Here is a 115,343-nt window from a genome sequence, read left to right as displayed (position 1 = left end):
CCAACTGCAAGACCTGGGCAACAGCCAACACGATCTGGTATTGGAAAAAACCGCGCGCCTGGAGCAGGAAATCCAGGACCTGCAAACCCTGATCAACCAGAAACGCCTGGCCCAGTCCCAGGAAACCGTGACCCAGCAGTCCATCGAAGCCCAAAAGGCCGGTGGCAGCAGCCTGCTCGCCACGGAAAGCGCCGCCAACCTGAAACTGTCCGACTACCTGCTCAAAAGCACCGACCGGCTCAACGAACTGACTCAGAAAAACCTGCAAACCAAGCAGCAACTGGACAGCGTGACCCAAAGCGACTCGGCGCTGGACGAACAGATCAACGTACTCAAGGGCAGCCTGCTGCTGTCCAAGATCCTCTACAAACAGAAGCAGGCCCTCCCGCGCCTGACCGTAGACCGCGATCTGGCAGATGACATCGCCAACATTCGCCTGTACCAGTTCGAGGTCAATCAACAACGCGAACTGATCAGCACCCCGAGCACCTACGTCGACAACCTGCTGGCCAATCAACCGGCCGACCAGATCACACCCCAACTGCGCCGCACCCTGCTGGAACTGGCGATCACCCGCAGCGACCTGTTGGAACGCCTCAGCCGGGAGCTGAGCGCACTGCTCAACGAATCCATCACCCTGCAACTGAATCAGAAACAACTGCTGAGCACCGCCAGCACGTTGCGGGCGACCCTCGACGAGCAGATGTTCTGGATTCCCAGCAACAAGCCGCTGGACACCGAATGGCTGGAAACCGTACCGGCGCATCTGAGCAAACAGGTCACCACGTTGCCGTGGGCGTCCAGTGTCAGCGAGCTGTATGACGGCCTGACCCAGCGCCCGCTGCTGTTCCTGCCGCTGCTGTTGTTGATCGGCGCGCTGCTGTGGCGTCGCAGCTACCTGTATGCCCGGCTGAAAAAAATCCATATGGACATCGGCCACTTCAAGCGCGACAGCCAGTGGCACACGCCGGTGGCGATCCTGGTGAATATCGCCTTGGCGATGCCGGTAGCCCTGGGCCTGGCGCTGTGCGGCTATGCGTTGCAGATCGATGCCCGCGGGCAAAACGCCAACCTCGGGGCGGCCCTGCTGCAGATCGCCCAGGCGTGGCTGGTGTTCTACACCGCCTATCGGATCCTCGCGCCAGGCGGCGTGGCAGAGCTGCATTTCCGCTGGGAAAAACCCCAGGTCGAATTCCTCCAGGGCTGGGTGCGCAAACTCGGGCTGGTGGTGCTGGCGTTGGTGGCCGTGGTGGCCATCGCCGAGCATCAACCAGCGGCGCTGGCGGACGACGTGCTGGGCATCGGCGTGGTGCTGACCTGCTACGCACTGATGGCCTGGCTGCTCGGGCGCCTGCTGCTCCATAGCCCGACTCACGAAAAAGCCTCGCTGTTTCGCAAAGCCATGGGCCTGATGTTTACCGCACTGCCGGTCGCGCTGTTTATTGCCGTGTGTTTTGGCTACTACTACACCGCCCTGAAACTCAGCGACCGGCTGATCAACACCCTGTACCTGCTGATGTTCTGGCTGGTGATCGAAGCCACCTTCGTCCGTGGCCTGGGGGTTGCCGCACGGCGCCTGGCCTATGCGCGAGCCTTGGCCAAACGCCAGGCCGCCAAGGAAGCGGGTGATGGCGAAGCCGTGATCGAAGAGCCGACCCTGGACATCGAACAGGTCAACGAACAGTCGATGCGACTGATTCGCCTGGCCCTGCTCGGTGGCTTTATCGCCGCCCTGTATTGGGTGTGGTCTGACTTGATCTCGGTGTTTTCCTACCTGGACAACGTGACCCTCTACGAATACACCAGCGGCACCGGCGCCAATATCAGCATGGTGCCCATCAGCATCGGCGACTTGCTGGGGGCACTGATTATCATCGGCATCACCTTTGCCCTGGCGCGCAACCTGCCCGGGTTATTGGAAGTGTTGGTGTTGTCGAAACTGGACCTGGCCCAGGGCAGCGCCTACGCCACCACCACCTTGCTGTCCTACGTGATTGCCGGCGTCGGCTTTGTTTCCACCCTGTCGACCCTCGGCGTGAGCTGGGACAAGTTGCAATGGCTGGTGGCCGCGCTGTCGGTGGGCTTGGGCTTCGGGATGCAGGAGATCTTCGCCAACTTCATCTCCGGCATCATGATCCTGTTCGAGCGCCCGGTACGGATCGGCGACACCATCACCATCGGCAACCTGTCGGGCACGGTGAGCAAGATCCGCATCCGCGCCACCACCATTACCGACTTCGACCGCAAGGACATCATTGTCCCGAACAAGACGTTCATCACCGGGCAACTGATCAACTGGTCGCTGACCGACACCATCACCCGGGTCACCCTGAAACTGGGCGTGGACTACGGCTCGGACCTGGATCGGGTGAAGGAATTGCTGCTCAAGGCCGCCCGGGAAAACCCCCGCGTGCTGAAAGACCCGGAACCCCATGTGTACTTCCTCAACTTCGGCGAAAGCACCCTGGACCACGAACTGCGCATGCACGTACGCGACCTGGGCGACCGCAACCCGGTGATCGATGAGGTCAACCGCTTCATCAATCGCGAGTTCAAGAAAGAGCACATCAACATCTCGTTCCGGCAGATGGAGGTGTACTTGAAGAACCTGCATGGCCAGGAATACAAACTGGTTCCGGTAGAAGAAGAAAACAAAACCGCCCTGCCGCCCGCCAAGGACCAGGACATACAAGAACCGCCTCCCGCCAAACTCGACTAAACGCACTATCCCCAGCAGAATGGTCGGACATTCTGCTGGGAGATGGCCGTTGAAAGCCCTCGACGAACTGACCTTCGACAACCGTTTCGCCCGCCTGGGCGACGGCTTCTCAACCCATGTGCTGCCCGAACCCATCGACGAACCGCGTTTAGTGGTAGCGAGTGAAGCGGCCATGGCGCTGCTGGATATCGACCCTGCCGTGGCCGAAACACCGGTATTTGCCGAGCTGTTCGGCGGGCACAAGCTGTGGGCCGAGGCCGAGCCGCGGGCGATGATCTATTCCGGGCATCAGTTTGGCTCGTACAACCCGCAGTTGGGTGACGGGCGCGGATTGCTGCTGGGCGAGGTTTACAACGAAGCGGGCGAGCATTGGGACCTTCACCTCAAGGGCGCCGGGCAAACCCCGTACTCGCGCATGGGCGATGGGCGCGCGGTGCTGCGGTCGTCGATCCGGGAGTTTCTGGCGTCGGAGGCGTTGCCTGCGCTGGGCATTCCCAGCAGTCGGGCACTCTGTGTAATCGGCTCCACCACACCGGTATGGCGCGAGAAACAGGAGCGCGCCGCCATGGTGCTGCGCCTGGCCCATAGCCATGTGCGCTTTGGGCATTTCGAATATTTCTACTACACCAAGAAGCCTGAATTACAGAAGCAATTGGCGGAGCACGTGCTGTCCCTGCACTTCCCGGAATGCATGGAACAGCCGGAGCCGTATTTGGCGATGTTCCGTGAAATTGTCGAGCGTAATGCCGAGTTGATCGCCAAATGGCAGGCCTATGGGTTCTGCCACGGAGTGATGAACACCGACAACATGTCGATCCTCGGCATCACCTTCGACTTCGGGCCGTTTGCGTTCCTCGATGATTTTGACGCGCAGTTCATCTGCAACCACTCGGATCATGAAGGGCGCTATTCCTTCAGCAACCAGGTGCCGATCGGGCAGTGGAACCTGAGCGCGCTGGCCCAGGCGTTGACGCCGTTTATCACCGTCGAGGCGCTGCGGGAAACGCTGGGGCTGTATCTGCCGTTGTTCCAGGCCCACTACCTGGACCTGATGCGCCGCCGACTGGGCCTCACCACCGCCGAAGATGACGACCAGAAGCTGGTGGAGCGCCTGCTGCAACTGATGCAGAACAGCGGCGTCGACTACACCCTGTTCTTCCGCCGGCTGGGGGATGAATCTGCGGCGCTGGCTGTGGCGCGGTTGCGCGACGACTTTGTCGACCTCAAGGGGTTTGATGAGTGGGCGGACCTGTACAAAGCCCGTGTGGAGCGCGACGCCAGCGGCACAGAAGAACAGCGACGTGAGCGGATGCATGGGGTGAATCCGCTTTATATCCTGCGCAACTATTTGGCGCAGAACGCCATCCAGGCGGCAGAGCTGGGGGATTACAGCGAAGTGCGCCGGCTGCATGAGGTGCTGACCAAACCGTTTGAAGAGCAGCCGGGGATGGAGCAATACGCCCAGCGACCGCCGGATTGGGGGAAGCATTTGGAGATTAGTTGTTCGTCGTAGAAGTTAAGCCCGAGCGACATATCAAGAAATAAATGCCGGACGCGCCTGACATCATTAAACATCTCTTCGGCCTAGGGTTGGCCTGTTGCAATCACGCAACAAACCTAAGCAGATATGAAATGGAGGTGCGTCATGGGCGTCGATGTTCCAAACTTGGAATCGGTGTGCGATCACGCTACACCCGAGAAATATTCCGCTGTCCGTCTACACATGGACTTGTCCTTCCCTCACCACGACCTTTCCCAGGTCAATGCCTGGCTGGAAAAGCGGGCATGGAAGCCACTTGAGCTGTTTTTGGTTGAGCGATATCCACAGCACAAGGAAGTAATAGCGCTGTGGCTCAAAGGGAGCCAAGCCAGGGCCGAGGCGAATGAGCCTGTCGCCACTCTGCGCGCAGTGAATACGTAAGCAGTGGTACAGAGGAGCTGGAGCATCAGGCCGTGACCCCAGGCCTTAGGGTCGTGGCGGCCAGGACGCTGATCAGTGCGGTTGTTTTCGATGCTCTTGTTCCTCTTTCTCCGTTAATCGCACAGGACTTGAGTGTTTCTCCGGCATTCTTTCAAGGCATGCTCGGCTTGTGCCTGATGGCTTTCGCATTCAGCCAGTTGTTTTCAACGCCGCTGGTCAACCGACTGGGAACCAGCGTCAGCCTGGCCGGTGCATCGGTGCTGATCGCGCTGCTATGTGTCGCAGTGGCGTTATCAACAAACGCTCTCACGCTATCGATCATCTTTACTTTCATGTTCATCGCCAACGCGGTGGCAGCAACCTCTTCACGCCTTTGGCTACGTCAACGACTCGGGCAAACAACCTTCCAAAGCGCAACAGCTTATCTCTTGAGTGCGATTACCGTCCTTACGGTACTAAGCCCGCCGACTCTGCTGGCGGCAGCCTCGTTTTGGGGGTGGAGATGGGTTTTTGGCGTACTCGGTTGCCTGCTTTTTATAATCGGCCTGGGACTTCTGGCCACTCATCACGGCAAGGCAACCGACCAAGGCCAACAGGCTGCAACGGAAACCCAATCTTTACTGTGGAAACAGCCGAAGTTCATCTGTGGTTTACTGCTTGCACTCCTGATACAGAGCGCCTTCACACAGTTGAACCTCAGCAAGGCGTTTGCCCTGCAGGGAGTTTTTCATCTCTCATCACAAGCAACAGGCATGATCCTTTCAGGTTGGGCGGCGCTGGTAGCGGCAGGATTTTTCTTTTCAGGGAAAGCCGTCACACGATTCAGTGACGCCCAACGCCTAAATGCTGGATCGGTCTCTCAGTGCCTCGCCGCGCTCTTGATGGTAGCGGCATGGCTACATGTCGATATCTACCTTTACCTGGCAGCTGCAGCAGCAACCAGTATTGCCTTCTGCATTTTGTTGCCCCTTGCGACCGGCTGGGCCCTGGATATCGACGCTACTCACCAAGCCAAGGCTTCTGCAGTTTTCGGATGCATCACTGTGGCCGGGGCAGGATTATTAACCTGGCTAGGGTCTCAATGGGATGCACCACTGCTTTTCACTCTGATGCTGGTGATTGGGGGTTGTGCTGTGGGCAACGTGTTTGCCTGCCAGCTGGCACGAAAGAAGATTGCACGCTGATGGCTTGTGTTGTTCCTTGATAAACCCCGACGGCGGCTCCAAATAGAACCCATTGGCCACTTTCACGGAGCCCAGCATGTCCGACTCTCTCGTAATCCCCTGCCCCCACTGCAACGGTCTCAATCGCATCCCCAACGAACGCCTGGGCGATGCGCCTAAATGCGGGCGCTGCAAGCAGCCGGTGCTGCTGAGCAAACCCTTTGAGCTGAAACAGGGCGATTACGCCAGCCAGATCAAAGGCGATTTACCCCTGTTGGTGGATGTGTGGGCAGAATGGTGCGGGCCGTGCAAGTCGTTTGCGCCGGTGTTTGAGCAGGCCGCCGGGCAGTTGGCCGGGAAGTGCCGATTGGCCAAGCTCGATAGCGAGGCCAATCAGCAGTTATCCGCTCAGTTGGGGATTCGCTCGATTCCCAGCCTGATCCTGTTCAAGAATGGCCGGGAAGTGGCGCGTCAGAGCGGTGCGTTTCCGTTACCGCAGTTGATGAGCTGGCTGCGCAGTCAGGGCGTTTGAGGTAACGGGACACCCCGGTCCATCACTTGCCCCATCAGCAGTACGCCCAATTCGCTCAATTGATGAATGGCCAACGCGACATCGCGCTGCTTGCCGGTGAGGTCATCGGAAAGGTCGAGCAAGAGGGTGGTGACTGAGGAGAAGGTTTCGTAGGTGTTGAGGATAAGGGTTTCGGTGGCTTGGCCGGGGCTGACTGTAAAAAGGTACGACGGGGGATTTGGAGTAGCTTTAAACATGGTCGACATTCCTGATTGGAGCCGCCATCTGATCGCTACTAAACGAATTAGGGTGGCAGCTGTACGCAGGTTAGTAGACCGGGAAATGTCGAAGCCGGCGCGCCCGAAGACGCCCTACGCACAGCTACCATCAAGCACAGACTCAACGCCTGAAAGATGAAGCTTATGCACTTAACGACAAACACTCGGGCTACTAAACCCGATCACTGAGAATTCAGCGACCGGGCAACCTTAGAGACGCCCATCCAAACGCACAAGCCGGCGGATTCTGGCGTAACTGTAGGCAACGACGCAAGACGACGATTTCCCTGTAGGAACAGAGACTAAATGTGGGAGCTGGCTTGCCTGCGATAGCATCACCTCGGTGTAACTGACAAACCGAGTTGACTGCATCGCGGGCAAGCCCGGCTCCCACAAAAGCAGGGTTCCACATTGTTTTGTGTTGCCTGCTAAATCACGCGTTTTCCAGCAGGTTATGCAACTCCACAAATTGCTGTGTCAGCTTATGCCGTGGGTCCAGGTGGATCAGCGGCATGTTCGCCTGGTGCGATTCACGCATGCGCACCGAGCTGCCCAGGTACACCGGCAGCACCGGCAAGCCTTCGGCAATCAGTTCATCCAGCATCTGCTGCGGCAGGCTCGCCCGGGCCTGGAACTGGTTGACCACGATCCCTTCCACTTCCAGCCCTTCGTTGTGGTCTTCCTTCAATTCTTCAATCTCTGCCAGCAGGCCATACAGTGCCTGGCGGGAGAAACTGTCACAATCGAAGGGGATCAGTACGCGATCAGCGGCAATCAGCGCAGAAACGGCATAGAAGTTCAACGCCGGCGGGGTATCCAGGTAGATCCGGTCGTAGTCCTCGCTCAATTCATCCAGCAGCTTTCGCAGCTTGTTGATCTTGTGCTTGGCTTCGAGTTTGGGCTGCAAGTCCGCCAGTTCCGCAGTAGCGGTGATGACGTGCAGGTTGTCGAACGGGGTTTCGTAGATATCCACCTGGTTTTTCTTCGAAAACGGCCCGGAAGACAGGGTTTGCTTGAAGAAGTCGGCGATTCCCATGGGGATATCGTCGCCGGTCAGCCCGGTGAGGTACTGGGTCGAGTTGGCCTGGGCATCAAGGTCCACCAACAAGGTTCGATAGCCTTCGCTGGCGCTGACCGCCGCCAGGTTGCAGGCAATGCTGGACTTGCCAACACCGCCTTTTTGGTTGAACACCACGCGCCGCATGGAAAAACCTCCGTGTATCAATGAATAACCGAGTGTAGAGGGCAAAAGCGCCGGTTAGCTACCTCGTTCGCTTCTGTACTACAGCATCAGAGGCTCTATCTCGCACAACAATTTCCCATCAACCGGACAAAGCAGGAAATACCTGACACCCGGTGCCCCACCCCCACGAAGGACAATCGCTAATTCTTTTCAACGATTTTGTAATCAGTCGTGAACAATTCTTTACCAAAGTTTGCTAGAACCCCGCAGCACCGGGATAATGCGCGCCATTCGGCGATTGCACCCTGTCCCGGTATTCGGGGCCAATGGCCGCACAAGGAAGCCCGCAGGGGCGGGATAACTTCTCAGTGATCAATTTCAATATCGCCCAATGGCGTGCCTGGGCTCCCGGGCTCGAAAGCGCGGACGACTGGCGTGCATGGTGCCAGCAGCCAACAGTGCTCGCCCGCAGCGATGCGGCTCCCGACGTATCGTTCCTGCCGGCCATGCAGCGCCGGCGCCTGAGCCGCCTGGCGCGCATGGCCTTCAGCGTGGGCTGGCCACTGGCCGAAGGTCTGCAACAACTGCCATTAGTGTTTGTCTCCCGTCACGGCGAAACCCCGCGCACCCTCGATATTCTCAGCGACCTGGCCAACGACGAGCCCCTGTCGCCGACCCAGTTCAGCCTGTCGGTGCATAACGCGGTGATTGGCCTGTGGTCGATCCTGCGCAATGAAACCAGTGAAATGACCGCCCTCGCCGCCGCCGGCGACGGCCTGGAGCACGGCATGCTCGAAGCCGCCGCCCTGCTGAATGAAGGCGCACCGGCTGTGTTGCTGATCGTTACCGAGGAACAGCCGCCAGAGACCTATGCGCGCTGGATCGACGACGTGCCCTTCCCCTACGCCCTCGGCCTGCTGCTGACACCGGGCGACGAGTGGCAGATGGAACTGAATACGGCCGCTGTCCAACCCACCACCAAAGCCCAGTGGCCCCACGCCCTGAACCTGCTGCGCACCCTGCTGAACGAACAGGGCGCCTGCCAACATGCCTGGAAGAACCGAGTATGGAACTGGCAACGCAAGCCCTGACCGAAAAGCCTCGCAAGGCCTACTACTGGCGCCTGTTCGCCACTGCCACCGCCTTCGCCCTGTTTGGCCTGGGCGGCCTGTGCCTGCGCGTGCTGGTGTTCCCGCTGCTCAATTGCCTGCCGGGTGACGCCAAACAGCACCAACGGCGTGCCCGCCACACCATCAGCTGCCTGTTCTGGCTATTTATTCGCATGATGTATCGCCTGGGCATCCTGACCTACAGTGTCGAAGGCGCGGAAAAGCTCGGCCGCCCGGGCCAAATGATCATCGCCAACCACCCGTCGCTGGTGGACGTGGTGTTCCTGATCGCCCAGATGCGCCAGACCAACTGCGTGGTCAAGCAAAGCCTGTGGCAGAACCCGTTCACCCGCGGGCCGGTGCGCGATGCCGGCTACATCAGCAACGACGGCAGCGCCGACATGCTCGACGCCGCCGCCGATGCCCTGCGGGACGGCCAGACCCTGATCATTTTCCCGGAAGGCACCCGCACCTCACCGGGCCAGGCGCCGACCTTTCATCGCGGCGCCGCCGCCATTGCCCTGCGTGGTGCGAGCATCATCACGCCGGTGGTGATCAAGGTCAGCCCCACCACCCTGACCAAGGCCGAACCCTGGTATCGCATCCCGAATCGCCGCTTTCACTTCAGTTTGCGCGTGGGTGCCGATATAGAACCACAGGCGTTTGCCGCACAAGGGCCCGCGCCCCAGGCTTCACGCAAGCTCAACGATTACCTGCACCAGTATTTTATTAAGGAGCTCGCCGAAGATGAGCAACCCACACAGCCTTGAGCACGACATAAAAACGCTGATCATCGAGGCCCTGGGCCTGGAAGACATCAGCGAGAGCGACATCGGCAACGAGCAAACCCTGTTCGGCGAAGGCCTTGGCCTGGACTCAGTCGACGCCCTGGAATTGGGCCTGGCGATCCAGAAAAAGTACGGCATCAAGATCGATGCCGACGCCAAGGACACCCGTAATCACTTCACCAACGTGGCCAGCCTCGCGGCGTTCGTCACGGCCCGACAGGCAGCTTGAGACCGTACCATGCAAACTCGTGACGATATTTTCAACACCTTGCGCGACGCCTTGGTGGAACTGTTTGAACTGGAACCTGAACGCGTCACGCTCGACGCCAACCTGTACCAGGACCTGGAAATCGACAGCATTGATGCGGTGGACCTGATCGACCACATCAAACGCCAGACCGGCAAGAAAATCGCTGCCGAAGAGTTCAAGGCCGTGCGCACCGTGAACGACGTGGTCGAGGCGGTCTACCGTCTGGTTCAACCGGCCGCATGAGCCGGCTGATCGGCCTTGGCCTGTTGCTGGCGGGGCTGCTGTACCCTTTTGCGGTGTATTACGGCACCGAGCATTTTGCCCCCTGGCAATTTGGCCTGCTGCTGGGCAGCCTGTGGCTGTTACGCGCCCTGACCGGCGCCAGGCGCCCGGGCAGCCGCTGGATGGCGGCGGCGATCATCGTCTTTTGCCTGTTGCTCGCCTGGTTCGACAACCCGCAGATGCTGCGCTGGTACCCGAGCCTGGTCAGCGCGTTCATGCTGGCCCTGTTCGGCCTGAGCCTGAAATACGGGCCGCCGATGGTCGAGCGCCTGGCCCGCATGACCGAGCCGCAACTGCCCGAAAAAGCGATTGTGTACACGCGCCAGGTCACCGTGGTGTGGAGTGTGTTTTTTCTGTGTAACGGCCTGCTCGCCACCGCCCTCACCCTGTGGGCGCCGTTAAGCTGGTGGACGTTGTACAACGGCATGATCGCCTACGGGCTGATGGGGCTGTTGTTTGCCGTGGAATGGCTGGTACGACAAAGGGTTCGAGGCCGCGTATGAATTGGTTGAATCTTGAGCACTTGCTGCTTGAGCCTGTAGAGCAGCGTTGGGTCACCACCGAACCTGCCCTGGATCACCCACAGCTGTGGGAAAAGTCCCTGAGCCTGGCCGCCGGGTTGCAAGCCCGGGGCATCCAACGCCTGGCGGTGCACCTTGAGGACGCCGGCGTGCTGGCGATCGCCCTGCTGGGTGCGTGGCGTGCAGGCGTCAACGTGTTGCTGCCCGCCGACCTGCAACCACAAACACGCCAACGCTGGGACGATGCCGTCGACGCCTGGCTGACCGAGGCTGGCGACCTGGACGCGCTGTATCAAGCGCCCTTAAGCGCCGCGGCCCTGGACCTGGACGCCAGCTGCCTGAGCCTGTGCACCTCCGGCTCCAGCGGCGAGCCCAAGCGCATCGACAAAACCCTGCGCCAGATGGCCAACGAGGTCCAGGCGCTGGAAACCCTGTGGGGCGCCGACCTGGGCGACGCGAGCATCATCGGCAGCGTTGCCACCCAGCATATCTATGGCTTGCTGTTCCGGGTGCTGTGGCCGTTGTGTGCCGGGCGCACTTTTGTGCGCCAGCAGCTGGCATTCCCCGAAGACTTGCAGCGCGCCAGCCGTGAGCATGCGCAATTCGCCTGGGTCGCCAGCCCGGCGCTGCTCAAGCGCATGGGCGACAACCTCGACTGGCCAGCGCTCACGCCGGTCAAACGGGTGTTCTCCTCCGGCGGCGCCTTGCCCCTTGAAGCCGCCGACAGCCTGCATCAGCGCCTGCAACAGTGGCCGACGGAAATCCTCGGCAGTTCGGAAACCGGCGGCATCGCCTGGCGCCAGGGCGAACAACCGTGGCAGCCGTTTGCCGACGTGCACCTGAGCCAGGACGCCGACGGAGCGCTGCGCATCGCCTCGCCGTACCTGCCCGACGGCCATGTTGAACAAACCGCCGACGCCGCCAACATCCACGCCGACGGCCGCTTCGAATTGCTGGGCCGCCTGGACCGCATCGTCAAGCTGGAAGAAAAACGCATCTCCCTGCCGATGCTCGAACAAGCGCTGATGGACCACGCCTGGGTCGCCGAAACGCGCCTGGGCGTGGTGCAGGAAAACCGCGCCTCCCTCGGCGCCCTCGTGGTACTCAGCGCTGAAGGTTTGCACGCCCTGCGTAACCAGGGCCGGCGCACCGTCACCCAAACCCTGCGCCAGCACTTGAGCCAACACTGCGAAGCCCTGGCCCTGCCCCGCCGCTGGCGCCTGCTGCGCCAATTGCCGCTGAACACCCAAGGCAAGCTGCCCCAGGCCGACGTCGAAGCCCTGCTGCTGGCGCCGCGCCCGAAAGCCCCGGAAGTGCTGGAACAAGTCGAGACCAACGGTGAGTGGACCCTGCACCTGGCGATCCCGCCGGACCTCGCCTACTTCAGCGGCCACTTCCCGCAAACCCCGGTGCTGCCGGGCGTGGTGCAAGTGGATTGGGCCCTGAACCTGGGCCAGCAACTGCTCAACCTGCCGGGGCAGTTCGCCGGGATGGAGGTGCTCAAGTTCCAGCAACTGGTGCGCCCGGATGACCGGATCGAACTGCACCTGCGGTTCGACCAGGAGCGCGGCAAGTTGTACTTCGCCTACCGCAATGAGGCGGCCGCCTGCTCCAGTGGGCGCATTCTTTTGGAGCTGGCGAGTGAATAAGCTTCTGTTGTGGCGAGGGAGCTTGCTCCCGCTGGAGTGCGCAGCACTCCCAACCCAGGCACTGTGGTTTATCAGGCAAATCGGTGTCGCCTGTATTGGGGCCGCTTCGCAGCCCAGCGGGAGCAAGCTCCCTCGCCACACGAAGTGCTTGTGCCAATGGGGTACCTGTTATGCATAACCCCTGCGCCTTGATCCCGGTCTATAACCACGAAGCCGCTGTGCCCGCCGTGGTCCGTACCGTGCTGGACAGCGGCCTGCCGTGCCTGCTGGTGGACGACGGCAGCAGCGCCGCCTGCGCCGCCGTACTGGCGCAACTGGCAACCCTCGACAACGTATCCCTGCTGACCCTGCCCACCAACCAGGGCAAGGGCGCCGCGGTGATGGCCGGCTTTCGCGAAGCCGCGCGCCTGGGCTTCACTCATGCCCTGCAAGTGGACGCCGATGGCCAGCACGACCTGCGGGAAGTCGGCACCTTCCTCGACGCCTCCCGCGCCCACCCGAATGCGGTGATCTGCGGCTACCCGGAATACGACGACAGCGTGCCCAAGGGTCGCCTTTACGCGCGCTACCTGACCCACGTGTGGGTGTGGATCAATACCTTGTCGCTGCAAATCCGTGACTCCATGTGCGGCTTTCGCGTGTACCCGCTGCCACCGACCCTGGCCTTGATGGACTCGGCCAACATCGGCAAACGCATGGATTTCGACTCGGACATCCTGGTGCGCCTGGCCTGGCGCAACCAGCCGATGCGCTGGCTGCCGACCAAGGTGCATTACCCCGCCGACGGCCTGTCGCACTTTCGCCTGTTCCACGACAACGCGCTGATTTCCTCGATGCACACCCGGCTGTTCTTCGGCATGCTGGTGCGCGCGCCGATGATCCTCTGGCGTCGGTGGCAGGCATGACCCAGGACACCAGGCACTGGGCCGACCGCGAAGAACGCGGCAGCTTCTGGCTGATGAAATTCACCGCCTTCGCCGCCAAGGTCCTCGGGCGCCGGCTGCTGAGCCCGCTGCTCTACGGCATCGTTTTCTACTTCTTTCTGTTCGGCCGCACGGCCCGCCAAAGCGCCTGGCAGTACCAGCAGCGCCTGGCCGACTGGAGCCAGCGCGACGACCTGCGCCCTACCCACCGAAGAGTCTTCGGCCAGTTCATGGCGTTCGCCGACGCCCTGCTGGACAAGCTCGACGTATGGAACGGCAAGTTGCGCCTGGAGCAGATCGAAATCGTCGACTCGGCCCAACTGCGTAGCCAGCTGCGCAGCGAACGCGGGCAGATGCTGGTGGGCGCGCACCTGGGCAACCTTGAAGTGTGCCGCGCCCTCGCCGAGCTGGGCGAAAAGGTCACGATGAACGTGCTGGTGCACACCAAGCACGCCGAACGCTTCAACCGCATATTGGGCGAAGCCGGGGCCACCCATTTGCGCCTGATCCAGGTCAGCGAACTCGACCCGGCGGTGATGATGATGCTCAGCCAGCGCCTCGACGACGGCGAGTGGCTGGCGATTGCCGGCGACCGGGTGCCGCTGCATGGCGGGCGCACGGTACGCGTGGATTTTCTCGGCCATGACGCTGCCTTCCCCCAAGGCCCGTGGCTGCTGGCCGGCCTGCTGAAATGCCCGGTCAACCTGCTGATGTGCTTGAAGCATCAAGGCCGCTACCGCCTGATCATCGAGCCGTTCGCCCAGTTGATCGAATGGAAACGCAGCGATCGCCAGCAGGTGATCGCCCAATGGACCGCCCGCTACGCCGAGCGCCTGGGCCAGTTCTGCCTGGAAGCGCCCCAACAATGGTTCAACTTTTACCCTTTCTGGAAGACCGATGACGACGCCTCTTGAGCCGGTAACCTTCGGCGAACTCCCTTTGCGCATCGAAGACGTGCTGGCCCTGGCCAACCGTCAGGCGCCGACTCAACTGCAAGCCGATGCCAAGTACCGCCAGCGTATCGCCAAGGGCGCGCAGTTCCTCGATTCATTGCTGGACAAGGAAGGCGTGATCTACGGCGTGACCACCGGCTACGGCGACTCGTGCGTGGTGGCGGTGCCGCTGGAGCATGTCGAAGCGCTGCCTCGCCACCTCTACACCTTCCACGGCTGCGGCCTGGGCAAGTTGCTGGACGCACAAGCCACCCGCGCGGTGCTGGCGGCGCGGTTGCAGTCACTGTGCCACGGCGTTTCTGGCGTGCGCGTGGAGTTGCTGGAGCGCCTGCACGCGTTCCTGGAATTCGACGTGCTGCCGCTGATTCCGGAAGAAGGCTCAGTGGGCGCCAGCGGTGATTTGACGCCGCTGTCCTACGTGGCCGCGACCTTGTCCGGCGAGCGCGAAGTGCTGTTCCGTGGCGAACGTCGCCAGGCCGCCGACGTGCACCGCGAGCTGGGTTGGGACCCGCTGGTATTGCGCCCGAAAGAAGCCCTGGCCCTGATGAACGGCACCGCCGTGATGACCGGCCTCGCCTGCCTGGCCTTCGCCCGCGCCGACTACCTGCTGCAACTGGCCACGCGCATCACCGCGCTGAACGTGGTGGCGCTGCAGGGCAACCCGGAGCATTTCGACGAGCGCCTGTTTGCCGCCAAGCCGCACCCGGGGCAGATGCAAGTCGCCGCCTGGCTGCGCAAGGATCTGGCGATTGACGCACCGACCGCACCGCTGCATCGCCTGCAAGACCGTTACTCGCTGCGCTGCGCGCCCCACGTCTTGGGCGTGTTGGCCGACAGCCTGAACTGGCTGCGTTCGTTCATCGAGATCGAACTCAACAGCGCCAACGACAACCCGATCATCGACGCTGAAGAGGAGCGCGTGCTGCACGGCGGCCACTTCTACGGCGGCCACATCGCGTTCGCCATGGACAGCCTCAAGACCCTGGTGGCCAACGTCGCCGACCTGCTGGACCGCCAACTCGCCCTCCTGGTGGACGTGCGTTACAACCACGGGCTGCCGAGCAATTTGTCGGGCGCGCCCGCCGAGCGGGCGATGATCAACCACGGCTTCAAGGCCGTGCAGATCGGCACCAGCGCCTGGACCGCCGAAGCCCTGAAAAACACCATGCCGGCCAGCGTGTTCTCGCGCTCCACCGAGTGCCACAACCAGGACAAGGTGAGCATGGGCACCATCGCTGCCCGCGATGCGATTCGCGTGCTGGAACTGACCGAACAAGTCGCCGCCGCCACCTTGCTCGCCGCCAACCAGGGCGTTTGGCTGCGGGCCCAGGCTGAAGACGCGCGCCCGCTGCCCCCGGCACTGGCCGCCATGCACATCGAGCTGGCCAAGGACTTCCCGCCGGTCATCGAAGACCGCGCCCTGGAAGGCGAACTGCGCCTGTGCCTCAAGCGTATTGCCGAGCAACACTGGAGGCTGCATGCGTAGCCCCGGCGTGTTGCACTGCGACACTGAAATCCTCGTGCCGTTTTTCGATATCGACACCATGAACGTGGTGTGGCACGGGCACTACGTGAAGTACCTGGAAGTCGCCCGCTGCGCCTTGTTGGACAAGCTCGGCCACAACTACACGGCGATGCTGGAAGCGGGCTACGCCTGGCCGGTGATCGACATGCAGCTGCGCTATGTGCGCGGCGCAACCTTCGGCCAGACCCTCAACGTGCGCGCCAGCCTGGTGGAGTGGGAGAACCGTTTGAAGGTCAATTACCTGATCAGCGACAAGGCCACGGGCGAACGCCTGACCCGCGCCAGCACCGTGCAAGTGGCGGTGGAAATTGCCAGTCGCGAAATGCAGTTAGCCTCGCCGAAAGTATTTGTCGACGCAGTCGAGAGGGCGCTGTCATGACACACAACCCTGTGGGAGCGGGCTTGCCCGCGATGGTCGTCAACGATAACGCGAGACGCCTGACACTTCTCGGCGCCCTCAGGTTCTTCGCGAGCAAGCTCGCTCCCACAAGGACCGCGCTGATCCTGTTGTTATGCATTCCAGGCCTGGCCCATGCTTTCGACCTGCACCAACTCAGCGATCAGCTTGCAAAGCCAACGGTGATCCACGGCAACTTCATCCAGGAAAAACACCTGCGCGCCCTGCCGCAGCCGCTGACCAGCAAGGGCACCTTCGTCCTGGCCAAGGACCACGGCTTGCTCTGGCGGCTGAAAACCCCGCTGCAACAGGACTACCGCATCAGCGCCACCGGCATCGCCCGGCGTGACGCCAACGGCTGGCAATTGCTGCCGAACAAGAGCGCCGGCGCCGAGCAGAACCGGTTGTTCCTCGCCGTGTTGCAGGGCGACAGCAGCGGCTTGCAGCGTGACTTCGAGTTGCAACTGCAAGGCGAAGCCCAGCAGTGGAAACTCACGCTGATCCCGCGCTCGCTGCTGCTCAAGCAGGTGTTCACCCAAATCAATATCGACGGCGGCGAACTGGTGCAGAAGATCGAGCTGCTGGAAACCCAGGGCGACAGCACCGTGCTGCGCATGCAGGACAGCACCAGCAGCCAACCCTTGAGCGACGCGGAGCAACACGACTTTGCCGAGTGAACGCTGGTTGCCGCGCCTGTTCCTGATCCTGCTGGTGGCCGTGTTGGCCCTGGCGGGCTGGCAATGGCGCCATGGCGCACCGCTGTCGGCGAACCTGATGGAGCTGGTGCCTGGCACCGCGCCGGATGCGCTGGAGCTGCGTGCCGAACAACGCATGCAGGAACCTCTGAACCGCGAAATACTGGTGCTGGTGGGGCATGCCGATCGGCAAAAAGCCGTGGCCATGGCGACGCAATTGGGCGAACGCTGGCAAGCCAGCGGGCTGTTTGAAAAGGTCCAGTGGAACCTGCAAGCCGACCTGCCGGCCCTGCGTCAGCAGTTGCTGCAAGGCCGCCTCGCGATGCTCTCGGCCAAAGACCGCGAGCAACTGATCGACGAGCCCCAGGCGTTTATTCAGCAGCGGGTGCAGGCGCTGTTCGACCCGTTCACCGGCTTCAGCCTGGTGCCGAGCCAGGACGATTGGCTGGGCCTCACCGGGCGCATCCAGAACAGCCAGCCGCAGCACGGTTCGGTGCAGCTGGATATCGGCAGCGGCGCGTTGATCGCCGACGCCGACGGCAAAAGCTGGGTGCTGCTGCGGGCGCGCACCACAGGTAATGCCTTCGACATGAAACTGCCGCTGCAAGTGGCTGAGCTACTCCAGGCCAGCCGCGAGCAGGCCGACCCGCAAGGCGCGCAATTGCTCGCCGCCAGCGGCCTGTTGTACGCGGCCAACGGCCAGCAGCAGGCGACGCGGGAAATCACCTGGGTCGGCGGCGGCGCGACCGTCGGCATCTTGCTATTGCTGCTGTTGGCGTTTCGCCGCTGGCGGGTGTTGCTGGCGTTTGTGCCGGTGCTGGTGGGCATGTTGTTCGGTGCGGTGGCCTGTGTGGCGCTGTTCGGGCATATGCATGTGATCACGCTGGTATTGGGTTCGAGCCTGATCGGCGTGGCGGTGGATTACCCGCTGCATTACCTGTCCAAGAGCTGGAGCATGAGCCCTTGGCGCAGTTGGCCGGCCTTGCGCCTGACCTTGCCGGGCTTGAGCCTGAGCCTGGCCACCAGTTGCATCGGTTACCTGGCCCTGGCGTGGACGCCGTTCCCGGCGCTGACGCAAATCGCGGTGTTCTCGGCGGCGGGCCTGGTGGGCGCCTATCTGTCCGCCGTATGCCTGCTGCCGGCCTTGCTCAAGGGCGTAGAACTGCGTCCGGCCCAATGGCCGCTGCGCATTGCCGAGTTTCTGCTGAGCGTGCGCGAGTCGCTGCTCAAGCGCCTGCCCAGTCCGGTGTTATTGGTACTGGTATTGGTGTTTTGCGCAGGCGGCCTATGGCACCTGAACAGCAAAAACGATATCCGCCAATGGATCGGTGCCCCGCCGCAGTTGCTGCAGGAAGCCCAGGCCGTTGCGCGGATTACCGGGTTCCAGCCCACCAGCCAGTTCTTCCTGGTGCGGGCGGACAACCAGCCGCAATTGCTGGAACGCCAGGCCGCGCTGAGTCAGCGCCTGGATCAGTTAGTGAACATGGACAAGCTCCAGGGTTACCTGGCGCTCAACCAGTTGGTCAGCGCGCCGGCCGAGCAACAGCAACTGCGTGAAGCCCTGAACCAACTGCCGCAGTACTGGCAGCCATTGCTGGACCTCGGCGTACCGGCCGCCGCGCTGCAAGCCGAGTTGGCCCAGTTGCAGTCACTGCCCACCGAAGACATCGACGCAGCGCTGGTCGGCCCACTGGCGGAGCCGTGGCGCACACTGTGGCTGGGGAATGTCGACGGTGGCGTGGCAGCGATGGTGAGCCTGCAAGGGTTGAACAATCCGGCCTTGCTGCGGGTACAGGCCCTGGATCTGCCCGGCGTGCAGTTGGTGGACCGCCTGGGCGACTTGAACCAGGTGTTTGCCGCGACGCAAATCAGCGCCGCCGAATTGAAGTTGATGTCGTGCGTGTTGATCGTACTGTTGCTGATCCTGCCGTTTGGCTTCGGCGGCGCCTTGCGCATTGTTGCCCTGCCGTTGCTGGCCGCGTTGTGCAGCCTGGCCAGCCTGGGTTGGCTGGGGCAGCCGCTGACGTTGTTCAGCCTGTTCGGCCTGCTGTTGGTAACCGCCATCAGCGTCGACTACGCGATTCTGATGCGTGAACAAATTGGCGGCACCGCCGTGAGCCTGTTGGGCACACTGTTGGCAGCCGTGACGACTTGGCTATCGTTCGGCCTGCTGGCCATTTCCAGCACGCCGGCGGTGAGTAATTTTGGGCTATCGGTGAGCCTGGGGCTGGCATTCAGCTTCATGCTGGCACCGTGGGCCGCCCCGTCCGGGACAAGGAAGAAACGATGAGCAGCCAATACCTCAGCAAGAACTACGTCGAAGAAACCAAATTCGGCTTCTGGTTCCTGCGCAGCCACACCTGGCAGCACCATGTGCTGCGCGTGGCAATCAACGACCTGCGCAGCCTGTTCAGCGACCCGCTGCCGGTAGCCCCGGTGCTGCTGGACGCCGGCTGCGGCCAGGGCAAGTCGTTCCAGTACTTGCAGCAGGTGTTCGCCCCCGAGCGCCTGATCGGCCTCGACGCCGACCCACACAGCCTCGACCTGAGCCGCGCCGAAGCCGCGCGCCAGGGCATCGCCATCGAGTTGATCGGCAGCGACTGCGCAACCCTCAACGTGGCCGACGCCAGTGTCGACGTGCTGTTCTGTCACCAGACTTTCCATCACCTGGTCGAACAACATCGTGCCCTGAAAGAGTTCTATCGCGTACTCAAGCCGGGCGGCTATCTGCTGTTTGCCGAATCCACCGAGGCCTATATCGACACCTGGGTAATCCGCTGGCTGTTCCGTCACCCGATGCATGTGCAGAAAAGCGCCGAGGAGTACCTTGAGATGATTCGCGAGCAGGGCTTTGAGTTCGGCCCGCAGAATGTTTCGTACCCGTACCTGTGGTGGAGCCGCGCCACCGATTTCGGCCTGCTGGAGCGCTGGGGCCTGCGCCAGCCAAAACCGCCCGGCCAGCGCGAAGAAACCCTGGTCAACGTGGTTGCCCGTAAACCGCTGACGAGCGCTGAAACATGATCAGAATGCTGTTGATCGGCTGCCTGTTACTGCTGAGCGCTTGCGCCAGCCAGCCGCCGTTGCCGTCGAAAACCCCGGTGCTGAGCCTGCCGTTGCAACTGCATGTGCAGCGCGAACAGGATGGCCAACGCCAGGACTGGCTGCTGGTGATGCAACGCGAAGCCGGCGGGATTCGCTGGTCGATGATGGACCCGCTGGGCATTCCCCTGGCCCGGCAGAGGTTGATCAACGGCGCCTGGCAGGCTGATGGTCTGCTGCCACCCAATCCCCAGGCGCGTGAATTGTTTGCCGCGCTGTTGTTCGCCCTCACCTCGGCGGATGAAGTCTCCAGGCTGTACCCCGGCACCCAGGAAATGGACTTGATCCGCACCCTGCCGTCCCGCTGGAAGATCACCTATCACTCCTCCCTGGTGTTTCGCGTGGACGTGATTGGGCAGCCGTTGACCTACCGCATCTCGCCGCTTGAGGCCACCCGATGACCGCCTACCTCAATGCCCTCGGCGTGATCTGCGCCCTGGGCCGCGACAAGCGCGAAGTCAGCCGCAACCTGTTCGCCGGCGACTGCTCCGGCATGCGCGCGGAAAGCGGCTGGGTTGCGCAACGTGTAGTGCCGGTGGCTGGCGTACACGGTGAACTCGCGGCGATCCCGCCCGGGCTGGAATCCCATCACAGCCGTAATAATCAGCTGCTGCTGGAAGCGGCGTTGCAGATTGACGACCAGATCCGGCAAGCGATCCAGACGTTCGGCGCGTCCCGTATCGGCATCGTGCTCGGCACCAGCACCTCGGGCATTGATGAAGCCAGTCGTGGCATCGCCCACTACCTGAGGGAAAACCAGTTCCCCGGCGACTATGACTACCAGCAGCAGGAGCTGGGCGCCCCGGCCAATTTCCTCGCCGACTGGCTGCAACTGAGCGGCCCGGCCTATGTGATTTCCACCGCCTGCACCTCCAGCGCACGGGCGCTGATGAGTGCCCAGCGCCTGTTGGACCTGGGCGTGTGCGATGCGGTGATTTGCGGTGGCGTCGACACGTTGTGCAAGCTGACCCTCAATGGCTTTTCGTCTCTGGAAGCGGTGTCGGCACAGCGCTGCAATCCGTTTTCGGCGAACCGCAACGGCATCAATATCGGCGAAGCTGCCGTACTGTTCCTGATGAGCAAAACCCCGGCGCCGGTCGCACTGCTGGGCAGTGGCGCCAGTTGCGATGCCCACCACATCTCCGCCCCCGAGCCCACCGGCAAGGGTGCGTTGCAAGCGATGCGCAAGGCCCTGACCAGCGCAAAACTGACACCCGGGCAGATCGGTTACCTGAACCTGCACGGCACCGCCACGCCGCACAATGACGCCATGGAAAGCCTGGCGGTCGCGGCCCTGTTCCCGGACGGCGTAACCTGCTCGTCGACCAAACCCATGACCGGCCACACCCTGGGCGCTGCCGGCGCGCTGGAAGCGGCGTTCTGCTGGCTGAGCCTGGCGGAAGGCGTAGTGCCGCCCCATGTCTGGGATGGCCAGGCCGACCCCGACCTGCCCGTATTGAAGTGGGCGTTGCCCGGCGACACCCTGGAAAAACGCTGCCTGATGAGCAACTCGTTTGCCTTCGGCGGCAACAACGTCAGCCTGATTATCGGAGACGCCCCATGACCCATTGGCCGCTCGCCGAACTGCTGCCCCACGCCGGTGACATGATCCTGATCGATCAGGTCCTGAGCTTTGATGAAGAACAGATTCAGACTCGCCTGACGGTCAAGCCCGGCGGTCTTTTCAACCGCGCCGACGGCAGCCTGCCCGCGTGGGTCGGCGTTGAGTTGATGGCCCAAAGCGTCGCGGCCTACGCCGGTTGCCGCGCGCGCCAGAAAGGTGAAGCCGTGGCGTTGGGCTTCCTGCTGGGCACGCGCAAATTCGAGTGCAACGTCGAGCACTTTCCCGCCGGCACCGAGCTGACCATCCACGGCCTGCGCTCCCTGGAAGACGACAACGGCATGGGTGTGTTCGAATGCCACCTCACCGGCGACGGTATCCAGGCCAGCGCGCGCTTGAACGTATTTCGACCGCCCCAGGCGGCCAACTATTTAGATGAATCGAAGGACACCACGCCATGACTGAATCCGTATTGGTGACCGGCTCCAGCCGTGGCATCGGCCGCGCTATTGCGTTGCGCCTGGCCCAGGCCGGGCACGACATCGTACTGCATTGCCGCAGCGGGCGTGCCGAGGCGGAGGCGGTGCAGGTCGAAGTCGAAGCCCTGGGGCGCAAGGCCCGGGTGTTGCAATTCGATGTGGCGGATCGCGCCCGTTGCAAAGAAATCCTTGAAGCCGACGTGGAAGCTCATGGCGCGTATTACGGCGTGGTGCTCAATGCCGGGCTGACCCGCGACGGTGCGTTCCCGGCGCTCTCGGAGGACGATTGGGACGTGGTGATGCGTACCAACCTCGACGGGTTCTACAACGTATTGCACCCGGTGATGATGCCGATGATTCGTCGTCGCGCCGCCGGGCGGATCGTGTGCATTACCTCGGTATCCGGGCTGATCGGCAACCGTGGCCAGGTCAACTACAGCGCGTCCAAAGCCGGTTTGATCGGCGCCGCCAAGGCACTGGCCATCGAGCTGGGCAAGCGCAAGATCACCGTCAACTGCGTGGCCCCCGGGCTGATCGACACCGCGATGCTGGATGAAAACGTACCGGTGGAAGAACTGATGAAAATGATCCCCGCCCAGCGTATGGGCACCCCGGAAGAAGTGGCCGGGGCGGTGAATTTCCTGATGTCGGCAGAAGCCGGCTACATCACCCGCCAAGTGCTGGCCGTGAATGGAGGCCTGTGCTGATGAAACGCGTGGTGGTCACCGGCATGGCCGGCGTTACGTCCCTGGGCAGCGATTGGGCAACCATTGCCGCCAACTTTCGCGCCAACCGCAGCGGCATTCGGCGCATGGACGAGTGGGAGCGCTTCACCGAGCTGAACACGCGGCTGGCCGGGCCGATCGATGATTTCGTGGTGCCCGCCCACTGGACCCGCAAGCAATTGCGCAGCATGGGCCGAGTGTCCCGGCTGGCGGTATGGGCGGCGGAACAGGCGCTGAAAGATGCCGGCCTGCTGGGCGACGAGTCGATCAAGGACGGGCGCATGGGCGTGGCCTGTGGTTCTTCCACCGGCAGCACCGACGAGATCAAGGCCTTCGGCAACATGCTGCTGAACTCCGTGGCCGAGGGGCTGAACGCCAACTCCTACGTGCGGATGATGCCCCACACCACGGCAGCGAACATCAGCATCTTCTTTGGCCTCACCGGCCGGCTGATCCCCACGTCCAGCGCGTGCACCAGCGGCAGCCAGGGCATCGGCTACGCCTATGAGGCCATCAAGTTCGGCCGCCTGCCGCTGATGTTGGCGGGTGGCGCGGAAGAGCTGTGCCCCACTGAAGCGATGGTCTTCGATGCCTTGTACGCCACCAGCCTGAAAAACGATGCACCGCAAACCAGCCCGCGCCCCTACGACAGTGGCCGCGATGGCCTGGTGATCGGTGAAGGCGGTGGCATGCTGGTGCTCGAAGAGCTGGAACATGCACTGGCCCGCGGCGCACACATCCACGCGGAGATCGTCGGTTTCGGCAGCAACGCCGACGGCCAGCACACCACTCGCCCGGAACAGGCCACCATGCGCCGCGCCATGGAGTTGGCCCTGGAAGATGCGGGGCTTGCGCCCGACGCCATCGGCTATGTGAACGGCCACGGCACCGCCACCGACCAGGGCGACATTGCCGAAACCCTGGCCACCAGCAGCCTGTTCGGCAGCCGCATGCCCATCAGTTCGCAGAAGAGTTTCCTCGGGCATACCCTGGGCGCATGCGGCGCGTTGGAGTCGTGGTTCAGCATCGAAATGATGAACCGCGACCAATACGTGCACACCTTCAACCTCGACGCGGTCGACCCGCGCTGCGGTGAGCTGGACTACCTGCAAGGTGGGTTCCGCGAGCTGCACAACGACTACGTGATGAACAACAATTTTGCCTTTGGCGGCGTCAATACTTCGCTGATTTTCCGCCGCTGGGTGTAAGTTTTTTTACTGACTGGAGAAATGGAATGTCTTCCCTGCTACGCGCAACACTGGTCGCTTTGGCCCTGCTCACCACCGCTGGCTGCACCAACAAACCGGTGCTCAACCCCCAGCACGACTTGCCGGCGAACCCGCAGGTCAACGAAGAAAAAATGAAGCAGACCATCGTTGCAGCCCTGAACAAACGCGAATGGGTCGTGCAGCGCCTGAGCCCGCAACTGGTGCAGGCCGAGATCAACGTGCGCAACAAATTCCACGCTGAAATCGACATCCGCTACACGGCCACCCGCTACGCCATCACCTACCGCGACAGCCGCGACCTGGGCTACAAGGACGGCAAGATCCACCGCAACTACAACCGTTGGGTGAGCATGCTGGACCGAGATATTCTGGCGGCGTTGCGCACCAATGGTGTGAGTGACACCGGGTCGGCGGCGCAGTTGTTCCAGCAGACCGGGACGTCGAAGCAGGACTGAAACACCCGCTTCCCTGTGGCGAGGGAGCTTGCTCCCGTTGGGGCGCAAAGCGCCCCTAAAACCTGCGATTGAGGGTTGTCTGGTAAAACTCGGTCGTCGGGTTTTGGGGCTGCTGCGCAGCCCAGCGGGAGCAAGCTCCCTCGCCACAGGTCATACCAATGCCTTACGGGTCAGCAGCTCGACAAACGCCTTGGCCATCGGCGTCTGCTGGCCCTTGCGCTGCACCAGCCACACTGCCGTCACCGCTTCCTGATCCAGCAACGTGCGATACACCACGCCATCAATGCGGATCCGCTGATACGACGCCGGCAACACCGAGACACCCAACCCCGCTGCAACCAGGCCAATAATGGTCATCGCCTCCCCGGCCTCCTGGGCAAAATGCGGGCTGAAGCCGGCATCACGCGCAAGATTCAGCAGTTGGGCGTACAAGCCGCTGCCATAAGTCCGCGGGAAAAACACAAACGGTTCTTCAGCCAATTGCGCCAGGTGCAAACCACGCTCACTGCCCTCCACCAACGGATGCCCGGCGTTCAGCACGGCCACCAAGGGCTCGCGCATCAGTTCCACGACGCTCAGCGAATCGGGCAACGGCAACGGCCGCATCAACCCCACCTGGATCGACTCATCCACCAGCGACTCGGCCACTTCCGTGCTGCTCATCTCCTGCAAATTCAGATGCACCGCCGGGAATGCCTGGCGAAAGGCGAAGATTGCCTGTGGGATGCTGGAGTTGAACGGCGCAGAAGAGGTGAAGCCAATCTTCAACTCCCCCAGTTCACCCAACTGCGCCCGACGCGCCACGTCCGCCGCTTTGTCCACCTGCGCCAGCACCAGACGTGCCTCTTGCAGGAACAATCGGCCCGCCTCGCTCAGCTCGACCCGACGATTGGTACGCTCGAACAACCGCGCCCCAATCTCCTGCTCCAGCGCCTGGATCTGCTGGCTCAGCGGCGGCTGGGAGATGCCCAGCACCTGCGCGGCGCGGCCAAAGTGCAGCTCTTCAGCAACGGCGATGAAGTAACGCAGGTGGCGCAATTCCATGAAAACCTCATTAGGTCGTAGAAGCTCTTAAACAGGTCGAACAATATATTGGAAAGAATCATTAGCGAGCTATATTCTTTTTTGCATTGTCAGCCCTGGCAGTCTTTCCTCCCCGAGGTCCCGCGTGAAATCTGCTGTCGCTCCGCTTGCTCAAGAAGTACCGCCCACTGCCCTCGATGAAGTGGTGGCACAGCTCAACGAGCAGTACATCGAAAAAGGCACCCCGATGTTCATGCGCACGGTGCTGGCGCTGTTTTCCGGCGGTTTCGCCACCTTTGCCCTGCTCTACTGCGTACAGCCGATGATGCCGGCGCTGTCCCACGAATTTTCCATCAATGCCGCACAAAGCAGCCTGATCCTCTCGGTAGCCACCGGCATGCTCGCCATTGGCCTGCTGATCACCGGGCCGATTTCCGACACCTTTGGGCGCAAGCCGGTGATGGTTGCCGCGCTGTTCTGCGCCGCGCTGGCCACCATCGCCAGCGGCCTGATGCCGACCTGGGAAGGCATCCTGCTGATGCGCGCACTGGTGGGCCTGTCCCTCAGCGGCCTGGCGGCGGTGGCCATGACCTACCTGAGCGAAGAGATCCACCCACAACACATCGGCCTCGCCATGGGCCTGTATATCGGCGGTAACGCCATCGGTGGCATGAGCGGGCGCTTGATCATCGGCGTGCTGATCGACTTCGTCAGCTGGCACACGGCGATGCTGATCATCGGCGCCCTGGCACTGATCGCGGCCACGGTGTTCTGGAAGATCCTGCCGCCGTCGCGCAATTTTCGCTCAAGCCGCTTGAACCCGCGCAGCTTGCTTGATGGCTTCACGATGCACTTCAAGGACGCCGGCCTGCCGTGGCTGTTCCTCGAAGCCTTCGTGCTGATGGGCGCCTTTGTGACGATGTTCAACTACATCGGCTACCGCTTGCTGGCTGACCCGTACGATTTGAGCCAGGCCGTGGTAGGCCTGCTGTCTCTGGTGTACCTCTCAGGCATCTACAGCTCGGCGAAAATCGGCTCCCTGGCCGACCGCCTGGGCCGCCGTCGCGTACTGTGGGCAACCATCGTGCTGATGCTCGGCGGCATCGCCCTGACCCTGTTTACCCCGCTGTGGCTGGTAGTGCCCGGCATGCTGATCTTCACCTTCGGCTTCTTCGGCGCCCACTCGGTGGCCAGCAGCTGGATCGGCCGCCGCGCACTGAAAGCCAAGGGCCAGGCGTCGTCGCTGTACCTGTTCAGTTATTACGTCGGGTCGAGTATTGCGGGGACGGCGGGTGGTTTCTTCTGGCACTACGCCGGGTGGAACGGAATTGGCGGGTTTATCGTCGCGCTGTTGATCGTCGCGTTGCTGGTGGCGTTAAAGCTGGCGAAGCTGCCACCGTTGCAGGAAGCCAAGGCTTAACCACCGCTCACAAAAAAGCCCGGCATCTGCCGGGCTTTTTCATTGCCGCGCGATCACTCGTGATACTGCGCCGACAATTCGTGCACCGCCCGCAGGAACGCGCCTGCGTGCTCCGGATCAACCTCCGGGGTGATGCCGTGGCCGAGGTTGAACACGTGACCGCTGCCTTTGCCATAGCTGGTGAGGATGCGGCCCACTTCAGTGCGGATGGCTTCCGGCTTGGCGTACAGCACGGTCGGGTCCATGTTGCCTTGCAGCGCAACCTTGCTGCCCACGCGGCGGCGGGCTTCGCCGATGTCGCAGGTCCAGTCCAGGCCCAGCGCGTCGGCGCCGGCGTCGGCGATGCTTTCCAGCCACAGGCCGCCGCCCTTGGTGAACAGGATGACCGGAACCTTGCGGCCTTCGTGTTCGCGGATCAGGCCGCTGACGATTTTGCGCATGTAGGCCAGGGAGAATTCCTGGTACGCCGCCGCCGACAGGTTGCCGCCCCAGGTGTCGAAAATCTGCACCGCTTGGGCGCCGGCCATGATCTGGCCGTTGAGGTAGGAGGTGACCGACTGCGCCAGCTTGTCCAGCAACAGGTGCATGGCTTGCGGGTTGTCGTAGAGCATGGCCTTGGTCTTGCGGAAGTCTTTCGACGAGCCGCCTTCGACCATGTAGGTGGCCAGGGTCCACGGGCTGCCGGAGAAGCCGATCAGCGGCACGCGGCCGTTCAACTCGCGGCGGATGGTGCTGACGGCATCCATGACGTAGCCCAGGTCCTTGTGGGGATCGGGGATCGGCAGGGCTTCGATATCGGCCAGGGTGCTGATGACTTTCTTGAAACGCGGGCCTTCGCCGGTTTCGAAGTACAGTCCTTGGCCCATGGCGTCAGGGATGGTCAGGATATCGGAGAACAGGATGGCCGCGTCCAGCTGTGGATAGCGGTCCAGGGGTTGCATGGTGACTTCGCAGGCGAACTCCGGGTTCATGCACAGGCTCATGAAGTCGCCGGCGTGGGCGCGACTGGCGCGGTATTCCGGCAGGTAGCGACCGGCCTGGCGCATCATCCACACAGGGGTGACGTCCACGGGTTGCTTGAGCAGGGCACGAAGAAAACGGTCGTTCTTGAGGGCAGTCATGTCGGCATCCGCAAAAAAAGTGCGGGCATTTTCTCAGAGCGCGACGCAAAAGGCACGGCAAGAGCCGTGCCTTTTGTCTATCGGGTCAATTTGTCGCAATGACTGGCATCACAAACCCCACTATGGAATGCAATGCTGTTCACTTAAGGAAGTTTGGAGGCCTGAGAAGTATCTGTGGCGAGGGAGCTTGCTCCCGCTGGACTGCGTAGCAGGCCCAATTCAGGGCCGCTTCGCGCCCTAGCGGGAGCAAGCTCCCTCGCCACAACTGCGGTTGAGCCTGAAACATCGGCTTAAGTGAACAGCATTGCACTCAACGAGTGGCGCTTTTTCTATTCCCTGTTCGACGTCAAGACCCAGGCGCTGCTTGAGGCTCTACCCCACCCAGCTGATGGCGGTCTTTGGAATCACTTCGGACTCATCGAGCTTGGAAGCGAACATGCTCACCGCCTCGACCGCGTCGCTGGTGCCGTTGCGAATCTGCAAAATCACCGAACCGGCTTGATCGGCCAACGTGACGCCGCGCTGCGCCCCTTCCTGGGTGGCATTCATGCTGACCACCGCGTCCCGTGTCTCGGCGAGAATCTTGCTGATCATCTCGGCGATTTCCGCCGTTGAGCGGCTGGTGCGCCCCGCCAATTGCCTCACCTCGTCGGCGACCACGGCAAATCCCCGCCCTTGATCCCCGGCGCGGGCGGCCTCGATGGCGGCATTGAGCGCCAACAGGTTGGTCTGGTCAGCAATCCCGCGAATGGTATTGACGATGGCGGTGATCTGCTCGGAGCGATCGCCCAGTTGTCCCACCAGTCGCGCAGACGCCCCGATGTTTTCGGCAATGCGGCGCATCTCGCTGGCGGTCTCTTGAATGACCTGGGTGCCCTGCTCGGCAAATTTCTCAGTCTCGGCAGAAATATGGTAAGCCCGGGAAGCGCCACGGGAGTCGGCTTCGAATTTCTCGACCCGCTCGGTGATGTCGCTGGCGAATTTGACGATCTTGGTCAACTTGCCGTCGGCGTCATAGACCGGGTTATAGCTTGCCTCCAGCCACACGACGCGGCCGTGCTTGCCCAGGCGTTTAAATTGCCCGCTGAAAAACTCGCCCCCATTCAGCCGACGCCAGAAGTCGGTGTACTCATCGCTGTTCACCAGGCCGGGTTCGCAAAACATCCGGTGATGCTTGCCCTTGAGTTCCGCCAGCCCATAACCCATGACATTCAGAAAGTTTTCGTTGGCGACCAGCACATTGCCGCTCAGGTCGAACTCGATCACCGCCATGGCCCGGTCCAGCGCCACGAGCTTGCTGCGGGTGGCGGCCTCCTGGGCCACTTTGTCGGTGACGACAAGCGCGTACTTGACGATCTTCAACACCTGGCCACGTTCGTCCAGCACCGGGTTATAACTGGCCTCCAGCCAGACCGTCTGCCCGTCTTTATTGACCCTCTGAAAGGTGCCGGAAACGAATTTGCCGGCCCGAAGCGCGGCCCAGAATTCGCCGTACGCCGCACTGTTCGTCAATGCAGGCAAGCAAAAGTCCCGATGTGACTTTGCACTCAATTCATCCGGGCGATATCCCAACGCCTGCAAGAAGTTATCGTTGGCGCGAAGCACCTTGCCGTTCAAGTCGAACTCGACCACGGCCATCGAGCGCTCAAGCGCAGCCATCAATCCTTTGTACCCTGCAACGTCGGCCGTCCTGGCTGCCAGTTCTGTTTTCAACGTTTTATTGAACATGACGTACCCCTTCAGAGCAATGGACTCTTAAAGGCGCTATCGGCTGTGAGTTGCGGAACTAAACACAGCCCGGCAGGCTTTTTATTTGACGTCAATTTAGTGCTCTTTTCCTTACACCCCGGGGCCTGCGGGACGCTCACGCCGCCAATGTTAAAATATGTTATTTGAAAAAATAACTTCACATAATCCGATCACTGGTGGATTATCAGCCCAACACGTCTCACCCCCTGACCACAAAACAGGAACCCCCATGAATAATAAGAACGTCGGTGTTATTGGACTTGGCGCGATGGGCCTGGGCATTGCCCGCTCGTTGCTGCGCAACGGTTTCAATGTGCATGCCTGTGATGTGCGTGAAACCGTCACACAACAGTTTGCCAGCGAAGGCGGCGTAGCCTGCAGTTCACCGGCACAGATGGCGGGTGAATGCGATGTGATCATCACCGTGGTGGTGAATGCCGAACAGACGGAGACCGTCCTGTTTGGTGAACGCTCGGCGGCCGCCGCATTGCGCCCGGGAAGCCTGGTGATTGGCTGTGCCACGGTGGCGCCGACCTATGCCGTGGAGCTGGGCAAGCGCCTGGCAGACGCCGGGTTGCTGTACCTGGATGCACCGATCTCCGGCGGTGCCGCCAAGGCGGCGGCCGGCGAAATGACCATGATGACTTCCGGCCCGGCCGACGCCTATGCCAAGGCGGATGCGGTGCTCGCGGGCATGGCCGGCAAGGTTTATCGACTGGGCGACGTGCACGGCCTGGGCTCCAAGGTCAAGATCATCAACCAGCTGCTGGCGGGCGTGCACATCGCCGCCTCCGCCGAAGCGATGGCGCTGGGGCTGCGCGAAGGGGTCGACGCCGATGCCTTGTACGAGGTGATCACCCACAGCGCCGGCAATTCCTGGATGTTCGAGAACCGCGTGCCGCACATTCTCAAGGCCGATTACACGCCGTTGTCCGCCGTGGATATTTTCGTCAAAGACCTGGGCCTGGTGCTGGATACCGCACGGGCCAGCAAGTTTCCGCTGCCGCTGTCGGCCACCGCGCACCAGATGTTCATGCAGGCCTCCAGCGCCGGTTTCGGGCGTGAGGACGATTCGGCGGTGATCAAGATTTTCCCGGGCATCGAACTGCCGACCGCCAAGCCTGACTCCGTATAAGGACCGCGCCATGAACCGACCTGCCGCACGCCCATTGCTGGGCTGCATCGCCGACGATTTCACCGGGGCCACCGACCTCGCCAATATGCTGGTGCGCGGCGGAATGCGTACGGTGCAGAGCATTGGCATTCCGAGCGACGAAGTCGCGGCCGGGCTGGACGCAGACGCAATCGTCATTGCCCTGAAATCCCGCACCCTGCCCGTTGCCGACGCCATCGCCGACTCCCTGGCCGCCCTGGAATGGCTGCGCACACAGGGTTGCGAGCAGATTTTCTTCAAGTACTGCTCCACGTTCGACTCGACGCCCGCCGGCAATATCGGCCAGGTCAGCGAAGCGTTGCTCAAGGCGCTGGGCAGTGACTTCACCCTCGCCTGCCCGGCGTTTCCGGAAAACGGCCGGACGATCTTCCGTGGCCATTTGTTCGTGCAAGACCAGTTACTCAACGAGTCGGGCATGCAGCACCATCCGCTGACCCCCATGACCGATGCCAACCTGGTCCGTGTGCTGCAGTCGCAGACCTCATACAAGGTTGGCCTGCTGCGCTACGACAGCATCGCCCAGGGCGCGGCCCAGGTGCGCGAGAAGATCGCCGAACTGCGCGCCCAAGGTTTGGGCATGGCGGTTGCCGATGCGCTGTCCGACCAGGACCTTTATACCCTCGGCGCCGCCTGCGCCGACTTGCCGCTGTTGACGGGTGGCTCGGGCCTGGCCCTGGGACTTCCGGAAAACTTCCGCCGTGCCGGCAAGCTGCGCGACTTCGATCCAGCCTCGCTGCCGACGGTGGAAGGCGGCGAAGTGGTGTTGGCCGGCAGCGCGTCGATCGCCACCAACGGCCAGGTTGCCGCCTGGATCGAGGCCGGGCGGCCTGCGCTGCGCATCGACCCGCTGGCCCTGGCGGCCGGTGAACCGGTGGTGGCAAACGCTTTGGCTTTTGCACGCAACCAGCCGCACACCGTGTTGATCTACGCCACCAGCACCCCGGACGACGTCAAGGCGGTCCAGCAGCAACTGGGGGTCGAGCATGCGGGCGAACTGGTGGAGAACGCCTTGGGCGCCATCGCCCAGGCCCTTCGCGACAGTGGCGTGCGGCGCTTCGTTGTCGCCGGCGGTGAAACCTCCGGTGCGGTGGTCAAGGCTCTCGGCGTCCAGCTGTTGCAGATTGGCGCGCAGATCGACCCCGGGGTGCCGGCCACCGTGAGCAACACCGCCGAGCCGCTGGCGCTGGCCCTCAAGTCCGGCAACTTCGGCGGCCGGGACTTTTTCGCCAAGGCCCTGAAGCAATTGGCCGGAGGTGCGCAATGAGTCGCGAAAACGCACTGCGGGAGGAAATATGCACGGTTGGGCACAGCCTCTACCAGCGCGGGTTTACCGTGGGCAGCGCCGGCAACATCAGCGCCCGGCTCGATGATGGCTGGCTGATCACCCCCACCGACGCCTGCCTTGGGCGCCTGGACCCTGCGGCCATTGCCAAGGTCGACCTGGCGGGCAAATGGGTGTCGGGCGACAAGCCATCGAAAACCCTGGCCCTGCATCGCCAGGTCTACGATCGCAACCCTGGCGTGGGTGGCGTGGTGCATACCCATTCCACCCACCTGGTGGCCCTGACCCTGGCCGGGGTGTGGAGCCAGGACGACATCCTGCCGCCACTGACGCCGTATCAGGTGATGAAGGTGGGCCATATCCCATTGATCAACTATCAACGCCCTGGCGCACCCAATGTCGCCGAACAAGTGGCGCAACTGGCCAACCGCGTACGCGGTGTGATGCTCGAACGCCTGGGGCCGGTGGTCTGGGAAAGCTCCGTGTCCAAGGCCAGTTATGCCCTGGAAGAACTCGAAGAAACCGCACGGCTTTGGCTGATGAGCACCCCGCGACCGGCGCCACTGGACCAGGCCGCACTGGACGAACTGCGGGAGACGTTCGGCGCCCAGTGGTAAGCCTCCGGCTTTACCCGCAACCCCCTTGATGCACGCCTTCGCGACCCGAGGCAGCCACGCTGTCGCGAGCACGTGCCTGAACAATAAAAACAACAGGACATTCCAGCATGATCAAGCCCTACTGCAGTGTTGACCCTTACAGTGGCACTTACCTTTCGCACGTTCAATGCGCAGGGTGGATGCTATGAGCCCGCTTATTCTGATGGCAACCGCCGGCCTTGGGATCGCACTCCTGCTGTTCCTGGTGCTCAAGTACAAATTCCAGCCGTTTGTGGCGCTGATGCTGGTGAGCATCCTGGTGGCGTTGGTCGCCGGGGTAAAACCGGCCGACCTGGTCGCCACCATCGAAGGCGGGATGGGCAAGACTCTCGGCCATATCGCAATCATCATCGCCCTGGGCGCCATGATCGGCCGCATCATCGAATTGTCCGGCGGCGCCGAGGCGCTGGCGAAAACCCTGATCGAACGCTTCGGTAACCGGCGCACGCCGCTGGCGTTGACGGTGGCCGGCTTCATCATCGGTGTGCCGGTGTTCTTCGAAGTGGGGGTGATCATCCTGATGCCGCTGGCCTATGGCGTTGCCCGCCGTGCGCGCAAACCGCTGCTGATGTTTGCCTTGCCGATGTGCGCGGCGCTGCTCACGGTGCACGCCTTCCTGCCTCCGCATCCTGGTGCCGTGGCGGCCGCCAGCCAACTGGGCGCCGACCTGGGCCGAGTGCTGATGTTCGGGCTGCCGCTCACGGCCTTCCTGTGCTACGTCGGCTACCGCGTGGCCGGACGCATGACCCAGCGTTTTTACCCGATGTCCGATGATATCCGTGCCGAAGTCTACGGCCCCCACGTGACCAACGATGACCTGCGCGCCTGGCATAACGGCAACGCCGAGAACGTCGAACAGGGCGCTGGCGCCGTCGCGCACATGGGCCTCGAAGAGTCCACCAGCAGTATCGTTGCCAAGCTGCCGCCCGCGCCGGCACCGGGTTTCGGGTTGATCGTCAGCCTGATCCTGTTGCCCATCATCCTGATTCTGCTGGGCACCCTGGCGACGTCGCTGCTGCCCATCGAGTCGACGTTGCGGGCGATCATGACCGTCCTCGGAGCCCCGTTGGTGGCACTGCTGCTCGACACCTTGCTGTGTGCCTGGCTGCTGGGCTCCCGTCGCGGCTGGAGCCGTACCCAGGTGTCCGATGTGATCGGCTCGGCATTGCCCGGCGTGGCCATGGTGATCCTGATCGCCGGTGCCGGCGGCGTGTTCGGCAAGGTGCTGGTGGACACCGGCATCGGTGCGGTGGTCTCCGACTTGCTGCGCACCACCGGGCTGCCAGTGCTGGCGCTGGGCTTTTTGCTGACCATGCTGTTGCGCGCAGTACAGGGTTCGACCACCGTGGCGCTGGTGACGACAGCGGGTATCATCAGCCCGTTGATTGCCACGCTCAACCTGACGCCCAACCATATGGCCCTGCTGTGCCTGGCCATGGGCGGTGGCGGGCTGGCGATGTCGCACATCAACGATGCCGGCTACTGGATTTTCACTAAACTGGCCGGGCTCAACGTGGCTGACGGCCTGCGCACCTGGACGGTGATCACCACCCTGCTGGGTACCCTGGGTTTCCTTGTCACCCTGTTGATCTGGCCTTTTGTCTGAAGGAGTTCCCATGCCTCGCTTTGCTGCCAACCTGAGCATGCTCTACCCCGAACGCCCGTTCCTGGAACGCTTCGCCGCGGCCGCCGCCGACGGATTCGAAGCGGTGGAGTACCTCTTTCCCTATGAGTACAGCCCACAGGAACTCCAGCAACGCCTGACCGACAACGGCCTGGTGCAAGCCCTGTTCAACGCGCCACCGGGTGATTGGGCCGCGGGCGAGCGTGGCATCGCGACCTTGCCGGGTCGCGAGGACGAGTTTCGCACCGGTTTCGACCGGGCGCTGGAGTACGCCGCCGTGCTGGGCAATACCCGCATCCATGTGATGGCCGGCTTGCTGGCGTCGGAAAGCGACCGCGCGCGGCACCATGGGGTGTACCTGGAAAACCTCGCCTACGCGGCCGCCCAGGCGCAGCAGGCCGGCGTCACGGTGTTGCTGGAGCCGATCAACACCCGAGACATGCCAGGGTTTTTCCTCAACCGCCAGGACCAGGCGCAGGCCATCTGCAAGGAGGTCGGCGCCCGCAACCTGAAGGTCCAGTTCGACTGTTATCACTGCCAGATCGTCGAGGGCGACCTGGCCGTGAAACTGCGCCGGGACATGGGCGGCATTGGCCATATCCAGATTGCCGGCGTGCCCGATCGGCATGAACCGGACCTCGGGGAGCTGAATTACCCTTACCTGTTCGAGCTGATCGATGAACTGGGGTATGACGGCTGGATAGGCTGTGAATACCGACCGCGGGGTGACACCTCGGCCGGCCTGCAATGGTTGCGGGACTGGAAGGCACGCTAAACAACGCTACCGCCCCCGCTCGCCGCTCGCAGCAGACCGAAAAGGCCCGTCAGGCCGGCGTGAGGTCGGACGGCAACATCAGTTCGACCCCTTGCTTGCGTATGCCGTCTGCTGCGGCGGGCGCCAGCGCGGCGTCACTGATGACGATATCGAACTGCTCCAGCCCGGCGATCTTGTACATGCTGAAGGTGCCGTACTTGGAACTGCTGGCCACCAGCACCACTTGCGACGCCGACTGCATGGCCACCTGCTTGACCTCCACCTTCAACGCCGAAGGCGTGGTTATCCCGCGTCGCAGGTCCCAGGAACTGGTGGAGATAAAGGCGATATCGGTGACCACCTGGCGCAGGGTGGCCACCGCAAGCCCGCCCACACACGAATGGTTGGAGTGATCCAGCTGCCCGCCCGTGTGAATCACCGTCACTTGCGGGGCGTCCATCAGCGCCTGCACCACGCCGAAGTCGTTGGTCACCACCGTCATGCCGGCAAGTGCCTTGATGTAGGGCACGATCTCCAGCGTGCTGGTGCCTGCGTCCAGGTAGACCGTCATGTCCGCACGCAGCAAGCGCGCGGCGAGCTTGGCCATGGCCTGCTTCTGCGGCAACTCCACCACGGCCTTGAGCTGATGGCTCGGCTCGCTGTGAAGCTGGCTGGCAATGCGCACCCCACCGGTGACCGAATACGCCCGGCCTTCCTGCTCCAGCAATGCAATGTCGCGCCGCACGGTCATGTGGGAGCAGTCGAACATCTCCATCAACTGATGGACACTCAGCACTTGATGCTTGCGCAACTGACGCAGTATCAGCTCACGGCGCTGATCAGGAATCATCGGTGCGCCGCTCTCGGCGGTGATGTCCTTCTGGCTTGGCATGCAAGGCTCCAACAGTTACGGCGGGTGGGTTCGGGTGCACCCCATAGTAGCGAATCCACCACAGCCCGCGCGAGCCTGGCAAAAAAATGCAGCCGGCACACACACCTACTTCAACCGCCCGGCCTCACCCAGCCAAGCGGGTGCGCCTTTGTGCAGCCAGTCAGTGGCCGCAGGATTGTGTTTGACCCGGCTGTCCAGAAACGCCACGCCAATGGCCTGGATCGCCGCGACTTGCTTGGGATCCGGCGCCGGTTCGCCCGCCATCGGGCTACCGCCGCCAGGTTTGGCGCCGTGCTTGTGCCCTCGACCTTTGGGCGCATCGCCGGACGAATCACTGCCTTTATCGGCCTTTTTCGCCGGCCGGTTGAATAACTCACTGCCCGCCAACGTCTTGTGCGTCGCACTGTTCAGGTCCAACCGGACACTACCGGCCACCCTCACCGAGTCACCCAATACTTCCCGCTGGCGGTAGGAACTGACCCAGTTGAATGGGTCTTCATCCTGCTGACCGGTCATCGACAGCACGGGCGCCGATATCCGGGCATACCGGTCTGGCCCGGCATCGGCGTCCACATAAGGGCTGAGCAGCAGCACTGCCTTGGGCTGAACCGCAACGCCCGACGCAGCGCCAGGCTCCAGCGCCCCGGCGAGCGCCTCGGCGGTTTGCGCGCCAAAATCAAAGCCCGCCACCACCACCTGGTTCCAGTCTATGGCTGCCAGTTGCGTATCGCCCTTGGCGGCCCGTGCCCGAACCTCAGTCAGGACTTTCTGCAAGGTGGACAGCCTGTCGCGCAGTGCGGCGGCGGAGTAATGACCGCTCGCCATCCCGCGAAAATCGCCATATTGCGCCTGCTGCGAGGCGAAGATCGACTGATCATGGGCGTGCTCCTGAACCGACAGCACCGCATAACCGGCCTGTGCCCAAGCCTTGCGCCACGCCACGCCGCCCGAGGCCGACTCTCCCAGCCCCGGCAAGTAGATAATCAGCGGCACGCGCTCCTGGGTCACCGGGGCCAACCACGCCACATTCACCGATTGCTGATCGACTTGCCAGGTTGCGTCCCAGCCGGCCGTTTGGTAGTGGGACGGTTGATAAGCGGTACTCAGCTCCTTATCGACCCGCTCGCTGAAAGCGGCTCGCGGGTTTGGCGGATCGCCCGCACACCCTGCGATCAATCCCAGGCTGCCCACCAGGGCGCCCACCGCCAGCCAGTACCGCGGTTGAAAGCTCATTCGATGCATACCGTCATTCAGTTCAAGATGAATGGCAGCGTAACCGACCCGCTGGCGAACGCCGCACGCGTACAGGTAAAGAATGGGTAAAGCGTGACGGCACGATGGCCGTCTTCGCGGGTCTTTGTTTTATGAGAACCGGAAAAACTTCATGGAGACGCCTGTGAGCATCAGAGACAACGCCGAGGACTACCAGGATCTCAAGCGGGCCGTCGGCTTGCTTGAGTCACCCTCCCTGACCGCCCGGCTGTCGGGCATGATCGGCTCCCCCATTGAAAGTGCGGTGAAGGCCTTGCCGGGGGTGGTTTCAAAAAGGATCAATGGCGCCGTGGCGGCGGCGCTGCACTCCTCTGCTGGCGCGGCGCTGAAGAGCCTGGAGAACAGCCCGAAAAAGCCAGCCTCGACCCGGCTGCACAAGGCCTTCGCGGCGACCTCTGGCGCTATCGGCGGAGCCTTCGGTTTTGCGGCGCTGTTTGTTGAACTGCCGATCTCCACCACCATCATGATGCGCGCGGTCGCCGATGTGGCGCGCAGCGAAGGTTTTGACCTGGGTGATCTCGCCACCAAGCAGGCCTGCATCGAAGTGTTTGCCATGGGCGGTAACAGCCAGGTCGACGATGCAACGGAAACGGGTTACTACATGACCCGCAGCTTTACCACCCAGGCCATGCAGCAACTGTCGAAAGAACTGGCGGGAATCGCCGCCAAGCAGGGCTCCAAGGCCATCAGCAGCCTGTCCCCGGGGCAAGCGGGCAAATGGCTGGCGATCCTGATCGACAAGGTCGCGACCCAGTTTGGCTTTACCATTTCCAGCAAATTCGCGGCGCAGGCCGTTCCCGTGATGGGCGCCTTTACCGGGGCGACCATCAATACGCTGTTCACCCACTTCTATCAGGACATGGCGCGGGGGCACTTCATCGTCAAACGGCTTGAAGATCAATATGGGTTTGAGGCGATCAAGGATGAGTACATGGCCATCAAGGCTGCCGACCGGATGCATACGCTTGAGCTATCTGGTAAATAGAAAAAACAACATCATAATGATGGCACTGTCTGATATTTTGTTAAACGAACACAGCCACTCCGAGGATTGTCATGGGCGAAGGCGCTCCTATTCCGCCGAATGAAGTTGAACGGCTAAAAGAGGTCGCGAAATTTTGTCCACCCGACAGCGACTACGATGACGTCTTTGAAAAAATCGTCGAGATGGCGTCTGCCTACTTCAACGCCCCCATCGCATTGATTTCAATTGTCGATAAACACCGGCAATGGTTCAAGGCACGCGTGGGGCTTACAGAAACGCAGACATCGCGAGAAGTCTCTTTTTGCGCCTACTCCACGCTGGACAATTCCCTGTTGGAGGTGTTGGACGCCACGCTGGATGCCCGTTTCAAACACAACCCGCTGGTAACAGGGCCGCCGCATATTCGTTATTACGCGGGCGCGCCGTTGACCACGGAGGATGGTTTTACACTGGGAAGTCTCTGCATCATTGACACCGTCTCCCGCCCCCCCATGACCGAGCGTGACAATGCCATGCTCAACGGCTTCGCGGAACTGGTGATGATGCGCATCCAAGGCATGCGGTCTCGCAACTTTATAGACCAACCCACGGGGCTGTTTAATCGACTCAGGCTTGAGGAAGATATCCGTCAAGCGTTGAAGGTCAAGAACCGGTGCAAGGTGTATGCCGTTGACATTATCTCGCCAAAGTTCCTCAACGACATCGTAAAGGCCCTGGGGTATAGCTTTGCGGGAGACCTGGTGTTGGCGATCAAATCTCGCCTGCAAAAACGCTTACCCGCCCGGTGCCTGCTTTACAAAATAAGCCCGACCCGGTTTGGCTTTCTCCTTGAGGAGGAACAAACCACCGAGCACATCTGCGCAAGTATTCTGACGGACTTCAAAAAACCGGTTGAATGCCACGGCATCCCCATACTCATGCAAGTGGGAATTGGCGTCCTGCCCATTCATGGCGCAGGGCAGCAAGACTGGCTGCGCCTGCTGGTCAGCGCGGCAGATGAGGCGCGTGACCGCAAGCTGGGATGGTCTCTCTATAAACCCCATTTTGATGCCGCTCAACAACGCGCGTTCATGTTGTTGAGTTCGTTGCCGGAGGCGGTCAGCTCCGACCAACAGTTCAGCCTGGTGTATCAGCCCAAAATCAAACTGCCCTCAGGAAAGTGTCATTCGGTAGAGGCATTGTTGCGATGGACCCATCCGTTGCTTGGCCCCATCAGCCCTGCTGAATTCATCCCCTTGGCTGAAAAAACCGCGCTGATACCCTCCGTTGGATTATGGGTGCTCAACGCAATCATCCGGCAAGCCGTTGTTTGGAAAGCACAAGGTGTGCGCCTGCGGATAGCGATGAATATCACTGTCAGCGATCTGGAAAGTGCCGAGTTCGTAGACGCGATGATTCATGAAATTCAAACCCACGGCCTGGACCCGGCCAGCTTTGAACTTGAATTTACCGAAAGCATGCTGATGACCAATCCTGAAGAAGTCATCCGTCAATTGGAGCGCGTTCGTCAGATTGGCATAGAGGTCGCGGTTGATGATTTCGGCACTGGCTACAGCAACTGGGCGTATTTGAAAGAGCTTCCGGCCACGACCGTCAAGCTTGATCAATCACTGATCAGCGGACTGGGTACCAATCAAAATGACAAGCAACTGGTTAAAACCCTGATAGGCCTGGCGAAGGGGCTTGGCTACCGCGTCGTTGCCGAAGGCGTAGAAAACCAAGGTATTCTCGACCTGTTGATACAGTGGGGGTGTTCCGAAGCGCAGGGCTACTTGATCGCAAAACCTATGAGCGCGACGGACCTTGAAACCTGGACAGGACAAGGGGGCTACGGCGCATCGGCAGCGCCGTTTCCCATCAGAACCTAATGCTTGTCTGGCGTTGCAGTGGCGGGAGCTTGCAGAAAGCCTCGCGCCAACTGCTGGTATAACTCAGGTCCCATCCGGGCGCTGACCGCTTTGGCAATCAGCGCGACAGCCAGGAGACTGATCACCATCCCATGGCTGTCGATCATCTCCATGACGATGATCGCCGACGTGATAGGCGACTGTGTTACCGCCGCCAGGAAGCCCACCATGCAGAGCGCAATCATCGGTTGAGCGGCCACATTGAAAAAATCGGCGGCATTGGCTCCCACCGCAGCACCTACTGCCAGGGACGGCGCAAAGATACCGCCGGGGATACCGGAAAAATAGGTCACTACGGTGGCCAGAAAGCGCGTGATGGGTGCGTGCCATGGCAGGCCAATATCGGACACGATGAGCTGCGAGGTGATGCCGTAACCACTGCCGAATGACGTACCGCCACTGAGCCAGCCGAGCATGGCCACAATCAGCCCACAGCCACCGGCGAACCACACGGGGTGCAAGCGGCGCCACTCCCAGAGAACGAATCGACGATGCCGTTGCGGCCACAGCAGCATGCGGCTGAACAACCCTCCCAGAAGACCGCAGCCGATACCGGATGCCAACACAGGAACGACGACATCCAGGCTGACATCTTGCACATCAAAGTGACCGAAATAGTTGTAGTTGCCCTGTAACGCGATCGCGACCATCCCCGACAGAATGATCGTGCTGAGCAACACGCCACTGGTTCGGGTCTCCAGCTTTCGCCCCAACTCTTCTACCGCAAAGGCCACGCCGGCCAATGGTGTGTTGAACGCGGCAGCAATGCCCGCGGCGCCTCCGGCCAGGATCAGATCCTCGGGGCGGATAATCCGCGCATTGGGCAGGTAGCGGTGAAAGAAGTGCATGATCGAAGCGGCCACTTGAACCGAGGGGCCTTCGCGCCCCGCCGAAAAGCCCCCCGTCAAGGCCAGCGTGCCAAGCCCTATCTTGGCGAACGCAAGACGCAAAGACACCAAATGATTGACGGGCTTGCCTTGGTGGGCGAGCCGTGTGGCTGCGATCACCTGGGGAATACCGCTGCCTTGGGCCCCGGCGAAAAACCGCGTAGTCAGCCACACCACCAGCATCCCGACCAGCGGTGTGTAGATAAACGGCAGCCAGGGCCGCCCGGCGGTCTGCTGAGCAAACTGCATCAGTGCCAGGTCGGCCAGACGGGCAAACATCACCACCAGCAGGCCCGCACAGGTAGCCGCGGCCCAGAGCGTCACGCGGGTGCGCCAGCGGATAGAGGTAAAGCGACGGCGTAGCAACAATAACGGTTTGATCACCCGAGCAGATTCCCGTTGAGGTTCGATGGCATGCAACGTCAAAAACAAGGGGGCAGGCAATGACCTGCGCTTGTGGATGATCCTCCTGGAACCCCAAGTGCTCTTGCTTTGGACGCGCCGATGTCGAGGCGCAACCACTCTAGTGCGCACTCGGCAATGGTGTCACGCGTTTATCCAGCAACGGCAGATCGATTTCAGGGGCTGTGACGCAGGGCGATAGCGGCCAGGCCAGGCAGAAAAAAGGCCCACACCGTGGGCCTTCTCAAGAAACGCGTGAGCGTCAGGCCAGTTCAAAACGATCCAGGTTCATCACCTTGGTCCAGGCCGACACGAAGTCCTCGACAAATTTGTCCTCGGCGTCGGCACTGCCATAAACCTCCGAGAGCGCCCTTAACTGGGCATGCGAACCGAATACCAGGTCGACACGGGTACCCGTCCACTTGACTGCACCGGTCTTGCGGTCATGCGCCTCAAAGGTATCGTGGGTGCCAGCGGCTGGCTTCCATTCAACCCCCATATCCAGCAGGTTGCTGAAGAAGTCATTGGTCAGGGCCCCCGGGCGATCCGTGAAGACTCCGTGCTGGCTCTGCCCGACGTTAATATTCAACACCCGAAGGCCGCCCAACAGCACCGTCATTTCCGGTGCCGTCAGTGTCAGAAGTTGCGCCTTGTCCACCAGCAACGCTTCAGCCGACACCCGGTAGTGGCCCTTCAGGTAGTTCCGAAAGCCATCGGCGACCGGCTCAAGGAAACCAAACGACTCGACATCCGTCTGCTCCTGAGAGGCATCCGTGCGCCCCGGCGTGAAAGGCACTGTGATCTGCCGGCCGGCATTTTTTGCCGCCTCCTCAACTCCCACACTGCCCGCCAGCACGATCAGGTCGGCCAGGGAAATCTTTTTGCCTCCCGTCTGTGCGGTATTGAAGTCGCCCTGAATCGCTTCGAGACGCTTCAGTACGCCCGACAGTTGCTCAGGCTGGTTGACCGCCCAGTCCTTCTGCGGAGCCAGGCGCAGGCGCCCGCCATTGGCTCCCCCGCGCTTATCGGAGCCACGGAAGGTGGACGCTGCGGCCCATGCCGTCGAAACCAGCTGCGAGACCGTCAGCCCTGCGGCGAGAATCTTTTGCTTGAGCGCCGCCAGATCCTGTTCATCCACCAGTGGATGGTCGACTTTTGGAATCGGGTCCTGCCACAGCAACTCTTCCGAGGGCGTTTCCGGGCCGAGATAACGGGCAAGCGGGCCCATGTCACGGTGGGTAAGCTTGAACCAGGCGCGGGCAAACGCGTCGGCCAGTTGGTCGGGGTTGGCCAGAAAACGTCGGGAAATCTGCTCGTACGCCGGATCGAAACGCAGCGCCAGGTCCGAGGTCAACATGCTCGGCGCATGCCGCTTGCCAGCGTCATGGGCATCCGGAACCTTGCCGGCGCCGGCACCGTTCTTCGGTGTCCACTGATGCGCTCCCGCCGGGCTCTTGGTCAGTTCCCATTCAAAGCCAAAGAGGTTTTCGAGGTACTCATTGCTCCATTTCGTCGGCGTCGAGGTCCAGGTCACTTCCAGCCCGCTGGTGATGGTGTCACCGCCCTTGCCGCTGCCAAATCTGTTTTTCCAGCCAAGCCCCTGCTCTTCCAGGCCAGCGGCTTCCGGTTCCGGGCCGACGTTATCCGCCGGGCCTGCGCCGTGGGTTTTGCCGAAGGCGTGACCGCCGGCAATCAGTGCAACGGTCTCTTCATCATTCATCGCCATGCGGCCGAAGGTTTCACGGATATCCTTCGCCGAGGCAACCGGGTCCGGAACCCCTTCCGGCCCTTCCGGGTTCACGTAGATCAGGCCCATCTGTACAGCGGCAAGAGGGTTTTCCAGATTGCGCTCGCCGCTCCCGGTGCGGCTTTCTTCGTTGCCATGGTTCTGCGGTTCGGCCACCAACGTACCATCGCCCGGCTGCTGCATTTTCTTTTGCGCGCCGTAACGCTCTTCTCCCCCCAGCCAAGTGGTCTCGGCCCCCCAGTAAACGTCTTCGTCCGGTTCCCAGACATCCGGGCGACCGCCAGAGAACCCGAAGGTCTTGAAGCCCATGGACTCCAGCGCAACGTTACCGGTGAGGACGATCAGATCGGCCCAGGAAATCTGGCGGCCGTACTTTTGCTTGACCGGCCAGATCAGGCGACGGGCTTTATCCAGGCTGACGTTGTCAGGCCAGCTGTTGAGCGGAGCAAAGCGCTGCTGACCGGTACCGGCACCGCCACGACCGTCAGCGGTACGGTAAGTCCCGGCACTGTGCCAGGCCATGCGAATGAACAGCGGGCCGTAATGGCCAAAGTCCGCCGGCCACCAGTCCTGGGATTGCGTCATGACATCGCGCAAATCCTGCTTGACCGCTTCGAAGTCAAGGCTCTTGAACGCCTTGGCGTAGTCGAAGCCCTGACCCATGGGGTCGCTGAGGGAGGAGTGCTGATGCAGGATCTTTAAATTCAGTTGCCGGGGCCACCAGTCTCGGTTCGTGGTGCCACCACCCGCAGCGTGGTTGAACGGGCATTTCGATTCAGTTGACATGCTTGATACACCTTTTCGTCATGTTCATCCGTACCATCGCGCCCACTGGCGCACTTCAGGCATTGATGGCTGAGTGCTGAGATTAGCTTCGATCGCGGAAAACTCTAATAGCTAGAACGTTATCCCTCGATAGGCAGGCTCTTTGGATTGAAGAACCGAAGGAGTACCCGTTCTTCTGCATCCATGGTGTGGGCAAGGGCTCGAAGGTTCTTCTCGCTGCCGGCAGGCGCGGTGCCGAAGAACGCCTCTCTATGCCACTCACCGCTCGCTGATCGGCTTCGAATCCGCAGGTTCAGCCCCCGCGATGACAATTCGGTAATGGCAATCACCGTGCCTTTCGACGTTGGATCCAATAAGTCAAAAAATGACCGATAATCGCCCATGCTTTCTCAAGAAGATTGAATAAATCATTGACCGACAGCGACTCCAGCAATTTAATGGATCCATTAAATAAAAATAATGCCTCGCCTGGAGAGTTGCCATGTACCCCAAGAACACTTGGTATGTCGCCTGCACACCCGATGAAATCGCTCAAAAACCCCTGGGTCGGCAGATCTGCGGTGAAAAAATGGTGTTTTATCGCGGCCTGGAAGGCGTCGTGGCTGTCGAGGATTTCTGCCCCCATCGTGGCGCTCCGCTCTCGTTGGGCTATGTGGAAAACGGCAACCTGGTCTGTGGCTATCACGGCCTGGTCATGGGAGCCGACGGTAAGACCGTCGAAATGCCGGGCCAGCGGGTGCGCGGTTTTCCGTGCAACAAGACGTTTGCAGTGGTGGAACGCTACGGCTTCATTTGGGTGTGGCCGGGGGATCAGGCCCAGGCGGACCCGGCGCTGATTCATCACCTGGAGTGGGCCGTGAGCGACCAGTGGGCCTACGGCGGCGGGCTCTTTGATATCCAGTGCGATTACCGCCTGATGATCGACAACCTGATGGACCTGACCCACGAAACCTACGTTCACGCTTCCAGCATCGGCCAGAAGGAAATCGACGAAGCCCCTCCCGTGACCACAGTGGAGGGCGACGAAGTCGTCACCGCCAGGCACATGGAAAACATCATGGCTCCGCCGTTCTGGCGCATGGCCCTGCGCGGCAACAACCTCGCCGACGATGTGCCGGTGGACCGCTGGCAGATCTGTCGCTTCACCCCGCCCAGCCATGTGCTGATCGAAGTCGGCGTGGCCCACGCCGGCAAGGGCGGCTACCACGCAGCGCCCGAACACAAGGCGGCAAGCATCGTGGTCGACTTCATCACCCCGCAAACCGAGACGTCGATCTGGTATTTCTGGGGAATGGCGCGCAACTTCAACCCTCACGACGAGGCGCTGACCGCCAGCATTCGCGAAGGCCAAGGGAAGATTTTCAGCGAAGACCTGGAGATGCTCGAGCGTCAGCAGCAGAACCTGCTGGCCCACCCGCAACGCAACCTGCTCAAGTTGAATATCGATGCCGGCGGCGTGCAGTCGCGCAAAATCCTGGAACGCCTGATTGCCAAGGAACGCACCCTCGAACCACAACTGATCACGACCACCACCGCCTGAACGGCGCGACAACCCTGCGAGGACCGAACATGATCGATGTGGTGGTGGTATCCCGTAATAACGAAGCCCAGGACATTTGCAGCTATGAACTGGCCAGGGTCGATGGCCAGCCGCTGCCCGCCTTCAGTGCCGGCGCGCACATTGACGTGCATCTGCCGGATGGACTGGTGCGCCAGTATTCGCTGTGCAATCACCCCGAGGAGCGTCATCGCTACCTGATCGGCGTACTCAACGACCCGGCTTCGCGCGGCGGCTCGCGCAGCATGCACGAGCAAGTACACGAGGGCACCCGCCTGACGATCAGCGAACCACGCAATCTCTTCCCCCTGGCCCACGAAGCACGCCGTAGCCTGCTGTTCGCCGGCGGCATCGGCATCACCCCGATCCTGTGCATGGCCGAGCGCCTGGCCCATGCGGGCGCCGACTTCGACCTGCATTACTGTGCCCGCGCCAGTGAACGTGCGGCGTTTGTACAGCGGCTCAAGGCGTCGCCGTTTGCCGAGCGAGTGTTCCTGCATTTCGATGAGCAGCCCCACACGGCCCTCAGGGCTGCCGAGGTGCTGGCCGCGCCCGCAGACGATGTGCACCTGTATGTCTGCGGCCCCGGCGGCTTCATGCAACACGTACTCGACAGTGCGCGGGCGCAAGGCTGGCAGGAGGACTGCCTGCATCGCGAGTACTTCTCGGCGGCGTCGGTGGACAATAGCCTCGACGGGAGCTTTTCGGTGAAGCTCGGCAGCAGCGGCCAGGTGTTCGAAATCCCCGCCGACAAGACCGTGGTCCAGGTCCTGGAAAGCCAGGGCATCGAGATTGCCGTGTCCTGCGAACAAGGGATTTGTGGCACCTGCCTGACCCGTGTGCTGGACGGCATACCGGAGCACCGCGACCTGTTCCTCACCGAGCAGGAACAAGCGCTGAACGACCAGTTCACGCCCTGCTGCTCACGCTCGAAAACGCCACTGCTGGTGCTCGACATCTGAACCGCGTCACGACGCGGGCAAAATCACCTTCATGCGCGCGTCGGCAGTGGCTGAGCTGAAGATCTCGGCATACCGCAAGGTCGCATTGGCGTGTTCGCGCATGATGGCTTCGGCGCGCGCGCCCTGGCGATTGACCAGGGCATCGAACACCGAGTGATGCTGCATGTGGGCATAGTTGAAGCGCCGGTATTCACGGGCCATGTCCTCACGATCCACCGCCAGCGCGGTCACCGAGGCGAAGGGCAGGTGATCATTGCGTGCCAGTGCATCCGCGATCGCCGGGTTGTGGCTGCCCTCCACGATGACCTGGTGAAAGCGCATGTTCAGGTCGTGGTAAACCTCAAGGTCATCTTCGGTCACGTAGCCTTTGTCGAACAGTTGGTCGCCTTCCACCAGGCAGCGCTCCAGCGCCGCACGCGCCGCGTCGCAAAGACCATGCTCGGCGGCTTGCCGCGCAGCCAGCCCTTCAAGCACGCCACGCACTTCGACGGCGCCGGCAATGTCGCTGGGGCTGACCGAACGCACCTGATAGCCGCGCCCGCCGAACGGCACCAGCAGCCCTTCCTGCTCGAGGGTACGGAACGCCATGCGCACCGGCATGCGCGACACACCAAAGCGTTGCGCCGTGGGGATTTCCATCAGGCGTTCCCCCGCCACCAGCTCCCCGCTGGCAATCATCTTGCGCAGTGCTACCAGCACCAATTGACCGGGCTTACTCATCCAGGCAACTTCCAGAAAACGTGGGCTGCCATAGTACCGCAAGCATCCGATCCCGTCAGACGAACGCCAGTGCGGCGCGCGCCCCCTCTATGGCACCCAGGTGTTGCGCCAGTCGCGACGGCAGGTAATCGAAAAAGAACCCGGCACTTTGCAGCTTGGCAGCACGCAACGGATCGTCTTCGGGCAATGCCCTGGAGACCCGCGCAGCCCGCGCCCAGGCAAAGGCCAGCAACGCCACGCCACAGAGCTGGAGGAAATCCGGCGCAGCCCGATAGGGGTATTCACTGTCTGCCTGGGAGCGTTCACCCAGGGCGCTCACCACGCCGGCCAGCGAGTCGCACAGACTGCCCAATGCGCGGGAAAACCCTGCGCACTCGACATGCTGCAAGCCCTGCCCGGCCTCGGCACGCAACTCGGCCAGCAGCAGGCCAAAGGCACGACCTTCATCCCCCAGCACTTTGCGCAGTAACAAGTCATTGGCCTGGATCTCGTTACTGCCCTCGTAGATCATCGCGATGCGGCTGTCCCGCAGGGTTTGCTCGATGGCGAACTCGGTGACGTAGCCGTAACCGCCAAACACCTGCAACGCATTGCTCGCCTGGCGAAAGCCCTGTTCGGTGAAAAATGCCTTGATGATGGGGGTCAGCAACGGCGCCAACCGGGCGGCCGACGAGTCCTGGTCATGCTCGGCCTGATCAAGCAAGTGCGCCGCCCAATAGCCGATGGCGCGCATGCCCTCGCTGGTGGTGCGCAGCTCCAGCAACACACGGCGCATGGCCGGGTGATAACGGATCGGGTCAGCGGCCTGGGCCGCCACGTCTTCGGGCCTGGACGGTGCACGCATCTGCACGCGCTCGGCGGCGTACTGCCGGGCATTCTGCCAAGCCGCCTCGGCATGCCCCAGGCCCTGCAGGCCGACATGCAGGCGCGCCGAATTCATCATCACGAACATCGCCGCCAGGCCCTGATTGGCATTACCGATCAGCCAGCCTTGGGCGGCGTCGAATACCAGGGAGCAGGTGGCGCTGCCCTTGATGCCCATCTTGTGTTCGATACCATCGCAATGCACGCCATTAACCCGGCCATCGTCCAGCTGCTTGGGCACCAGGAACAGTGAAAGGCCGCGACTGCCCGGCGGCGCACCGGGCAGGCGCGCCAGCACCAGGTGCAGGATATTGGCCGTGAGGTCGTGCTCACCGCCGGAGATAAACAGCTTGCTGCCGCTCAAGCGATAGCTGCCATCCGCCTGGGGGTCAGCGCGACAGCGCAGCAGACCGACATCGCTGCCAGCCTGGGACTCGGTCAGGCACATGGTGGGCAACGCCTGGCCACTGACAATCTCGGGCAGGTAGCGTGCCTGCAGCCAAGGGGCGGCGTGAGTCTTGAGGCACAGATAGGCGCCGTGGGCGATCCCGGTGTACATGGCCCAGGCGTGATTGCTGGCGTAGAGCATCTCTTGCAGCGCCGCATCGAGCAGTTGCGGCAAGCCCTGCCCGCCCTGCGCTTCGGCGCACGCCAGCGCCGGCCAGCCACCCTCGACATAAGCCCGATAGGCCTCGACGAAACCGTCCGGGGTGCTGACCTGGCCCGCCTGCCAGCGGCAGCCCTGGCGATCACCGTGGCTGTTCAACGGCGCCAGCACGCCCTGGCTGAAGCGTGCCGCCTCCTCCCATACTTGTAATGCCAGCGGCAGGTCGAGGGCCTCGAACGCCGGGTTGCGCCGCCAGCTGTCGGGCGCCTGCAACCAGTGTTCAAGGACAAATTGCATATCGCGCAGGGGCGCCTCATAGCTCCACATCGGGACACCTCATCGAAAAAGAAAGAATCACGCACTCAAGCGCCAAAGGCAGGGTTCTCGATCAGCAGTGCCATGCCCTGCCCACCGCCCACACACGCCGCGGCAATCCCGTAGCGCAGGTTGTGCTGACGCAGTTGTCGGGCCAGGGACATGACCAGGCGCAGGCCAGTGGCAGCCAGTGGATGCCCCAGTGCCAACGAGCCGCCCTGGACGTTGAGGCGGGTGCTGTCCAGCTCAAGTTCATGGGCCACCGCCAGCACTTGGGCGGCCTGGGCTTCGTTGATCTCGAAGCGGCCGATGTCATCCAGATTCAACCCGCTGCGTTGCAGCAGCAGACGAATCGCCGGCGCCGGGCCGATGCCCATGAACTCGGGGGCCACGCCGACCACTGCGCTGGCCAGCAGCCGAGCCAGGGCCGGACGCGTGCAGGCCGAGGCGCGGCCCACCAACGCCGCCGCCGCGCCATCCACCACGGCACAACTGTTCCCGGCGGTTTGCACCCCGCCGGGATGCACGGCGCGCAAGCGTGTCAGGCTCGCAAGGTCGGTGGGCCGGGGGTGACTGTCCTCGCTGACGGCACAGGCCCGACGTGCCAGGCGGATGCCTCTGGGCTGGTATCCCTCAAGCTCAAACACCTGGTTATCGACCGCCACCACCTCTTCAACCCAAGCGCCGTCACGCTGCGCCTGCAACCCTCGCTGATGGCTGTCACAGGCATAAAGGTCCACCGCCTCGCGACTCAGGCCATAACGCCGCGCCAGGTTGTCGGCGGTGGCAATCATGTCCAGGCCCGGAGCCGGGTCGTACAGGGCTTCCCACAGAAAATCCTTGAACTGGACCTCGCCGCCAAGACGAAACCCGCCCCTGTGGGTGTAAGCCGCGATGGGGTTGCGCGACATGGATTCACTGGCCACACACAAGGCCAGTTGCACGCCGTCCCGCAGTTGCCCGGCGGCCTGGCGCAACAGCTCGAAACCGGTGGCGCAGATGCGCTGCACCCCCAGTGCCGGGACCGCTTGCGCCACACCGCTGTACAAGCCGATATGCCGTGGCAGCAAGTAGGCATCGAAGCTGGCCTGGGCCATGGAGCCGGCCAGCACGCTGTCCACTGCCTGCGGTTCAATACCCGCCCGGGCCAGTACTTCACGGCCAACCTTGATCCCCAGGTCGATGGGCGAGACCTGAGACAGTGCCCCACCCAGGTCAACCCAGGGGGTGCGCACGGCCTCGAAAATCGCCACATCGGCAAATGCCGAATACTGCCCGTTCAAGGCTTGGGCTCGGCACGCAGCAGCGTGGTGTCTTCGCCGCGATACAACGCCTCGACCTTGGCGGCGCGCCATTGCAGTACCGCCCGCTGGTTGATCGAACCTTTGTCGGTGATTTCCCCACGGTCGATGGACGCCGGCTCGTCGAGCAGGGCAATCCATTCCACGCGGCTGGCATTGCCGGTGGCCCCGCGATTGAGGCGTTGCAACCAGTCGCCGAACCACTGGCGCACCGGCGCGCTGCCCAGCACTTCGGCGTCGCTGGCGTCGGCGTCCAGGCCCGCCAGTCGACGGCATTCGTAGAGCCTGGGGAACACCAGTGCTCCGAGGCACTCGCGGTCGGGCGCGGCAATCACCAGGTCCTGCACATAGGGCGAGCCGTCGAGCACCGCGCGGTTGCGCAACGGACCAACGCTGACAAACACCCCGGAAGAGAGCTTGAAATCCTCGGCAATCCGCCCATCGAACATCAGGCCCAGTTGCGGTTGCTGAGGGTCGGCGAGCTTGATCGCATCTCCTGAACAGTAGAACCCCTGTTCGTCGAACACCTCGGCGGTTTGCTGGGGTGCCCGCCAGTACCCCGGCATGATGTGCGGCCCGCGAAAGCGCCCTTCGAACTTGCCGTCCACCGGCACCAGGCGCACCTCGCAGCCCGGCGCGGGCAAACCGATATAACCGGCCATGGACAACGGCCCGGTAGTGAAGGTGCAGGACGGCGCGGCTTCGGTCATGCCCAGCCCGGCCATCATGCGGATGCGTTCACCACAGTGCTGTTCGGCCACGCGGTCGAGGCGATCCCAGATACTTTGGGAAAGGCCGGCGGCGGCGAAGAAGAACAGTTTCATGCGCGCAAAAAAACGCTCGCGCAACTCGGCGTCCTGTTCCAGGGCGTTGACCAGTTCTTCCCAGCCCTTGGGCACCGTCAGGTAAGCCGTGGGCGAAACCTCCTTGAGGTTGCGCAAGGTCTGGGCAAAACCCTGGACCGTCGGTTTGCCGTCGTCCAGATAAAAGGTGCCGCCGTTGTAGAGCACGATGCCGACGTTGTGGCTGCCACCAAACGTGTGATTCCACGGCAGCCAGTCCACCAGCACCGGCGGCTCCTCACCGAACACCGGAAATGTCTGCAACAGCATTTGCTGGTTGGCACAGAGCATGCGCTGGGTGGTGACCACGGCCTTGGGCAATTTGGTCGAGCCCGAGGTGAAGAGAAACTTGGCGATGCTGTCGGGACCGGTGGCCTTGAAGGCCTGCTCGGCCTCAGCGCCACCCGGCGTGTGCAGGAGGCTGGCGAAGCTTATTTGGCTGCGCCCGGGCACTTGGCCGCGCACGCAGATCAGCGGGGTTTCGGCCGGTAATACGGCCTCGATCGCACGCTGGTAGGCCGGCGCATCGCTGACGAACACCAGGCCGGGTTGCAGCAGGTCACAGACATGCCGCAGCTTGGCGAAATCCTGGGACAACAACGAGTACGCCGGCGATACCGGGCAATAGGGAATGCCGGCGTACATGGCGCCGAGGGCTACCTGCAAATGCTCGATGTCGTTGCCCGACAGCAAGGCCAGCGGCTTGTCCGCCGACAGCCCGTAACTCAGCAGGCCCTGGGCAATCGCGCGCACGCTGTCGAGCATCTCGCGGTAGCTGACACGGCGCCAATCACCGCCGTCTTGGCGTGCCGCGATAAACGTCTGCTCGGGCCGTACCCGAGCCCAATGCACCAGGCGATCGAGCAAGCGCGCCGGCAACTCGGCCAGGGGTTCCAGGGAGCGCATGTGCAACACGCCCTGTTCTTCGGTGACCGCCACGGGTGCGTGGCCGATGGAGACCTCACGGTATCGCGGTGCGGGCTGGGGTTGCGGTCGGAATTCGGAACTCACAAGGATGTCCTCCAGCAAGGCGGATCACAGCCGCCTTGTTATTGTTATGTCGCGGCGCCTGCTCAGATCGGGTAATGCCGTGGCCCGTTCTGCAAGGTCACCCAGCGCAATTGCGTGAAGTGCTCAATGGACGCCTTGCCACCAAAGCTGCCGTACCCACTGGACTTGACCCCACCAAACGGCATCTGCGCCTCGTCATGCACCGTCGGGCCGTTGATATGGCAAATGCCCGACTCGACCCGCTGCGCCAGGGCCAATGCACGCCCGGTGTCGCGACTGAAGATCGCCGCCGACAGGCCGAACTCGGAGTCGTTGGCCAAGCGCAGCAAGGCTTCATCACCGTCACCACGCAGCAGTACGGCCACCGGGCCGAAGGACTCTTCGCGGTACAAGCGCATCTGTTCGGTGACACCATCGATCAGGGTCGGCTGCAGGACGCTGCCCTCCAGTTGGCCGCCCACCACCAGCCGCGCGCCCTTGGCCAGGGCATCGTCGATCAGGGCCTTGATGCGTGTGCCGGCGCTGGCATCCACCAGGGAGCCCAGCACCGAATCCGCCGCCGCAGGATCACCCGCACGCAAGGTCGCGACCTTGGCCGCCAGCTTGGCGGTGAACGCATCGGCGACCTTGGCATCGACGATCAGGCGTTCGGTGGACATGCAAATCTGGCCTTGGTTGAAATAGGCGCCAAAGGCCGCCGCCGCCACAGCAGCGTCAAGATCGGCATCGTCGAGCACCAGCAACGGCGCCTTGCCACCCAGTTCCAGCAACGCCGGCTTAAGGTGACGCGCCGAGAGCTCGCCGACAATCCGCCCGACATGGGTCGAGCCGGTGAAGTTGACCCGCCGCACCGCCGGGTTGGCGATCAGCCGCTCGACTATCGCGGCGGCATCCGCCGGGGCATTGCTGATGACATTGACCACCCCATCGCCCAGGCCGGCGTCCTGCAACACCTGGCCGATCAGGCGATGCACCGCCGGGCTTAATTCCGAGGCCTTAAGCACCACGGTATTCCCGCAGGCCAGCGGCATGGCGATGGCGCGAGTGGCGAGGATCACCGGAGCGTTCCACGGCGCGATGCCCAGCACCACACCGCAAGGTTGACGCAAGGCCATGGCGAAACTGCCGGGAACATCAGAGGGGATCACCTCCCCCGTGATCTGGGTGGTCATCGACGCCGCTTCGCGCAGCATATTGGCCGCCAGGCGCACATTGAAGCCATACCAGTTGGCCATGGCGCCGGTCTCGCCGGCGGCGGCGATGAATTCGCTGCTTCGCGCCTGCAATTGCTCGGCAGCGTTAAGCAAGCGAGTGCGGCGTTCGTTAGGCGCCAGCGCCGCCCAGGCGGGGAACGCGGCCTGGGCGGCGGCGACGGCGGCGTCGGCATCTTCCAGGGTCGCAGCGGCCACCCGCGAGACCCCTTCACCGGTCACCGGGTTGCGACGTTCGAAGGTTCGACCGTCACGGGCGGGGCACGACTGGCCGCCGATCAACAGGGGCACGTCCAGCATGGTGATTCCTCTTTATTGTCTTTATCGGGAATACGTTCAAGCAGGGTACAACGGCGCGGCCAGGCGGCCGCGCCCTTCAGCGTTTATACGCCTGCAGGCCAGGCTTGATGCTCTTGTCGTCGAGGAACTGCTTCATGCCCTGCTCGCGACCGCCTTCGGTGTCGAGCAGGCGCGACTGATCGAGCTTGGCGTAGAGGTAATCTTCGTTCTGCTCCCAGGTCAGTTCGCGGCAGCGCTTGAAGCCATGCTTGGCGGCACGCAGCACCACCGGGTTTTTCTCCAGCAGGTTGCGCGCCAGTTCGAGGGTCACTTCGCGCAGTTGGGCCAGGGGCACGCTTTCGTTGACCAGGCCCATTTCAGCGGCTTTCTGCCCGCCAAAGGTCTTGCCGGTCATGATGTAGTACAGCGATTGGCGATGGCCCACGGTGTCGGCCATGGCCTTGCTCACCAGGTTGCCCGGCGGGATGCCCCAGTTGATTTCCGAGAGGCCGAAGGTCGCTTCGTCGGCGCAAATCGCCAGGTCGCACGCCACCAGCGGGCTGAAACCACCGCCGAAGCACCAGCCATTGACCATGGCGATGGTGGGCTTGGCGTACATACGCAGCAGTTTCCATTGCCATTGCGAGGCTTCGCGGCGGATTTTTTCCTGGAGGATTTCCGGGCCGGCATCCACCTCGCGAAAGTATTCCTTGAGGTCCATGCCGGCGGTCCAGGCTTCCCCCGCGCCGGTCAGTACCAGCACGCCGGCGGCAGGGTCCTGCTCCAGGGTTTCCAGGACGTCGATCATTTCCCGGTTCAGGGTCGGGCTCATGGCGTTGCGTTTTTCCGGACGATTGAGAATGACCCAGGCGATGCCTTCTTCGATCTCAACCTTGACTGTGGTCCAACGGCCTTCGTAATTGCTCATGACGGTACGCTCTTGTTCTGGGTGTGAAGATGATTCGAAATTAAACCGCAAATATAGTTATGTCAATTAACTATTAATCCTCATAACCAATATTTTTTCGGCTTGAAACTCAAGCGATGCAGGCGCTGTAAAAAACCGGCATAGCCATGGCGCGCCAACCCCGGCAAACTGGATAGCCTTCTTAACCGCCACCTTCTGAGGATTGCACTGCCAATGGCCAAGCCTTCCAACATCGCCGCCGCCAGCCAGGCCCTGCCCGACAACGACGAGGTTCGGCCGCCGCTGGATTCAGCCCTGGACGAGCTGATCGGTTACGCCATGCGCCGCGCCCAGCTCAAGCTGTTCCAGAACCTGATCGGTCGGTTGTCGGACCACGACCTGCGCCCTGCGCAGTTTTCGGCCCTGGCGATCATCGAGCAGAACCCCGGGCTGATGCAGGCCGACCTGGCACGCGCCCTGGCCATCGAGCCGCCCCAGGTGGTGCCGTTGCTGAACAAGCTGGAAAGCCGCGCCCTGGCCGTGCGGGTACGCTGCAAGCCGGACAAGCGCTCCTACGGGATCTTCCTCAGCAAGACTGGCGAAACCCTGCTCAAGGAGCTCAAGGAAATCGCCGCACAGAGTGACCTGGACGCCACCGCCGCCCTCGACGGCCAGGAGCGTGAAGAGCTGCTGCGCTTGCTGAAGAAGGTCTATCAGGCCTGATCGGCTTACCAGAGCGCCACGGTGTAGAGCACCAGGAAACGGGTCTGGTTTTCATCGCGAAAGGCCGCGCCGCTCGGGAAGTCATTGCGGTAGATCGACTTGCGCGCCATGAACCCGACGTTCTTCAGCGGACCGCTCTGAATCACATACCCCAGTTCCATCTGGAATTCGCGCTCCTTGCGATCCTCGGCATTCAAAGCCGCCAGTTCGATGTGGTCGCCACGCACATAGCGCAGCCGTGTCTTCAGCCCCGGCACACCCGATGCCGCGAAGTCATAGTCGTAGATGGCTTGCCAGGTGCGCTCCTTGGCGTTGAGAAAGTCCGAACTCATGGTCAGTTCGCTCATGCCCATCAACTCCGTTCCCGAGATATAGGGCGTGGCCGTCTCCCCGCTCGAGTGCATGTAGCCAAGGCTGACCCGATGGCCGCCCAGGCGGTAGCCAAACAAGGCCGAGAGGTTGCGGTTATCCACATTGCCTGCCTTGGCACTGCCGTCCTCGCGGCTGAAAAAACTGCGCAGGTCGCTGGTGAGCACGCCATCGCCCACCGGCAGGTTGTGCAACAGCGCCAGGGTGTCCTGCTGGTAGAGGTCCGCGATCTGCGAGTGATAGACGCGCAGGCTGAGGTCTTTATTGACCTGGTAATCACCGCCGACGTAAGCCAGGTGCGACGTGGTGGCGGTGGCGTTGAAACGCCGGTTGGGTGAGGCGACGGTCATGGCCTGGTAGTCCGTGGAGTCGCGTTTGTTGATGCGATCGATGTAGCCAGTGTTGAGGGTCAGGCCATCGATGTCCTTGGAGCTCAAGGTGGTGCCGCGAAACGTTTGCGGCAGCAGCCGCGACGGACTGGCAAAGGCAAACGGCAGGAAGATCGACACATCGCCGGCCTTGACCGTGGTTTGGGCGAACCGCAGTTTGGCGGTTGGGGCCAGGCGCGAGTACTCGTCGGCGGCGCGCTTGTCGCTGGCCGACACCGGCAACAATTCGGTACCGCTGCGGTCCGGTGAAGAGTCGAGCTTGACGCCCATCAACCCGCGTACATCCAGGCCAAAGCCCACCGGGCCCGGGGTGTAACCCGACTCCAGGTTGAGGATGAACGCCTGGGCCCATTCCCGCGCGGCGGTCTTCGCACCGTCGTCCTTGTAGTCACGGTCCAGGTAGTAATTGCGCAAGGTCAGGGTGCCGTGGCTGTCGTCGATAAAGCCTGCAGCCCACAACGAACCGGGTAGTACGCTCAAGGCCAGCAATGCCATCAGCCGGCGTGGAGTGTTGTTCGACACACAGGAGACGGACGCCGCTGCAGCGGCGCCCTCCATAGGGAGTTCTGGCATGTTCGATGTCCATTTTTGTTGTTGTTTTTGGGTTGGCACACGCTCGGCCCTGTCAGCCTCGCGAACCAAGAATGGAAACAGCCGACGGTACTCGTCAACAGCATGCGACCGATAATCGAACATTAATAAAACTATCTATTTTTTAGACACACACAATTCCACATCTCAATCGATTGAATTTAATGAATTTATTCTGTTTTTTTGCGGACTTTATTCCTCGATTCATTTTTTAGTTATATTTGTTATCTTAATCCCCAGCAGCCACTCAAGCTCGCCACCACAACAAAAACAACAATGAGGTTTGCCATGGACAGTCCATCGCGTCGTTCGACGCTGACTATTGCGTTGTGCTTTATCGTTGCGCTGATCGAGGGGTTCGATCTGCAAGCCGCCGGCACCGCCGCCGCCGGGTTACGTCAAACGTTCGCCCTGGATCCGAAGATGCTCGGCTGGGTGTTCAGCGTCGGAATCATCGGGCTGCTGCCGGGGGCGTTCTTCGGCGGCTGGATTGCCGACCGGATCGGGCGCAAGAAAATCCTGGTCAGCGCGGTGCTGCTGTTCGGGCTGTTTTCCCTGAGCACCGCGTTTGTCGACAGCTACTCAAGCCTGTTGCTGGTGCGCTTCCTCACCGGCCTGGGCCTGGGCGCCGCGTTGCCCAACCTGATCGCCCTGTGCGCCGAAGCGGTGACCGAGCGCAACCGTGGCACGGCCATCAGCGTGATGTACTGCGGGGTGCCGCTGGGAGGTGCATTGGCCGCGGTGGTGGCGATGTTTTCCAGTGAGCACTGGCAGACCACGTTTATCATCGGCGGCCTGGCGCCGTTGCTGGCCGTGCCGTTGATGATCCTGCTGCTGCCTGAATCCAGCGCCTTTCGCCAACAGCTCGACAACACGCACGGCGCCCGCCCCTCCACCGGCCAGGCGCTGTTCGGCGAAGGTCGCGCCCGCACCACGCTGGCCTTGTGGCTCAGCTACTTCTTCACCCTGACCGTGATGTACATGCTGCTTAACTGGCTGCCGTCGCTGTTGCTGGAACAGGGTTTCAGCAAACCCCAGGCCGGCATGGTGCAGATGCTCTTCAATATCGGCGGCGCCCTGGGTTCGCTGCTCGGCGGCGTGTTGCTGGACCGTTGCAATGCCCTCAAAGTGGTGCTGTCGGTGTATGCCGGGTTGCTGGCGGCGCTGGCCGGGGTGGGGTTGTCGGTGGGCATCGTGCCCATGGCCATCGCCGGCTTTGCCGCCGGCTTGTTCGTGATGGCTGCGCAGTTGGTGCTGTACGCTTCGGCACCGCCCTCCTACCCAACGTCGGTGCGCGCCACCGGCGTCGGTGCCGCCGTGGCCGTCGGCCGCCTGGGCTCGGTGGCCGGGCCGCTGGCGGCCGGGCAACTGCTCGCCGCCGGCGCCGGCACCGCGGGGGTACTGCTGGCGACGTCCCCCGGGGTGGTGATTGCCGCACTGACCATCATCAGCGTGATGGTGCGTACGGCGCCCACTAGAACTTATGCAGCCAATTGAGCACCAGTTTGTTGCCCTCGGTGCGGTTCTGCGCCTGCTGTTCAAAGTAGGCGTTTACCGATAGCACATCTTCCTTGCTGAACCCATAGACCAGGCCTGGGCCAATGGCCCAGACCTTCTCCCGGCGCCCGCTCACGGCGTGTCCATCGACCTGGGTGTCGGTGATCTGCTTCAGCCAGTAGCCGTTGACCCCCACGCTCAGTTGCTGGCTCAAGGCATATTGCAGCGTCAGGTTGGCATGCAATGCCTGGCCGGCCTGGGTATTGGAAACCTCCCCAAAGCCTGCCTGCGGATCATCATTCTTGCCATTCCACAGGTACATGAAACGCCCGCTCGCCGACCATTTCGGGCTGAACCAGTACGTCGCCGCGTAATACGGGTTGAATGACCAGAAGTTGCTGCCGGGGTTGATCGAACGATTGCGGTCATAGGCCCCCACCGGAATCGAGACATCAGCCTCGACACGCTGGGTCAACAGCGGGCTGCCATCGGCGCGGTTCAGGGTTGGCAGTTGCAGGAAGGCACCGACCGTCAGGTCACCGAAGCCAGCACGGGAACTCAGCGCCGCATGGTTCAACCCATCGTCGACATTCACATGGGCCAGGGAGGTGTTGATCAGGGTGAACCCGGGCATCGCGCCATTGGCCAGGGGTTGGCCGACGTAGATGATCTGCGTGGTGGGCGCCACCACTTCCAGGTCCTGCTTGGGCAACGCCAGCTTGTTGCCGTGGGCATCGTTGAAACGGCTGGCCCGGGAGTACGTCAGGTACTCCTCCAGGTACCAACCCGGGCCGGCCGGGGCCGGTGAGCCGTCGTAGAAACTGGTGGTGCCCAGGTTGAGTCCGGGCAGGTCGTAAGCGTGTGCAATCGGTGACAGTGCGACAAAAGTCGTGGCCGCAACCGTCCGCAAGATAGGCTTGAGCATCTTGTATGTCCTGTATTTTTGTTGTTGTTCAAGACGCCCGGCACGGAAGGGCCGCACCGGGATTTATCGCTGTGGCAGGCCCTACACGTAGGTGGCGGCCAACCCGCCATCCACCGGCAGATTGACCCCGTTGACCCAGCGCGCAGCGTCCGAGCAGAGGAAGGCAATCACTGCCGCCACCTCATCGGCCAGGGCTGGACGGGTCATGCGCTGGCTGTCCTCGGCCACCCGCTGCGGCCCGAGCATGCTGACGAAGTCGCCGAGAATCGGGGTAAATACCGGCCCCGGCGCCACGCAGTTGATACGCACCGAATGATCGCGAAACCAGCCCTGGGATTGTTGGAAGCTCCACACGATCAGCGCTTCCTTGAAGTACTGATAACAGCTGGCCTGCTCCACCGGATTGGCCGCCAGCCACTGCTGCCCGGCCTCGAAGCTGTGCGTCGCGGCCAGGGCCTTGTGCAGCTCCAGCCGTTGCGGCCATTGCGCGCCAAGCACCGAGGCAACATTGACGATGCTGCCGCCCGCCGGCATGCGTGGCAGCAACGCTTGAGTCAGGTGCCGCAGCCCCAGGTAGTTGACCGTGGCCACCGCTTGCGCGGGTGCGGTACCGGGCACCCCGGCGATGTTGCACAGCCCGTCGACCCGCGATGGCAGGCGCGCCACCAGGGCATCAATGCTGGCAGGGTCGCCCAGGTCAGCCTGGAAGAAGCCATCCAGGGTCAGTTGCGGTTCATGGCGATCAACCCCGATCACCGTGGCACCCTGGAAACGCGCGAGTCGCGCCAGTTCGGCGCCAATGCCTGAAGCGACGCCGGTGACAATCAGGGTTTTGTTGTGCAGGTTCATGTTCAAGCCCTCTTATTGTTGTATAGCCATGGGTGTATCCAATCGATGAGCCTGGGCTCAGAACGGCCACGGCTCAGAACGGATAGACCGGCGGAGTATTTTTCACCGTGACCCACTGCCACTGGCTGTACTCGTCCCAGTCGGCCGGCCCGCCGACGCTGCCGCCATTGCCGGAGGCACCGCGGCCGCCGAACGGGTTGATGCATTCGTCGGCCACGGTCTGGTCATTGATGTGCAGCAGGCCGCAGTCCAGCCGCTCGCCGATGGCCATGGCACGCCCGACCGACGGCGAGATGATGGCGGCCGAGAGGCCGTACTCCGTGCGGTTGGCCAGTTCGATCGCCTCTTCGTCGGAGGTAAAACTGACCACCGTGGCCACCGGGCCGAACAGCTCTTCCTCAAAGGCGCGCATGCCCGGACGTACGCCACTGAGGACGGTGGGCTGGTAGAACAACCGGTCGTAGTCACCGCCCGCCTCCAGCCGCGCGCCGGCCTGCAGGCTGTCGCTGACGATCTCGTGCACGCGCTGCAATTGCCGTTGGTTGATCAACGGGCCGAGCGCCGCTTCACCCCGGGCGGCATTGCCCACGGTGAGCGCCCGGGCCTTGTCCACCAGCTTGCGGGTGAGGTTTTCGGCGATGGATTCATGCACGAGAATCAGCCCGGTCGCCATGCAGATTTGCCCCTGATGCAGCCAGGCGCCCCAGGCTGCATTGCTCGCGGCCAGGTCGAGGTCGGCGTCTTCGAGAATGATCAGCGGGTTTTTCCCGCCCAGCTCCAGTGCGACTTTTTTCAGCTGTCGCCCGGCCACTTCAGCGACTTTGCGCCCCGCCGCCGTGGACCCGGTGAACGCAATCATCCGCACATTGGGATCGCGGCACAGCGCCTCCCCCGCCGGCGCCGCGCCGGGCAACACCTGCAGCAGACCCTTGGGCAAGCCCGCCTCTTCGAACAGCCGGGCGATGAGAAAACCACCGCTGATCGGGGTCTGCGGGTCGGGTTTGAGCACCACGGCATTGCCCGCCGCCAGCGCCGGGGCCACTGACCGCAGTGACAGCACCAGCGGAAAGTTGAACGGTGAAATCACCCCGACCACCCCATGGGGCTGGCGCCGTGCATAGGACAGTCGGCCGGCTGCACTGGGCAGCACCAACCCATGAGGCTGGGACAACAGCCCCGCCGCCTGGTGCAGCAGCACAATCGCTTCGCGCACTTCGTGTTCGCCCTTGAACAACGCGCCCCCGGTTTCCCGGGCGACGTACAGCGCCAGCTCGGCGAAGGACCGCTGGGCCAGGTCCGCCGCCTTGCGAAACACCTCGGCGCGCTCCCGTGGTCCGAGCGCAGCCCAGGCCGGCTGCGCCAGGGCCGCGCTGCGGCAGGCAATGGCGATGTCAGCCGGGTTGGCCATGGCGCAGCGCATCAGGGGTTCGCCGGTGGCGGGTTCGATCACCGGGATCACGGATCCCGAAGCGGGTATCCAATCGCCGTTGAACAGGCATTCGGACGCGATGGCCCGCTGTAGAAAGGGGGTGATTTCAGACACTGACATTGGCAACTCCCGGTTCTTGTAATTGTCATCGTCTGCACAGGGTGCAAACGCCGCATCAAGCCTTGAGCAAAGGCTGTGCCGCTTGCACCCTACGACGCTGACATAAACCGTCGAAGGCTCTGGGTCGAGGCCCGCCCACGTACCGTTCACACACCTGCGGCGATCGCCTGCAAAAACCCGGGTTCTGCCACTTGTTCAATTGATAAGGTTATGTTTAATAACTATCTGAGCAGTTACTCATATCGATCACTCGCTTTGCAGGGGCATAACAATGACAACTCCCCACAGCGCGCTGCCCGACGACCGGGTGGACACCGCGCCCTACCATCCGCGGGGCGACAGTCGCCAACTCAGTGACAGCAGCTCGCCCACCCCTGCGGAACTGACCGACTGCCTGTTCTTTTCCCCTGAAGACGGGCGCATCTGGCTCAACGATCAACGCATGTTGTTGCTGCACAGTTCGTCGTTCGGCGCCCTGCGCGCCGAGGTCATCGAGCGCCTGGGCCTGGAGCAGGCGCGGGGACTGTTTACCCGCACCGGCTATGCCTCGGGCGCACGGGATGCGCGCCTGATCCGCGAGCGCTGGCCACAGGCCGATGCCGCCGCGGTGTTTCGCGCCGGGACACACCTGCACACCCTGGAAGGCATGACCAAGGTCGAACCGCTGCACTTCAAGTTCGATGCCGACTCGGGGTTCTATGAAGGGGAGTTTCTCTGGCACCACTCGTGTGAAGCCGATGAACATGTGGGGGCCTACGGCATCGGCCAGGACCCGGTGTGCTGGACTGAAACCGGCTACGCCATTGGCTTCGTCAGCGGCCTCTTCGGGCAACTGGTGATTTTCCGCGAAGTGGAATGCCGTGGCATGGGCCATCGCAGTTGCCGCGTCATTGGCAAGACCGCCGAGCAATGGGGTGATGTCGAGCAGGACCTGCGCTACCTGAATGTGTCCCAGGCCGTCCCCCGCCCTGCCGCCCCCACGCTCGCCGGCCCGGTGGGCAGCAGCGGAGGAATCAGCCAGCCACAACCGTTGGTGGGCGCCAGTGCCGCGTTCAACGCGGCGATGCAAGCACTGCAAAGGGTCGCACTGACGCCCGCGACGGTGCTGATCAGCGGTGAGTCCGGAGTGGGCAAGGAGATGTTTGCGCGCCGGTTGCATCAACTCAGTCGTCGCCAGGACAGCCCGTTTGTGGCGCTCAATTGTGCCGCCATCCCGGATAACTTGGTGGAGGCCGAACTCTTCGGCGTGGAACGCGGCGCCTATACCGGCGCGACGCACTCGCGACCCGGGCGCTTCGAACGGGCCCAGGGCGGCACACTGTTCCTGGATGAAATCACCAGCCTCAGCCTGGCCGGGCAAAGCAAGTTGCTGCGGGCCTTGCAGGAACGGGAAATCGAACGGGTGGGTGGCGTGCGCGGCATCAAGGTGGATGTGCGCGTGGTGGCCGCCACCAATATCGACCTGCGTAAAGCCGTGGCCGACGGTACCTTTCGTGAAGACCTGTTCTACCGCCTGAACGTGTACCCCATCGCCCTGCCCCCCCTGCGCGAACGCCGAGACGACATCCCGCTGCTGATCAATGCGTTCCTGACGCGCTTCTGCCAGGACTACGCCCGAACGCCGGCAGGCCTGACCATGCGCGCCCTCAAGACGTTGCTGCGCTACGATTTCGCGGGCAATGTGCGCGAACTGCAAAACCTGATCGAACGCGGCCTCATCGCCAGCGACGACGGCCAAGCCATTGACCTGGTGCATCTGTTTCGCAACGAACCGATGCCCGCCGAGCCCTACGGCCTGGACGACCAAGGCAGCCTGTCGAATACCGGGCACGCGCCGCGCCCGACACTGCTGAATGCCCTCGACCAGTTGGACCAGGGGCTCTCCATCGAAGGCCTTGAATCGCGCCTGATCACTGAAGCGTTGCAACAAAGCGCCGGCAACCTGGCCGCTGCCGCCAGGCTCGTGGGGCTCAGCCGTGCTCAATTTGCCTACCGTATGAAGAAGTACCAGCGGCAAACCCTTTAAATGGCAATTAGTGCTTTAAAAGCTTTACCCACTTAAGTATTTTGCAGGGGTATCGGGCCGACAAGCGCCCCTCTTTTTCTTCGTGACAAGGATCTCCTGTGAGCGGACTGCGTGAACGTCAGAAAGCCGAACGCCGGCAAGCTATCAGTAAAGCCGCGGTCGAACTGTTTGAGCGCCAGGGTTTCCAGAACACCACCATCGAACAGATCGCCAGCCAGGCCGGGGTGTCGCCGCCGACGGTGTTCAAGTACTTCGGCAACAAGCAGGAAATCATCCTGGAGATCCTGCACCACGCCGATCAACGCGCGATCACCGACACCCGCAGCCTGATCCACAAAATAGACGACCCGGTCGAAGCGCTCTGCCACTTGGAACGCCTGCTCACGGGCTATGCCCTGGAAGTCATGCACCCCAGCCTTTGGCGTGAACTGCTGCCGCTCATCCTGTTCGGCGGCAGCAACGAACTGCCCGCAGGCTATCGGGCCATGAACGATGCGCTCAGGGCCGAAATCAGCGAACTGCTGCGGGAATTGCAACGGGCCGGCAAGCTGCGCCCGCAACTCGATGTGGAGTTGGCCGCGTTCCTGTTGAATGACTACTCGCACCTGCAACTGTTCAGGCTGGTGAACCAGGAACACCCGGATATCGACGCGCACTCCCTGCAGGTCAGGCGTATCACCGAGCTGGTGTTTTACGGCATGCAGGCCTGATTGCCTCCCGAGTCGAGCCCGGCGCGTACGCACCGGGCCACACGGATCAGCGGTCGCTCTTGATGGCGGTCCAGGTGCGGGTACGGATGCGCTCCGCGGCAGCCGGGATCGGCTCCAGGGCGAACAGGGTCTTGCGCGCTTCCTCCGGCACATACATGTTGGGGTCATTGCGGATGCTGGCGTCCACCAGCGCGGTAGCGTCCTTGTTCGGGTTGGGGTAGCCGATCTTGTTGCTGATGCGCGCAATCACGTCCGGGCGCAGGATGTAATTGATGAACGCATGAGCCTCCGCCAGATCGGGGGCCTTGGCCGGGATCATCATCACGTCCGACCACATCGGCGCGCCTTCCCTGGGCAGTGCCATCTCGACCTTGACGCCCTTGCCAGCGGCATCGGCCAGTCGTGTGGCCAGCGCGACACCGCCGGACCAGCCCACGCCCACACAGATATCACCGTTGGCCAGGTCCATGCCGTAGCGCGACGAGTTGAAGTAACTGACGTAAGGGCGAATCTTCATCATCACGGCCTGGGCTTGCACATAGTCCTCACGCTTCTGGCTATTGGGGTCGAGGCCCTTGTAGTGCAAGGCAATCGGCAGGATCTCGTTGCCGGCGTCGAGGAAACCCACGCCACAACTGGCGAGCTTGGCGAGGTTTTCTTCCTTGAAGATGATGTCCCAGCTGTTCATCTGCACGTCGGGCCCCAGGGCTTTGCGCACCTTGTCGACGTTGTAGCCGATCAGCGTGGTGCCCCACAGGTAAGGCGCGGCATAGCGATTGCCTGAGTCACCTGCGGTTTCCAGGGTTTGCATGAATTGCGGGTCCAGGTGCTGCCAGTTTGGCAACTGCTTGCGGTCCAGCGGCTGCACGGCCCCGGCCGTGATCAAGCGTCCCAGGTTGGCGGAGCCGGGAAATACCACGTCATACCCGGAGTTGCCCGTCAGCAGCTTGGACTCCATGGTTTCGACGCTGTCGAACACATCGTAAATCGGGCGAATGCCGGTTTCCTCCTGGAAGCTCTTGAGCACTTCGGGTGGCAGGTATTCGATCCAGTTGTAGATCCGTACGGTTCGTTCTTCAGCCAGGCAAAAACCACTGATGAGCAACAAGGCAACAGTGCCCAGCACGGTGTTACGCAAAAATCTGTTCATGATCAAAACACTCCAGCGCGGCCGCGATGGCTCGCAGCACTTAATAGCGGTAGGTGAAATACAGTTCCAGCGCGCTGAACGTCTGGTCGTTGCCGAACAGCTGTTTGGCGGCGGCCAGTGGCTTGACCCAGTTGTAGGACAGCGACGTATAGAACGACGGCGTGGGTGTCCAGTCGAGGAAAACCACACTTTCGTCAGCAAAGCGCCGATCGCTGACCGGTGCGCCCATGTAGTTTTTCTCGTCCAGCCAGAACTGGTAGTGAATCGCGCCAAGGGTCAGGGTTTCGTTGAGGTGAGTCTTGAGGGAGAACTGCTGGACGTTTTCGTTGCTGTTGAACAACAGGTAGTTGCCGACCACGTCCCCGACCAGCCACGTGCTCCAGTCGACGAAGCCTTTGCTCAGTGGGTCCCAGGCTTTTTGCCGGTTGTCGGTGAGGTTGTCGTCGCCGGAAAAGCTCGCGTAGCGGTAGCCAAGGACCGGCGTCAGCGGCAAGGTGTTGAAGGCATAGTCGGCCTGGGCGTACCAGGCGTTGGCATCGTAGTCGACCCCCTCGCCGCTGCCGCGCTCCAGCGCGTACTCGGCATTCAGCGTCAGCGCCTGTACGCCGGGCACCTTGGCGTTGAGCGCCCGCAGGTTGTACACCTGCATCCCGTCCCGACGGCGCGGGAGCGTGCTGCCTCTGGGGCCAAGGGCATTGACCTTCATGGCCATGGCGCCGAGCGTCACCTGGTCATCGAGGTTGTAATCCAGGTTGACGCCGGTCATGCGGAAATCGCCCAAGTCATCATCGGTGCGCAAGGTGAAGGCCTGGGACTTCAGCGCGCCATGATCCCAGGCGAGGATCGCCGAATCCTTGAAGGCAGTGCGCGGGCCGAGCCAGTAGGCGCCATCCTTGTACTGGTCGAGGTTACCGTCCATGACGATGAACCCCGTACCGATCATGTAGTTCTGGCGGCCGGCGGTGAACGTCCACTCGCCGGCGCGAAAACCACCGTAGAGTTCTTCGGTAGCCACCTTGCCGTCGGAGCTGCGGGTAAAACCTCCCGCATCGCCATCACCGAAGGTGCTGGCCGCCACCAGGGAACCGCCCGCCAACAGGCTGAAATCCGGTTGCAGCGCGTACTCGAGTTTGACCCCCGGTTTTACGTAAAGCTCTTGCCAGTTGATCCTGGCGCCGCCGTTTTTACCGCTGCGCGCATCGACCTGGCCGCTGCCGAAGTTGACGCCACGGGTAAACAGCGTCGCCCCTCCTGCCGTGAGATTGACTTCACCCTTGAGATCGCCGTCCTCAAAGGTGTAGCCCGCCAACGCAACGTGGGTGGTCAAGGGTAGGCCGAGCGCTAACAGCGCTCGGGAAAAACGCTTGGTGAAAACCATAAGAAGCTCCTGTGGAATTATTGTTGTTACAGGGCAGTCAATGGCGACGCAGGGCGCCGCCAACACCAGGGCAAGCCCGGTGAATAGAACGCAAGACTCTTATTTTTGGGGCGTGGGTCAGTGACTCAGGTGGGCGGCAATCGCGCGCAGCATGCGCACACTGTCGTTATCGAACGGGCTGACCGCATCGGTGAGCGACGATTGCTTGACGATCACCACGCCGGACGGCTTGTCGATAAACAGGTACTGGCCGTGAATTCCCCCGGCCATCAGGGCTTGGCTGTGGTCGTTGAACACGTACCACTGGCTGCGATAGGACGCACCGGGCGTCCAGCGGGAGAACTCGGCATTTTGCGCGTAGATCGCCGGATCCGCGCCGGCGGCGATACGGGCCACGGTCTCGGGCGACAGCAGCTCAACCCCGTCCTGGCGACCGTCGTTGGCCAGCAGGCGACCGAAGCGCGCCATGTCTCTCAAGGTGGCACTGAAGCCCGCCCCGGCCACGTTACGCCCCCAGGGATCGGCCATGAAATAACCGTCGCGGTCGCACCCCAAGCGCCCCCAGACCTCCTCGAGCATCTGACTGCACGCCTTGCCCGAGGCACGTTCCATGACCCACGCCAAGGCTTCAGTGGTTGCCGTCACATAATGGAAAAACCCACCGTGGCAGCCGCGCTTCCTGAGGGATGGCAAGTACTGGTACAACGACTCGAACTGGGCGTACTGCGCCGGTGCCGGTTGAAAGCCGCAGGCATAGCCGTACTGCGAGCTTTCTGAATTGGGGTCGTCGTAAACCTCGCTGTAGTCGATGCCCACCGCCATGTCGAACAACTGGCGCACCGTGGCATCGCCAAACGCACTGCCCGCCAGTTCAGGCACGTAGTAAGCGGCCGGCAGCTCGGGTTTGAGCACACCGCGTGTCACCAACTGTTCACCCAAGGTACCGACCAGCGACTTGGTCACCGAGAACATGATATGCCGGTCACCGGCGCGCTGACCGTTGAAGTAGCGCTCGAACAACACCCTGTCACCCTGCATCACCAAAAAGGCGTCGGTCTGGCTGGCGACAAGGTGCTCGATGACACGGATGCCCAGCCCACTCTCACTGTCGAAACACAGCTGATCCAGCGCGCGGGGAGCCTCCTGGAGCTGACCGCCAGGCCCTGGCCCTGCCGACACATCAATGCTGGGACGCAGCCGCGCCAGATGACGGAACGCCCACTGACTGAAGGGAGCCCGCATCCAGTTGTTCCACGTTACCCGGTGTTCCGGCGCGGCGGGAAAACCCTGCATCAGCAGCGGCGCCACGCGAGTGGCCAATGAAGATTCATTGGCCTTGACGTAAGAAGTCGCGAGGGAGAATTGGGCTTTATGACTCATCGGGATAACCCTGAAGATGACTCTGCATGAAGCAGATGCAGAGAAATAATTACCCCATATAATATTTTAGTCAATAAAACTTTTTACCGTAAAAATAAATCCTCTGCACGTAGTGCGCGGGTCGGCTGCAGCCTGGGTGATCACACATCACTTTTGCGTGGGTTGTTACCGTCGATCAAAGCGAAACGGACCACACAGTATTAAATTTTCGTGAGCTTGGATAAGCGCAGTTGCGCAGCGGGAAGGGGGTAGATGCCTGGTACATTCGTTTTTGTTTGCCAGCGGGCGACGCCGAAGCGTGTATTCCTTAAATCCCAGGCAAAAAAAAGCCACTCTATTGAGTGGCTTTTTCTTTGTGTTTGGAGCGGGAAACGAGACTCGAACTCGCGACCCCGACCTTGGCAAGGTCGTGCTCTACCAACTGAGCTATTCCCGCGTCTTGGTGATGCGCATTCTATAGAATCCTCATCACCCGTCAACCCCTTGATTCAAAAAAGTTTTATTTCTTTTCAACCTCGGTGCGCAGATGCGGCCAGGCGGCGCGCAAATATTGCAGCATGGACCACAAGGTCAGGCCCGCGGCGATCAGCAGCAAGGCGTAGCCCAGCAATACCCAGAAGGAGAAATCCGACGGGTTGGCCAGCAGGATCACCAGGGCAAGCATCTGCGCCGCGGTTTTCCATTTGCCCATGTTGGACACGGCCACATGGGCACGAGCGCCGATTTCGGCCATCCATTCCCGCAGAGCCGATACGACGATCTCGCGACCGATGATCACGGCCGCCGGCAAGGTCAGCCAGAGGTTGCCGTGTTCCTGCACCAGCAGCACCAGGGCGACCGCTACCATCAGTTTGTCGGCCACCGGGTCCAGGAACGCGCCAAACGGCGTGCTCTGCTCCAGGCGGCGGGCCAGGTAGCCGTCCAGCCAGTCGGTGGCAGCCGCGAAGGCGAAGACCGAACTGGATGCCATGTAACTCCATTCGTACGGCAGGTAAAACAGCAAAATGAAAATCGGAATGAGCAGGACGCGTAGTACGGTGATCAGATTAGGGATATTCATCGGCACAACTGGCTACGAGGTGAGAAGGCATTCTACTCGCTGTGCAGATTTGCATAAATCAACTCTGCGAGCTTTTTACTGATACCGGGAGCTTTGGCTATTTCTTCGATGCTGGCACGGGACAGCTCCTGCAAGCCACCAAAATGTTTCAACAAGTCCCGGCGCCGGGTCGGCCCGACCCCTGCCACCCCTTCCAGGGTCGAGGTGCGCCGGGTTTTGCCACGTCGGGCGCGGTGGCCGGTGATGGCGAAACGGTGGGCTTCGTCGCGGATCTGCTGGATAAGGTGCAGCGCCGGGGAGTCGCCCTTCAAAGTGAACTCATGGGCGGCATCATTCAAGTACAAGGTTTCAAAACCGGCCTTGCGGGTGGCGCCCTTGGCCACGCCGAGCAGGATCAGGTCGGGCACCGCCAGTTCATTGAGCACGTCGCGGGCCATGGACAGCTGGCCCTTGCCACCGTCCACCAAGAGGATGTCCGGCAGCTTGCCCTCGCCGTCCTTCAGTTTGCTGAAGCGGCGGGTCAGGGCCTGGTGCATGGCGGCATAGTCATCGCCCGGGGTGACGCCTTCGATGTTGTAGCGCCGGTAGTCGGACTTGATCGGCCCTTCCGGCCCGAACACCACGCAGGAAGCCACGGTGGCTTCACCGCTGGAATGGCTGATGTCGTAGCACTCGAGGCGCTGGGGCGGCTCGTCGAGATTGAGGACTTCGGCCAAGGCGTCAAACCGCGCGGCGACGTGCTGGCGGTTGGCCAAGCGTGCGCCCAGGGCCTGTTCGGCATTGGTCACGGCCAGTTGCTGCCAGCGGGCCCGGGTGCCGCGTACGCGGTGGCTGATGTCCAGCTCGCGGCCGCGCAATTCATGAATCGCCTCGATCAGTGCCGGGAAGTCCTCATGCACCACGTTGACGATCAGTTCGCTCGGCAGGTCGCGTTCGGGGCTGCTGACGTAGTACTGGCCGAGGAACGCCGCCATGACTTCGGCGACCTCCTCTTCTATACCGGTCTGGGGGAAGAAGTTCTTGCTGCCCAGCACCCGGCCGCCGCGCACGCTGATCAGGTGCACACAGGCACCGCCCGGGTTGACGAAGGCCGCGATGACGTCGACGTCGCCGGTGCCGCCTTCCATGCTTTGCTGGTCCTGCACGCGGCGCAGCAGGGAGATCTGGTCGCGCAGTTCGGCGGCGCGCTCGAAATCCAGGGTGCTCGCCGCTTGCTCCATGGCGCCGGACAGTTCATCGGCCAGGGCGTTGCTGCGGCCTTCGAGGAACATCACCGAGTGACGCACGTCCTCGGCGTATTCCGCCGGCTCAACCAGTCCTACGCATGGCGCCTTGCAGCGCTTGATCTGGTACTGCAGGCATGGGCGGTTGCGGTTCTTGTAGAAACTGTCTTCGCACTGGCGAACGAAAAACGCCTTTTGCAACAGGCTCAGGCTTTCGCGGATGGCGCCGGCGCTGGGGTACGGCCCGAAGTACTTGCCCTTCTGCTTCTTGGCACCGCGATGGATGCTCAGGCGCGGAAAGTCGCCGTCCGAAAGAAACACGTACGGGTAGGACTTATCGTCGCGCAGCAGGATGTTGTAGGGCGGCCGCCATTCCTTGATCAGCGTCTGCTCAAGCAGCAGCGCCTCGGTTTCATTGGCGGTGATGGTGGTTTCCACCTGGGCGATACGCGCCACCAGTGCCGCCGTCTTCGTTGCCAGGCCGGTCTTGCGGAAGTAACTCGCCAGGCGGCTCTTCAGGTTCTTGGCTTTACCGACGTAGAGCAGGCGCGCTTCGCTGTCGAACATGCGATACACGCCGGGACGGCCACTGCAGGTTGCAAGGAACGCACTCGGATCGAACAGCACTTTAGTTTCAGGGGCTGTCATTTCAGGCGCTGGCGTCTACCATGCCGTGGCGTACCGCCAGCAGGGTCAATTCAACATCACTGCTGATGGAAAGCTTTTCGAAAATCCGATAACGGTAGGTGTTCACGGTTTTCGGCGACAGGCACAGCTTGTCGGAGATCGACTGGACTTTTTGACAGCCGACAATCATCAAGGCGATCTGGATTTCCCGCTCCGACAGCGCATCGAACGGCGAGTCGCTGGTGGGCTGGAACGACTTGATCGCCAACTGCTGGGCAATCTGCGGGCTGATGTAGCGTTGGCCGGCAAACACCAGCCGAATGGCCTGGACCATTTCCGCCAGTCCCGCACCTTTTGTCAGATAGCCGGCAGCGCCCGCCTGTAGAAGCCGTGTAGGAAAAGGGTCTTCCTCACACACGGTCACTACCACGACTTTGATATCCGGATGGCTGCGCAACAACTTTGTAGTGGCGCCAAGACCGCCGATCCCAGGCATCTTGACGTCCATCAAAACCACATCGGGCTTCAACTCCCGGGCCTTGATCAGGGATTCCTCCCCTGATTCGGCCTAGCCGACTACTTGCAGGCCATCGATGTCAGCCAGCATTCGTGTAATGCCTGTACGAACGAGATCATGGTCATCGACTACTAGCACCCTAATCAAGCAGACACCTCGCGATATGGTCTTATAGGTTGCTGAACACCTTAGCAAAAAACCACGGCGCAGACCTAGCCGCAAGCGTCATATATATAGAGTTTCAATGAACAAGAGCCGTCTACCGGGCGGTAGGCGGCCGAATTTCCTGAGAAAAAGGTCAGGATTCCTGGAGGGGGAGCTTTGTTTTTCCATTCAATGAAGCTGAATGCTCGGCCAGCGTAGTCGTCAACCGCCGGATTGCATCCTGATCTTCCTTTAACATTGCCCGGTAATTGCCCACGACTTTTTCCTCCAGTTGGCTAAGGTTATCCAATTGAATAGGAGTAGACGTGCCCGTCAGCACGTAGAGGATATCGACACCTCTTTCAGCTACACGTGACAGATAGTCCGCTTTGGGCGCCCGACCACCACTTTCATATTTGCCTTGCGCGTTGGCTTCCACGCCTCCTATTTCACCAAAAGTTTTCTGCGACAGGCCAAGTCGCTCTCTTTCTTGCCGTAACCGCGAACCGATTCCACTCATTTGGATGTATGATCCTATTTGGCACACCCCAAGAGGTGACACTTTCATCTCTTTGTTAAACAAACTTGAACGGTTTTGAACTATGCCCGGAATTCGTACGGCTGCACAAGCCAAGGCTTGGCTTGAACACCAAGGAAAATCTGTTCAAGCATTCGCCCGGGAGCATGGCGTAGACCCGGCAACCACCTATCAAGTGCTCGCTGGGCGCAAAAAGGGACGGCGGGGAGAAGCCCACAAGGTCGCGGTCCTGTTGGGCATGAAGGACGGGATCATCCCGGTTGAGGACGAAACCGTAAGGCAAGATCAGGAAGTCATTTCTTGAAGTCAGTATGCGCTTATTAAAACCAAGTGCCTGTTTTCCCAAAATTGGCAGTACTCACACCTGATCACGGCCGGCAATTGCGCTCCATGCGCCAGAAGCAATCCTCCGCATCTACGATTTCCAGGCCCTTGCGTTGATACAGTCGTCGCGCCGGGTTGGTCTTGAAAACGGTCAACCGTAAAAGACCCAGCCCTTCCGCGCGCGCCTTGTACACCATCTGCTCGATAACCCAGCCGCCAGCCCCTTGATGACGAAACGCCTCAAGGATGTGCAATTCGCGGATATACAACGCCTTGGGGTCACGACTCAGACTGATGAAACCCAGCACTTGGGCATCGCGACAGATCAACCAGTTTTCCCGACCCGCCCAGGCGGTATCGAACCCGGCATCGGACCAGGACAAGTCGTATTGGCGATAATAGTTGCCCATGGCCTGATGGGTCAGGGTTCGGGCGAAGGCCAGGTGCTGGCTGGTTGCAGCCTGTAGTTGAAACGCCATGTGCCTGCGCCTCCTAAATCGCCACCTGTTCCCCGCGCCAGTGGCCAGCGCTGCTGCGACGTGCAATCACCAACGAATCGCCCACACCAGGGGCGACTGCGATCAAAGTGCCGTCAGCGCCCCAGATCGCACTGCGTCCGGCGCAGGTCCAGCCACCGGTTGGACCACCGTGATTGGCTATCAGCACCAGCATTTTGTGCTCGGCGGCGTAGCCTTGTAGCAACGTCGTATCGGGAGCGTAGCCGCCTTCGCTGATCAGCACACCCGCAGCGTAGATATTCGCCCCGGCTTCGGCTGCCTGCCGTGGATGGCTGGGGTGGGAGAAGTCTGCACATACCGCCAGGGCAACCCGGTCGTCACCCCATTCAAGGGCGGCCCCGCCCTGCCCTGCGGCAAAGGCCGCTTCTTCACCGGAATGCAGATGCTGCTTGGTATAGACCGCCACCGAGCCATCCGGCCCCAGCACCAGCGCGCCGATCAACACCTCACTGGCGGCCCCCAGGCGAATCGGCATGCCCACCACCGCAGTGATGCGCAACTCACGGGCCATCTCCCGCAGCGGCGTCAATACTTCATCATCGGGCGCAATCGCCAATCCGGCGGCCAACGCTGGTTCATACCCCGTCAGGGACAGTTCCGGAAACACCAGCAATTGCACACCATGCTCTGCCGCCGTGCGCATGAATGCCAAGTGACGCGCGATATTTCCAGGCACGTCGCCGGCAATTGAGATGGATTGGGCAGCAGCAATGGTCAAGGCAGTCATGGTCGCATCCAGGCAATCATCGTGAAGTCCGTGCAGCATATCGACACTGGGGTCATAGCCGTAAGTACCCACACTTAATAGAAATTACTGATTGAACCCACCCGCTCGCCTCAGTTAAGCTCCCCCCCATCATTTGGAGACACACCATGTTGCAACTCACCCACATTCAGGTTTGCCCTGCTGCCAGCGCCCAGCGCTCGGTCGTGGCTGCCCGTGTGAGCGGTTTGAGTGCACTGGTCAGCTTTTATTTTGGGTATTGGTTTAGCCACTGGCGCGCCTGATACCTGAAATCGGCGCCCACTACTCAAGGGGTCGCCTACCAGAGAAATCTAACCCCCGGTCGGCTCCCCGACCGGGGGTTTTGTTTTTTCAGCCCTTAATTATTTTTGCCACACACCGAACACTTAAAGGACTCACGCCATGAACTACGCCACCTATTACCGCTACGACACCTCCACCGCCTGGCGATTTAGCAAGCTCCGTTCGGGACAGCCTGCCGCCTCCGATCGGTCACCTATTGGTGGCAAGCCAACACACGTAGCCAATACGGCCAATTGTCGAACACCCCAGTAGGGCAGAGCGCGCGGGAACAGCCCGCCGCTTGCCCAGGAAGCCCGAATATGAACGCCTCGATCGCCGCTCTGCCTGTTACCACCCTGTCCTGCGCCAATGAAGCGCTGACCCAGCGTTTGCCCAGTGCCCTTGAGCTCAAGCACCAACTGCCCCTGAGCCCATTCCTCAACGAACAGATCCACGCCCATCGCCAAGCCGTGCGCGCCATTCTCCAGGGCGAAGACTCACGCCTGCTGGTGATCGTCGGCCCGTGCTCGATCCACGACCCGGAATCGGCCATGGAATACGCACGCAACCTGAAAAAACTGGCCCATGAAGTCAGTGACCAGATGCTGCTGGTGATCCGCGCCTACGTCGAAAAACCCCGCACCACCATCGGTTGGAAAGGCCTGGCCTACGACCCGCACCTGGATGGCAGCGACGACATGGCCGCCGGCCTGACCCTGTCCCGGGAACTGATGCGTGAAATGCTGCGCCTGGGCCTGCCGGTCGCCACCGAGCTGCTGCAACCGATGGCTGCCGGCTACTTCGATGACCTGCTGAGCTGGGTCGCCATTGGCGCGCGCACCACCGAATCGCAGATCCACCGCGAAATGGCCAGCGGCCTCGGCATGCCCGTGGGCTTCAAGAACGGCACCGACGGTGGCGTCGCCATCGCCTGTGACGCCATGCGTTCCGCCGCGCACCCGCACCGCCACTTCGGCGTCGACAGCCAGGGCCATCCGGCGATCATCCAGACCCCGGGCAACCCCGATACCCATCTGGTATTGCGCGGCGGCCACCGTGGGCCGAACTACGATCGCCAGAGCGTGGCCCAGGTACACGCCGACCTGGCCAAGAGCAAAGTCGCGCCGCGGATCATGGTCGACTGCAGCCACGCCAACAGCGGCAAAGACCCGCTGCGCCAACCGGCGGTGTTCAACGACGTGCTGGAGCAGCGCTTGCAGGGCGACACCTCGCTGATCGGCATGATGATCGAAAGCCACCTGTTCGAAGGCTGCCAGCCGTTGAGCCCGTCGATGAAATACGGCGTGTCGATCACCGACGGCTGCCTGGGCTGGGATGGCACCGAACAGTTGCTGCGCAGCGCTGCCGAGCGGCTGCGGGCACACAATCCCGCCTGACAATGCAGATCAAATGTGGGAGCGGGCTTGCCTGCGATAGCGGTGTATCAGTTACCTGACAGGCTGACTGATGCACCGCCATCGCGGGCAAGCCCGGCTCCCACACTGGTTCCTCACTGAGTTCAGGCTAGTGGATAAAGAGCCTCATCAAACTGCTCGAGCTTGGGAAACACCAACGGCTGGTCATCCGCCAGCCCTTCCAATCGCTGCTGGTAGCGGTGCAAAAAATCCTGCCGGGCCTCGGCGCTGATATACGGCACATGCCACGCCACAAACGGCTCGAGCACTTCAAACCCGACATACGCCAGCGTGCCACGCAGTATCGGCCGCAGCATGTCCTCCAATGGCCCATGAATCGCCCCCTCGCCAAACATATGCTCGCGTCCGCCGAGGGTCACCGTGACCAGCGCTTTCTTGCCCGCGAGCCCGCCCTGATCATAAAATCGCTTGCCGCCGTAACACACGCCCGACACCAGCACCCGGTCAATCCAGCCCTTGAGCATCGCCGGCGCCGAGAACCAGAAGATCGGGAAGTTGAGGATCAACAGATCGGCCCACAGCAGTTTGTCCAACTCCTGCTGGATATCCGCCGCGATGGATTGGCTTTTCACCCCCAGGCGCTGCTCCAGGGCATACACCAGGTACTCGGGGTTTTCCCGCGAGGTGAAGTCCGAGGCGCTGGCGACGGGATTCCAGTGCATCGCGTACAAATCACTGACCTGCACCTCATGCCCCTGCGCTTGCAGGGTGGCGATGGCCTGGTCACGCAAGGCCGCGGTAAACGACTGCGGCTCGGGATGGGCATGGACAATCAACACCTTCATAAAAACTCCTCAAGAAGTGAGCGCGGCCCGTTCGGCCAGCAAATGGTCGAGCCAGTCGGGGTCCATTTCCGGCTCCGATGAAAACAGCAGGCCGGTGTAGTCCTGATACGGCGGGGTGAAGATCGCGCTGCGGCTGCCCTGGTCCACCACCCTGCCCCGCTGCATCACCACCACTTCGTCGGCAATGGCGCGCACCGTGGCCACGTCATGGGTGATAAACAGGTATGCCACGCCCAACTGCTGCTGAATTCGGTTGAGCAGTTTCAGCACGCCCTCGGCGACCAACTGATCCAGGGCCGAGGTCACTTCGTCGCAGATGATCAGTTGTGGGTCGGCCGCCAGGGCGCGAGCGATGCAGATCCGTTGCTTCTGGCCGCCGGACAGTTCTCGGGGTTGACGCGCCATGAACGTGGCCGGGTCCAGCTCGATCATCTCCAGCAACTCGGCGACCCGGGCGCGCATGGCCTTGCCCTTGAGGCCGAGGTAGAAGGTCAGCGGCCGGCCGATGATGTCGACGATGCGCTGGCGCGGGTTCAACGCGGTATCCGGGATCTGGTAGATCATCTGGATCCGCCGCAACTGCTCTTTGCTGCGCCGACGAAAGTCCGCCGGCAACGCTTCGCCGTCATACAGCACCTGCCCCGCCGTGGCCGGCAGCAATCCGGTAATCAGGCGTGCGGTGGAGCTTTTGCCGCTGCCGGACTCACCAATCACCGCCAACGTCTGGCCGCGATGCAAGCTCATCGACACGTCATGCAGCACCGGCTGATGCCCGTAGCTGGCGCACACCTGGCGCACTTCCAGCAACGGCACCTGCTGCTGCGGACAGGCCTTGGGCTCGGTGCGAAAACCGCGTACCGCCCACAGGGATTTGGTGTAGTCCTGCTGCGGCGCACTGAGCATAGTGCGGGTCTCGGCCTCCTCCACCCGCTTGCCATGGCGCAGCACCATGATGCGGTCGGCCATCTGTGCGACCACCGCCAGGTCATGGCTGATATACAGCGCGGCGCTGCCGAAGGTTTTTACCGCATCGCGAATCGCCGCCAGCACTTCGATCTGGGTGGTGACGTCGAGGGCGGTGGTAGGTTCGTCGAAGATGATCAGGTCCGGGTGACAGGCCATCGCCATGGCGGTCATCACCCGTTGCAGTTGCCCGCCAGACACCTGGTGCGGATACCGTTGACCGATGGTTTCCGGATTGGGCAGGCGCAGCACGCGGTACAACTCCACCGCCTCACGTTCAGCCTGGGCACGACTGATGCCACCATTGATCACGGCGGTTTCCACATGCTGGTCAATCAGCCGGTGAGCCGGGTTGAATGAGGCGGCAGCGCTTTGCGCAACGTAGGCAATGCGCAGCCCCCGCAATCTGCGCAAGGCTTCGGGCTTGGCCTGCAACAGCTGAATACCGTCAAAGCACACCGAACCGCCAGTGATGCGGCAACCATCGCGGGCAAAGCCCATGGCCGCCAGGCCCAGGGTTGATTTACCCGCGCCAGATTCACCAATCAGCCCCAGTACCTCACCCCGTTGCAACGTCAGGTCGATGCCCTTGATCAGCGGATGCCAGGCGTCTTCGTAATGCCCTTCAATCTGCAGGTTGCGGATTTCCAGCAATGGCTTGTCCATCCTCAACACTCCTTCAGGCCGCTGGATTTATGCAGCATCCAGTCGACGACAAAATTCACGCTGACGGTGATCAACGCCACCGCCAGGGCCGGCAGCAACGGGCTGATGTCGCCGAAGGTAATCAGCACCGCGTTGTCGCGGACCATGCTGCCCCAATCGGCGGTGGGCGGTTGAATGCCCAGGCCAAGGAACGACAGCGCGCTGATAAACAAAAACACGAAGCAAAAGCGCAGGCCGAATTCGGCAATCAGCGGCGCGGCGGCGTTGGGCAGCACTTCGCGGGTGACCAGCCACCACAGCCCTTCCCCGCGCAAGCGCGCGGCTTCAACAAAATCCTGCACCACCACGGTCATCGCCACAGCCCGGGACAGGCGAAACACCCGGGTCGAATCCAGCAGTGCAATCACCAGCACCAGGGAGGTGGCATTGGTGCCCACCACGCTGAGGATCAGCAAGGCGAAGATCAGTTGCGGGATCGCCATCAGGATGTCCACCACCCGCGACAATCCCTGATCGACCCAACCGCCCTTGAGCGCCGCAATCAAGCCGCTCAAACCGCCCAGCAAGAACGCCAGCAGCGTCGTCAGGAACGCGATGCCCAGGGTATTGCGCGCGCCATACACCAAGCGGCTGAACATATCCCGCCCGAGGTTATCGGTGCCCAGCAGGAACTGGCCGCTCCAGGGCGCAAACCCGTCGCCCACCACCTGGGTTTCCCCATAGGGCGCGAGCACCGGTGCAAACAACGCCACCAGCACGTACAGCACGATGACCAGCAGGCCGAACTTCGCGCTCAATGGCGCCCGGGCCAATTGTGTGAGAAGGCTCATGGTCTACCCCTTGGGATGCATCAGGCGTGGGTTAGTGGCGATGGACAGCACATCGGCGCCGGTGTTGAGCAGGATGTAGGTGGCGGCAAAGATCAGGCTGCACGCCTGCACCACCGGGATATCGCGCTTGGACACCGAGTCCACCAGCAACTGACCAAGGCCCGGGTAGACAAACACCACTTCGACCACCACCACGCCCACCACCAGGTAAGCGAGGTTGAGCGCGATCACATTGACGATCGGCGCCAGGGCATTGGGCAACGCGTGGCGCCAGATAATCCGCGACTGGCTGATGCCCTTGAGCCGGGCCATTTCGATATACGGGCTGGCCAGCAGGTTGATCAGCGAGGCGCGGGTCATGCGCATCATCTGCGCAATCACCACCAGGCTCAGGGTGGCCACCGGCAGCACCGAGCGTTCGAGGATGGTGCCGAATGAGGCGTCCGGCGCCAGGTTGGACAGGCTGGGAAACCAGCCGAGCTTGACCGAAAACACCAGGATCAGCAGGTAGGCGACGAAGAACTCCGGGAACGACACCGCGCTCAGGGCCGAGGTGTTGAGCAGGCGGTCGAACCAACTGTTGCGGTACAGCGCGGCAAGCATGCCCAGCACCAGCGCCAGGGGCACCGAAACCAGCGCGGCCAATGCCGCCAGGCGCAAGGTGTTGCCCAGGCGTGCGCCGATCAGTTCGGCGATGGGCCGCTGGTTGGCCAGGGACGCGCCGAGGTCGCCGTGCAGCAGGCGCAGCAGCCATTGCACGAAGCGGCTCAGGGGCGGCAGGTCCAGTCCCAACTGCGCCCGAAACGCCGCCACGGTTTCCGGCGTAGCGGACTGGCCGAGCATGGCCTGGGCGATATCGCCGGGCAGCATGCCGACCGCCAGGAAGATGATCACCGAGACGGCGAACAACGACAGCAGGCCAAGGGCGAGGCGTTGGAGTACCAGCTTGAATAGGCTATTCATGTTCGGTTCTCATGAGTTGGGCATGTTCTCGAAGGCGACAAATGTCCTCTGTGGGAGCTGTCGAGCTTTAGCGAGGCTGCGATGCAGGCGCCGCGGTTTAACAGGACACCGCGGTGATGCCATCGCAGGCAAGCCAGCTCCCACATTTGATCTTCATTGCCTGAGCGATAGCGTTCGACACAAGAATCACGCCTGCCACCACCGCTCGATCAGCCGCAACCCATCCAGTTCCCCATACGGCGCCGTCAGCGGCCCATGGCTGACGCGGTTCGAGCGGGCCGCCACGGAGCTGGCGAACAACGGCACAATCGCCCCGCCATCGTCCCGGCACAGGCTCTGCATTTCGTTGTACATCTCCTGGCGCAGCGGCGCGTTCATCTCCCCCCGCGCCGCGTTGAGCAACTGATTGAAGCGGTCGTTATCCCAATGGGTTTCGTTCCACGCCGCGCCTTTGGCGTAGCCGATGCTGAACATGCGGTCGGCGGTCAGGCTGCTGTACCAGAACGAGGTGGTGAACGGCTGCTTCATCCAGATGTTGGAGAAGTACCCATCCGCCGGCTCGCGCACCACGTCGATATCAATCCCGGCCTGGCGCGCCTGTTCCTTGAACAGCACCGAGGCGTCCACTGCGCCGGTGTAGGCGGCATCGGAGGCTTGCAGGCGCACCTTCAGCGACTCGACACCGGCCTTGCGCAGGTAGAAGCGCGACTTGTCCGGATCGTAGGTACGCTGCTCGAGGGCAGCGTTGATAAAGCGGCTGCCGGGTTGGATCGGATGGTCGTTGCCCACCAGGCCATAGCCATGCAGCACCGAGGCCAGCAGGGTTTCGCGGTTGATCCCATGCTTCATCGCCAGGCGAATGTCGTTGTTCTTGAACTCGTTGCTGTCGCACAGCATCGGGAAGGTGTAGTGCTGGGCGCCCTTGGTTTCTTCGATGACCAGCGTGGGATTGCGCTTGAGCAGGGCCACGGTTTTCAGGTCGACCTTGTTGATCACGTCCACTTGCCCGGTGACCAGCGCGTTGACTCGCGCCGCGCCGTCGGCAATCGCCAACAGCTCGGCGCTGGCAAAGTGCGCCCGGCCCGGCTTCCAGTAATCCGGGTTGCGCTCCAGGTCCATGCGCACGCCGGGCTCGAAACGTTTCAGGCGATAACCGCTGGTGCCGATCCCGGCCTGCCAGTCGGCGGCGCCGTCCTTGGCGGGCATGATCACCAGGTGATAATCGGCGACCACATAGGCGAAATCGGCATTGCCCGAATGCAGTTCGAACACCACCGCATCGCTGCCCTTGGCGCTGACGCTGGCCACATCGCCGAGCACCGTCTTGGCCGCCGACGTGGAATTGGCGTCCAGGTGGTGGTTGATGGAGGCCACCACATCGTCAGCGGTCAGGCTTTTGCCGTTATGGAAGGTCACGCCCTGGCGCAGCTTGAAGGTCCAGATGCGCGCGTCGGGCGTCGACTCAAAGCTCTCGGCCAGTTCGGGGATGGCGCTGCCGTCCACCGCGATTTCCGTGAGGGTGTTGTACACCGCCGAAAAGCCGACGAAGGTGAAGGTATCGACCCAGGAACCCGGGTCGCGGGAGTCGGTGGTGCTGCCGCCGGCCAGCCCCATGCGCAGCACGCCGCCCGGCTTGGGCGTGGCCTGTTCGGCGAAGGCCTGCAGCGGCAGGCCCATGGAAAACGCGGCGGCCACGGCACCGGCTACGGCGCTGTGTTTGAGGAAGTCCCGTCGGTGCATCGCTTGAGTCATTTTGTTGTTGTTTTCGCTCATGGTGTTGCTCCTCTAAAGGTTCACACAGGCATGCTTCAACTCGATCAAGGTCACGCCGTTGCGCTTGAAACCGTTACGCAAATCCGTCTGCAGCTCATCCAGGTTCTGTGGCTCGCTGACCGTGCAGCCGAACGCCCGCGCCAGGGCGGCGAAGTCCGGGTTGCGCGGCAGCACGCCGATGGGTTCGATGTCCAGGCTCAGCATGTCGTCGCGAATTTGCCCGAGGGCGTCGTTGTTCCAGAGCAACACCACCAGCGGGCTGTCCAGCTCTTCCACCGCCGTGGCCAGTTCCTGGGCGGTGTAGAGAAAGCCGCCGTCGCCCACCAGCACAAGGCCAGGCCGCTCCGGCGCGCCGAACTTGGCGCCGATTCCGGCCGGCAGGCCATAGCCCAAGGTGCCGTAGCCGGTGGGATGCAGCCAACTGCGGGTGGCGTTGCTGGGAAAGGCGTAGTTGCCGGTGTAGGCCAGCTGGGTCATGTCACTGCTGATGCAGGCATTGGCGGGCAGCTCGGCGGCCACGCGGTCGAGAATCGCCTGGTGAATCCGTTGCAACGGGCCATGGCCGCTGCTGACTGCCTGGCGTAACCTTGCAACCGCTTCGGCCGCTGCATCCGCGTTGCGCGGCTTGGCTGGCAAGCGTTCCAGCAAAGCCTGCGTCGTTTGCTGGGCATCACCGTGCAACGCGACGGCGCAGGGATAGAAATCATTGAACTTGCGCGGGTCGATATCCACGCGCAGCAGCTCGCCGTTAAGCGGCAGGCGTTCACGCCAAAAATCCGTATCGGCCATTTCAGTACCGATGGCCAACACCACGTCCGCCTCGGCGATAAGCTGCCAGCCTGGCTCGATGCACAGGGTCGAACCGGCATTCAGCGGATGCTCCACCGGCAACAAACCCTTGCCGGCGACACTGCTGAAAAACGGCGCCGCCAACTGCGTGCTCAAGCGCTGCAAGGCATCGGCGGCCAACAGCGCGCCGCCACCGGCAATGATCATCGGACGCTTGGCCGCAGCCAGTTTCGCCACGGCCTGATCGAGGCTTTCAGCCGATGGCAGACCTCGCCCGGGACGGCGCACCACCTCATTGCTCCAGTCCCGTTTGATCGGCGCTGACAGCACATCCAGTGGCACCGAAATATGCACCGGCCGTGGCCGTTCACTGTCGAACACCGCATAGGCCCGCGCGATCAACTCCGGCAAATCCTCGGCACTCAACGCCACCGCCGAAAACGCGGTGATGGGCGCGGTCAGCGCCCGTTGGTCCTGGGTTTCATGCAGGCAGCCCCAGCCCTTGCCGAGGCTGGCGGAGTGGTTGACGCTGGAAATCACCAGCAGCGGAATCGAGTCGGCATACGCCTGGCCGATCGCCGTGGCGGCATTGGTCACCCCCGGCCCAGTGATGATGAAACACACCCCCGGCTTGCCGCTGACCCGCGCATAACCGTCAGCCATAAAGCCGGCGCCCTGCTCATGGCGGGTCAACACATGGCGAATGCCACTGCCGGGCAAGCCGCGATACAGCTCCAGCGTATGCACGCCGGGAATCCCGAACACCGTGTCGACGCCATAGTTGGCCAGCAATCGCACCAGGGCCTGGCCGCCCGTCAAGGTTTTGCTTTGCATCGTCATCTCCTTCACACCTGGGCGAGACGGATCAATGCATCGACCGCCGTGGCGCCCCGGGCATTGACCAGCAATGGGTTTACATCGAGTTCCAGCAACTGCCCGGCGTTGGCGCAGGCGTAGTCGGCCACCGCACGAATCGCCGCCACCAGCGCTTCCATATCGGCCACTTCCCGTCCGCGAAAACCTTGCAGCAATGCGGCGCTGCGCAGGCTGAGCAAGGCGTTGCGGATCGCGTCGTCGGTGGTGGGCAGCAGCAGGCTGCGGCTGTCCTTGAGCAACTCCACGAGGATTCCACCGGCACCGATCACCAGTGCCAGGCCGAAATCGTTTTCGCGCTTGATGCCCACAATCAGCTCGGCCAACGGCGGCGTGGCCATGGACTCCAACAGCAGATGATCGAACGGTACATCTGGCGCATAGGCAGCCATCCGCTCACGCATATGGGCCAGGGCGGCGGTCAAGGCAAAGCCGTCCTGCAGGTTGAGCGCCACGGCGCCTGCTTCGGTTTTATGCGGTAGATCGGCACTGACGGCCTTGAGTACCAGCGGGTAGCCCAGCACTTTGGCATCGGCGATGGCCCGCGCTGGCGTGCTCAAGACACCGGCCGGCGTGGACAGACCGAAAGCCCGCAACGCCTGCTTGGAGTCCCACTCGTTCAGCGATTGTCCGAGTGCTTCAAGCGCTTGTGGGCACAGCGGCACCAGTATCGACTCACCCCGCGCCAACAACGCCCGGCGATTGTTTTGATAGTCGGCAATCCGGCCCCAGGCCGCCAGCGCATCTTCCACGCCTTGCAACGCGGCAACGCCCTGGGCATGCAGGCGCTCGCGAGCGTGAGCCGGCAGCAATTCGGGAAATGCCGAGGTGACAAAGCCAGTCTTGCCGTGACGAGCCAGTGCGCTGCAAAACAGCTCCAGCAGCAGGTCGCACTCCTTGCGCTCGCCAGTAAATTCCGCCGGGTAGTCGAGCACCAGCATTGCCGCATCCGCCTCGGTGCGCAATGCCGTGTCGAGCATCGTATTAAGCGCGTCGCTGTTGCCCCAGATGGCCGTGGTGAAATCCAGCGGGTTGACCAGGTTGGCGTAGCTGGGCAGCACCTGCGCCAACTCTTCACGCTGGCCTTCGTCGAGCTTCGGCAGGCTTAAATCGTTGCGCTCGGCGTAGTCGGCAATCAACCCGGCATCGCCGCCGGAACAGGCCAGGGCAATCAGGCTGTTGCCCGCCGGCAAATTACCGCAGGCCGCGGCTTTCAGGGTCTCGACAAAACTCACCGGGCCGCTGACCCGGATCACCCCCAGGCGCGCAAACAGGCTGTCGTACAGCGCATCGGAACCCGACAACGAACTGGTGTGACTCAAGGCCAACTCGGCGCCGATCTGCGACACACCGGTTTTCAGGGCGATGATCGGAATGCCTTTTTCCAGCGCCTTATGGGCCGCACGGGCGAACCCCGGCACATTCTTCAAGCCTTCCAGGTGCAAGCCGATGGCCGTCACGCGTGGCTCGTCGAGCAGCACATCCATCAACTCGGCAACCCCCAATTGCGCCTGGTTGCCCACCGACGCCATATAGGCCACCGGCAGCGAACGGTCGCTCATGGACAGGTTGTAGGCAAAGTTGCCGCTCTGGGTCAGCACCGCAACGCCCTTCTCTACCGGCTTGCCGCCATGGGCCACCGGCCACAGTGCCGAGCTGTGCAAGTAGTCCAGCAGGCCATAGCAATTGGGACCCAGCAGCGCCATCTCGCCAGCCGCCTCGAGCAGTTGTTGCTGCAAGGCCAGGCCCTCGGCGCCGGTTTCGGCAAACCCGGAGGCGTAGCAGATGGCGCCACCGGTGCCAATGGCCGCCAGTTCGGCGACACAGGTCAGGGTCAGCTCGCGGTTGGTGGCGATAAACACTGCGTCCGGGCCGCATGGCAGATCCGCTACGCGACGCACGCAGGGAACGCCATCAAGGCTGTCATGTTGCGGGTTGACCAGCCACATCTGGCCGGCAAAACCACCTTCGGCGCAGCGCTTGAGGGCACGGGCCATGCTGCGCCCACCGACAAACACCAGGTGACGGGGCGCCAGCAGGCGCTTGAGATTGTCGCGAATAGCCTGGGACATAAGCGTTCTCCGACCCGATCAGCGCAACAGCGGCCGCAACAGTTCGCGGGCAATGATGTGGCGCTGGATTTCCGAAGTGCCTTCCCAGATCCGTTCGATCCGCGCGTTGCGCCAGATGCGCTCCACCGGCCCTTCGTCCATCAAGCCCATGCCGCCGTAAATCTGCACAGCCTCGTCGGCGACCTTGCCCAGCACCTCGCTGGCAAACAGCTTGGCCATGCCGGCCTCGCCGTCGGTCATGGTGCTCTGGTCCATTTTCCAGGCGGTGTTCAGGGTCAGCAGTTCGGCCGCGCGGATTTGCGTGGCCATGTCGGCGAGCTTGAACGAGATGCCTTGATAGGTGCCGATGGGCTGGCCGAACTGCTTGCGATCCGCCGCCCATTGCAGGGACACGTCCAGCGCACGCTGGGCCTGGCCGACGCAATTGGCAGCCACCATCACCCGGCCTGCAGTCAGCCAGGCGTTGGCGACCTCCCAGCCTTTGCCGACTTCGCCGAGGACTTTTGAGGCCGGCACGCGGCAGTCGTCGAAGAACATTTCATAGGTGTGGTAGCCGCGGTTGCTGACGCACTTGGGGCCTCGGCGAATGGTCATGCCCGGCGTGCCACGGTCGACCAGGAACGAAGTCACGGCGTTGCGCTGGCGACCGTTGTGTTCGTAGGTGTCGGTGACGGCAAACACGATGGCGAAATCCGCGTGGCCGGCGTGGCTGATGAAGTGCTTGCTGCCGTTGAGTACAAAGTCATCACCGCTGCGCACGGCGCGGGTCTTGATCGCGTTGGCGTCGGAACCGGCCCCCGGTTCGGTCAGGGCAAAGCAATCGATCTTCTTGCCCTGCACGCACGGCAACAGGTACTCGCCAATCTGCGCGCCGGTGCAGGCCATGAGGATTTTCGAGGGCCGGGCGACAAACACATGCAGCGCCCAGGACACCTTCGACAACTCGCGCTCGATCAACGCCTGGGACAGGTAATCCAGGCCGCCACCGCCGACCTCTTCCGGCATGTTGAAGGCATAGAACCCGGCGGCAATCGCCTTGTCCCGGATCTGCGCGGCGAGCTCCGGCGAGACTTCATCGGCGCGGTCCACCGCCTCCTCGTGGGGCAACAATTCCTTGGCAACAAAACTGCGTACCGCGTCCACCAACATGTCTTGTTCTTGGCTGGGCTGGAAATTCATGGCGCTACCTGTCGATCGTTCGAGGGGTGTTTTGAGGAGAAGTCAGTTGCCGGAGAAATGGGGGGGACGCTTTTCCATCGAGGCGCGCAGGGCTTCAGCACCGTCGGCGCTGCGACCGCAGAGCAAGCCGGCGGCGAGTTCGGCCTGGAGTTGTTCGGGCAGGCTGCGCCCGGCGCCTTCGCGGATGAGGGTTTTGGTCTGGGCGAAGGCGAAGGTCGGGCCGTTGGCCAGGCGTATGGCCAGGTCGGTGACGTGGGCGTGCAGCAGCTCGTCGGCGACCACTTCGCCCACCAGGCCGGCGGCCAGGGCGCGGTCGGCACTCCACAACTCATCGAGGAACAGCAGGCGCTTGGCTTGTTCGCTGCCGATCAGGCGCGGCAGATGCCAGCTGGCACCGGCGTCCGGCGCGTAGGCCATGCTGGTGTAGCCGGCCTTGAAGCGGGCCGATTGCGCGGCCACACGCAGGTCGCAGCACAGGGTCAGGTCCATGCCGGCGCCGACGGCCGTGCCGTTGATGGCGGCGAGGGTGGGTTTGTCGAGGGTGTGCAGGCGGGTCATCAGGGCGTGGGCGGTTTCGGTCCAGCCGTAGGTTTCGAGGGCGCCACGGGCTTCGGCGTCGGCCCATTCAGCCAGGTCAGCACCGGCGCAGAAGCTGCGACCACTGCCGGTCAGCACCACCACACGTACGGCCGGGTCACTGTTGAAACCGTCCAGCACCCCATGCAGGTGCTTGAGGGTCGGGATGTCCAGGGCGTTGCGCTGGGCGCCGCGATTAAGGGTGATCCAGGCAACGCCTGCTTGCACTTGAGTGAGCACGGACGGAACGGTAGTCATGGAATCCTCGAATTATTTTAATTGGCTTGAGGGGTGCGACATGGGGCGATACTAAACGAGTGTTCAGTAAGGAGGCAATCGGGTAACGGCAAATATTTTTCGAGGGGAAAATGCCGGCCCGGACGTTGCGTCCAGGCGGCGCGGAATCGTCAGTTCAGGGTTTGATCTGGAAGCGCTTGCGGCCGCCGGCCTGCAAGCCATCGACCCAGGCTTCGCAGATCTGGACGCCCTGCTCCGGGGTGAACGTACCGGGATTAAGCCCCGATTCCAGCCACAAACCGTCGAGCAAGGCGCTCAAGGCGATGGCCGCCAGGTCGGCGTCGAACTGCTTCCAACCCTCCTCCTCGGCCATGTCCACCAAGGCCGAGCGCATGATGGTGCGGTACTCGCCGTAGGAATGCTCGTGGGCCTGGTTGATCGCCGGGGCCGTCTTGACCGCGCCCCAGAACACCAGCCAGGCATCCAGCAGTTGCGGGTCCAGCAACTCGGGGGAAAACGAGCCGCGAAAGAACGCCGACAGGCGCTCCCGCGGGCTGGGCGGCGCCTTGGCCATGGCGTCACGCAGCAAGTCCATCACCTGCCGGGTGATAGACCGATAGGCCTCGGCCACCAGTTCATCCTTGCCCGAATAGTGATGACTGATCAGCCCCACCGACACCCCGGCCTCGGCGCTGATCTTGCGGATCGATGCGCCCTGGAAGCCGTCGCGCTTGAGGCAGGCCAACGTCGCCTGCACCAGATTGGCCTTGCGCAACTCCGGTTCCATGCGGGAGAAACGGGATTCCTGGGTCATGAGGCGGTGTCCTTGGGTTGAGTCGGCTGGACGACTCTACCTCACTCCCGGAACCCCGGCGACACCCGATCCAGTAACCGCAGCAATGCCGCCCATGCCAGCTGCATGGCGTCCGGGTCTGCCAGCTCGCCCTCTTCCAATGAGCGGCCTGGCTCATTGAACTGCCGCTCGGTGTATTCGCACACATCGGCAGGTGGCAGGATCAGCTTGCCGCACGCCTGGGCGGCGATCTGGATATCGCAGGCCTTCTCCAGGTAGTACATGCGCAGGAACGCCTGGCTGACCGTCTCCCCCACCGTCAACAAACCATGGTTGCGCAGCATCAACACCGGCTTGTCGCCGAGGTCACGCACCAGTCGCTGCTGCTCGTCCATGTCCAGCGCCACGCCTTCGTAGTCGTGATAGGCGACCTTGCCGTAGAACTCCATGGAAATCTGATTCACCGGCAACAGCCCGCACTCCAGTGCCGCCACCGCACAACCGGCCCGAGTGTGGGTGTGCAACACGCACTGGGCATCTTCGCGGGCACTGTGAATCGCGCTGTGAATCACAAACCCCGCCGGATTGACGCCATGGGCCGAAGCCTCGACCGCACGTCCGTCCAGGCCGATCTTCACCAGGCTGGAGGCGGTGATCTCCTCGAACATCAGCCCATAGGGGTTGATCAAAAAGTGATGCTCGGGCCCGGGAATACGCACTGAGATATGGGTGAAGATCAGGTCGCTCATGCGAAAGTGCGCGATCAGCCGGTAGCAGGCAGCAAGCTCTTCACGCAGCTGTCGTTCGGTGGCCCCAGTCATTTTTTATTCTCCAGGCGGGTTGGGTGATGTGGCTGACGCTAATCCAGTCCCCAGTAAAAAAACAAGTTGATTTTTTACTGGAGCTGACCTCCTATAGAAAAATAATAACAACAGCGCCTGGAGTATCCGCACCATGTCGCCCCAAGCCTTTCCGTATCTTTTTGAACCGTTGACGCTGCGCGGCAAACGCCTGAAAAACCGCATCATGTCCAGCGGTCACGACACCTCGATGCCTACCGACAACCGGGTCAACGAGCAGTTGATCGCCTACCACCGGGCACGTGCCGAAGGCGGCGTGGGGCTGATTGTGTTGCAAGTGGCCGGGGTGCACGACAGCGCCCGCTACACCTCCCATGTGCTGATGGCCACCGATGACAGCTGCATTGACGGCTACCGCCGACTGGCCGAGACCTGCCATGCCCACGGCACCGTGGTGCTGTCGCAGATTTTTCATCCGGGGCGGGAAATCATGGAATCGGCCGATGGCTTGCTGGCGGTGGCTTACTCGGCGTCAGGGGTGCCCAACGAGCGGTTCCGGGTGATGCCGCGCGCCCTTGACCAGTCGATGATTGACGAGATTGTGACGGGCTACGGTGCGGCGGCGAGGCGCCTGCATCAGGCGGGGATTGACGGCGTGGAAGTGGTCGCCAGCCATGGGTATCTGCCGGCGCAATTTCTTAATCCACGGGTAAATCGCCGCACCGATGGCTACAACGGTGCGCTGGAACAACGCTTGCGTTTCCTGCGGGAAATCATCGCCGCCGTACGGGCCGAAACCGACGAACAGTTCATCATCGGCCTACGCATCTCTGCGGATGAGCGCGACCCCGAAGGCCTGACGGAAGATGACTCCCTGGCGGCCGTGCAACAGCTGCAATCACAGCTGGATTATGTGCACATCGTCGCCGGCACCTCGGCCTCCCTCGGCGGCGCGATCCATATCGTGCCGCCCATGGCCATTGCCCCGGCGTACCTGGCGACAGAAGCCGCAACGTTCAAGGCCAGCCTGTCGATTCCATTGTTCGTCACCGGGCGCATCAACCAGCCCCAGGAGGCCGAGCTGATGCTGCAGCGCGGCCAGGCCGATGTGTGCGGCATGACCCGCGCGCTGATCTGCGACCCGCGAATGCCGGCCAAAACCTCAAGCGGCCAGGCCGAGGATGTACGGGCGTGCATCGCCTGCAATCAGGCCTGCATCGGCCACTTCCACAAAGGCTTGCCGATCTCCTGCATCCAGCACCCCGAGACCGGCCGCGAATTGCAGTTTGGCCAATTGCAAGCGGCATTGCGACGCAAGCGGATGATGGTCGTCGGCGGCGGCCCGGCAGGGATGAAAGCCGCGGCGGTGGCGGCACAACGCGGGCATGAGGTGACCTTGTATGAAGCCAGCGCTCAACTGGGCGGCCAGGTGCTCCTCGCACAGTTACTGCCACGGCGCAGCGAGTTCGGCGGCGCCAGTACCAACCTGCAGCGCGAGATGGAACTGGCCGGGGTTCGCGTGGTGCGCAATACCCGCGTCGACCGTGCCTTGGTGGAACGCGAACAACCCGAGCTGGTGATCATCGCCACCGGCGCCGAGCCCTACTGGCCGGCCTTCGAACGCGGCGGCGAGTTACAGGTGGTGGACGCCTGGCAAGTGCTGCGCGACGAGGTCCCGCTGGGCCGTTCGGTGGTCGTGGTGGACTGGCGTTGCGACTGGATCGGCCCGGGCATTGCCGAGCGCCTCACCCGCGCCGGCCATCAGGTGCAGCTGGCGGTAAACGGCACCCATTGCGGGGAAAACCTGCCGTTGTACGTGCGCGATCAACTGGCCGGTGAACTGCACCGGCTGGGCATTCCCATCATCCCTTACGCTCGTTTGTATGGTTGCGATGACACCACCGTCTACCTGCAACACACCGCCAGCGGCGAGCCGATGCTGCTGGAAAATATCGACACCCTGGTGTTGTGCCAGGGCCACCAGCCGGTGGACACTCTGGGGGCAGAACTGGAAGGCCTGGTGGCGTTCACGCGCATCGGCGATTGCCTGGCGCCGCGTACCGCCGAAGAGGCGATTTATGAAGGATTGAAGGTAGCGTGGGACATTTGAACGACCAACCGCCACAGCTGTTTCTCGGCACCCGCATCCGTGGCTTGCGCAAGGCCCGGGGCATGACCCTTACGGCCCTGGCCGAGCTGAGTGAACTGACCGCCGGCTACATCAGCCAGCTGGAAAGAAACCTCGCCTACCCATCGATCCCGGCCCTGTTCAACATCGCCCGCAGCCTGGGGGTGACGACCCAGTGGTTTTTTGCCAGCGAGACCACGCCGGCAGCGGAGGATGAAGGTTTTGTGGTACGCAAGAACAATCGCCAGAGCATTCACTATGAGGACGGGATCGTCGACCAGTTGCTGACGCCCCTGCCCAATCATCAATTGGAGATGCTGCACTCGCGCTTTCCACCGGGCACCTACAGCCAGCAGAGCTATAGCCATGAGGGTGAAGAGGCGGGTTATGTGTTGAGCGGAACGTTTGAGTTATGGGTGGGGGAGCGGCATTTTCAGCTGGCGGAAGGCGACAGTTTCAGCTTCTCCAGCAGTGAGCCCCATCGGTATGGCAACCCCGGGAAGGTGGATGCGGTGGTGATTTGGGTGATTACGCCGCCGACGTTTTAGACCGTTGGTGTGAATGGAGACGTTTCCTACGGGAACTGGCGACGCCGGCACACCGCCCATCAATGGCGGGCCTCAAGCTCGCTTACTATAAAAACGACTACATCTTTTCGAGATCGTCGCCATGTTTGGATTGTATTCGTTGTTTGCCGGTAAGCCGACTCAGGATGACTTGGATACGGTGGCAGCCATCAAGTCAAAAAGGACCATGAGGATTGAGGGAGAATGGGGCATTTCAGTCTCCGCCGAAGAGGTCATGGAGTCCGAGGCCTACAAGGAAGCGTTCGATGACTGACCTGCACACCCTGACGGCCGCCGAACTGCTGGCGCAATTCGCCAGCCGGCAACTCGCGCCCATCGACTACTACGACCAGCTCCTGGCCCATATCGACCGCTGGGAGCCGCAGATCAACGCGCTCTATGCCTTCGACCCGCAACAGGTACGCCAACACGCCCAGGCCTCCACCGAGCGCTGGAACAAGGGCCAGCCCAACGGTGCCCTCGACGGCGTGCCGGTGACCCTCAAGGAATTGATCGCCACTGAAGGCGTGCCTATCCCCCTCGGCAGCGCCGCCACCCGCCTGACCCCGGCCCTCAGGGACGCACCGCCCGCAGCCCGTATGCGTGAAGCGGGGGCGATTATCCTGGCCAAGACCACCAATCCGGATTTCGGCATGCTGTCTTCCGGACTGTCGAGCTTCCACGGCATCACCCGCAACCCGTGGAATACCGCCCACAACACCGGCGGCTCCAGCTCCGGTGCCGCCGCTGCGGCCGCCGCCGGTTATGGCCCGCTGCACGTTGGCACCGACATCGGTGGTTCGGTGCGCCTGCCCGCCGCCTGGTGTGGCCTGGTGGGATTCAAGCCAACCCTGGGACGCATCCCCATCGACCCGTATTACACCGGCCGCGCCGCCGGGCCCATGACGCGCACCGTCGACGACTGCGTGCTGCTGATGCAACACCTGGCCCGCCCCGATGCCCGCGACGCCACCAGCCTGCCGCCACTCACCACCCAGTGGAGCAACCAGCCGTTGTCGGTCAAGGGCCTGGGGGTTGGCCTGATGCTCGAGCCCGGCGTGGGCATGCAGCCTGAAGGCTTCGTGTGTGAAGCAGTGGAGCAAGCCGCGCGGCTATTCGAAGCCCATGGCGCCAAGGTCACGCTGATCCCGCCGATCATGGACCGGGCGCAACTCGACGGCCTTGACCATTTCTGGCGCGCCCGGCAGTGGGGCGACTTGTCCGCGTTGAGCAGCGAGCAGTTCGACAAGGTCTTGCCGTATATCCGCGACTGGGCCGCGCCAGGCGCCGAGATCAGCGGCGTACAAGCGGTGAAGGGTTTCAACCAGACCTTCGAAATGCGCCGCCGCGCCGCGCAGGTGTTCACCGAGCTCGACCTGGTGCTGTCCCCCACCAACCAGGTCAACGCCTTCCCCGCTGAGTGGCCTTCACCCAGCAACGACCCGCAACGGCCGTTCGAACACATCGTGTTCACGGTGCCCTGGAACATGGGCGAACAACCGGCGCTGTCGATCAACTGCGGTTTCGCCGCCGATGGCATGCCCATCGGCTTGCAGATGATCGCCCCACGCTTTGCCGATCAATGGCTGCTGCAAATCGCTAAAACCTACGAGAGCTGGCGTGGCGCAATCCACCACTGGCCGAATCCTTCCTGACTTTGACGCTGTAAGAACTGCCCACCCACACGCCAGCTCCGGGCCAACACGGCCGGGAGCTTGGACGACCTATAACTAAAATCGAGGGGCTGGTATGCACACTGAGCAATTGACACGATCCGATCCTGATCACGCACCCGAAACACCGCCCCCGGACGCCGGCAAAAAGAGCATTTTTGCCGTGGTCCTGGGTAACGCCGTGGAGTTTTTCGACTTTGGTGTATACGCAACCTTTGCGGTGATGATCGGCCACACGTTTTTCCCGTCCGACAGCGCCTTCGTCAGCTTGATGCTGTCGGTCACCGCGTTCGGTATCGGCTTTATCGTCAGGCCCCTGGGCGCGGTGCTGATCGGCATCTACATCCGCCGCAACCTCGCCGAAACCTTCCACGGCCACGGCGAAAAGACCAGCACCGGCGACCCAATGTCACCGGTCTGGTACCTGCTGATCGCCAACCTGGGAGTGTTAGAAGCCAGATCAAAAGCCAGAGCGAAAGCAGAGCTGCTTTTCTGTGGGAGCTGGCTTGCCTGCGATACAAATACCACGGTGCATCAGGTACACCGAGGTGATGCCATCGCAGGCAAGCCAGCTCCCACATTTGATCGCACTCCGTTCCTGCATCGCTCTACAATGTCCCCCATTCATTCCCGGGGGTTTCATGGACATCGAACTGGCACGCACCTTCCTCGAAATCACCCGCTGCGGCAGCCTCGCCGCAGCGGCCGAGAAGCTGCACGTCACCCAGACGGCGATCACTGCCCGCGTCAAAAACCTCGAAAGCCAGCTCAACAGCACCCTGTTCGTGCGCAACCGCGCCGGTGCCCGCCTGACCCCGGACGGCGAGGCCTTCGTGGTCTACGCCAACCAGCTGGTACAAACCTGGGAAGCCGCCCGCCGCGACCTGCCGTTACCCGATGGCTACCGCAACGTGCTGCACATCGGTGGCGAAGTCAGCCTGTGCAACCCGTTGATGCTCGGCTGGGCCCAGGCCCTGCGTGAACACATCCCCGGCTATGCGCTGCGCACCGAGATTCGCGAGGGCGAGTACCTGTTGCGCCAACTGGAGCTGGGGGGGCTGGACGCTGCACTGGTGTTCCAGCCGCAATACTGGCCGGGGCTGCAGGTGGAGCAGGTGCTGGAGGAAAAACTGATCCTGGTGCAGTTGGCGACCCGGCCCGAGCCCTATGTGTATATCGACTGGGGCCAGGGCTTTCGCCAGCAACACGACGCGGCCTTGCCGGACAAGGCCCGCGCCGCCTTGAGCTTTAATCTCGGACCGTTGGCGTTGCAGTACATCCTGGAGAATGGCGGCGCCGGGTATTTCCGCACGCGGGTGGTGCAGAGCTACCTGGACAGCGGCGTGATGGAGCGAGTGCCCAAGGCGCCGGAGTTCAGCTTTCCAACGTACCTGGTGTATTCCCGCGAGCGCGACTCGGCGGTTTTGCAGCAGGCACTGGCCTTGCTGCGAGCGGTGGTGGAGGCGGAAAAGGATTGGTCGCAGCGCTGGGATCCGGTGATTTGAAGCCGTGCACATGGTAGCCTCAGGTTGTTTTCTCCTGGTTTCCCCCTGCCGATGAACAAGAAAAAATCCGTCACCATCAGCGACATCGCCAAACGGGTCAACATGACCACCATCACGGTGTCCCGGGCGCTGAGCAAACCCGACCTGGTCAAGCCCGCCACCCTGGCGCGGATTCTCGAGGTGGCGCGGGAGCTGGACTACGTGCCCAACGCCTTCGCCCGCGGGCTCAAGCGCAGCGAAAGCCTGATCATCGGCGTGATCACCGCCTCGGTGGACAACCCCTTCTACAGCGAGATGATCAAGGCGATTTCCCGCGAGGCGAAAAAGCACGGCTACACCATCATGCTGGTGGACACCGACGAACTCGAAGAACTGGAAAGCAAGGCGGTCGATACCCTGTTGGGCTACCGTGTGGCGGGGATCATCCTGTCACCGGTCTCCGACGAACCCAGCTACCAGCCGGACTACCTGGAGCGCCTGGGCAACGGCAAGACCCCGGTGGTGTTGCTCGACCGCACCATCCACGAGAGCCCGTTCAGCCGCGTGGTGCTGGACAACTACCACAGCGGTATCGAGGCGGCGCAGTACCTGGTGCGGCAAACCCCGAATCTCAAGCGCCTGCTGGTGCTGACCGGGCCGGAGCATTCGCGCATCACCATGGAACGCCTCAAGGGCTTGAAAGAAGTCCTGGCCGATCACCCGCAGGTGCAGGTCGAAGTGTGTGCCGGCGACTACACGCTGATGCCCTCCTACCTGCACACCCTCGACTACCTGGCCGAGCACTCGGCGCCGGACGCGATCATGGGCTTCAACCAGCTGATCACCCTCGGCGCCTTGCGTGCGTTGCGCATGCACAATATCCCCCACGACAGCCTGACCATCTGCGGCATCGACCGCCTGCCCTTCGCCGATATCTTCGGCGTGCCGATTGCCTGCGTGGCCCATGACGCGTCACTGGCCGGCAGCAGCGCAGTGCGACTGCTGCTGGACCGCCTCGAAGACCCGCACAAACCGCGGGACAAAGTGGTAATCGCCGGCAAACTGGAGAACGGCTAGCGGCTGGTATAGCCGCCATCGATCGGCAAGCTGACGCCGCTGATCATGCTGGCGGCATCGCTCAGCAGGAACAGCACCGGCAGGGCCACCTCCGCCGTTTCGGCAAACCGCCCCAGGGGGATCGCCGCCAATGCCGGGTCGCGCTTGGCCGGTGCCGACCATGCCCTCTGCGCCATGGGCGTCAGGGTCACGGTGGGGTTGACGCTGTTGACACGAATCCCGAAACGGCCCCATTCAGCGCATTGCACGCGGGTGATGGCGTCCAGTGCGGCCTTGGAGGCGCAGTAGCCGAGGTGATCGTCCAGCGCTACCAGTGAGGCCTGGCTTGAGACATTGACGATGCTGCCGGGGATCCTGGCTTCAATCATTGCAGCGGCGATACGGCTGGCGACCTGGGCGGCGGCGCGGGCGTTGACGTTCATCACCTGGTCGAAGGCTTCGGCGCTGATGGCGGCAGCCGGTTCCAGGCGGGAGATGCCAGCGCAGTTGACCAGGCCGTGCATCGGCGGCAGGCCTTCCAGGGCCAGGTCCAGGGCGGCGCTGTTGGCGATGTCCAGGCACAGGGTTTCGCAGCCGAGCTGGGCCAGGGCCTGGGCATCTCGGCCCAACGCAAACACCTCGGCGCCGCTGGCGATCAATTGCAGGGCGATTTCCCGGCCGATACCGCTGCTGGCGCCGGTGACGAGGATGCGCTGGTGGGTGAAGTCGAAGGTAGCGTTCATGGCAACTATTCCAAAACCAATAGAGATCCAATGTGGGAGCTGGCTTGCCTGCGATAGCGGTGGGTCATTTAGCCCACTTGGTACTGATGCACCGCCATCGCAGGCAAGCCAGCTCCCACACTTTTGATCGGTGTTCGCTTAAGCGTTCTGCAGGCTGTGCATCACCGGTTTCAGCGCCGGATACAGCTCCAGATAGCTGGCAAATGCCCGGTCATACACCCCGACATTCCCAACCTCCGGCTCCGCCCGCAGCTCCAACTGCACCCAACCTTTCTCCATCTGCCGGTCATCCACCAACCCCACCGTATGGGCCGCCAGCAATGCCGCGCCCAAGGCCGCCTCCACCTCTTGCACAATGGTGTAGACCGGGTAGTGGGTGATGTCCGCAATAATCTGCATCCACAAATCCGAGTGGCTCGCTCCGCCCACCACAATCAGCCGTGGATCAAGGGAATGCGCCCCACGGGTGCCCGCTTCGATATTGTGTCGCAGGGCAAAACTCACCCCTTCAAGCACCGCGCGGTACAGGTGGATCCGGCTGTGATACAGGTTCAGCCCGACAAAGCTGCCGCTGGCACGGTCATCCCACACCGGGCTGCGTTCGCCCATGAGGTACGGCAGGAACAACAGCCCTTCACTGCCCGCCGGGATCTTCGCGGCGCTCTGCTCCAGCAGCCACAAACTGTCCTGGCCGGTCTCCCTGGCCTGCTGCTCTTCGGCCTGGCAGAACTGCTCGCGAAACCAGCTCACCGACGCCCCGGCGGTAATCGCACCGCCGAAGATGTACAGGTCCTGATGGCCGTTATAGACGTGGGGCATGCTCACCAGGCCATGACGCGCGTCCACCTGCTGATTGAGATAACCCCAACACATGCTGGTGCCAATCATCGCCACGTGATTGCCCGGTCGCGTCACTCCGGCCGCCAATGTGGCCATGGCCGCATCCACGCCTCCGGCAAGGATCGGCGTGCCCGCCTGCAAGCCCAATCGCTGCGCCCATTCCTCGAGCAACCCGCCGACCACTTCACCGGAATACAGCAAGCGCTCCGGCATCATCGCCAACGAAATCCCAAGCGCCGCCAGCATCTCGGCCGACCAGCCGCGTTGCGCCACATCGTAGACGCCACCGATATTGCCGGCACTGCTGTGATCCACCGCCAACTCACCGGTCAGGCACCAGTTGATGTAGCTGTTGGGCGGCAGCAGGTAACGGGTGTTGGCCCACACCTGCGGCTGGTGTTGCTTGAGCCAGAGCATCTTGGTGAAGCCGTAGTAGCTGTCCACCGAGTTGCCGGTGACCGCAAACAGCCGCTCCAGGTCCACATGCTCGCGCACCCACTCCACTTGCTCGCCCGCGCGCCGGTCCATCCAGATCAGGCAAGGGTGCAGGGGCGTGATCTGCGCATCCACGGCAATCCCGGAGCCGCCGTACAGGCTGCTGATGCACAGTGCCTTGACCTGTTCTTTCCCTATGCCGGCCTTGGCCATGCACTGAGCAACGCAGGTCTCGACCGCATCCAGCCAGACCTGCGGCCACTGCTCGGCCCAGCGCACTTTCGGGGTATCCACGCGATACCCCTGGCTGTGCTGGGCGATGATCAGGCCGTCCGCATCCACCAGCAACGCCTTGGTGCTTTGCGTGCCGATGTCTACACCCATTACGTAGTTCATGTCAGAGCACCGGCTTCAGCAGCACCTTGATCGACTTGGTCGAGTTGGCCAGCTCAAAGGCCTGGGCCCAGCTATCCAGCCCGAAGTCATGGGTCACGATGCCCTTGGAGGTCACCAGGCCGCGCTCGAACAGGTCGATGGCCACCGGGTAGCAATACGGCCCCAGGTGCGCGCCGCGTACGTCCAGTTCCTTGCGATCGCCGATGATCGACCAGTCGGCGCTGGTTTCGGCGCCAAACACGCTGAACTCGACAAACCGTCCGAGCTTGCGGATCAAATCCAGGCCTTGGGTCACGCCCGCCGGCACCCCGGTGGTTTCGATGTACACGTCGCAGCCGTAGTTATCGGTCAGGCCATTGATGATCTCCCGGGCATTGTCCCGTGACGGGTTGATCACCACGTCGGCACCGTATTTCTTCGCCAGTTCCAGGCGCTCGTCGACCATGTCGATCACCACCAGTTTCTTCGGCGTTTTAAGGGCCGCCACTTGCACCATGCACAGGCCCAGGGTGCCGGCACCGGCGATGACCAGCACGTCATCCAGCTGGATCTCACCCCGGTTGACGGTGTGAATCGCGCAGGACATCGGCTCGATCAGCGCCGAATCTTCCAGGGACACCGACTCCGGAATCTTGTGCACAATGGCGGTCTTCGGGATGCGCATGTACTGGGCCATGCCACCTTCGGCGACTTCACGCTGGAAGCCGAAGATATTGTGCACCTCGCACATCCAGTACTTGCCGGACTTGCAGAAGCGGCACTTGCCACACGGCACGATCTGCTCGGCGATCACCTTGTCGCCGACCTTCACTTCAAAGTGTTCCTCGGCGCCCTCGCCCGCTTCCACCACGTAGCCGAAGAATTCGTGCCCCGGCACCACCGGCGCCTTGACCCACGGGTTGTCGCCGCCCCAGAACATCGCGGCGCCCGAGTGGCATTTGCAGTCACTGGCGCAGATGCCGCAGGCGGCGATACGAATCACCAGTTCATTGACCCGCGCCTGGGGTTTGCTGATGCGTTCCAGGCGGTAGTCTTTCGGGCCGTGGCAGACGACGGCTTGCATTTGGTTGTGCTGTTCCATGATGTGCGGACCTTTCTTGAGCATGAGAGAACCCATCGCGGCCACCATGGCCGCGTGGAGATAACCGGTTTACTTGTGGCGCTGACGGCTGATAAAGATCGCCAGCAAAATGATCCCGCCCTTGATCACGCTCTGGACGTAGGGCGAGACCCCGAGCATGTTCAAGCCGTTGTTCAACACCCCCAGCAACATGGCGCCGAGCAAGGTGCCGACGATTACCCCGCGCCCACCGGCAATCGAGGCGCCGCCCAGGACCACGGCGGCAATCGCGTCGAGTTCAAACGACACCCCGGCATTTGGCTGGCCGCTCATCAAGCGCGAGGTCAGCACCAGCCCGGCAATCGCGGCGGTAAACCCGCTGATGCCATACACCAGCAACTTGAAGCGCGCCGCCCGCACACCGGACAGGCGCACCGCTTCCTCGTTGCCGCCGATCGCGTAGATATAGCGGCCGATGCGGGTGTGCTGCAGCAGCACATAGGCCGCCAGGTACGTCACCAGCATGATCAGGATCGGCACCGAAATACCGAACAGGCTTTCGCGGCCAAAGAAGCCGAACCACTCCGGCAAACCGGAAATCGGGTAGCCGTCGGTGTACATCAGGCCGAACCCACGGGCGATGCCCATGGTCGCCAGGGTGACGATGATCGGCGGCATGTGCAGGTAGGCGACAAACAAACCGTTGCCGATGCCGAAGGCCACGCCGACCAGCATCCCCGCGCCAATCGCCAGGCCCGGTGGCAAGCCTGCGACCATCAAGCCGGCGGTCAGGGTGCCGGACAGCGCCATCACCGGCCCCACCGACAAATCGATGCCGCCGGTGAGAATCACGCAGGTCATGCCCACCGCGATAATCGCGTTGATCGACACCTGGCGCGCGATGTTCGACAGGTTGTTGGCCGTCAGGAAGTTATCGCTGGCGAAGATCATCACCAACGTCACCACCAGCAGCCCGACAAAGGGATAAAACGCCGGTGAGCGAATCAGCCGCGCCAGGTTCAGGCGCAGCCGGCCAGGCGTCACGGCATTAATGGACATATTCACTTGAGCCCCCTGTTGCATGGCGCATGACCTCTTGAGGATTGACGGCGGACGCTTCCAGTACCTTGACGATGGCGCCCTTGTGGAACACGGCGACGCGGTCGCACATGCCGATGACTTCCGGCAGCTCCGAGGAAATCATGATGATTGCGTAGCCTTGTTCGGTGAGGCTGCGCATCAGCGCGTAGATCTGTGCCTTGGCCCCGACGTCGATGCCACGGGTGGGTTCGTCGAACACCAGCACGTCGCAGTGATGGTTGATCCAGCGGGCAATCACGACTTTCTGCTGGTTGCCGCCGCTGAGGTTGAACACCCGGCTCTCGCCGCTGGGGGCCTTGATCGACAGCTGGCGCATCAGCGCTTCGACGCTGGCACATTCCTTGTCTTTGTCGATCAGGCCGCTGGCGTTCTGGTATTTGGGCAGGTTGTTGAGGGAGATGTTTTCGCGAATGCTGAAATCAGTGATCAGCCCTTCGGTCTTGCGGCTTTCCGGCAGCAGGCCGATACCGTGGGCCAAGGCCTGGGCCGGGTCGTCGAGGGTGATTTTTTCGCCCCGCAGCCATACGTCTTTGCTCACCGACGGCAGCGCGCCCATCATGCCCAGCGCCAATTCCGTACGCCCGGAACCCACCAGGCCGGCAAAGCCGAGAATCTCGCCCTTGTGCAATTCAAAATGGTTATGGGGACCGTTGCGCACCAGTTGGATGTCCTTGACCTCCAGCAACAGCGGCCCGCGTTCGCGGGTGGGCTTGGCCGGAAAACTGCACTCCAGGCGGCGGCCGACCATCATTTCCACCAGGCGGTCGATATCGCTGTCGGCCACATCGGTGACGCCCACATTGCCGCCGTCGCGCAGCACGCTGATGCGGTCGCACACCTGGAAAATTTCCTCCAGGTGATGGGAGATAAAAATCACCGCCACGCCCTGGCGCTTGAGCTCACGCATGATCTCGAACAGCAGCTCGGCTTCGCTCGGCGTCAGCGTGGCGGTGGGTTCGTCGAGCACCAGCAGCCGCGCATCCAGGGCCAGGGCCTTGGCGATCTCGACGAACTGCTGCTCGGCCACACTCAGGTGCTTGACCGCGCATTGTAGGTCAATGCTGACGCCGAGGCGCTTGAACAACGCCTCGCTCGCCTCGATCATTTCGCCCTTGCGCAACAGGCCGAAGCGGTTGCTCAGCTCATGGCCGAGGAAGATATTTTCCACTGCCGTGAGGTAGGGAATCAGGCTGAATTCCTGGAACACGATGCCGATACCGGCGGCAATCGCATCACGGTACGTCGCGAACTGCCGGGCCTCGCCGTCGATCAGGATCTGCCCTTCGTCCTGGTGCTCGACCCCGCCAAGGATCTTCATCAAGGTCGATTTTCCTGCACCGTTTTCCCCGAGCAAGGCATGAATCTCGCCGCGCTGCACTTCCAGGTTGATCGCCTTGAGGGCTTGCACCCCCGGGTAGCGCTTACAGATATTTTCCAGCTTCAGAAGACTGCTCATACCGCCGACCTCGCATTCAGATGGATGACCTGTGCCCCACGCCTGGCGTGGGGCCTGGGTGTTTTACCAACTGAAATCCTTGGCCTTGGCCTGGTCGATCAGGGTGATGTCCACCGGGATCGTGGCCGGTACTTGCGAGCCCCATTTCTTGGCCAGGGCGATGCCCAGGGCCAGGCGAATCTGGTCACGGGGGTATTGCGCGGAGGTGGCGATGAACTTGCTGCCGGGTTTCTGGATGGCCTTGATCGCTTCCGGTGCGCCGTCGACGCTCACCAGTTTGACGTCCAGGCCACTGGCTTCGATGGCGGAGAGTGCACCGAGGGAGCCGTTGTCGTTGACGCTGAAAATGCCCTTGAGGGTGGGCTGGGCCTGCAGCATGTTTTCGGTGACGGTCAGCGCCTGGTCACGTTCCTGCTTGCCGTTCTGGATGCTCACGATCTTGATGTCCGGGTGCTTGGCCACGGCCTCTTTGCAACCGCGCACGCGCTCCAGGATCGGTACAACGGCGATGCCGTCGAGGATAGCGATATTGCCCTTGTCGCCGATGTTCTTGGCCAGGTATTCGCAGGCCTGGAAGCCGGCGTCGAAGTTTTTCGAACCGACGAAGGAGTCCAGTGGGCCTTCGGCTTGGGCGTCGACGGCGACCACGACTACACCGGCGGCGTGGGCGGACTTGACGGCTGATTGCACGCCGACCGAGTCGGTGGGGTTGATCAGCAGGATATCGATGCCTTTTTGCAGCATGTCTTCGACGTCGCTGACCTGTTTGGACACGTCGTGGCGGGCGTCGGTGATGATCAACTGCGCACCGATGGTCGCCCCGGCTTCCTGCAGGGCGTCTTTCATGGTGACGAAGTAAGGGTTGTTGATTTCCTGGAAGGACGCGCCGATGCGGATGGGGGCGGGTTTGGTGTCGGCCAGTGCCAGGCCAGAAGTGCCAAGATTGATGCTCAGAGCCAACAAACACAGGGTTTTCGGAAGCATTTTCATGGTGGGGATCTCTGTTTTGTTTTTATTTTTAGAGCAAATGTTATCGTTAACATTTTGTAAGAAGCTAGCAAAGAAATGGGGGGGTCGCAAGGGGTGTTTGATCGGTGGGGGGGGTGTGGTGTGCATATCCGTTGCTGCGGTAACGGCCACTTAGGGTTCCGCCCTTACGGCGGCTCACTTTTGAACAGCGCAAAAGTAAGCAAAACGCTCTTGCCCCACCACTCGGCACCTCGCTTAGGCTCGGAGTGCCCTCACTCCGGCTTTGGACCGTGGGCCGCCGCGATGGGCCATCCTTGGCCCAGCGCGGCTAACCCGGCGTCCTGCCGGGTTACCCACGCTCCAAAGCCTGCGTTCGGCCAGCGTGGTTTAACGGGGCGCCTAAGATCAAGATCAAAAGCAAAAGCACAGCGGCCTCCCGGCCGGCTTGAGTGTTGAAGCGCAAAATCAAAAGCTAAAGCGGGCACGGTCCAAATGTGGGAGCTGGCTTGTCGGGTCGCCGCATCGCTGCGATGGCATCACCTCGGTGTGCCTGATGTACCGAGTTGTCTGCATCGCAGGCAAGCCAGCTCCCACAGAAAAGCAGAGCTGCATCAGCTTCAGATTTGGCTTTCGCTCTGGATCTTGCCTTTGCTTTTAACACTCAAGCCGGCCGGGAGGCCGCTGTGCTCTTGCTTTTGATTTTGATCTGACTGCCCCAATAAGCCCGAGGCCGAACGCAGGTATTGCGGAGCGGGTAAACCGGCAGGACGCCGGTTTAGCCGCGCCGGGCCATGGATGGCCCGTCGCGGCGGCCCGCTTCGCGGTGCCGGAGTGAGGGAACACCGAGCCCCAGCGAGGTGCCGACAGGCGGGGCAGAGCGTTTTGGTTACTTTTGCGCTTTTCAAAAGTGACCCGCTGTAAGAGCGGAACCATAAGCAGCCGTTACCTAAATAACGGATATGTACCCCGTCAAGCCCGACTCCGCAGCCACTGCATAAACCCCTTCTTAACCGGCACCACAGGCGCCTCCTGGGTCAAACTCTGAGCCGCATGCAACCTGAAATCCAGCAGGCTTTTCATAGCCTCACTGATGTCATGCCGAGCATCCAGACAAGGCTTCAGATACTCCTTCTCAATCCGATACAACGTACAAAACGTCTTCGCCGAAAAGTCCGCAGGCACACCCTGCTCCGACAAAATCCCAGCCTCACCAATCACCTCCCCTGGCCCCATCCGCCCGGCTTCAAACTTGTGCCCCGCCTTGGTCAACATCACCGAAATCACCCCGGACTCAATGATAAACAGGTGATCACTCACCTCCCCCGCCGGCAAAATCATCTCCCCGGCGCGAAAGGTCTGCAGCGTCATGTTCTGGCTGAACGTCTCCTTCTCCTCCTGCCTCAAGGTCGAGAAAATAGACGAACTCTCCAACAACGCCCGAGCCCGGGAAACCGCCACCGGCGCATTGCTCTCGGCCGCCGACAACAAACTCACCCCCGCCGCCTGCAAATGCCGAAACGCCAAATCATAAAGCTGATTACGCACCTCACGCTTGAGCGTCATCGCCGGCACAAACCCGCTGATCTCATACTCCACACCACCACTGGCCGACGTCTTGAACGCCACACTCGGCGCAGGCTTGGCCAGCAACGGCCGACACCCCTGCATCGCCCGCTCCAGCGCGTCCAGCACGGTTTGCGGCCGCGCATGGGGGCTGACCTGCAGACTGACCGCCAGGCCAAACATGTCCGCCGGACGCGAGAAGTTGATGATCTTGGCCTTGGCCGCCAGTGAATTGGGCACCACCGCCAGGCTGCCCTGGGAGGTTTGCAGTTGGGTGGCGCGCCAGTCGATGTCGATCACCCGGCCTTCGGTGCCGTCGATGGAGATCCAGTCATCCAGTTGGTAGGGTTTGGTGGTGTTGAGGACGATGCCGGAAAACACGTCGCTCAAGGTGCTTTGCAACGCCAGGCCGACGATGATCGCCACCGCGCCGGAAGTGGCCAGCACGCCCTTGACCGGCAGGTCGAGCACGTAGGCCATGGCCGCGATGATCGCGATCAGGAAGATCACCGCGCCCACCAGGTCCTGCAACAGCCGCCCGGTGTGGCCGACCCGCTGCATCATCACCGCGCCGAGCAATACCGTGAGGGTACGTGCCGCGAACAACCACCAGCCGATCTGGAACGCCGTCGCCGCCAGGTGCAGCGCGACGTTGTCGCCGAACGGCGCGACCTGCATCGGGTTCATGCCTTCGTTGAACAGCACGGCGCTGAACACCGCAAAGATCACCAGCCGCGCCGCCAGCTTCCAATTGGCGAAATCGGCAGAGATCAGGCGCCATACGGCGATGTCGATCAGCACCAGCGCCAAGGCACAGAACATCGGGTGATCGGAGATAAATGAGGGCATTCAGGCGACTCCAGGGCGAATGCCATGAAGATCGCATGAAATGCCTTTGGAGGGTATAGCGCCCTAGCGCTGCATCTGCCCGAATTGCCCGGACTGATAGTCAGCAAACGCCTGGTGGATTTCCTGCTCGGTGTTCATCACGAACGGGCCGTGACCGACGATGGGCTCGTCGATCGGCTCGCCGCTGAGCAACAGCACCATGGCGTCGTCGCTGGACTCGAGGCGCAGTTGCGTGCCATCGCGCTCAAACAGTGCCAACTGCCCTTCCCGCGCCACCTCGGTTGCGTTGATCCGCAGCGTGCCGCGCAATACCACCAGCGCGGTGTTGCGCCCGGCATGCAGGTCCAGCGTCACCGAACGGCCGGCGTTGAGGCGCATGTCCCACACGTCGATCGGCGTGAAGGTACGGGCCGGGCCCTTGACTCCGTCGAACTCGCCCGCGATCAGGCGCAGGCTGCCGGCGTTGTCGGCCAGGGGCAGCGTCGGGATATCGCCATCGAGAATGGTCTGGTAACCGGCGTCGGTCATTTTGTCCTTGGCCGGCAGGTTGACCCACAACTGGACCATCTCCAGAGCGCCGCCGCTGCGGGCAAAGGCCTCGGAGTGAAACTCCTCGTGGATGATGCCCTTTGCCGCAGTCATCCATTGCACATCGCCCGGGCCGATGGTGCCGCCGGCGCCGGTGGAATCCCGGTGCTCGACTTCGCCTTTGTACACGATGGTCACGGTTTCAAAGCCGCGATGGGGATGCTGGCCCACGCCGCGACGTTGCTCGGTCGGGGTGAATGCCGCAGGACCGGCGTGATCCAGCAACAGGAACGGGCTGATCTGCTTGCCCATGGTGTCGTAGGAAAACAGCGTGCGAACCGGAAAGCCGTCGCCGACCCAATGGCCGCGTGGGCTGGTGTAGATGCCGATGATCTTTTTCATATGTGTCTCCAGTAATGGATACACCTTAAATCCGATACCAATTCAGCGCTAGACGGCAAAACCGACCCTGATCGTCCCATCAGTGGAACAAAGATCCGGGGGCTGGATTAATTTATATTTCAGCCATAATATGGCGACAAATATTACGTACGTAATTTTTAGCTCACCCCGCCCCACGGAGCCCGACATGAACCCTCTCCCCCTGCGTCTTCTCACGCCCCTGGCCCTGTTAGCGGTACTCAGCGGCTGCAACAACAAGGCCGACCCCGTCGCCGAAGCGCCCCTACCCCGCCCGGTACTCGCTGCCAAGGTCGAAGCCGCCGGCAGCCAGCAAAGCGCCTACACCGGCGTAGTGGCCGCACGCACGGAAAGTGACTTGGGGTTCCGCGTCAGCGGCAAGGTGATCGAGCGCAAGGTGGATCCCGGCCAGCACGTCAGCCGTGGCGACACCTTGCTGGTGCTGGATATCGGCGACTTCGAACTGGCCCTGCGCTCGGCCAAAAACCGCGTCAATGCGGCCCAGGCGCAACTGCGTCAGCGCCGGGATGACGAATCCCGCTACCAGCGCCTGGCGAATACCGGCGCGGTGTCGCGGCAGATTTTCGACCAGTCCGCGACCAATCTGCGGGTAGCCGAAGCCGAACTGGCCTCGGCGCAATCCGACGCCAGCCAGATCGAAAACCGCCGCACCTATTCAGTACTCAAGGCCGACAGCGACGGCATCATCACCGACGTGCGGGTAGACCGCGGCCAAGTGGTGGCCGAGGGGCAAGTGGTGGCGCGCCTGGCCCACGACGGCGCCCGGGAAGCCATCGTCAACCTGCCGGAAAACCAGCGCGACCAGGCCTCGCAAAAAGCCCTGGCCTTCCCCTTCGGCGCTCCCGAACAGGCCGTGACCGCCACCTTGCGCGAGCTGTCCGCCAGCGCCGACCCGACCACCCGCACCTACCGTGCCCGCTATGTATTGCACGGCCCCGTCGACCGCTTTGCCCTCGGTTCGACCATCACCGTGCGCCTGCAAGGTAACGGCCAGGCGCAACAGACCCGTGTGCCCATCGGCGCACTGCAGGATGCCGGCAAAGGCACCGGTGTGTGGGTGATCGGCGCCGACGACAAAGTCAGCTTCACCCCGGTCAACGTCGCCAGCCTCGGCCAGGAAGACGCGTTGCTGGACAGCGGCGTGAGCCCCGGCCAAGTCGTCGTCGCCCTTGGCGCGCACCTGCTGCACAGCGGTGACGCGGTACGCCTGTTGCCGGCCCAGGTATTGGCCCTCAACCGTCAGCAGGAACCCTGATAATGCGCGGGATCAACCTCTCCGAACTGGCGGTCAAGCATCGCGCGGTTACGCTGTTCCTGATCATCGCGATCCTCGCCGCCGGGGTCTTTGCCTTTGGCAAACTGGGGCGCGCCGAAGACCCTTCGTTCACCGTCAAGGTCATGACCATCACCGCCGCCTGGCCCGGCGCCACCGCCCAGGAGATGCAGGAACAAGTGGCCGACCGCCTGGAAAAACGCCTGCAGGAGCTGGACTACTACGACCGCGTCGAAACCATCGCCCAGCCGGGTTTTGTCTCGATGCGCATGACGTACCTGGAGTCCACTCGCCCCAGCGAAATCCAGGACCTATTCTACCAGACCCGCAAGAAACTCAGCGACGAAGCCGCGAAGTTACCCAAGGGGGTGATCGGGCCGTTTTTCAACGATGAATACTCCGACGTGTACTTCTCCCTGTACGCGCTGGAGGCCGAGCACCTGCCTCACCGGCAACTGGTGCAAATGGCCGAGGACATGCGCCAAGGCTTGCTCAATCTGCCGGGGGTGAAGAAGGTCAACATCCTCGGCGAGCAGGCACAGCGGATCTTCGTCGAGTTTTCCTATGAGCGCCTGGCCACCTTGGGCATCAAGCCCGAACAGATCTTCGCCGCCCTCGCCGCCCAGAATGCCGTGGCGCCTTCAGGCTTTGTGGAGACTGCCGGGGCACGCGCCTATATCCGCATCGACGGCGCCTTCGACAGCCTGGCGCTGATCGAAAATGTCCCGCTGGAAGCCAACGGCAAGCTGCTGCGCATCGCCGATGTGGCCACCGTCAGCCGAGGCTATGAAGACCCGCCCAGCTACCGCATCCGCCATCAGGGCGACCCGTCGCTGATGCTTGGGGTGATCATGGAGAAGCACTGGAACGGCCTGGAACTGGACAAGGCCCTCAAGGCCCAGGAAGCGAAAATCCAGGCCGACCTGCCGCTTGGGGTCAACTTCGCCAAGGTCTCCGACCAGGCGAAAAACATCAGCCTGGCGGTCAACGAATTCATGCTGAAGTTCTTCGTCGCCCTCGCCGTGGTGATGGTCATCAGCCTGCTGGCCCTGGGGTTCCGGGTCGGGCTGGTGGTGGCGGCCGCCGTGCCGCTGACCTTGTCGATCGTGTTTGTGATCATGCTGATGACCGGCCGCGAGTTCGACCGGGTGACCCTGGGGGCGTTGATCATTTCCCTGGGCCTGCTGGTGGACGACGCGATCATTGCGATCGAGATGATGGTGGTCAAACTCGAAGAAGGTTTTGACCGGATCCACGCGGCCACCTTTGCCTGGAGTTCCACCGCGGCACCGATGCTCACCGGCACCCTGGTGACAATTATCGGCTTCCTGCCGGTGGGTTTCGCCCGCTCGGGTGCCGGGGAATATGCCGGGAATATTTTCTGGATCGTCGGCTTTGCGCTGATCGCTTCGTGGCTGGTGGCGGTGGTGTTCACCCCGTACCTGGGGGTCAAACTGCTGCCCCACATCCAGCCGGTGGTCGGCGGCCACGATGCGATTTATGCCGGGCGTTATTACCAGAAACTGCGCCGCCTGGTGGACGCTTGCGTGCGTAGACGCTGGCGGGTCACCGGGCTGGTGGTGGCCGCCTTTGTGCTGTGTGGCCTGGGCATGGGCGTGGTGAAGAAGCAGTTCTTCCCCAACTCCGACCGCTCCGAGCTGATTCTTGAGGTGTACATGCCGCCGGGCAGCGCGTTCAAAAGCACCGAGGCAGTGGCGGCGCAGGTGGAAAAGGCACTGATGGAGGAGCCGCAAACCGTGATGGTCGACACCTACGTCGGTGGTGGCGCGCCACGGTTTTTCCTGTCGCTGAACCCCGAGTTGCCGGACCCGGCCTTTGCCAAGCTGATCGTGCAGACCGCCGACGCCCATGCCCGGGACGCCCTGAAAAAACGCATGGCTGAACGCATCGCGGCAGGCGAATTTCCATCGGCGCGGGTGCGGGTCACCCAGTTGGTATTCGGCCCGCCGGTGCCGTTCCCGGTGGTGTTTCGCGTGTCCGGCCCCGACCTGAATGTACTGCGCAGCCTGTCTGAAGAGGTGCGCCAAGTGGTCGCTGCCAACACCCTCACGCGGGACAGCTTCCTCGACTGGGGCGAGCGCGCCAGCAGTTACCGGCTGGTGCTGGACCAGGACCGCCTGCGCCTGCTGGGCTTTACCCCCGACGGGGTGAAATCCCAGCTCAATGGGTTGCTCAGCGGCAATCCGATCACCGAAGTACGCGAAGGCAATCGCACCGTTTCAGTGGTCGCCCGCTCCCAGGGCAGCCAGCGCGAAGACCTCGGCAACCTGGACAACATGACCCTCACCAACAACGCCGGCGTGTCGGTGCCATTGGCCCAGGTCGGGCATTTCCAGGCGGTGATGGAAGAACCGATCCTAAAACGCCGCAACCGTGCGCTGACCGTGGAAGTGCGTGCCGATATTGTCGACGGCACCCAGCCGCCGGATGTGGAAATGGGGGTGTACAAGGACCTGCAACCCCTGATCGCCAAGCTACCGGCCGGGTATCAAATCGTCATCGGCGGCCCGGTGGAGGAAAGCGCCAAGGCCAACGTCGCCCTGGCGGCGCTGTTCCCGATCATGATCCTGCTGACGTTGACCGTGATCATGTTCCAGGTGCGTTCGTTCGGGGTGATGTTCATGGTATTCGCCACCGCGCCACTGGGGCTGATCGGGGCGGTGCCGACGTTGCTGCTGTTCAACCAGCCGTTCGGGTTCAACGCCATATTGGGGCTAATCGGGATTGGCGGGATTCTGATGCGCAATACGCTGATCTTCACCGACCAGATCCGGCAGAACCAGGACCAGGGCATGGTGATTCGCGAAGCGATCATCGAAGCCACGGTGCGCCGGGCACGGCCGGTGATCCTGACCGCGCTGGCGGCGGCGTTGGCGTTTATTCCGCTGACGTTGTCGGTGTTCTGGTCGTCGCTGGCGTATGTGCTGATTGGCGGGGTGCTGGTGGGGACGGTGTTGACGCTGCTGTTCCTGCCGGCGTTGTGCAGTTTGGTGTTGGGGCGGGAGAAGACCCGGGAGCCGGTGATCGCAACCTGACCTCACTCACACCACAGAACAGTGTGGGAGCTGGCTTGCCTGCGATGGCGGTGTATCAGTCAAAGCATTCATGACAGACAATCCGCTATCGCAGGCAAGCCAGCTCCCACATGTTGATCTGCTTGCACAGAGGCTCAGGGGTGGTTTCAGATCAGCGCTTGGACAGCTCCATAATCATCCGGCTCAGCAGATAAATCCGCGGCGCTACACTCTCCACCTCGGCATATTCCTCAGGCGTGTGAATATTGCCCCCGACAATCCCGAACCCGTCCAGGGTCGGCGTACCCACGCCAGCCGACAAGCTGGCATCCGCCGCCCCGCCGCTGCCTTCAATGGTCAACTTGCGTCCCAGCTCGCCATAAATCCCCTGGGCAATCGCCACCAGTTTGTCCGACTCCGGCGTCTGCGGCATTGGCGGCAGGCCACGGTGCAGGCTGGTGGTCACTTCAGTCTCAGGGATCAGCTTGTTGGCCGAGACTCGCGCCAGGTCTTTCTCGATCCGGTCAAACTCTTCCGGCAACGCCGCCCGCACATCGGCCTTGGCAGTGGCCTGGTCCGGGATCACGTTGACCCGGTCGCCGGCGTTGATCACGGTGAAGTTGATGGTGGTTTTCTTCTCGGCATCCCCCAGCTTGCCCAGTTGCAGGATCTGGTGCGCGGCTTCCATCGCCGCATTGCGCCCCAGCTCCGGAGCCACGCCGGCGTGGGCGGCCTTGCCCTTGACCTCGACCACGGCGGTGGCGCTGCCTTTGCGCCACACCACCAGCCCATCCGCCGGGCGACCCGGCTCCAGGTTGAGGGTCACGTCATGGCCCTTGGCAGTGTTGCGGATCAGCTCGGACGCGCCGTCGGTGCCGGTTTCTTCGCTGGCGTCCAGCAGGAAGGTGATTTGCGCGTAGTCCTTGAAGCCCTGGTTTTTCAGGACTTTCAAGGCGTAGATGCCGGCGACGATGCCGCCCTTGTCATCCATCACGCCCGGGCCATAGGCGCGGCCGTCCTTGATGTGGAACGGCCGGGCAGCCGCCGAGCCTTCCTTGAACACGGTGTCCATGTGGGCCATCAGCAGGATCCTGGCCTTGCCGGTGCCTTTGAGGGTGGCGATGACATGGCTGTTATGGGCCGCGGCATCCGGCACCAGCTGGATGCTGAAACCCAATTGCTTGAGCTCGTCGACGGCGATGTCACGCACTTGGGTCAGGCCCGGCTCGTAGCCGGAGCCCGAATCGATATTCACCAGGCGCTCCAGCAGTTTCAAGGCATCGGCCTTGTACTGCTCGGAATCGGCCTGGATCTGTTTGTGAGGTTCGGCGCTGAAGGCCGGCATGGCGAACGACAGCGCCAGGGTGGCTGCCAGCAAGGTACGCGGGAAGTTGAAGAGCATGAACCGATCCTTGTTTTTTGTTGGAAGGTAGCGCTCCACCCTACCTGACAAAAAACAATTTGTTGATCCTCAGATCGACCTCAGCCAACTTCCCTGCACCGAACTGACCCGGTTGCGCCCGCCGCTCTTGGCTTCGTACAGCGCCTGGTCGGCGTCGTTCAGCCAACTGGTGGCATCGCCGTGGGCCGGTCGATACGGCGCCAGGCCGATACTCAGACTGGCGCGCAAGGTCGGGTCCTGTGCGTAGGCCAGGGAGTTGAAGCGGTCACGCAGGGCATCCATCACTTCGGTAGCGCGGTTCAGGGGCATGTCCGGCAGGATCACGCAGAATTCATCGCCGCCATAACGCCCGGCCAGGTCGGTGGCCCGCAGGTTCTGGCGCAGCACTTTGCTCAATTGGCGCAGCACGATATCGCCGGTGACATGGCCGTAGGTGTCGTTGATGGTCTTGAAGTGATCGATGTCGATCAGCGCGATAGCGGCGCCCTGCTGGTCGCGGCGGCAGCGCTGGAACTCGATTTCCAGTTGATCTTTCCAGGCGCCGTGGTTGAGCAGGCCCGACAGGCTGTCGGTGCGGCTCAGGGCCAGCAACTCGCGCTTGTGCCGGGCCAGGGTGATCGCTTGCCGGTAGCAGATCCAGCCCAGGGCCAGGGGATAGAGCATCAGGATCGGCAGGCAGGCGTAGAGCTGCACTTCACTGGTCAGGACCGTCACCGCCGGGGTAAACACCAGCATCGAAGCGCCGATCCCCAGCGCCTGGGCCACCCAGCCGGCGAGCATGAAGCGCGGGCCGCCGATGGCGACGTTGTTCATGGTCATCATCGACAAGGTGGTCACGCTGGGCAACGGGTTGAACTGCATCGAGCCGACCCAGAAACCGCCGCAGAACGAGTCGAACAGCAAGTTGCGGTGTTCCGAGCGCAGGGAGTTCTTCGAGTACCGCGACCATTGGTACGCCACATGCGGCCAGATGAACGCGTTAGCGATCATCACCCCCCAGACCCAGGCGGGTTTATCCAGCGGGTAGATGGCGGCGGCCACGCAGATGAACCCAAGGGTTAATCCCAGGACGCGCGACTTGTACAGGCGTGAAGCGAGCGAAAGTCCCTTTCCTCCTGCGGCTGGCATGATCTGGCTTGATCCTGAATGAATGCCCGAAGTCTATCAGGGCAACGGCAGATCGCCACTACCACTCATAAGCTGGCCTTCAGTTGGAAAAGCCCCGGGCTAGCATTAACGCAACTCCCAGCAACAGCACCGCCGTGGCTCGTTGCAACAACACCCGGCGCTTGGGGTTCTCCAGGACGTGCTTGATGCGCTGACCGAAGTAGCAATACAGGCAGCCGCTGGCGAATTGCAGCAGCAGGAAAGTCAGGCCGAGGATCGCGATGTCGGTGGCGGCACTGCCCTGGCCGATGGCGGCGAACTGCGGGAACACGGCGCTGAACAGGATGATCGCCTTGGGATTCGACAGTCCGGTCAGCAGGCCCTTGCCGAAAAGACTGCGGGCATTTTCCGGGGTTGCGTCGGTGGTCTTGATTGTCACGCCGCTGCTGGTCCATTGCTTGTAGGCCAGGTAGAGGATGTAGGCCACGCCCACCACCTGGATGATCCGAGTGATCAGCGGGTAGTCCTTGATCAGTTCGGAAAAGCCCACGGCAAAGATCAGGATCGAGATCAGGTAGGACACACTCGCCCCGAACTGCGCCGGCAGGGAGCGGCGCAGGCCATCTTTCAAGCCGAGGCTGAGCAACAACAAGGTCATGGGGCCGGGGCTGAACGCCAGGGTGGTGCACAACAGCAGGAAATACAAAAACGAAGACAGCGTCAGTGCGGTGGCCATGGCGTGGAATTTCACAGCAGGAAGTGAGGTTCGCAGTCTAGGGCGCACGGGGTGCCTTAGGCAGGTAAACTCCACGGATATATGCGCAGACTTTACCGGTAAAGTTGGCGGCAAACTTAAGGACAGTGTGATGCCCATTCCTGCGATTCACTTTCATGACCGAGCGCCCAAGGTGCAGCAGATCGTCGATGCCCTGGCCCATGCGATTGAGCAAGGCGAGTTGGCGGCCGGTAGCAAACTGCCGTCGGTGCGTGAGTTGGGGGCCTTGTTGGGCGTCGGAAAATTCACCGTGAATGAAGCACTGGATCGCCTGCGCGGGCGTCACCTGCTGACCTCCAGCCAAGGCCGCGGGCACTTTGTCGCCAGCAGCCTGGCGCAGCCGTCGTCCAGCACCTGGGTCGACTTGCTGCCCCAGGACCTGCTCAGCGTACTGCGCCGCCCCCTGGTCATGGCCCAGGGCGACCTGCGCCCCGGCGGCGGCCACCTGCCGGAAGACTGGCTGGATTCCGACGTGTTGCGCCAGGCCATGCGCAGCGCCGTGCGTGCCCCCACGTTGCGCATCGCCGGGCTGGGCACCCCGGCGGGCCTGCTGCCGTTGCGCCAGGCGTTGCAGCAGAAGCTCCATGGTGAAGGGTTGTCGGTGCCGGTTGAGCAGATCATTACCACACCCAACACGGTGCAAGGGCTGGACATGCTCATGCGCCTGCTGGCGCGGCCTGGGGACACGGTGTTGCTGGATGCGCCGTGTTATTTCAACTTCCACGCGAACCTGGCGTTGCATGGGGTCAAGGTGGTGACGATAGCGCGCCGGCCTGACGGGTTTGATTTTGTCGCGCTGGAGCAGTTGCTGGCGGAGCATCGTCCCAGTCTGTATCTGACCACCAGTGTGTTGCATAACCCGACCGGGCATTCGTTCAGTCCGAGCCAGGCGTTTCGCTTGCTGCAGCTGGCTCGGGAGTATCGCTGCCATATCGTCGAGGATGATCTTTACGGGGATTTGCACCCCAACCCGCCGCCGCGTTTGGCGACGTTGGCGGGGTTGGAGCAGGTGACGTATCTGTCGGGGTTTTCGAAGGTGCTGACGGCGAATGCGCGGGTCAGTTATGTGGTGGCGGCGCCGCAGTTGGCGGCGAACTTGACCAATATGAAGTTGATGAGCGGCGGGATTACGTCGGAGTTGTTTGAGCAGATTGTGTATCGGCTGTTGAGTGAGGGCGGGTATGCCAGGCATCGCAAGCGCATGGTTCAGCGGCTGCTGGAGGCTGGGGGGCGGGTTGAACAGTGGCTGCGGCGTTGTGGGTGTGAGTTGCCGATGGGGTTTGAGGGGGGGATGTTTATCTGGGCGCGGTTGCCGGCGGGGGTTAATGGAGAGCGGCTGGCTGAGGCCGGGTTGAAACGCGGGATGGTGTTGGCGCCGGGGGCGTTGTTTGGGTATGAGCCGGGGTTGCGGGATTTTATGCGGTTTAATGTGGCGCATTGTGATGAGGCGCGGGTTCAGGTTGAGTTTGAGGGGTTGTTGCTGTCGCAGGTGTAGGCTGGGTTTGGGGTGTATATCCGTTATTTGGGTAACGGCGGCTATT

Annotated in this window: 99 protein-coding genes, 1 tRNA gene and 2 pseudogenes (1 of these 102 running past the window's edge); 50 read left to right on the top strand and 52 right to left on the bottom strand. The window is 62.3% G+C overall.

The features are described 5' to 3' along the window. The 5 genes from mscK to trxC form a co-directional block, all read left to right on the top strand. On the top strand, window positions 1–2,719 hold the 3' portion of the coding sequence (gene mscK, locus LIY45_RS07035; RefSeq protein ID WP_017478276.1) for a mechanosensitive channel MscK. The gene continues 632 nt to the left of window position 1, outside the view; the window shows 2,719 of its 3,351 coding nt (coding positions 633–3,351); its start codon lies off the left edge, out of view; the stop codon is at window positions 2,717–2,719. A gap of 49 nt (window positions 2,720–2,768) precedes the next feature. Next, window positions 2,769–4,232, top strand: coding sequence for a protein adenylyltransferase SelO (locus LIY45_RS07030; protein ID WP_226475802.1), 1,464 nt, complete (start codon window positions 2,769–2,771; stop codon window positions 4,230–4,232). Between the two features lie 132 nt (window positions 4,233–4,364). After that, window positions 4,365–4,640 carry a hypothetical protein gene (locus LIY45_RS07025; protein WP_226475801.1) on the top strand — a complete coding sequence of 92 codons (276 nt, stop codon included), beginning with the start codon at window positions 4,365–4,367 and terminating at the stop codon, window positions 4,638–4,640. A gap of 53 nt (window positions 4,641–4,693) precedes the next feature. Further along, window positions 4,694–5,824 carry an MFS transporter gene (locus LIY45_RS07020; protein ID WP_226475800.1) on the top strand — a complete coding sequence of 377 codons (1,131 nt, stop codon included), beginning with the start codon at window positions 4,694–4,696 and terminating at the stop codon, window positions 5,822–5,824. A gap of 76 nt (window positions 5,825–5,900) precedes the next feature. Continuing rightward, window positions 5,901–6,335: a thioredoxin TrxC gene (trxC, locus tag LIY45_RS07015; protein ID WP_003209402.1), complete on the top strand. Its 435-nt coding sequence runs from the start codon at window positions 5,901–5,903 to the stop codon at window positions 6,333–6,335. Here the strand turns inward: trxC and LIY45_RS07010 are convergent. Together LIY45_RS07010 and LIY45_RS07005 are read right to left on the bottom strand one after the other, a co-directional pair. Next, window positions 6,323–6,571: a DUF6124 family protein gene (locus LIY45_RS07010; protein WP_003209399.1), complete on the bottom strand. Its 249-nt coding sequence runs from the start codon at window positions 6,569–6,571 to the stop codon at window positions 6,323–6,325. The two genes, trxC and LIY45_RS07010, sit on opposite strands and share 13 nt — an antisense overlap. 454 nt (window positions 6,572–7,025) lie before the next feature. Beyond that, entirely contained in the window at window positions 7,026–7,796 is a 771-nt protein-coding gene (locus tag LIY45_RS07005; protein ID WP_017478270.1) for a ParA family protein, read from the bottom strand. A 347-nt stretch (window positions 7,797–8,143) separates the two neighbouring features. Here LIY45_RS07005 and LIY45_RS07000 point away from each other — a divergent pair, with 347 nt between their 5' ends. The 19 genes from LIY45_RS07000 to LIY45_RS06910 all read left to right on the top strand — a co-directional run bounded on the left by LIY45_RS07000 (window position 8,144) and on the right by LIY45_RS06910 (window position 24,415). After that, entirely contained in the window at window positions 8,144–8,866 is a 723-nt protein-coding gene (locus LIY45_RS07000) for a beta-ketoacyl synthase chain length factor (RefSeq protein WP_226475799.1), read from the top strand. Continuing rightward, the gene (locus tag LIY45_RS06995) at window positions 8,842–9,654 is read left to right on the top strand and encodes a lysophospholipid acyltransferase family protein (RefSeq protein WP_017478268.1); all 813 of its coding nucleotides are present in this window, start codon (window positions 8,842–8,844) and stop codon (window positions 9,652–9,654) included. The genes LIY45_RS07000 and LIY45_RS06995 overlap by 25 nt, the downstream gene beginning before the upstream one ends. Further along, window positions 9,632–9,901: a phosphopantetheine-binding protein gene (locus LIY45_RS06990; protein WP_003209392.1), complete on the top strand. Its 270-nt coding sequence runs from the start codon at window positions 9,632–9,634 to the stop codon at window positions 9,899–9,901. Before LIY45_RS06995 ends, LIY45_RS06990 begins: the two co-directional genes overlap by 23 nt. Window positions 9,902–9,910: 9 nt before the next feature. Further along, window positions 9,911–10,165 carry an acyl carrier protein gene (locus LIY45_RS06985; RefSeq protein ID WP_003209389.1) on the top strand — a complete coding sequence of 85 codons (255 nt, stop codon included), beginning with the start codon at window positions 9,911–9,913 and terminating at the stop codon, window positions 10,163–10,165. Beyond that, window positions 10,162–10,707 carry a membrane protein gene (locus LIY45_RS06980; RefSeq protein ID WP_017478267.1) on the top strand — a complete coding sequence of 182 codons (546 nt, stop codon included), beginning with the start codon at window positions 10,162–10,164 and terminating at the stop codon, window positions 10,705–10,707. The genes LIY45_RS06985 and LIY45_RS06980 overlap by 4 nt, the downstream gene beginning before the upstream one ends. Beyond that, a complete protein-coding gene (locus LIY45_RS06975; protein ID WP_226475798.1) occupies window positions 10,704–12,374 on the top strand; it encodes an acyl-CoA synthetase family protein in 1,671 nt (556 codons plus the stop codon). Before LIY45_RS06980 ends, LIY45_RS06975 begins: the two co-directional genes overlap by 4 nt. 170 nt (window positions 12,375–12,544) lie before the next feature. Beyond that, window positions 12,545–13,279 (top strand): glycosyltransferase family 2 protein, encoded by a 735-nt coding sequence (locus tag LIY45_RS06970; protein ID WP_226475797.1) that lies wholly within the window; start codon window positions 12,545–12,547, stop codon window positions 13,277–13,279. Then, window positions 13,276–14,211: a glycosyl transferase gene (locus LIY45_RS06965; protein WP_226475796.1), complete on the top strand. Its 936-nt coding sequence runs from the start codon at window positions 13,276–13,278 to the stop codon at window positions 14,209–14,211. The genes LIY45_RS06970 and LIY45_RS06965 overlap by 4 nt, the downstream gene beginning before the upstream one ends. Further along, window positions 14,195–15,736, top strand: a complete 1,542-nt coding sequence (locus LIY45_RS06960) for an aromatic amino acid ammonia-lyase (protein WP_226475795.1) — start codon at window positions 14,195–14,197, stop codon at window positions 15,734–15,736. Before LIY45_RS06965 ends, LIY45_RS06960 begins: the two co-directional genes overlap by 17 nt. Then, window positions 15,729–16,154: an acyl-CoA thioesterase gene (locus tag LIY45_RS06955; protein WP_226475794.1), complete on the top strand. Its 426-nt coding sequence runs from the start codon at window positions 15,729–15,731 to the stop codon at window positions 16,152–16,154. The genes LIY45_RS06960 and LIY45_RS06955 overlap by 8 nt, the downstream gene beginning before the upstream one ends. Beyond that, the gene (locus tag LIY45_RS06950) at window positions 16,151–16,849 is read left to right on the top strand and encodes an outer membrane lipoprotein carrier protein LolA (RefSeq protein WP_226475793.1); all 699 of its coding nucleotides are present in this window, start codon (window positions 16,151–16,153) and stop codon (window positions 16,847–16,849) included. The genes LIY45_RS06955 and LIY45_RS06950 overlap by 4 nt, the downstream gene beginning before the upstream one ends. Continuing rightward, window positions 16,839–19,157, top strand: coding sequence for an MMPL family transporter (locus tag LIY45_RS06945; RefSeq protein WP_226475792.1), 2,319 nt, complete (start codon window positions 16,839–16,841; stop codon window positions 19,155–19,157). The genes LIY45_RS06950 and LIY45_RS06945 overlap by 11 nt, the downstream gene beginning before the upstream one ends. Further along, window positions 19,154–19,888 (top strand): class I SAM-dependent methyltransferase, encoded by a 735-nt coding sequence (locus LIY45_RS06940; protein WP_226475791.1) that lies wholly within the window; start codon window positions 19,154–19,156, stop codon window positions 19,886–19,888. The genes LIY45_RS06945 and LIY45_RS06940 overlap by 4 nt, the downstream gene beginning before the upstream one ends. Further along, complete coding sequence (locus LIY45_RS06935) at window positions 19,885–20,367, top strand: hypothetical protein (RefSeq protein ID WP_226475790.1); 483 nt, start codon at window positions 19,885–19,887, stop codon at window positions 20,365–20,367. Before LIY45_RS06940 ends, LIY45_RS06935 begins: the two co-directional genes overlap by 4 nt. Then, a complete protein-coding gene (locus LIY45_RS06930; protein ID WP_226475789.1) occupies window positions 20,364–21,530 on the top strand; it encodes a beta-ketoacyl-[acyl-carrier-protein] synthase family protein in 1,167 nt (388 codons plus the stop codon). The genes LIY45_RS06935 and LIY45_RS06930 overlap by 4 nt, the downstream gene beginning before the upstream one ends. Next, window positions 21,527–21,988, top strand: coding sequence for a hotdog family protein (locus LIY45_RS06925; RefSeq protein WP_226475788.1), 462 nt, complete (start codon window positions 21,527–21,529; stop codon window positions 21,986–21,988). Before LIY45_RS06930 ends, LIY45_RS06925 begins: the two co-directional genes overlap by 4 nt. Further along, a complete protein-coding gene (fabG, locus tag LIY45_RS06920) occupies window positions 21,985–22,713 on the top strand; it encodes a 3-oxoacyl-ACP reductase FabG (protein ID WP_017478254.1) in 729 nt (242 codons plus the stop codon). The genes LIY45_RS06925 and fabG overlap by 4 nt, the downstream gene beginning before the upstream one ends. Continuing rightward, the gene (locus tag LIY45_RS06915) at window positions 22,713–23,939 is read left to right on the top strand and encodes a beta-ketoacyl-ACP synthase (RefSeq protein WP_226475787.1); all 1,227 of its coding nucleotides are present in this window, start codon (window positions 22,713–22,715) and stop codon (window positions 23,937–23,939) included. The genes fabG and LIY45_RS06915 overlap by 1 nt, the downstream gene beginning before the upstream one ends. 26 nt (window positions 23,940–23,965) lie before the next feature. Beyond that, window positions 23,966–24,415: a hypothetical protein gene (locus tag LIY45_RS06910; protein WP_226475786.1), complete on the top strand. Its 450-nt coding sequence runs from the start codon at window positions 23,966–23,968 to the stop codon at window positions 24,413–24,415. 150 nt (window positions 24,416–24,565) lie between these two features. On the opposite strand, the gene LIY45_RS06905 is transcribed toward LIY45_RS06910, so the two are convergent. Beyond that, a complete protein-coding gene (locus LIY45_RS06905) occupies window positions 24,566–25,459 on the bottom strand; it encodes a LysR family transcriptional regulator (RefSeq protein WP_076015463.1) in 894 nt (297 codons plus the stop codon). Between the two features lie 124 nt (window positions 25,460–25,583). On the opposite strand from LIY45_RS06905, the gene LIY45_RS06900 reads away from it, so the two are divergent. After that, window positions 25,584–26,858: an MFS transporter gene (locus LIY45_RS06900; protein ID WP_226475785.1), complete on the top strand. Its 1,275-nt coding sequence runs from the start codon at window positions 25,584–25,586 to the stop codon at window positions 26,856–26,858. A 53-nt stretch (window positions 26,859–26,911) separates the two neighbouring features. Here the strand turns inward: LIY45_RS06900 and hemE are convergent, their stop codons facing one another. Together hemE and LIY45_RS06890 are read right to left on the bottom strand one after the other, a co-directional pair. Beyond that, window positions 26,912–27,979 (bottom strand): uroporphyrinogen decarboxylase, encoded by a 1,068-nt coding sequence (gene hemE, locus LIY45_RS06895; RefSeq protein WP_226475784.1) that lies wholly within the window; start codon window positions 27,977–27,979, stop codon window positions 26,912–26,914. A gap of 372 nt (window positions 27,980–28,351) precedes the next feature. Beyond that, entirely contained in the window at window positions 28,352–29,707 is a 1,356-nt protein-coding gene (locus tag LIY45_RS06890) for a PAS domain-containing methyl-accepting chemotaxis protein (protein ID WP_026077717.1), read from the bottom strand. 157 nt (window positions 29,708–29,864) lie between these two features. Between LIY45_RS06890 and ltnD the strand changes: the two genes are divergently transcribed. The 5 genes from ltnD to otnI all read left to right on the top strand — a co-directional run bounded on the left by ltnD (window position 29,865) and on the right by otnI (window position 35,239). Further along, on the top strand, window positions 29,865–30,863 hold the full coding sequence (ltnD, locus tag LIY45_RS06885) for an L-threonate dehydrogenase (RefSeq protein WP_260525253.1): 999 nt from the start codon (window positions 29,865–29,867) through the stop codon (window positions 30,861–30,863). Window positions 30,864–30,873: 10 nt separating this feature from the next. Continuing rightward, a complete protein-coding gene (gene otnK, locus LIY45_RS06880; protein WP_226475783.1) occupies window positions 30,874–32,166 on the top strand; it encodes a 3-oxo-tetronate kinase in 1,293 nt (430 codons plus the stop codon). Beyond that, complete coding sequence (locus LIY45_RS06875) at window positions 32,163–32,801, top strand: aldolase (RefSeq protein ID WP_226475782.1); 639 nt, start codon at window positions 32,163–32,165, stop codon at window positions 32,799–32,801. The genes otnK and LIY45_RS06875 overlap by 4 nt, the downstream gene beginning before the upstream one ends. A gap of 184 nt (window positions 32,802–32,985) precedes the next feature. Further along, the gene (locus tag LIY45_RS06870; RefSeq protein ID WP_226475781.1) at window positions 32,986–34,446 is read left to right on the top strand and encodes an SLC13 family permease; all 1,461 of its coding nucleotides are present in this window, start codon (window positions 32,986–32,988) and stop codon (window positions 34,444–34,446) included. 10 nt (window positions 34,447–34,456) lie between these two features. Further along, a complete protein-coding gene (gene otnI / locus LIY45_RS06865; RefSeq protein WP_226475780.1) occupies window positions 34,457–35,239 on the top strand; it encodes a 2-oxo-tetronate isomerase in 783 nt (260 codons plus the stop codon). Between the two features lie 49 nt (window positions 35,240–35,288). Here the strand turns inward: otnI and LIY45_RS06860 are convergent, their stop codons facing one another. After that, window positions 35,289–36,110 (bottom strand): DeoR/GlpR family DNA-binding transcription regulator, encoded by an 822-nt coding sequence (locus tag LIY45_RS06860; protein ID WP_063028990.1) that lies wholly within the window; start codon window positions 36,108–36,110, stop codon window positions 35,289–35,291. Between the two features lie 105 nt (window positions 36,111–36,215). After that, the gene (locus LIY45_RS06855; RefSeq protein WP_226475779.1) at window positions 36,216–37,343 is read right to left on the bottom strand and encodes an alpha/beta hydrolase; all 1,128 of its coding nucleotides are present in this window, start codon (window positions 37,341–37,343) and stop codon (window positions 36,216–36,218) included. Between the two features lie 151 nt (window positions 37,344–37,494). On the opposite strand from LIY45_RS06855, the gene LIY45_RS06850 reads away from it, so the two are divergent. Next, window positions 37,495–38,367 carry an EcsC family protein gene (locus LIY45_RS06850; protein WP_226475778.1) on the top strand — a complete coding sequence of 291 codons (873 nt, stop codon included), beginning with the start codon at window positions 37,495–37,497 and terminating at the stop codon, window positions 38,365–38,367. 71 nt (window positions 38,368–38,438) lie between these two features. Continuing rightward, the gene (locus LIY45_RS06845) at window positions 38,439–40,235 is read left to right on the top strand and encodes an EAL domain-containing protein (protein WP_226475777.1); all 1,797 of its coding nucleotides are present in this window, start codon (window positions 38,439–38,441) and stop codon (window positions 40,233–40,235) included. Here the strand turns inward: LIY45_RS06845 and LIY45_RS06840 are convergent. The 3 genes from LIY45_RS06840 to LIY45_RS06830 form a co-directional block, all read right to left on the bottom strand. Continuing rightward, the gene (locus tag LIY45_RS06840; RefSeq protein WP_226475776.1) at window positions 40,232–41,545 is read right to left on the bottom strand and encodes a chloride channel protein; all 1,314 of its coding nucleotides are present in this window, start codon (window positions 41,543–41,545) and stop codon (window positions 40,232–40,234) included. The two genes, LIY45_RS06845 and LIY45_RS06840, sit on opposite strands and share 4 nt — an antisense overlap. A gap of 280 nt (window positions 41,546–41,825) precedes the next feature. Next, on the bottom strand, window positions 41,826–44,096 hold the full coding sequence (gene katG / locus LIY45_RS06835) for a catalase/peroxidase HPI (protein ID WP_226475775.1): 2,271 nt from the start codon (window positions 44,094–44,096) through the stop codon (window positions 41,826–41,828). Between the two features lie 119 nt (window positions 44,097–44,215). Then, window positions 44,216–44,479 carry a hypothetical protein gene (locus LIY45_RS06830; RefSeq protein WP_226475774.1) on the bottom strand — a complete coding sequence of 88 codons (264 nt, stop codon included), beginning with the start codon at window positions 44,477–44,479 and terminating at the stop codon, window positions 44,216–44,218. Window positions 44,480–44,577: 98 nt separating this feature from the next. Here LIY45_RS06830 and LIY45_RS06825 point away from each other — a divergent pair, with 98 nt between their 5' ends. Both LIY45_RS06825 and LIY45_RS06820 read left to right on the top strand, forming a co-directional pair. Continuing rightward, window positions 44,578–45,636, top strand: coding sequence for an aromatic ring-hydroxylating dioxygenase subunit alpha (locus LIY45_RS06825; protein WP_226475773.1), 1,059 nt, complete (start codon window positions 44,578–44,580; stop codon window positions 45,634–45,636). Window positions 45,637–45,665: 29 nt separating this feature from the next. Beyond that, window positions 45,666–46,616 carry a PDR/VanB family oxidoreductase gene (locus LIY45_RS06820; RefSeq protein ID WP_226475772.1) on the top strand — a complete coding sequence of 317 codons (951 nt, stop codon included), beginning with the start codon at window positions 45,666–45,668 and terminating at the stop codon, window positions 46,614–46,616. A gap of 6 nt (window positions 46,617–46,622) precedes the next feature. On the opposite strand, the gene LIY45_RS06815 is transcribed toward LIY45_RS06820, so the two are convergent. The 6 genes from LIY45_RS06815 to LIY45_RS06790 all read right to left on the bottom strand — a co-directional run bounded on the left by LIY45_RS06815 (window position 46,623) and on the right by LIY45_RS06790 (window position 54,694). After that, a complete protein-coding gene (locus LIY45_RS06815) occupies window positions 46,623–47,336 on the bottom strand; it encodes a GntR family transcriptional regulator (protein WP_017475402.1) in 714 nt (237 codons plus the stop codon). A 55-nt stretch (window positions 47,337–47,391) separates the two neighbouring features. Next, on the bottom strand, window positions 47,392–49,134 hold the full coding sequence (locus LIY45_RS06810; protein ID WP_226475771.1) for an acyl-CoA dehydrogenase: 1,743 nt from the start codon (window positions 49,132–49,134) through the stop codon (window positions 47,392–47,394). Window positions 49,135–49,169: 35 nt separating this feature from the next. Next, window positions 49,170–50,405 carry a thiolase family protein gene (locus LIY45_RS06805; RefSeq protein ID WP_226475770.1) on the bottom strand — a complete coding sequence of 412 codons (1,236 nt, stop codon included), beginning with the start codon at window positions 50,403–50,405 and terminating at the stop codon, window positions 49,170–49,172. Beyond that, a complete protein-coding gene (locus LIY45_RS06800; RefSeq protein ID WP_226475769.1) occupies window positions 50,402–52,276 on the bottom strand; it encodes a feruloyl-CoA synthase in 1,875 nt (624 codons plus the stop codon). The genes LIY45_RS06805 and LIY45_RS06800 overlap by 4 nt, the downstream gene beginning before the upstream one ends. Before the next feature lie 62 nt (window positions 52,277–52,338). After that, a complete protein-coding gene (locus tag LIY45_RS06795; protein WP_226475768.1) occupies window positions 52,339–53,787 on the bottom strand; it encodes an aldehyde dehydrogenase in 1,449 nt (482 codons plus the stop codon). Between the two features lie 76 nt (window positions 53,788–53,863). Continuing rightward, window positions 53,864–54,694 (bottom strand): p-hydroxycinnamoyl CoA hydratase/lyase, encoded by an 831-nt coding sequence (locus LIY45_RS06790; RefSeq protein WP_017475407.1) that lies wholly within the window; start codon window positions 54,692–54,694, stop codon window positions 53,864–53,866. Between the two features lie 213 nt (window positions 54,695–54,907). Between LIY45_RS06790 and LIY45_RS06785 the strand changes: the two genes are divergently transcribed. Continuing rightward, window positions 54,908–55,396 carry a MarR family transcriptional regulator gene (locus LIY45_RS06785; RefSeq protein ID WP_017475408.1) on the top strand — a complete coding sequence of 163 codons (489 nt, stop codon included), beginning with the start codon at window positions 54,908–54,910 and terminating at the stop codon, window positions 55,394–55,396. A 5-nt stretch (window positions 55,397–55,401) separates the two neighbouring features. On the opposite strand, the gene LIY45_RS06780 is transcribed toward LIY45_RS06785, so the two are convergent. Continuing rightward, the gene (locus tag LIY45_RS06780) at window positions 55,402–56,727 is read right to left on the bottom strand and encodes an OprD family porin (protein WP_226475767.1); all 1,326 of its coding nucleotides are present in this window, start codon (window positions 56,725–56,727) and stop codon (window positions 55,402–55,404) included. 306 nt (window positions 56,728–57,033) lie between these two features. Here LIY45_RS06780 and mhpT point away from each other — a divergent pair, with 306 nt between their 5' ends. After that, a complete protein-coding gene (gene mhpT, locus LIY45_RS06775) occupies window positions 57,034–58,242 on the top strand; it encodes a 3-(3-hydroxy-phenyl)propionate transporter MhpT (RefSeq protein ID WP_226475766.1) in 1,209 nt (402 codons plus the stop codon). Here mhpT and LIY45_RS06770 read toward each other — a convergent pair. From LIY45_RS06770 to LIY45_RS06760, 3 genes are all read right to left on the bottom strand, one after another. Continuing rightward, complete coding sequence (locus LIY45_RS06770; protein ID WP_226475765.1) at window positions 58,220–59,167, bottom strand: transporter; 948 nt, start codon at window positions 59,165–59,167, stop codon at window positions 58,220–58,222. The genes mhpT and LIY45_RS06770 overlap by 23 nt on opposite strands. 81 nt (window positions 59,168–59,248) lie before the next feature. Further along, a complete protein-coding gene (locus LIY45_RS06765) occupies window positions 59,249–60,016 on the bottom strand; it encodes a coniferyl-alcohol dehydrogenase (protein WP_226475764.1) in 768 nt (255 codons plus the stop codon). Window positions 60,017–60,089: 73 nt separating this feature from the next. Further along, window positions 60,090–61,565, bottom strand: a complete 1,476-nt coding sequence (locus LIY45_RS06760) for a benzaldehyde dehydrogenase (protein WP_226475763.1) — start codon at window positions 61,563–61,565, stop codon at window positions 60,090–60,092. Window positions 61,566–61,836: 271 nt separating this feature from the next. Here LIY45_RS06760 and LIY45_RS06755 point away from each other — a divergent pair, with 271 nt between their 5' ends. After that, window positions 61,837–63,591 (top strand): sigma-54-dependent Fis family transcriptional regulator, encoded by a 1,755-nt coding sequence (locus LIY45_RS06755; protein ID WP_226475762.1) that lies wholly within the window; start codon window positions 61,837–61,839, stop codon window positions 63,589–63,591. A 98-nt stretch (window positions 63,592–63,689) separates the two neighbouring features. Next, complete coding sequence (locus LIY45_RS06750; RefSeq protein ID WP_017475416.1) at window positions 63,690–64,301, top strand: TetR/AcrR family transcriptional regulator; 612 nt, start codon at window positions 63,690–63,692, stop codon at window positions 64,299–64,301. Between the two features lie 46 nt (window positions 64,302–64,347). On the opposite strand, the gene LIY45_RS06745 is transcribed toward LIY45_RS06750, so the two are convergent. From LIY45_RS06745 to LIY45_RS06710, 8 genes and pseudogenes are all read right to left on the bottom strand, one after another. Further along, window positions 64,348–65,451, bottom strand: coding sequence for a polyamine ABC transporter substrate-binding protein (locus LIY45_RS06745; RefSeq protein WP_226475761.1), 1,104 nt, complete (start codon window positions 65,449–65,451; stop codon window positions 64,348–64,350). A gap of 40 nt (window positions 65,452–65,491) precedes the next feature. Further along, window positions 65,492–66,829, bottom strand: a complete 1,338-nt coding sequence (locus tag LIY45_RS06740; protein ID WP_226475760.1) for an alginate export family protein — start codon at window positions 66,827–66,829, stop codon at window positions 65,492–65,494. A gap of 117 nt (window positions 66,830–66,946) precedes the next feature. Further along, the gene (locus LIY45_RS06735) at window positions 66,947–68,209 is read right to left on the bottom strand and encodes a serine hydrolase (RefSeq protein ID WP_226475759.1); all 1,263 of its coding nucleotides are present in this window, start codon (window positions 68,207–68,209) and stop codon (window positions 66,947–66,949) included. A gap of 360 nt (window positions 68,210–68,569) precedes the next feature. Next, window positions 68,570–68,645 (bottom strand) — tRNA-Gly (locus LIY45_RS06730). A 63-nt stretch (window positions 68,646–68,708) separates the two neighbouring features. Beyond that, on the bottom strand, window positions 68,709–69,269 hold the full coding sequence (gene pgsA / locus LIY45_RS06725; protein ID WP_003208929.1) for a CDP-diacylglycerol--glycerol-3-phosphate 3-phosphatidyltransferase: 561 nt from the start codon (window positions 69,267–69,269) through the stop codon (window positions 68,709–68,711). A 32-nt stretch (window positions 69,270–69,301) separates the two neighbouring features. Beyond that, window positions 69,302–71,140: an excinuclease ABC subunit UvrC gene (gene uvrC, locus LIY45_RS06720; protein WP_226475758.1), complete on the bottom strand. Its 1,839-nt coding sequence runs from the start codon at window positions 71,138–71,140 to the stop codon at window positions 69,302–69,304. Between the two features lies 1 nt (window position 71,141). Continuing rightward, a pseudogene (gene uvrY / locus LIY45_RS06715) lies at window positions 71,142–71,783 on the bottom strand (UvrY/SirA/GacA family response regulator transcription factor). A gap of 151 nt (window positions 71,784–71,934) precedes the next feature. Continuing rightward, the gene (locus tag LIY45_RS06710) at window positions 71,935–72,300 is read right to left on the bottom strand and encodes a helix-turn-helix transcriptional regulator (RefSeq protein ID WP_226475757.1); all 366 of its coding nucleotides are present in this window, start codon (window positions 72,298–72,300) and stop codon (window positions 71,935–71,937) included. Between the two features lie 82 nt (window positions 72,301–72,382). Between LIY45_RS06710 and LIY45_RS06705 the strand changes: the two genes are divergently transcribed. Beyond that, entirely contained in the window at window positions 72,383–72,622 is a 240-nt protein-coding gene (locus LIY45_RS06705) for a DNA-binding protein (RefSeq protein WP_003208935.1), read from the top strand. Between the two features lie 64 nt (window positions 72,623–72,686). Here the strand turns inward: LIY45_RS06705 and LIY45_RS06700 are convergent, their stop codons facing one another. After that, window positions 72,687–73,121: a GNAT family N-acetyltransferase gene (locus LIY45_RS06700; RefSeq protein WP_226475756.1), complete on the bottom strand. Its 435-nt coding sequence runs from the start codon at window positions 73,119–73,121 to the stop codon at window positions 72,687–72,689. A 13-nt stretch (window positions 73,122–73,134) separates the two neighbouring features. Next, on the bottom strand, window positions 73,135–73,887 hold the full coding sequence (locus LIY45_RS06695; protein ID WP_226475755.1) for a carbon-nitrogen hydrolase family protein: 753 nt from the start codon (window positions 73,885–73,887) through the stop codon (window positions 73,135–73,137). Window positions 73,888–74,033: 146 nt separating this feature from the next. On the opposite strand from LIY45_RS06695, the gene LIY45_RS30685 reads away from it, so the two are divergent. Continuing rightward, window positions 74,034–74,168, top strand: coding sequence for a hypothetical protein (locus LIY45_RS30685; protein ID WP_017475425.1), 135 nt, complete (start codon window positions 74,034–74,036; stop codon window positions 74,166–74,168). A 339-nt stretch (window positions 74,169–74,507) separates the two neighbouring features. Beyond that, the gene (locus LIY45_RS06690) at window positions 74,508–75,584 is read left to right on the top strand and encodes a 3-deoxy-7-phosphoheptulonate synthase (RefSeq protein WP_226475754.1); all 1,077 of its coding nucleotides are present in this window, start codon (window positions 74,508–74,510) and stop codon (window positions 75,582–75,584) included. Window positions 75,585–75,706: 122 nt separating this feature from the next. Here LIY45_RS06690 and LIY45_RS06685 read toward each other — a convergent pair whose 3' ends face one another. The 11 genes from LIY45_RS06685 to LIY45_RS06635 form a co-directional block, all read right to left on the bottom strand. Beyond that, window positions 75,707–76,408 (bottom strand): NAD(P)H-dependent oxidoreductase, encoded by a 702-nt coding sequence (locus LIY45_RS06685; protein ID WP_226475753.1) that lies wholly within the window; start codon window positions 76,406–76,408, stop codon window positions 75,707–75,709. A gap of 9 nt (window positions 76,409–76,417) precedes the next feature. Continuing rightward, complete coding sequence (locus LIY45_RS06680) at window positions 76,418–78,037, bottom strand: ABC transporter ATP-binding protein (RefSeq protein ID WP_226475752.1); 1,620 nt, start codon at window positions 78,035–78,037, stop codon at window positions 76,418–76,420. Window positions 78,038–78,039: 2 nt separating this feature from the next. Beyond that, window positions 78,040–78,867 (bottom strand): ABC transporter permease, encoded by an 828-nt coding sequence (locus LIY45_RS06675; protein WP_226475751.1) that lies wholly within the window; start codon window positions 78,865–78,867, stop codon window positions 78,040–78,042. A 3-nt stretch (window positions 78,868–78,870) separates the two neighbouring features. Then, window positions 78,871–79,830 carry an ABC transporter permease gene (locus LIY45_RS06670; protein WP_010173705.1) on the bottom strand — a complete coding sequence of 320 codons (960 nt, stop codon included), beginning with the start codon at window positions 79,828–79,830 and terminating at the stop codon, window positions 78,871–78,873. Between the two features lie 186 nt (window positions 79,831–80,016). Continuing rightward, on the bottom strand, window positions 80,017–81,603 hold the full coding sequence (locus tag LIY45_RS06665; RefSeq protein ID WP_226475750.1) for an ABC transporter substrate-binding protein: 1,587 nt from the start codon (window positions 81,601–81,603) through the stop codon (window positions 80,017–80,019). Between the two features lie 12 nt (window positions 81,604–81,615). Beyond that, entirely contained in the window at window positions 81,616–83,226 is a 1,611-nt protein-coding gene (locus tag LIY45_RS06660; RefSeq protein ID WP_226475749.1) for a 5-guanidino-2-oxopentanoate decarboxylase, read from the bottom strand. Window positions 83,227–83,237: 11 nt separating this feature from the next. Next, on the bottom strand, window positions 83,238–85,337 hold the full coding sequence (locus tag LIY45_RS06655; protein WP_226475748.1) for an acetate--CoA ligase family protein: 2,100 nt from the start codon (window positions 85,335–85,337) through the stop codon (window positions 83,238–83,240). An 18-nt stretch (window positions 85,338–85,355) separates the two neighbouring features. Continuing rightward, complete coding sequence (locus LIY45_RS06650; RefSeq protein ID WP_226475747.1) at window positions 85,356–86,516, bottom strand: acyl-CoA dehydrogenase family protein; 1,161 nt, start codon at window positions 86,514–86,516, stop codon at window positions 85,356–85,358. 42 nt (window positions 86,517–86,558) lie between these two features. Continuing rightward, window positions 86,559–87,350, bottom strand: a complete 792-nt coding sequence (locus LIY45_RS06645) for an enoyl-CoA hydratase-related protein (protein WP_226475746.1) — start codon at window positions 87,348–87,350, stop codon at window positions 86,559–86,561. A gap of 154 nt (window positions 87,351–87,504) precedes the next feature. Further along, window positions 87,505–88,143: a TetR family transcriptional regulator C-terminal domain-containing protein gene (locus tag LIY45_RS06640; protein WP_226475745.1), complete on the bottom strand. Its 639-nt coding sequence runs from the start codon at window positions 88,141–88,143 to the stop codon at window positions 87,505–87,507. 41 nt (window positions 88,144–88,184) lie between these two features. Next, a complete protein-coding gene (locus tag LIY45_RS06635) occupies window positions 88,185–88,943 on the bottom strand; it encodes a class II aldolase/adducin family protein (protein WP_226475744.1) in 759 nt (252 codons plus the stop codon). Between the two features lie 133 nt (window positions 88,944–89,076). On the opposite strand from LIY45_RS06635, the gene LIY45_RS06630 reads away from it, so the two are divergent. From LIY45_RS06630 to LIY45_RS06605, 6 genes and pseudogenes are all read left to right on the top strand, one after another. Then, window positions 89,077–91,032, top strand: a complete 1,956-nt coding sequence (locus tag LIY45_RS06630; RefSeq protein WP_226475743.1) for an FAD-dependent oxidoreductase — start codon at window positions 89,077–89,079, stop codon at window positions 91,030–91,032. After that, window positions 91,020–91,598: a cupin domain-containing protein gene (locus tag LIY45_RS06625; protein WP_226475742.1), complete on the top strand. Its 579-nt coding sequence runs from the start codon at window positions 91,020–91,022 to the stop codon at window positions 91,596–91,598. Before LIY45_RS06630 ends, LIY45_RS06625 begins: the two co-directional genes overlap by 13 nt. A 284-nt stretch (window positions 91,599–91,882) precedes the next feature. Next, on the top strand, window positions 91,883–93,271 hold the full coding sequence (locus tag LIY45_RS06620) for an amidase (RefSeq protein ID WP_226475741.1): 1,389 nt from the start codon (window positions 91,883–91,885) through the stop codon (window positions 93,269–93,271). 94 nt (window positions 93,272–93,365) lie between these two features. Continuing rightward, window positions 93,366–93,626 (top strand): annotated as a pseudogene (locus LIY45_RS06615) (MFS transporter); the annotation flags it as partial. Between the two features lie 304 nt (window positions 93,627–93,930). Continuing rightward, on the top strand, window positions 93,931–94,794 hold the full coding sequence (locus tag LIY45_RS06610) for a LysR family transcriptional regulator (RefSeq protein ID WP_226475894.1): 864 nt from the start codon (window positions 93,931–93,933) through the stop codon (window positions 94,792–94,794). Window positions 94,795–94,845: 51 nt separating this feature from the next. Then, window positions 94,846–95,850: a LacI family DNA-binding transcriptional regulator gene (locus LIY45_RS06605; RefSeq protein WP_063028922.1), complete on the top strand. Its 1,005-nt coding sequence runs from the start codon at window positions 94,846–94,848 to the stop codon at window positions 95,848–95,850. Here the strand turns inward: LIY45_RS06605 and LIY45_RS06600 are convergent. The 8 genes from LIY45_RS06600 to LIY45_RS06565 form a co-directional block, all read right to left on the bottom strand. Beyond that, complete coding sequence (locus tag LIY45_RS06600) at window positions 95,847–96,572, bottom strand: SDR family oxidoreductase (protein WP_226475740.1); 726 nt, start codon at window positions 96,570–96,572, stop codon at window positions 95,847–95,849. The two genes, LIY45_RS06605 and LIY45_RS06600, sit on opposite strands and share 4 nt — an antisense overlap. Before the next feature lie 138 nt (window positions 96,573–96,710). After that, window positions 96,711–98,243 (bottom strand): FGGY-family carbohydrate kinase, encoded by a 1,533-nt coding sequence (locus LIY45_RS06595; RefSeq protein ID WP_226475739.1) that lies wholly within the window; start codon window positions 98,241–98,243, stop codon window positions 96,711–96,713. A 1-nt stretch (window position 98,244) separates the two neighbouring features. Further along, window positions 98,245–99,324 (bottom strand): alcohol dehydrogenase catalytic domain-containing protein, encoded by a 1,080-nt coding sequence (locus LIY45_RS06590; RefSeq protein WP_226475738.1) that lies wholly within the window; start codon window positions 99,322–99,324, stop codon window positions 98,245–98,247. A gap of 69 nt (window positions 99,325–99,393) precedes the next feature. After that, on the bottom strand, window positions 99,394–100,386 hold the full coding sequence (locus LIY45_RS06585; protein ID WP_226475737.1) for a ribose ABC transporter permease: 993 nt from the start codon (window positions 100,384–100,386) through the stop codon (window positions 99,394–99,396). Continuing rightward, the gene (locus tag LIY45_RS06580) at window positions 100,352–101,860 is read right to left on the bottom strand and encodes a sugar ABC transporter ATP-binding protein (RefSeq protein ID WP_226475736.1); all 1,509 of its coding nucleotides are present in this window, start codon (window positions 101,858–101,860) and stop codon (window positions 100,352–100,354) included. Before LIY45_RS06580 ends, LIY45_RS06585 begins: the two co-directional genes overlap by 35 nt. A gap of 63 nt (window positions 101,861–101,923) precedes the next feature. After that, window positions 101,924–102,850: a substrate-binding domain-containing protein gene (locus LIY45_RS06575; protein WP_017475204.1), complete on the bottom strand. Its 927-nt coding sequence runs from the start codon at window positions 102,848–102,850 to the stop codon at window positions 101,924–101,926. Between the two features lie 948 nt (window positions 102,851–103,798). Then, window positions 103,799–105,241: a mechanosensitive ion channel domain-containing protein gene (locus LIY45_RS06570; protein ID WP_214498989.1), complete on the bottom strand. Its 1,443-nt coding sequence runs from the start codon at window positions 105,239–105,241 to the stop codon at window positions 103,799–103,801. Between the two features lie 63 nt (window positions 105,242–105,304). Then, complete coding sequence (locus tag LIY45_RS06565) at window positions 105,305–106,171, bottom strand: pirin family protein (RefSeq protein ID WP_134326231.1); 867 nt, start codon at window positions 106,169–106,171, stop codon at window positions 105,305–105,307. 187 nt (window positions 106,172–106,358) lie between these two features. Between LIY45_RS06565 and LIY45_RS06560 the strand changes: the two genes are divergently transcribed. Next, entirely contained in the window at window positions 106,359–107,465 is a 1,107-nt protein-coding gene (locus LIY45_RS06560) for an efflux RND transporter periplasmic adaptor subunit (RefSeq protein ID WP_226475735.1), read from the top strand. A 2-nt stretch (window positions 107,466–107,467) separates the two neighbouring features. Continuing rightward, on the top strand, window positions 107,468–110,539 hold the full coding sequence (locus tag LIY45_RS06555) for an efflux RND transporter permease subunit (protein ID WP_226475734.1): 3,072 nt from the start codon (window positions 107,468–107,470) through the stop codon (window positions 110,537–110,539). A gap of 151 nt (window positions 110,540–110,690) precedes the next feature. On the opposite strand, the gene LIY45_RS06550 is transcribed toward LIY45_RS06555, so the two are convergent. The 3 genes from LIY45_RS06550 to LIY45_RS06540 all read right to left on the bottom strand — a co-directional run bounded on the left by LIY45_RS06550 (window position 110,691) and on the right by LIY45_RS06540 (window position 113,763). Beyond that, a complete protein-coding gene (locus tag LIY45_RS06550) occupies window positions 110,691–111,920 on the bottom strand; it encodes a M20/M25/M40 family metallo-hydrolase (protein ID WP_017475209.1) in 1,230 nt (409 codons plus the stop codon). Between the two features lie 69 nt (window positions 111,921–111,989). Then, window positions 111,990–113,048 (bottom strand): diguanylate cyclase, encoded by a 1,059-nt coding sequence (locus LIY45_RS06545; protein ID WP_226475733.1) that lies wholly within the window; start codon window positions 113,046–113,048, stop codon window positions 111,990–111,992. Window positions 113,049–113,127: 79 nt separating this feature from the next. Next, the gene (locus LIY45_RS06540) at window positions 113,128–113,763 is read right to left on the bottom strand and encodes a LysE family translocator (RefSeq protein ID WP_226475732.1); all 636 of its coding nucleotides are present in this window, start codon (window positions 113,761–113,763) and stop codon (window positions 113,128–113,130) included. A gap of 130 nt (window positions 113,764–113,893) precedes the next feature. Between LIY45_RS06540 and LIY45_RS06535 the strand changes: the two genes are divergently transcribed. Beyond that, entirely contained in the window at window positions 113,894–115,297 is a 1,404-nt protein-coding gene (locus tag LIY45_RS06535; protein WP_226475731.1) for a PLP-dependent aminotransferase family protein, read from the top strand. The last annotated feature ends 46 nt before the right edge of the window (window positions 115,298–115,343 follow it).

Source organism: Pseudomonas sp. MWU16-30323, from assembly GCF_020515595.1.
Lineage (GTDB): Bacteria > Pseudomonadota > Gammaproteobacteria > Pseudomonadales > Pseudomonadaceae > Aquipseudomonas > Aquipseudomonas yamanorum.
The sequence above is the reverse complement of the archived record's forward strand: the minus strand, read 5'-3'. Positions and strand labels throughout refer to the sequence as shown.

Coding starts and splice junctions, on each gene's coding strand:
- LIY45_RS07025 (WP_226475801.1), top strand. CDS start 4,365: ATGGGCGTCGATGTTCCAAACTTGGAATCGGTGTGCGATCACGCTACA.
- trxC (WP_003209402.1), top strand. CDS start 5,901: ATGTCCGACTCTCTCGTAATCCCCTGCCCCCACTGCAACGGTCTCAAT.
- LIY45_RS07010 (WP_003209399.1), bottom strand. CDS start 6,571: ATGTTTAAAGCTACTCCAAATCCCCCGTCGTACCTTTTTACAGTCAGC.
- LIY45_RS07005 (WP_017478270.1), bottom strand. CDS start 7,796: ATGCGGCGCGTGGTGTTCAACCAAAAAGGCGGTGTTGGCAAGTCCAGC.
- LIY45_RS06995 (WP_017478268.1), top strand. CDS start 8,842: ATGGAACTGGCAACGCAAGCCCTGACCGAAAAGCCTCGCAAGGCCTAC.
- LIY45_RS06990 (WP_003209392.1), top strand. CDS start 9,632: ATGAGCAACCCACACAGCCTTGAGCACGACATAAAAACGCTGATCATC.
- LIY45_RS06985 (WP_003209389.1), top strand. CDS start 9,911: ATGCAAACTCGTGACGATATTTTCAACACCTTGCGCGACGCCTTGGTG.
- LIY45_RS06980 (WP_017478267.1), top strand. CDS start 10,162: ATGAGCCGGCTGATCGGCCTTGGCCTGTTGCTGGCGGGGCTGCTGTAC.
- LIY45_RS06975 (WP_226475798.1), top strand. CDS start 10,704: ATGAATTGGTTGAATCTTGAGCACTTGCTGCTTGAGCCTGTAGAGCAG.
- LIY45_RS06970 (WP_226475797.1), top strand. CDS start 12,545: ATGCATAACCCCTGCGCCTTGATCCCGGTCTATAACCACGAAGCCGCT.
- LIY45_RS06965 (WP_226475796.1), top strand. CDS start 13,276: ATGACCCAGGACACCAGGCACTGGGCCGACCGCGAAGAACGCGGCAGC.
- LIY45_RS06960 (WP_226475795.1), top strand. CDS start 14,195: ATGACGACGCCTCTTGAGCCGGTAACCTTCGGCGAACTCCCTTTGCGC.
- LIY45_RS06955 (WP_226475794.1), top strand. CDS start 15,729: ATGCGTAGCCCCGGCGTGTTGCACTGCGACACTGAAATCCTCGTGCCG.
- LIY45_RS06950 (WP_226475793.1), top strand. CDS start 16,151: ATGACACACAACCCTGTGGGAGCGGGCTTGCCCGCGATGGTCGTCAAC.
- LIY45_RS06940 (WP_226475791.1), top strand. CDS start 19,154: ATGAGCAGCCAATACCTCAGCAAGAACTACGTCGAAGAAACCAAATTC.
- LIY45_RS06935 (WP_226475790.1), top strand. CDS start 19,885: ATGATCAGAATGCTGTTGATCGGCTGCCTGTTACTGCTGAGCGCTTGC.
- LIY45_RS06930 (WP_226475789.1), top strand. CDS start 20,364: ATGACCGCCTACCTCAATGCCCTCGGCGTGATCTGCGCCCTGGGCCGC.
- LIY45_RS06925 (WP_226475788.1), top strand. CDS start 21,527: ATGACCCATTGGCCGCTCGCCGAACTGCTGCCCCACGCCGGTGACATG.
- fabG (WP_017478254.1), top strand. CDS start 21,985: ATGACTGAATCCGTATTGGTGACCGGCTCCAGCCGTGGCATCGGCCGC.
- LIY45_RS06915 (WP_226475787.1), top strand. CDS start 22,713: ATGAAACGCGTGGTGGTCACCGGCATGGCCGGCGTTACGTCCCTGGGC.
- LIY45_RS06910 (WP_226475786.1), top strand. CDS start 23,966: ATGTCTTCCCTGCTACGCGCAACACTGGTCGCTTTGGCCCTGCTCACC.
- LIY45_RS06905 (WP_076015463.1), bottom strand. CDS start 25,459: ATGGAATTGCGCCACCTGCGTTACTTCATCGCCGTTGCTGAAGAGCTG.
- hemE (WP_226475784.1), bottom strand. CDS start 27,979: ATGACTGCCCTCAAGAACGACCGTTTTCTTCGTGCCCTGCTCAAGCAA.
- LIY45_RS06890 (WP_026077717.1), bottom strand. CDS start 29,707: ATGTTCAATAAAACGTTGAAAACAGAACTGGCAGCCAGGACGGCCGAC.
- ltnD (WP_260525253.1), top strand. CDS start 29,865: ATGTTATTTGAAAAAATAACTTCACATAATCCGATCACTGGTGGATTA.
- otnK (WP_226475783.1), top strand. CDS start 30,874: ATGAACCGACCTGCCGCACGCCCATTGCTGGGCTGCATCGCCGACGAT.
- LIY45_RS06875 (WP_226475782.1), top strand. CDS start 32,163: ATGAGTCGCGAAAACGCACTGCGGGAGGAAATATGCACGGTTGGGCAC.
- LIY45_RS06870 (WP_226475781.1), top strand. CDS start 32,986: ATGAGCCCGCTTATTCTGATGGCAACCGCCGGCCTTGGGATCGCACTC.
- otnI (WP_226475780.1), top strand. CDS start 34,457: ATGCCTCGCTTTGCTGCCAACCTGAGCATGCTCTACCCCGAACGCCCG.
- LIY45_RS06860 (WP_063028990.1), bottom strand. CDS start 36,110: ATGCCAAGCCAGAAGGACATCACCGCCGAGAGCGGCGCACCGATGATT.
- LIY45_RS06855 (WP_226475779.1), bottom strand. CDS start 37,343: ATGAGCTTTCAACCGCGGTACTGGCTGGCGGTGGGCGCCCTGGTGGGC.
- LIY45_RS06850 (WP_226475778.1), top strand. CDS start 37,495: ATGGAGACGCCTGTGAGCATCAGAGACAACGCCGAGGACTACCAGGAT.
- LIY45_RS06845 (WP_226475777.1), top strand. CDS start 38,439: ATGGGCGAAGGCGCTCCTATTCCGCCGAATGAAGTTGAACGGCTAAAA.
- katG (WP_226475775.1), bottom strand. CDS start 44,096: ATGTCAACTGAATCGAAATGCCCGTTCAACCACGCTGCGGGTGGTGGC.
- LIY45_RS06830 (WP_226475774.1), bottom strand. CDS start 44,479: ATGGGCGATTATCGGTCATTTTTTGACTTATTGGATCCAACGTCGAAA.
- LIY45_RS06825 (WP_226475773.1), top strand. CDS start 44,578: ATGTACCCCAAGAACACTTGGTATGTCGCCTGCACACCCGATGAAATC.
- LIY45_RS06820 (WP_226475772.1), top strand. CDS start 45,666: ATGATCGATGTGGTGGTGGTATCCCGTAATAACGAAGCCCAGGACATT.
- LIY45_RS06815 (WP_017475402.1), bottom strand. CDS start 47,336: ATGAGTAAGCCCGGTCAATTGGTGCTGGTAGCACTGCGCAAGATGATT.
- LIY45_RS06810 (WP_226475771.1), bottom strand. CDS start 49,134: ATGTGGAGCTATGAGGCGCCCCTGCGCGATATGCAATTTGTCCTTGAA.
- LIY45_RS06795 (WP_226475768.1), bottom strand. CDS start 53,787: ATGCTGGACGTGCCCCTGTTGATCGGCGGCCAGTCGTGCCCCGCCCGT.
- LIY45_RS06790 (WP_017475407.1), bottom strand. CDS start 54,694: ATGAGCAATTACGAAGGCCGTTGGACCACAGTCAAGGTTGAGATCGAA.
- LIY45_RS06785 (WP_017475408.1), top strand. CDS start 54,908: ATGGCCAAGCCTTCCAACATCGCCGCCGCCAGCCAGGCCCTGCCCGAC.
- LIY45_RS06780 (WP_226475767.1), bottom strand. CDS start 56,727: ATGCCAGAACTCCCTATGGAGGGCGCCGCTGCAGCGGCGTCCGTCTCC.
- mhpT (WP_226475766.1), top strand. CDS start 57,034: ATGGACAGTCCATCGCGTCGTTCGACGCTGACTATTGCGTTGTGCTTT.
- LIY45_RS06770 (WP_226475765.1), bottom strand. CDS start 59,167: ATGCTCAAGCCTATCTTGCGGACGGTTGCGGCCACGACTTTTGTCGCA.
- LIY45_RS06765 (WP_226475764.1), bottom strand. CDS start 60,016: ATGAACCTGCACAACAAAACCCTGATTGTCACCGGCGTCGCTTCAGGC.
- LIY45_RS06760 (WP_226475763.1), bottom strand. CDS start 61,565: ATGTCAGTGTCTGAAATCACCCCCTTTCTACAGCGGGCCATCGCGTCC.
- LIY45_RS06755 (WP_226475762.1), top strand. CDS start 61,837: ATGACAACTCCCCACAGCGCGCTGCCCGACGACCGGGTGGACACCGCG.
- LIY45_RS06745 (WP_226475761.1), bottom strand. CDS start 65,451: ATGAACAGATTTTTGCGTAACACCGTGCTGGGCACTGTTGCCTTGTTG.
- LIY45_RS06740 (WP_226475760.1), bottom strand. CDS start 66,829: ATGGTTTTCACCAAGCGTTTTTCCCGAGCGCTGTTAGCGCTCGGCCTA.
- LIY45_RS06735 (WP_226475759.1), bottom strand. CDS start 68,209: ATGAGTCATAAAGCCCAATTCTCCCTCGCGACTTCTTACGTCAAGGCC.
- pgsA (WP_003208929.1), bottom strand. CDS start 69,269: ATGAATATCCCTAATCTGATCACCGTACTACGCGTCCTGCTCATTCCG.
- uvrC (WP_226475758.1), bottom strand. CDS start 71,140: ATGACAGCCCCTGAAACTAAAGTGCTGTTCGATCCGAGTGCGTTCCTT.
- LIY45_RS06710 (WP_226475757.1), bottom strand. CDS start 72,300: ATGAGTGGAATCGGTTCGCGGTTACGGCAAGAAAGAGAGCGACTTGGC.
- LIY45_RS06705 (WP_003208935.1), top strand. CDS start 72,383: ATGCCCGGAATTCGTACGGCTGCACAAGCCAAGGCTTGGCTTGAACAC.
- LIY45_RS06700 (WP_226475756.1), bottom strand. CDS start 73,121: ATGGCGTTTCAACTACAGGCTGCAACCAGCCAGCACCTGGCCTTCGCC.
- LIY45_RS06695 (WP_226475755.1), bottom strand. CDS start 73,887: ATGACTGCCTTGACCATTGCTGCTGCCCAATCCATCTCAATTGCCGGC.
- LIY45_RS30685 (WP_017475425.1), top strand. CDS start 74,034: ATGTTGCAACTCACCCACATTCAGGTTTGCCCTGCTGCCAGCGCCCAG.
- LIY45_RS06690 (WP_226475754.1), top strand. CDS start 74,508: ATGAACGCCTCGATCGCCGCTCTGCCTGTTACCACCCTGTCCTGCGCC.
- LIY45_RS06685 (WP_226475753.1), bottom strand. CDS start 76,408: ATGAAGGTGTTGATTGTCCATGCCCATCCCGAGCCGCAGTCGTTTACC.
- LIY45_RS06680 (WP_226475752.1), bottom strand. CDS start 78,037: ATGGACAAGCCATTGCTGGAAATCCGCAACCTGCAGATTGAAGGGCAT.
- LIY45_RS06675 (WP_226475751.1), bottom strand. CDS start 78,867: ATGAGCCTTCTCACACAATTGGCCCGGGCGCCATTGAGCGCGAAGTTC.
- LIY45_RS06670 (WP_010173705.1), bottom strand. CDS start 79,830: ATGAATAGCCTATTCAAGCTGGTACTCCAACGCCTCGCCCTTGGCCTG.
- LIY45_RS06665 (WP_226475750.1), bottom strand. CDS start 81,603: ATGAGCGAAAACAACAACAAAATGACTCAAGCGATGCACCGACGGGAC.
- LIY45_RS06660 (WP_226475749.1), bottom strand. CDS start 83,226: ATGCAAAGCAAAACCTTGACGGGCGGCCAGGCCCTGGTGCGATTGCTG.
- LIY45_RS06655 (WP_226475748.1), bottom strand. CDS start 85,337: ATGTCCCAGGCTATTCGCGACAATCTCAAGCGCCTGCTGGCGCCCCGT.
- LIY45_RS06650 (WP_226475747.1), bottom strand. CDS start 86,516: ATGAATTTCCAGCCCAGCCAAGAACAAGACATGTTGGTGGACGCGGTA.
- LIY45_RS06645 (WP_226475746.1), bottom strand. CDS start 87,350: ATGACTACCGTTCCGTCCGTGCTCACTCAAGTGCAAGCAGGCGTTGCC.
- LIY45_RS06640 (WP_226475745.1), bottom strand. CDS start 88,143: ATGACCCAGGAATCCCGTTTCTCCCGCATGGAACCGGAGTTGCGCAAG.
- LIY45_RS06635 (WP_226475744.1), bottom strand. CDS start 88,943: ATGACTGGGGCCACCGAACGACAGCTGCGTGAAGAGCTTGCTGCCTGC.
- LIY45_RS06630 (WP_226475743.1), top strand. CDS start 89,077: ATGTCGCCCCAAGCCTTTCCGTATCTTTTTGAACCGTTGACGCTGCGC.
- LIY45_RS06620 (WP_226475741.1), top strand. CDS start 91,883: ATGACTGACCTGCACACCCTGACGGCCGCCGAACTGCTGGCGCAATTC.
- LIY45_RS06610 (WP_226475894.1), top strand. CDS start 93,931: ATGGACATCGAACTGGCACGCACCTTCCTCGAAATCACCCGCTGCGGC.
- LIY45_RS06605 (WP_063028922.1), top strand. CDS start 94,846: ATGAACAAGAAAAAATCCGTCACCATCAGCGACATCGCCAAACGGGTC.
- LIY45_RS06600 (WP_226475740.1), bottom strand. CDS start 96,572: ATGAACGCTACCTTCGACTTCACCCACCAGCGCATCCTCGTCACCGGC.
- LIY45_RS06595 (WP_226475739.1), bottom strand. CDS start 98,243: ATGAACTACGTAATGGGTGTAGACATCGGCACGCAAAGCACCAAGGCG.
- LIY45_RS06590 (WP_226475738.1), bottom strand. CDS start 99,324: ATGGAACAGCACAACCAAATGCAAGCCGTCGTCTGCCACGGCCCGAAA.
- LIY45_RS06585 (WP_226475737.1), bottom strand. CDS start 100,386: ATGCAACAGGGGGCTCAAGTGAATATGTCCATTAATGCCGTGACGCCT.
- LIY45_RS06580 (WP_226475736.1), bottom strand. CDS start 101,860: ATGAGCAGTCTTCTGAAGCTGGAAAATATCTGTAAGCGCTACCCGGGG.
- LIY45_RS06575 (WP_017475204.1), bottom strand. CDS start 102,850: ATGAAAATGCTTCCGAAAACCCTGTGTTTGTTGGCTCTGAGCATCAAT.
- LIY45_RS06570 (WP_214498989.1), bottom strand. CDS start 105,241: ATGCCCTCATTTATCTCCGATCACCCGATGTTCTGTGCCTTGGCGCTG.
- LIY45_RS06565 (WP_134326231.1), bottom strand. CDS start 106,171: ATGAAAAAGATCATCGGCATCTACACCAGCCCACGCGGCCATTGGGTC.
- LIY45_RS06560 (WP_226475735.1), top strand. CDS start 106,359: ATGAACCCTCTCCCCCTGCGTCTTCTCACGCCCCTGGCCCTGTTAGCG.
- LIY45_RS06555 (WP_226475734.1), top strand. CDS start 107,468: ATGCGCGGGATCAACCTCTCCGAACTGGCGGTCAAGCATCGCGCGGTT.
- LIY45_RS06550 (WP_017475209.1), bottom strand. CDS start 111,920: ATGCTCTTCAACTTCCCGCGTACCTTGCTGGCAGCCACCCTGGCGCTG.
- LIY45_RS06545 (WP_226475733.1), bottom strand. CDS start 113,048: ATGCCAGCCGCAGGAGGAAAGGGACTTTCGCTCGCTTCACGCCTGTAC.
- LIY45_RS06540 (WP_226475732.1), bottom strand. CDS start 113,763: ATGGCCACCGCACTGACGCTGTCTTCGTTTTTGTATTTCCTGCTGTTG.
- LIY45_RS06535 (WP_226475731.1), top strand. CDS start 113,894: ATGCCCATTCCTGCGATTCACTTTCATGACCGAGCGCCCAAGGTGCAG.